The organism is Streptomyces sp. NPDC048111 (assembly GCF_043202815.1).
Lineage (GTDB): Bacteria > Actinomycetota > Actinomycetes > Streptomycetales > Streptomycetaceae > Streptomyces.
In genome coordinates this window covers 231,265-342,675 of record NZ_JBIDBD010000001.1, presented here as the reverse complement: position 1 = coordinate 342,675, position 111,411 = coordinate 231,265, and the positions used below count along the sequence as shown (strand labels likewise).

General features: G+C 72.1%; 105 protein-coding genes (1 of these 105 only partly in view). 54 read left to right on the top strand and 51 right to left on the bottom strand.

Going from position 1 to position 111,411, the window contains the following annotated elements; translation table 11 throughout:
• Positions 1 to 393, top strand: the end of a protein-coding gene (locus ACGF3I_RS01580) for an MFS transporter (RefSeq protein WP_393129090.1). Its footprint begins 882 nt before the window's first position; 393 of the gene's 1,275 nt are visible here — the last part of the coding sequence; the start codon falls outside the window, past its left edge; it ends in the stop codon at positions 391 to 393.
• Positions 394 to 429: 36 nt separating this feature from the next.
• Here ACGF3I_RS01580 and ACGF3I_RS01575 read toward each other — a convergent pair whose 3' ends face one another.
• The 3 genes from ACGF3I_RS01575 to ACGF3I_RS01565 form a co-directional block, all read right to left on the bottom strand.
• A complete protein-coding gene (locus ACGF3I_RS01575) occupies positions 430 to 1,353 on the bottom strand; it encodes a glutaminase (protein WP_393128476.1) in 924 nt (307 codons plus the stop codon).
• A 156-nt stretch (positions 1,354 to 1,509) separates the two neighbouring features.
• The gene (gene proP / locus ACGF3I_RS01570; protein ID WP_393128475.1) at positions 1,510 to 2,961 is read right to left on the bottom strand and encodes a glycine betaine/L-proline transporter ProP; all 1,452 of its coding nucleotides are present in this window, start codon (positions 2,959 to 2,961) and stop codon (positions 1,510 to 1,512) included.
• A gap of 231 nt (positions 2,962 to 3,192) precedes the next feature.
• A complete protein-coding gene (locus ACGF3I_RS01565; RefSeq protein ID WP_393129089.1) occupies positions 3,193 to 3,924 on the bottom strand; it encodes a FadR/GntR family transcriptional regulator in 732 nt (243 codons plus the stop codon).
• A 276-nt stretch (positions 3,925 to 4,200) separates the two neighbouring features.
• Between ACGF3I_RS01565 and leuA the strand changes: the two genes are divergently transcribed.
• The 3 genes from leuA to ACGF3I_RS01550 all read left to right on the top strand — a co-directional run bounded on the left by leuA (position 4,201) and on the right by ACGF3I_RS01550 (position 7,732).
• The gene (gene leuA / locus ACGF3I_RS01560; RefSeq protein WP_393129088.1) at positions 4,201 to 5,898 is read left to right on the top strand and encodes a 2-isopropylmalate synthase; all 1,698 of its coding nucleotides are present in this window, start codon (positions 4,201 to 4,203) and stop codon (positions 5,896 to 5,898) included.
• Entirely contained in the window at positions 5,895 to 6,704 is an 810-nt protein-coding gene (locus ACGF3I_RS01555; protein ID WP_393128474.1) for an ABC transporter ATP-binding protein, read from the top strand. The genes leuA and ACGF3I_RS01555 overlap by 4 nt, the downstream gene beginning before the upstream one ends.
• Before the next feature lie 86 nt (positions 6,705 to 6,790).
• Entirely contained in the window at positions 6,791 to 7,732 is a 942-nt protein-coding gene (locus tag ACGF3I_RS01550; protein WP_393128473.1) for an aminoglycoside phosphotransferase family protein, read from the top strand.
• Between the two features lie 114 nt (positions 7,733 to 7,846).
• Here the strand turns inward: ACGF3I_RS01550 and ACGF3I_RS01545 are convergent, their stop codons facing one another.
• Positions 7,847 to 9,169: an aldehyde dehydrogenase family protein gene (locus tag ACGF3I_RS01545; RefSeq protein ID WP_393128472.1), complete on the bottom strand. Its 1,323-nt coding sequence runs from the start codon at positions 9,167 to 9,169 to the stop codon at positions 7,847 to 7,849.
• A gap of 332 nt (positions 9,170 to 9,501) precedes the next feature.
• Here ACGF3I_RS01545 and ACGF3I_RS01540 point away from each other — a divergent pair, with 332 nt between their 5' ends.
• Positions 9,502 to 9,750 (top strand): DUF5133 domain-containing protein, encoded by a 249-nt coding sequence (locus ACGF3I_RS01540; RefSeq protein WP_393128471.1) that lies wholly within the window; start codon positions 9,502 to 9,504, stop codon positions 9,748 to 9,750.
• A 37-nt stretch (positions 9,751 to 9,787) separates the two neighbouring features.
• On the opposite strand, the gene ACGF3I_RS01535 is transcribed toward ACGF3I_RS01540, so the two are convergent.
• Positions 9,788 to 10,807, bottom strand: a complete 1,020-nt coding sequence (locus ACGF3I_RS01535; protein WP_393128470.1) for an Lrp/AsnC family transcriptional regulator — start codon at positions 10,805 to 10,807, stop codon at positions 9,788 to 9,790.
• A gap of 147 nt (positions 10,808 to 10,954) precedes the next feature.
• Between ACGF3I_RS01535 and ACGF3I_RS01530 the strand changes: the two genes are divergently transcribed.
• The gene (locus ACGF3I_RS01530) at positions 10,955 to 12,553 is read left to right on the top strand and encodes an MFS transporter (protein ID WP_393128469.1); all 1,599 of its coding nucleotides are present in this window, start codon (positions 10,955 to 10,957) and stop codon (positions 12,551 to 12,553) included.
• Between the two features lie 48 nt (positions 12,554 to 12,601).
• On the opposite strand, the gene ACGF3I_RS01525 is transcribed toward ACGF3I_RS01530, so the two are convergent.
• Positions 12,602 to 12,916 carry a hypothetical protein gene (locus tag ACGF3I_RS01525; RefSeq protein ID WP_393128468.1) on the bottom strand — a complete coding sequence of 105 codons (315 nt, stop codon included), beginning with the start codon at positions 12,914 to 12,916 and terminating at the stop codon, positions 12,602 to 12,604.
• Between the two features lie 154 nt (positions 12,917 to 13,070).
• Between ACGF3I_RS01525 and ACGF3I_RS01520 the strand changes: the two genes are divergently transcribed.
• The 3 genes from ACGF3I_RS01520 to ACGF3I_RS01510 all read left to right on the top strand — a co-directional run bounded on the left by ACGF3I_RS01520 (position 13,071) and on the right by ACGF3I_RS01510 (position 16,384).
• The gene (locus ACGF3I_RS01520) at positions 13,071 to 13,250 is read left to right on the top strand and encodes a CsbD family protein (protein ID WP_393129087.1); all 180 of its coding nucleotides are present in this window, start codon (positions 13,071 to 13,073) and stop codon (positions 13,248 to 13,250) included.
• Between the two features lie 210 nt (positions 13,251 to 13,460).
• Complete coding sequence (locus ACGF3I_RS01515; RefSeq protein WP_393128467.1) at positions 13,461 to 13,808, top strand: VOC family protein; 348 nt, start codon at positions 13,461 to 13,463, stop codon at positions 13,806 to 13,808.
• A gap of 191 nt (positions 13,809 to 13,999) precedes the next feature.
• Complete coding sequence (locus ACGF3I_RS01510) at positions 14,000 to 16,384, top strand: ATP-binding cassette domain-containing protein (protein ID WP_393128466.1); 2,385 nt, start codon at positions 14,000 to 14,002, stop codon at positions 16,382 to 16,384.
• A 42-nt stretch (positions 16,385 to 16,426) separates the two neighbouring features.
• Here the strand turns inward: ACGF3I_RS01510 and ACGF3I_RS01505 are convergent, their stop codons facing one another.
• Complete coding sequence (locus ACGF3I_RS01505) at positions 16,427 to 16,591, bottom strand: hypothetical protein (RefSeq protein WP_393128465.1); 165 nt, start codon at positions 16,589 to 16,591, stop codon at positions 16,427 to 16,429.
• A 61-nt stretch (positions 16,592 to 16,652) separates the two neighbouring features.
• Positions 16,653 to 17,618, bottom strand: coding sequence for an SDR family NAD(P)-dependent oxidoreductase (locus ACGF3I_RS01500; RefSeq protein WP_393128464.1), 966 nt, complete (start codon positions 17,616 to 17,618; stop codon positions 16,653 to 16,655).
• Between the two features lie 256 nt (positions 17,619 to 17,874).
• On the opposite strand from ACGF3I_RS01500, the gene ACGF3I_RS01495 reads away from it, so the two are divergent.
• A complete protein-coding gene (locus ACGF3I_RS01495) occupies positions 17,875 to 19,107 on the top strand; it encodes a serine hydrolase domain-containing protein (protein ID WP_393128463.1) in 1,233 nt (410 codons plus the stop codon).
• A 36-nt stretch (positions 19,108 to 19,143) separates the two neighbouring features.
• On the opposite strand, the gene ACGF3I_RS01490 is transcribed toward ACGF3I_RS01495, so the two are convergent.
• The 4 genes from ACGF3I_RS01490 to ACGF3I_RS01475 all read right to left on the bottom strand — a co-directional run bounded on the left by ACGF3I_RS01490 (position 19,144) and on the right by ACGF3I_RS01475 (position 22,090).
• Positions 19,144 to 19,548: a DUF4440 domain-containing protein gene (locus ACGF3I_RS01490; RefSeq protein ID WP_393128462.1), complete on the bottom strand. Its 405-nt coding sequence runs from the start codon at positions 19,546 to 19,548 to the stop codon at positions 19,144 to 19,146.
• A 63-nt stretch (positions 19,549 to 19,611) separates the two neighbouring features.
• Positions 19,612 to 20,577, bottom strand: coding sequence for an SMP-30/gluconolactonase/LRE family protein (locus ACGF3I_RS01485; protein ID WP_393128461.1), 966 nt, complete (start codon positions 20,575 to 20,577; stop codon positions 19,612 to 19,614).
• 292 nt (positions 20,578 to 20,869) lie between these two features.
• Entirely contained in the window at positions 20,870 to 21,139 is a 270-nt protein-coding gene (locus ACGF3I_RS01480) for a GlsB/YeaQ/YmgE family stress response membrane protein (protein WP_393128460.1), read from the bottom strand.
• Positions 21,140 to 21,343: 204 nt separating this feature from the next.
• Positions 21,344 to 22,090 carry a transglutaminase domain-containing protein gene (locus ACGF3I_RS01475; RefSeq protein WP_393128459.1) on the bottom strand — a complete coding sequence of 249 codons (747 nt, stop codon included), beginning with the start codon at positions 22,088 to 22,090 and terminating at the stop codon, positions 21,344 to 21,346.
• A gap of 184 nt (positions 22,091 to 22,274) precedes the next feature.
• On the opposite strand from ACGF3I_RS01475, the gene ACGF3I_RS01470 reads away from it, so the two are divergent.
• Positions 22,275 to 22,745, top strand: coding sequence for a Dps family protein (locus tag ACGF3I_RS01470; RefSeq protein ID WP_393128458.1), 471 nt, complete (start codon positions 22,275 to 22,277; stop codon positions 22,743 to 22,745).
• A gap of 106 nt (positions 22,746 to 22,851) precedes the next feature.
• Here ACGF3I_RS01470 and ACGF3I_RS01465 read toward each other — a convergent pair whose 3' ends face one another.
• The gene (locus ACGF3I_RS01465) at positions 22,852 to 23,691 is read right to left on the bottom strand and encodes a polysaccharide lyase family 7 protein (RefSeq protein ID WP_393128457.1); all 840 of its coding nucleotides are present in this window, start codon (positions 23,689 to 23,691) and stop codon (positions 22,852 to 22,854) included.
• Between the two features lie 357 nt (positions 23,692 to 24,048).
• Here ACGF3I_RS01465 and ACGF3I_RS01460 point away from each other — a divergent pair, with 357 nt between their 5' ends.
• A complete protein-coding gene (locus ACGF3I_RS01460; RefSeq protein WP_393128456.1) occupies positions 24,049 to 24,714 on the top strand; it encodes a VanZ family protein in 666 nt (221 codons plus the stop codon).
• A 107-nt stretch (positions 24,715 to 24,821) separates the two neighbouring features.
• Here the strand turns inward: ACGF3I_RS01460 and ACGF3I_RS01455 are convergent, their stop codons facing one another.
• The 3 genes from ACGF3I_RS01455 to ACGF3I_RS01445 form a co-directional block, all read right to left on the bottom strand.
• Positions 24,822 to 25,136: a hypothetical protein gene (locus tag ACGF3I_RS01455; RefSeq protein WP_393128455.1), complete on the bottom strand. Its 315-nt coding sequence runs from the start codon at positions 25,134 to 25,136 to the stop codon at positions 24,822 to 24,824.
• Between the two features lie 73 nt (positions 25,137 to 25,209).
• On the bottom strand, positions 25,210 to 27,300 hold the full coding sequence (locus tag ACGF3I_RS01450) for a SpoIIE family protein phosphatase (protein ID WP_393128454.1): 2,091 nt from the start codon (positions 27,298 to 27,300) through the stop codon (positions 25,210 to 25,212).
• Positions 27,301 to 27,458: 158 nt separating this feature from the next.
• Positions 27,459 to 27,785: a helix-turn-helix transcriptional regulator gene (locus tag ACGF3I_RS01445; protein ID WP_393128453.1), complete on the bottom strand. Its 327-nt coding sequence runs from the start codon at positions 27,783 to 27,785 to the stop codon at positions 27,459 to 27,461.
• 273 nt (positions 27,786 to 28,058) lie between these two features.
• Between ACGF3I_RS01445 and ACGF3I_RS01440 the strand changes: the two genes are divergently transcribed.
• The 3 genes from ACGF3I_RS01440 (at position 28,059) to ACGF3I_RS01430 (ending at position 30,394) form a co-directional block, all read left to right on the top strand.
• Positions 28,059 to 28,958, top strand: coding sequence for an RNA polymerase sigma-70 factor (locus ACGF3I_RS01440; protein WP_393128452.1), 900 nt, complete (start codon positions 28,059 to 28,061; stop codon positions 28,956 to 28,958).
• Positions 28,946 to 29,449, top strand: a complete 504-nt coding sequence (locus ACGF3I_RS01435; protein WP_393128451.1) for an SRPBCC family protein — start codon at positions 28,946 to 28,948, stop codon at positions 29,447 to 29,449. The genes ACGF3I_RS01440 and ACGF3I_RS01435 overlap by 13 nt, the downstream gene beginning before the upstream one ends.
• A 111-nt stretch (positions 29,450 to 29,560) precedes the next feature.
• Positions 29,561 to 30,394, top strand: a complete 834-nt coding sequence (locus ACGF3I_RS01430) for a dienelactone hydrolase family protein (RefSeq protein WP_393128450.1) — start codon at positions 29,561 to 29,563, stop codon at positions 30,392 to 30,394.
• A 31-nt stretch (positions 30,395 to 30,425) separates the two neighbouring features.
• Here ACGF3I_RS01430 and ACGF3I_RS01425 read toward each other — a convergent pair whose 3' ends face one another.
• Positions 30,426 to 32,276, bottom strand: a complete 1,851-nt coding sequence (locus ACGF3I_RS01425; RefSeq protein ID WP_393128449.1) for a M1 family aminopeptidase — start codon at positions 32,274 to 32,276, stop codon at positions 30,426 to 30,428.
• A gap of 296 nt (positions 32,277 to 32,572) precedes the next feature.
• Between ACGF3I_RS01425 and ACGF3I_RS01420 the strand changes: the two genes are divergently transcribed.
• From ACGF3I_RS01420 to ACGF3I_RS01410, 3 genes are all read left to right on the top strand, one after another.
• Positions 32,573 to 33,517, top strand: coding sequence for an ABC transporter ATP-binding protein (locus tag ACGF3I_RS01420; RefSeq protein WP_393128448.1), 945 nt, complete (start codon positions 32,573 to 32,575; stop codon positions 33,515 to 33,517).
• Positions 33,514 to 34,500: an ABC transporter permease gene (locus ACGF3I_RS01415; RefSeq protein ID WP_393128447.1), complete on the top strand. Its 987-nt coding sequence runs from the start codon at positions 33,514 to 33,516 to the stop codon at positions 34,498 to 34,500. Before ACGF3I_RS01420 ends, ACGF3I_RS01415 begins: the two co-directional genes overlap by 4 nt.
• Positions 34,501 to 34,593: 93 nt before the next feature.
• Positions 34,594 to 35,004 carry a GntR family transcriptional regulator gene (locus tag ACGF3I_RS01410; protein WP_393129086.1) on the top strand — a complete coding sequence of 137 codons (411 nt, stop codon included), beginning with the start codon at positions 34,594 to 34,596 and terminating at the stop codon, positions 35,002 to 35,004.
• Between the two features lie 22 nt (positions 35,005 to 35,026).
• Here the strand turns inward: ACGF3I_RS01410 and ACGF3I_RS01405 are convergent, their stop codons facing one another.
• A complete protein-coding gene (locus ACGF3I_RS01405; RefSeq protein ID WP_393128446.1) occupies positions 35,027 to 35,668 on the bottom strand; it encodes an ANTAR domain-containing protein in 642 nt (213 codons plus the stop codon).
• 135 nt (positions 35,669 to 35,803) lie between these two features.
• Between ACGF3I_RS01405 and ACGF3I_RS01400 the strand changes: the two genes are divergently transcribed.
• Positions 35,804 to 36,178 (top strand): MarR family transcriptional regulator, encoded by a 375-nt coding sequence (locus ACGF3I_RS01400; RefSeq protein ID WP_393128445.1) that lies wholly within the window; start codon positions 35,804 to 35,806, stop codon positions 36,176 to 36,178.
• A gap of 187 nt (positions 36,179 to 36,365) precedes the next feature.
• A complete protein-coding gene (locus ACGF3I_RS01395) occupies positions 36,366 to 37,931 on the top strand; it encodes a neocarzinostatin apoprotein domain-containing protein (protein WP_393128444.1) in 1,566 nt (521 codons plus the stop codon).
• 85 nt (positions 37,932 to 38,016) lie between these two features.
• On the opposite strand, the gene ACGF3I_RS01390 is transcribed toward ACGF3I_RS01395, so the two are convergent.
• From ACGF3I_RS01390 to ACGF3I_RS01380, 3 genes are all read right to left on the bottom strand, one after another.
• Entirely contained in the window at positions 38,017 to 39,180 is a 1,164-nt protein-coding gene (locus tag ACGF3I_RS01390; RefSeq protein WP_393128443.1) for an epoxide hydrolase family protein, read from the bottom strand.
• A gap of 99 nt (positions 39,181 to 39,279) precedes the next feature.
• The gene (locus ACGF3I_RS01385; protein ID WP_393128442.1) at positions 39,280 to 39,483 is read right to left on the bottom strand and encodes a hypothetical protein; all 204 of its coding nucleotides are present in this window, start codon (positions 39,481 to 39,483) and stop codon (positions 39,280 to 39,282) included.
• Between the two features lie 183 nt (positions 39,484 to 39,666).
• Positions 39,667 to 40,119, bottom strand: a complete 453-nt coding sequence (locus ACGF3I_RS01380) for a lamin tail domain-containing protein (RefSeq protein WP_393128441.1) — start codon at positions 40,117 to 40,119, stop codon at positions 39,667 to 39,669.
• A 317-nt stretch (positions 40,120 to 40,436) separates the two neighbouring features.
• On the opposite strand from ACGF3I_RS01380, the gene ACGF3I_RS01375 reads away from it, so the two are divergent.
• On the top strand, positions 40,437 to 41,534 hold the full coding sequence (locus ACGF3I_RS01375; RefSeq protein WP_393128440.1) for a hypothetical protein: 1,098 nt from the start codon (positions 40,437 to 40,439) through the stop codon (positions 41,532 to 41,534).
• 177 nt (positions 41,535 to 41,711) lie between these two features.
• On the opposite strand, the gene ACGF3I_RS01370 is transcribed toward ACGF3I_RS01375, so the two are convergent.
• Positions 41,712 to 43,154, bottom strand: coding sequence for a hypothetical protein (locus ACGF3I_RS01370; protein ID WP_393128439.1), 1,443 nt, complete (start codon positions 43,152 to 43,154; stop codon positions 41,712 to 41,714).
• Between the two features lie 317 nt (positions 43,155 to 43,471).
• On the opposite strand from ACGF3I_RS01370, the gene ACGF3I_RS01365 reads away from it, so the two are divergent.
• The 8 genes from ACGF3I_RS01365 to ACGF3I_RS01330 all read left to right on the top strand — a co-directional run bounded on the left by ACGF3I_RS01365 (position 43,472) and on the right by ACGF3I_RS01330 (position 52,262).
• A complete protein-coding gene (locus ACGF3I_RS01365; protein ID WP_393128438.1) occupies positions 43,472 to 44,098 on the top strand; it encodes a hypothetical protein in 627 nt (208 codons plus the stop codon).
• Between the two features lie 374 nt (positions 44,099 to 44,472).
• Positions 44,473 to 46,347 (top strand): carbohydrate-binding module family 20 domain-containing protein, encoded by a 1,875-nt coding sequence (locus tag ACGF3I_RS01360; RefSeq protein WP_393128437.1) that lies wholly within the window; start codon positions 44,473 to 44,475, stop codon positions 46,345 to 46,347.
• 101 nt (positions 46,348 to 46,448) lie between these two features.
• Entirely contained in the window at positions 46,449 to 47,294 is an 846-nt protein-coding gene (locus ACGF3I_RS01355; protein WP_393128436.1) for an SGNH hydrolase domain-containing protein, read from the top strand.
• A 15-nt stretch (positions 47,295 to 47,309) separates the two neighbouring features.
• Positions 47,310 to 48,551, top strand: a complete 1,242-nt coding sequence (locus ACGF3I_RS01350) for an acyltransferase family protein (protein ID WP_393128435.1) — start codon at positions 47,310 to 47,312, stop codon at positions 48,549 to 48,551.
• 211 nt (positions 48,552 to 48,762) lie between these two features.
• Positions 48,763 to 49,461: a response regulator gene (locus tag ACGF3I_RS01345; protein WP_393128434.1), complete on the top strand. Its 699-nt coding sequence runs from the start codon at positions 48,763 to 48,765 to the stop codon at positions 49,459 to 49,461.
• Positions 49,458 to 50,942: a sensor histidine kinase gene (locus ACGF3I_RS01340; RefSeq protein ID WP_393128433.1), complete on the top strand. Its 1,485-nt coding sequence runs from the start codon at positions 49,458 to 49,460 to the stop codon at positions 50,940 to 50,942. Before ACGF3I_RS01345 ends, ACGF3I_RS01340 begins: the two co-directional genes overlap by 4 nt.
• Positions 50,939 to 51,475 (top strand): hypothetical protein, encoded by a 537-nt coding sequence (locus ACGF3I_RS01335; RefSeq protein WP_393128432.1) that lies wholly within the window; start codon positions 50,939 to 50,941, stop codon positions 51,473 to 51,475. The genes ACGF3I_RS01340 and ACGF3I_RS01335 overlap by 4 nt, the downstream gene beginning before the upstream one ends.
• Before the next feature lie 220 nt (positions 51,476 to 51,695).
• Entirely contained in the window at positions 51,696 to 52,262 is a 567-nt protein-coding gene (locus ACGF3I_RS01330; protein ID WP_393128431.1) for an HPP family protein, read from the top strand.
• A 33-nt stretch (positions 52,263 to 52,295) separates the two neighbouring features.
• On the opposite strand, the gene ACGF3I_RS01325 is transcribed toward ACGF3I_RS01330, so the two are convergent.
• The 8 genes from ACGF3I_RS01325 to ACGF3I_RS01290 form a co-directional block, all read right to left on the bottom strand.
• Positions 52,296 to 53,660 (bottom strand): GH1 family beta-glucosidase, encoded by a 1,365-nt coding sequence (locus ACGF3I_RS01325; RefSeq protein ID WP_393128430.1) that lies wholly within the window; start codon positions 53,658 to 53,660, stop codon positions 52,296 to 52,298.
• 29 nt (positions 53,661 to 53,689) lie between these two features.
• Entirely contained in the window at positions 53,690 to 54,583 is an 894-nt protein-coding gene (locus tag ACGF3I_RS01320) for a carbohydrate ABC transporter permease (protein ID WP_393128429.1), read from the bottom strand.
• Positions 54,576 to 55,571, bottom strand: coding sequence for a carbohydrate ABC transporter permease (locus ACGF3I_RS01315; RefSeq protein WP_393128428.1), 996 nt, complete (start codon positions 55,569 to 55,571; stop codon positions 54,576 to 54,578). The genes ACGF3I_RS01320 and ACGF3I_RS01315 overlap by 8 nt, the downstream gene beginning before the upstream one ends.
• Positions 55,572 to 55,585: 14 nt before the next feature.
• Positions 55,586 to 56,902, bottom strand: a complete 1,317-nt coding sequence (locus ACGF3I_RS01310) for an ABC transporter substrate-binding protein (RefSeq protein ID WP_393128427.1) — start codon at positions 56,900 to 56,902, stop codon at positions 55,586 to 55,588.
• Between the two features lie 349 nt (positions 56,903 to 57,251).
• On the bottom strand, positions 57,252 to 58,292 hold the full coding sequence (locus ACGF3I_RS01305) for a LacI family DNA-binding transcriptional regulator (protein ID WP_393128426.1): 1,041 nt from the start codon (positions 58,290 to 58,292) through the stop codon (positions 57,252 to 57,254).
• A gap of 106 nt (positions 58,293 to 58,398) precedes the next feature.
• A complete protein-coding gene (locus tag ACGF3I_RS01300) occupies positions 58,399 to 60,840 on the bottom strand; it encodes a glycoside hydrolase family 3 C-terminal domain-containing protein (protein ID WP_393128425.1) in 2,442 nt (813 codons plus the stop codon).
• Positions 60,841 to 60,884: 44 nt separating this feature from the next.
• Positions 60,885 to 62,639, bottom strand: a complete 1,755-nt coding sequence (locus ACGF3I_RS01295) for a discoidin domain-containing protein (RefSeq protein WP_393128424.1) — start codon at positions 62,637 to 62,639, stop codon at positions 60,885 to 60,887.
• A 125-nt stretch (positions 62,640 to 62,764) separates the two neighbouring features.
• Positions 62,765 to 63,871, bottom strand: a complete 1,107-nt coding sequence (locus ACGF3I_RS01290; RefSeq protein WP_393128423.1) for a DUF1996 domain-containing protein — start codon at positions 63,869 to 63,871, stop codon at positions 62,765 to 62,767.
• Between the two features lie 378 nt (positions 63,872 to 64,249).
• Here ACGF3I_RS01290 and ACGF3I_RS01285 point away from each other — a divergent pair, with 378 nt between their 5' ends.
• Positions 64,250 to 66,049, top strand: a complete 1,800-nt coding sequence (locus ACGF3I_RS01285) for a coagulation factor 5/8 type domain-containing protein (RefSeq protein ID WP_393128422.1) — start codon at positions 64,250 to 64,252, stop codon at positions 66,047 to 66,049.
• A 573-nt stretch (positions 66,050 to 66,622) separates the two neighbouring features.
• Here ACGF3I_RS01285 and ACGF3I_RS01280 read toward each other — a convergent pair.
• Positions 66,623 to 67,882, bottom strand: coding sequence for an MFS transporter (locus tag ACGF3I_RS01280; RefSeq protein WP_393128421.1), 1,260 nt, complete (start codon positions 67,880 to 67,882; stop codon positions 66,623 to 66,625).
• Between the two features lie 98 nt (positions 67,883 to 67,980).
• Between ACGF3I_RS01280 and ACGF3I_RS01275 the strand changes: the two genes are divergently transcribed.
• From ACGF3I_RS01275 to ACGF3I_RS01260, 4 genes are all read left to right on the top strand, one after another.
• A complete protein-coding gene (locus tag ACGF3I_RS01275; protein WP_393128420.1) occupies positions 67,981 to 68,583 on the top strand; it encodes a TetR/AcrR family transcriptional regulator in 603 nt (200 codons plus the stop codon).
• Between the two features lie 274 nt (positions 68,584 to 68,857).
• Positions 68,858 to 70,006, top strand: a complete 1,149-nt coding sequence (locus ACGF3I_RS01270; protein WP_393129085.1) for a macrolide family glycosyltransferase — start codon at positions 68,858 to 68,860, stop codon at positions 70,004 to 70,006.
• Between the two features lie 207 nt (positions 70,007 to 70,213).
• Positions 70,214 to 70,768 (top strand): PadR family transcriptional regulator, encoded by a 555-nt coding sequence (locus ACGF3I_RS01265; protein ID WP_393128419.1) that lies wholly within the window; start codon positions 70,214 to 70,216, stop codon positions 70,766 to 70,768.
• Positions 70,769 to 70,896: 128 nt separating this feature from the next.
• Positions 70,897 to 72,621: an acyl-CoA dehydrogenase family protein gene (locus tag ACGF3I_RS01260; RefSeq protein WP_393128418.1), complete on the top strand. Its 1,725-nt coding sequence runs from the start codon at positions 70,897 to 70,899 to the stop codon at positions 72,619 to 72,621.
• Positions 72,622 to 72,709: 88 nt separating this feature from the next.
• Here ACGF3I_RS01260 and ACGF3I_RS01255 read toward each other — a convergent pair whose 3' ends face one another.
• The gene (locus ACGF3I_RS01255; RefSeq protein WP_393128417.1) at positions 72,710 to 73,840 is read right to left on the bottom strand and encodes an FAD-dependent monooxygenase; all 1,131 of its coding nucleotides are present in this window, start codon (positions 73,838 to 73,840) and stop codon (positions 72,710 to 72,712) included.
• 206 nt (positions 73,841 to 74,046) lie between these two features.
• A complete protein-coding gene (locus tag ACGF3I_RS01250; RefSeq protein WP_393128416.1) occupies positions 74,047 to 74,652 on the bottom strand; it encodes a hypothetical protein in 606 nt (201 codons plus the stop codon).
• Positions 74,653 to 74,965: 313 nt separating this feature from the next.
• Here ACGF3I_RS01250 and ACGF3I_RS01245 point away from each other — a divergent pair, with 313 nt between their 5' ends.
• Positions 74,966 to 76,096: an FAD-dependent oxidoreductase gene (locus ACGF3I_RS01245; RefSeq protein ID WP_393128415.1), complete on the top strand. Its 1,131-nt coding sequence runs from the start codon at positions 74,966 to 74,968 to the stop codon at positions 76,094 to 76,096.
• 46 nt (positions 76,097 to 76,142) lie between these two features.
• Here ACGF3I_RS01245 and ACGF3I_RS01240 read toward each other — a convergent pair whose 3' ends face one another.
• Entirely contained in the window at positions 76,143 to 76,994 is an 852-nt protein-coding gene (locus tag ACGF3I_RS01240; RefSeq protein ID WP_393128414.1) for a LysR family transcriptional regulator, read from the bottom strand.
• 80 nt (positions 76,995 to 77,074) lie between these two features.
• Between ACGF3I_RS01240 and ACGF3I_RS01235 the strand changes: the two genes are divergently transcribed.
• The 5 genes from ACGF3I_RS01235 (at position 77,075) to ACGF3I_RS01215 (ending at position 80,765) form a co-directional block, all read left to right on the top strand.
• A complete protein-coding gene (locus ACGF3I_RS01235; RefSeq protein ID WP_393128413.1) occupies positions 77,075 to 77,569 on the top strand; it encodes a cupin domain-containing protein in 495 nt (164 codons plus the stop codon).
• Between the two features lie 15 nt (positions 77,570 to 77,584).
• The gene (locus ACGF3I_RS01230; RefSeq protein WP_393129084.1) at positions 77,585 to 77,947 is read left to right on the top strand and encodes a DoxX family protein; all 363 of its coding nucleotides are present in this window, start codon (positions 77,585 to 77,587) and stop codon (positions 77,945 to 77,947) included.
• Positions 77,948 to 78,161: 214 nt separating this feature from the next.
• Positions 78,162 to 78,446, top strand: a complete 285-nt coding sequence (locus ACGF3I_RS01225; RefSeq protein ID WP_393128412.1) for a polyprenyl synthetase — start codon at positions 78,162 to 78,164, stop codon at positions 78,444 to 78,446.
• Complete coding sequence (locus ACGF3I_RS01220) at positions 78,439 to 79,491, top strand: polyprenyl synthetase family protein (protein ID WP_393128411.1); 1,053 nt, start codon at positions 78,439 to 78,441, stop codon at positions 79,489 to 79,491. Before ACGF3I_RS01225 ends, ACGF3I_RS01220 begins: the two co-directional genes overlap by 8 nt.
• Before the next feature lie 110 nt (positions 79,492 to 79,601).
• Positions 79,602 to 80,765 carry an oxygenase MpaB family protein gene (locus ACGF3I_RS01215; RefSeq protein WP_393128410.1) on the top strand — a complete coding sequence of 388 codons (1,164 nt, stop codon included), beginning with the start codon at positions 79,602 to 79,604 and terminating at the stop codon, positions 80,763 to 80,765.
• A gap of 30 nt (positions 80,766 to 80,795) precedes the next feature.
• Here the strand turns inward: ACGF3I_RS01215 and ACGF3I_RS01210 are convergent, their stop codons facing one another.
• The gene (locus tag ACGF3I_RS01210) at positions 80,796 to 81,230 is read right to left on the bottom strand and encodes a nuclear transport factor 2 family protein (protein ID WP_393128409.1); all 435 of its coding nucleotides are present in this window, start codon (positions 81,228 to 81,230) and stop codon (positions 80,796 to 80,798) included.
• A gap of 616 nt (positions 81,231 to 81,846) precedes the next feature.
• On the opposite strand from ACGF3I_RS01210, the gene ACGF3I_RS01205 reads away from it, so the two are divergent.
• A complete protein-coding gene (locus ACGF3I_RS01205; protein WP_393128408.1) occupies positions 81,847 to 82,722 on the top strand; it encodes a SigB/SigF/SigG family RNA polymerase sigma factor in 876 nt (291 codons plus the stop codon).
• 233 nt (positions 82,723 to 82,955) lie between these two features.
• Here ACGF3I_RS01205 and ACGF3I_RS01200 read toward each other — a convergent pair whose 3' ends face one another.
• Positions 82,956 to 83,117 (bottom strand): hydrophobic protein, encoded by a 162-nt coding sequence (locus ACGF3I_RS01200; RefSeq protein ID WP_393128407.1) that lies wholly within the window; start codon positions 83,115 to 83,117, stop codon positions 82,956 to 82,958.
• Between the two features lie 224 nt (positions 83,118 to 83,341).
• Between ACGF3I_RS01200 and ACGF3I_RS01195 the strand changes: the two genes are divergently transcribed.
• Together ACGF3I_RS01195 and ACGF3I_RS01190 are read left to right on the top strand one after the other, a co-directional pair.
• Positions 83,342 to 83,515, top strand: a complete 174-nt coding sequence (locus tag ACGF3I_RS01195; RefSeq protein WP_393128406.1) for a CsbD family protein — start codon at positions 83,342 to 83,344, stop codon at positions 83,513 to 83,515.
• A gap of 307 nt (positions 83,516 to 83,822) precedes the next feature.
• Positions 83,823 to 84,317 carry a GNAT family N-acetyltransferase gene (locus ACGF3I_RS01190; RefSeq protein ID WP_393128405.1) on the top strand — a complete coding sequence of 165 codons (495 nt, stop codon included), beginning with the start codon at positions 83,823 to 83,825 and terminating at the stop codon, positions 84,315 to 84,317.
• Here ACGF3I_RS01190 and ACGF3I_RS01185 read toward each other — a convergent pair.
• Complete coding sequence (locus ACGF3I_RS01185; protein ID WP_393128404.1) at positions 84,292 to 84,480, bottom strand: hypothetical protein; 189 nt, start codon at positions 84,478 to 84,480, stop codon at positions 84,292 to 84,294. The two genes, ACGF3I_RS01190 and ACGF3I_RS01185, sit on opposite strands and share 26 nt — an antisense overlap.
• A gap of 358 nt (positions 84,481 to 84,838) precedes the next feature.
• On the opposite strand from ACGF3I_RS01185, the gene ACGF3I_RS01180 reads away from it, so the two are divergent.
• Positions 84,839 to 86,779: a hypothetical protein gene (locus ACGF3I_RS01180; protein ID WP_393128403.1), complete on the top strand. Its 1,941-nt coding sequence runs from the start codon at positions 84,839 to 84,841 to the stop codon at positions 86,777 to 86,779.
• Positions 86,780 to 86,900: 121 nt separating this feature from the next.
• Entirely contained in the window at positions 86,901 to 87,770 is an 870-nt protein-coding gene (locus ACGF3I_RS01175) for an MBL fold metallo-hydrolase (RefSeq protein WP_393128402.1), read from the top strand.
• A gap of 51 nt (positions 87,771 to 87,821) precedes the next feature.
• On the opposite strand, the gene ACGF3I_RS01170 is transcribed toward ACGF3I_RS01175, so the two are convergent.
• Both ACGF3I_RS01170 and ACGF3I_RS01165 read right to left on the bottom strand, forming a co-directional pair.
• The gene (locus ACGF3I_RS01170) at positions 87,822 to 88,268 is read right to left on the bottom strand and encodes a cytidine deaminase (RefSeq protein ID WP_393128401.1); all 447 of its coding nucleotides are present in this window, start codon (positions 88,266 to 88,268) and stop codon (positions 87,822 to 87,824) included.
• Positions 88,269 to 88,300: 32 nt separating this feature from the next.
• Positions 88,301 to 89,050 carry a TetR/AcrR family transcriptional regulator gene (locus tag ACGF3I_RS01165; RefSeq protein WP_393128400.1) on the bottom strand — a complete coding sequence of 250 codons (750 nt, stop codon included), beginning with the start codon at positions 89,048 to 89,050 and terminating at the stop codon, positions 88,301 to 88,303.
• A 97-nt stretch (positions 89,051 to 89,147) separates the two neighbouring features.
• On the opposite strand from ACGF3I_RS01165, the gene ACGF3I_RS01160 reads away from it, so the two are divergent.
• Entirely contained in the window at positions 89,148 to 90,011 is an 864-nt protein-coding gene (locus ACGF3I_RS01160; RefSeq protein WP_393129083.1) for an NAD(P)H-binding protein, read from the top strand.
• A 20-nt stretch (positions 90,012 to 90,031) separates the two neighbouring features.
• On the opposite strand, the gene ACGF3I_RS01155 is transcribed toward ACGF3I_RS01160, so the two are convergent.
• The 10 genes from ACGF3I_RS01155 to ACGF3I_RS01110 all read right to left on the bottom strand — a co-directional run bounded on the left by ACGF3I_RS01155 (position 90,032) and on the right by ACGF3I_RS01110 (position 98,520).
• The gene (locus tag ACGF3I_RS01155; RefSeq protein WP_393128399.1) at positions 90,032 to 90,694 is read right to left on the bottom strand and encodes an NAD(P)H-binding protein; all 663 of its coding nucleotides are present in this window, start codon (positions 90,692 to 90,694) and stop codon (positions 90,032 to 90,034) included.
• 80 nt (positions 90,695 to 90,774) lie between these two features.
• A complete protein-coding gene (locus ACGF3I_RS01150; protein WP_393128398.1) occupies positions 90,775 to 91,752 on the bottom strand; it encodes an alpha/beta fold hydrolase in 978 nt (325 codons plus the stop codon).
• Between the two features lie 194 nt (positions 91,753 to 91,946).
• On the bottom strand, positions 91,947 to 93,566 hold the full coding sequence (locus ACGF3I_RS01145) for an alpha/beta hydrolase (RefSeq protein ID WP_393128397.1): 1,620 nt from the start codon (positions 93,564 to 93,566) through the stop codon (positions 91,947 to 91,949).
• Positions 93,567 to 93,715: 149 nt separating this feature from the next.
• Entirely contained in the window at positions 93,716 to 94,033 is a 318-nt protein-coding gene (locus tag ACGF3I_RS01140) for a hypothetical protein (protein WP_393128396.1), read from the bottom strand.
• Positions 94,034 to 94,686: 653 nt separating this feature from the next.
• Positions 94,687 to 95,433: a class I SAM-dependent methyltransferase gene (locus ACGF3I_RS01135; RefSeq protein ID WP_393128395.1), complete on the bottom strand. Its 747-nt coding sequence runs from the start codon at positions 95,431 to 95,433 to the stop codon at positions 94,687 to 94,689.
• 225 nt (positions 95,434 to 95,658) lie between these two features.
• Positions 95,659 to 96,027: a PRC-barrel domain-containing protein gene (locus ACGF3I_RS01130; protein WP_393128394.1), complete on the bottom strand. Its 369-nt coding sequence runs from the start codon at positions 96,025 to 96,027 to the stop codon at positions 95,659 to 95,661.
• Positions 96,028 to 96,232: 205 nt separating this feature from the next.
• Complete coding sequence (locus ACGF3I_RS01125) at positions 96,233 to 96,394, bottom strand: hydrophobic protein (RefSeq protein WP_393128393.1); 162 nt, start codon at positions 96,392 to 96,394, stop codon at positions 96,233 to 96,235.
• Between the two features lie 193 nt (positions 96,395 to 96,587).
• On the bottom strand, positions 96,588 to 96,854 hold the full coding sequence (locus ACGF3I_RS01120; RefSeq protein ID WP_393128392.1) for a hypothetical protein: 267 nt from the start codon (positions 96,852 to 96,854) through the stop codon (positions 96,588 to 96,590).
• Between the two features lie 83 nt (positions 96,855 to 96,937).
• A complete protein-coding gene (locus tag ACGF3I_RS01115) occupies positions 96,938 to 97,177 on the bottom strand; it encodes a hypothetical protein (protein ID WP_393128391.1) in 240 nt (79 codons plus the stop codon).
• A 29-nt stretch (positions 97,178 to 97,206) separates the two neighbouring features.
• On the bottom strand, positions 97,207 to 98,520 hold the full coding sequence (locus ACGF3I_RS01110; protein WP_393128390.1) for a low temperature requirement protein A: 1,314 nt from the start codon (positions 98,518 to 98,520) through the stop codon (positions 97,207 to 97,209).
• A 338-nt stretch (positions 98,521 to 98,858) separates the two neighbouring features.
• Here ACGF3I_RS01110 and ACGF3I_RS01105 point away from each other — a divergent pair, with 338 nt between their 5' ends.
• The 4 genes from ACGF3I_RS01105 to ACGF3I_RS01090 all read left to right on the top strand — a co-directional run bounded on the left by ACGF3I_RS01105 (position 98,859) and on the right by ACGF3I_RS01090 (position 104,577).
• Positions 98,859 to 99,968 (top strand): BTAD domain-containing putative transcriptional regulator, encoded by a 1,110-nt coding sequence (locus tag ACGF3I_RS01105; protein ID WP_393128389.1) that lies wholly within the window; start codon positions 98,859 to 98,861, stop codon positions 99,966 to 99,968.
• Between the two features lie 49 nt (positions 99,969 to 100,017).
• Positions 100,018 to 102,492, top strand: coding sequence for a penicillin acylase family protein (locus ACGF3I_RS01100; RefSeq protein ID WP_393128388.1), 2,475 nt, complete (start codon positions 100,018 to 100,020; stop codon positions 102,490 to 102,492).
• Between the two features lie 89 nt (positions 102,493 to 102,581).
• A complete protein-coding gene (locus ACGF3I_RS01095; RefSeq protein ID WP_393128387.1) occupies positions 102,582 to 103,667 on the top strand; it encodes an alpha/beta hydrolase in 1,086 nt (361 codons plus the stop codon).
• Positions 103,668 to 103,704: 37 nt separating this feature from the next.
• Positions 103,705 to 104,577: an alpha/beta fold hydrolase gene (locus ACGF3I_RS01090; RefSeq protein WP_393128386.1), complete on the top strand. Its 873-nt coding sequence runs from the start codon at positions 103,705 to 103,707 to the stop codon at positions 104,575 to 104,577.
• Here the strand turns inward: ACGF3I_RS01090 and ACGF3I_RS01085 are convergent.
• Positions 104,565 to 105,509: an endo-beta-N-acetylglucosaminidase H gene (locus tag ACGF3I_RS01085; RefSeq protein ID WP_393128385.1), complete on the bottom strand. Its 945-nt coding sequence runs from the start codon at positions 105,507 to 105,509 to the stop codon at positions 104,565 to 104,567. The genes ACGF3I_RS01090 and ACGF3I_RS01085 overlap by 13 nt on opposite strands.
• Before the next feature lie 124 nt (positions 105,510 to 105,633).
• Positions 105,634 to 106,389, bottom strand: coding sequence for a TioE family transcriptional regulator (locus tag ACGF3I_RS01080; protein ID WP_393128384.1), 756 nt, complete (start codon positions 106,387 to 106,389; stop codon positions 105,634 to 105,636).
• 58 nt (positions 106,390 to 106,447) lie between these two features.
• Between ACGF3I_RS01080 and ACGF3I_RS01075 the strand changes: the two genes are divergently transcribed.
• The 4 genes from ACGF3I_RS01075 (at position 106,448) to ACGF3I_RS01060 (ending at position 111,284) form a co-directional block, all read left to right on the top strand.
• Positions 106,448 to 107,668 carry an erythromycin esterase family protein gene (locus tag ACGF3I_RS01075; protein WP_393128383.1) on the top strand — a complete coding sequence of 407 codons (1,221 nt, stop codon included), beginning with the start codon at positions 106,448 to 106,450 and terminating at the stop codon, positions 107,666 to 107,668.
• A 193-nt stretch (positions 107,669 to 107,861) separates the two neighbouring features.
• Positions 107,862 to 109,226, top strand: coding sequence for an AMP-binding protein (locus tag ACGF3I_RS01070; protein ID WP_393128382.1), 1,365 nt, complete (start codon positions 107,862 to 107,864; stop codon positions 109,224 to 109,226).
• A 120-nt stretch (positions 109,227 to 109,346) separates the two neighbouring features.
• Entirely contained in the window at positions 109,347 to 109,517 is a 171-nt protein-coding gene (locus tag ACGF3I_RS01065) for a hypothetical protein (protein ID WP_393128381.1), read from the top strand.
• Positions 109,518 to 109,664: 147 nt separating this feature from the next.
• Complete coding sequence (locus ACGF3I_RS01060; protein WP_393128380.1) at positions 109,665 to 111,284, top strand: phospholipase D-like domain-containing protein; 1,620 nt, start codon at positions 109,665 to 109,667, stop codon at positions 111,282 to 111,284.
• Positions 111,285 to 111,411: the final 127 nt, after the last annotated feature.

The window sequence follows — 111,411 nt, the reverse complement described above, 5'->3', positions numbered from 1 at the left end:
TCCGGGGTGCTGCGGGCGTGCTGGGTGCCCTGGCTCGCGCTTGTCGGGCCCGGTGCCGGGGGGCTCGTCCTCGTCGCCACCGTGGAACTCGGCCTGATCACCTGCTGCGGGATCTTCAACCCGGTGTTCGCCACCTACCGCCTCGAACAGACCCCCACCGAGAGTGTGGCCCGCACCCTGTCCGCGTGGACCATCACCAGCAAGGCCGCCATCGCCCTGATGACCGCCCTGTGGGGCGTGCTGGCCGGACTGGCCGGACCGCGCACCGCGGTCGCCCTGGCAGGATGCACCATGCTGGCGACCCCGCTCCTGCTGCTCCGGGCCGCCCGCCGCCCGGACCGGTTCGGCGGCTCGTCCGAATGCCCCAACGCGCTTGCCGCTGAAGCCAATTGACGTACGGTCAGCAGACGGGTCGTGAGCTGCGGGCGCTCAGAACACCGACAGCCCCGTCAGCGTGGTGAAACGGTCCAGGGCCGCCACGCCCGCCACCGAGTTGCCGCGCTCGTCGAGCCCCGGGCTCCAGACGCAGAGGGTGCAGCGGCCCGGCACCACGGCGATGATGCCGCCGCCCACCCCGCTCTTGCCGGGCAGGCCCACCCGGTGCGCGAAGTCCCCGGCCGCGTCATAGGTGCCGCACGTCAGCATGACGGCGTTGATCTGCTTGGCCCGGCTGCGGGTGAGCAGTGAGGAGCCGTCGGACAGTATGCCGTGGCGGGCCAGGAAGCCGGAGGCCCGGGCCAGGTCCGCGCACGACGCTTCGAGGGAGCACTGGCGCACGTACTGGTCGAGGAGCCCGGGGACCGGGTTGGTGATGTTGCCGTACGACGCCATGAAATGGGCGAGCGCGGCGTTGCGGTCGCCGTGGGCGGCCTCGGAGGCGGCCACCTGCTCGTCGAAGCCGAGCTCGGGGTTGCCGGACTCGGTGCGCAGGAACGCCCGCAGTGTGCCGGCGGCGTCACCGGTCAGGGTGTGGAGGCGGTCGGTGACCACGAGGGCGCCCGCGTTGATGAACGGGTTGCGCGGGATGCCGTCCTCGTACTCGAGCTGCACCAGGGAGTTGAACGGGTTGCCGGAGGGCTCGCGGCCGACGTGTTCCCACAGCTCCTCGCCCTCGCGCGCGAGACACAGCGCCAGCGTGAAGACCTTGGTGATGGACTGCGTGGAGAAGGGGTGCTGCCAGTCGCCCACCCCGTACACCGTGCCGTCGAGTTCGGCGACCGCCATGCCGAAGCGGCGCGGATCGGCCGCCGCGAGAGCGGGGATGTAGTCGGCCGGACGGCCGCGGCCCGGGGTGGCCGCGATCTCGGTGGCGATGCGGTCCAGGACCGGCTGAAAGGACGAGGACACGCTCAACTTGCTCCGGCTTCCTGCGGCGCTGCACGACTGCCTCACCCTACGGCAGCCGCCGCTCGGCCCCGTGCAGCGCGGGGGAGCGGCGGACGTGGGGATGTCGCGTGCGGTGACACGGCTGTGGGGCGGCCGGTGGCCGCCCCACGGTCCAGGCGTTGGTCAGGCGCGCTGCGCGGCGACGAGTTCCGCCGCCTCCTCGTCGGTGGCGACCGACGGCGGGGAGCCCTCCAGCGGCTTGCGGGCCGTCTCCTTCATGGCGACGGCGGCCACCAGGCCCACGGCGCCGGCCAGCATCGTGTAGAACGCGGGCATCAGGTCGTTGCCGGTGGCTCCGATCAGACCCTGCACGACCAGCGGCGTCGTACCGCCGAACAGGGACACCGAGATGTTGAACCCGATGGAGAGGGAGCCGTAGCGGATCGCCGTCGGGAACAGCGCGGGCAGCGCCGACGACATGGTGCCCATGTAGCAGACCAGCGCGAGTCCGAGCACGAGCAGACCCGCGAAGACCGCGGGGGTGCTGCCCTGCTTGATCAGCAGGAAGCAGGGGGTCGCGAGCACGATGAAGGCGATGGACCCGCCGATGAGGACCGGCTTGCGGCCGACCCGGTCGGAGAGCCGTCCCACCGCGTTGATGACCGCCATCAGCACGATCATCACGACGACGATGGACATCAGGCCGCTGGTCTCGTCGAAGCCGAGAGTGGAGAGGTACGTCGGCATGTACGAGAGCAGCATGTAGTCGGTGATGTTGAACGCCGCGACCAGGGCCAGGCACAGCAGCATCGCCCGGCCGTTGCCGAACAGGATGCGCCGCAGCGGGAGCTTCTCGTGCTCGACGGAGCCGGAGCCGGCCTCCTCCAGCTTCTTGAACGCGGGCGACTCGTCCAGCTTCAGCCGCAGGTAGAGACCGACGAGGCCGAGCGGGCCTGCCACCAGGAACGGGATCCGCCAGCCCCACTGCTGCATCGCGTCGTCGCTCAGGAGCAGGGTGAGGGCGGTCACCAGGGAGGCCGCCACGGTGTAGCCGATCAGGGTGCCGAACTCCAGGAAGGAGCCCCAGAACCCGCGCCGCTTGTCCGGCGCGTACTCGGCGATGAAGGTGGCGGCGCCGCCGTACTCACCACCGGTCGAGAAGCCCTGGACCATGCGGCAGACGATCAGCAGCACCGGCGCCCAGACGCCGATGGTCGCGTAGCTGGGTATCAGGCCGATCGACAGGGTCGCCGCGGCCATCATGATCATGGTGAGGGCGAGGATCTTCTTGCGGCCGACCCGGTCGCCGAGCGGCCCGAAGAACATGCCGCCGAGCGGGCGGACCAGGAAGGCGGCAGCGAAGGTCGCGAGCGACGCGATCACCTGCATCGTGTCACCGGCGCCGGAGAAGAAGACCTTGCCGATGATGACGGCGAGGTAGGAGTAGACGCCGAAGTCGAACCACTCCATCGCGTTGCCCAGTGCGGTGGCCTTCACCGCGCGCTTCACGGCCGCCTCGTCCGTGACGGTGATGTCCGAGCGGCGCAGCGCGGGGTTGCGCCGGCGGTGGATCGCCCGGCGCAGCGAACGGTGCCGGGTGACGGCCTCTGGGTGATGATCCTCGGTGCTCAGCACGCGACGTCTCTCTCGATCGGCGAACAGAAGGGTGCGGCATACATGGAACTCCCTCCGGGTGGCGCGCATACCCGGTGAAAGTCCTGAATCGCGGGACCAAGGTCCCGGGCCGGCCCCGAGTCCTTGGTCCATGGGGATACGCCTGGCCCCTGTTGTCGATCTCAAACCGGTTGGTGACGCAATACCCGCTGCTGGGGGCGGGGGTGCGGGCACTCGTGGCCCGCTGCGCCCTCAGGGCCCGACGGACTGGAGCTGGGAGAGGGTGCGCTCCAGCTCGTCGCGCAGAGCGCGTCCGGCCGCCGCCGCGTCACCTCGCGCGACGGCCGCGACGAGCGCCGCGTGCCCGGCCGCGCCGTCCGCGCCCTGCGCAGGGTCCGAACCGTCCGCGCCGTCCGCCGGATCGCCGCGGCGCAGATCGAGCAGGCGCACCAGGTCGATCAGGCCCTGCCGCAGCGCGGGCACGAACTCGGTGAACAGGGCGGTCAGCACCGGATTGTGCGCCGCGGCCACCACCGCCGCGTGCAGCGCGATGTCGGCGTCCACGAACTGCGCGTCGCTGCCGCCCGACGCCTCGGCCCGCCCCGCCAGCGCCGCCTCGATCGCGGTCAGGTCGGCATCGGTACGCCGTGCGGCGGCGAGCTGGACCGCCTCGACCTCCACCATCATGCGCACCTCGTACACATCCACCACCGCCGCCCTCAGGAGCTGGACGGACCAGTTCTCCTCCGGCTCGGTCGCGATCACGAAGACGCCCGCGCCCTGGCGGGCCCGCACCAGACCCGCTCCGGCGAGCGCGCGCAGCGCCTCACGGACGGTCGAGCGGCCGACCCCGAGGGCCTGGGCCAGCGACGTCTCGCCGGGCAGTCGGGTGCCAACGGGCCACTCGCCCGCGGTGATCTGCTCCCGCAGACGGTCAATCGCCTGTTCCACCAACGGAGTTGGACGGAGTGCGCCCAGCGGCACCGCGGTCACCCACTTTCAGCTGTCAGGTTGTCTGAGGAGTTCAACTCTGGTTACTGTACCGGCATGTTGCTGAGCGCGCTTCTCCTTGCTCGCCGCTGCGGGGTCTGACACGACCGGCACCCCGCAGCGGGTGCTCGTCGCGCCGGTCGCCGTTCCGTCGACCGAAAGAAGCCTCTCGTGACCGCGTCGAAGACGCATGCGTTCCCCCTGCTGCGCACCCCGGCCGCCCCGGTGCCCGAGGACGCCCCGGCCTGGAACCCGCAGCGCCCCAGCGCCATGCCGCACCACCGCTACCGGCCCGCCGACGAGCGGGTCGCACTCCCCCTGACCGACCGGACGTGGCCCTCGCGGCAGCACACACGGGCCCCGCTGTGGGTGCCGGTCGACCTGCGCGACGGCAATCAGGCACTCGCCGAACCCATGGACACCGAGCGCAAAAGGCGGATGTTCGACCTCCTGGTCACCATGGGCTTCAAGGAGATCGAGGTCGGCTACCCCAGCGCCAGCCAGACCGACTTCGATTTCGTGCGCCATCTGGCGACGAGCGCCGCCGTCCCCGACGACGTCACCATCTCCGTGTTCACCCCGGCCCGCCGCGATCTCATCGACCGCACCGTCGACTCGATCCGCGGCCTGCCCCGCACCCTCGTCCATCTGTACACCGCGACGGCTCCGACCTGGCGCAACGTGGTCCTGGGGCGCTCCCGCACCGAGGTGCACGGAATGATCCTGGAGGCGGCCGCGCACCTGATGCGCCGCACGGCCCAACTCCCGGACGCCGACGTCCGGTTCGAGTTCTCTCCCGAGGTCTTCAACCTCACGGAACCGGACTTCGTCCTGGAGGTCTGCGACAGCCTCACCGAGCTGTGGGAGGCGAGCCCCGACCGGCCGGTGGTGCACAACCTGCCGGCCACGGTCGAGATCGCCGGCCCCCATGTCTACGCGGACCAGATCGAGTACATGCACCGCCATCTGGCCCGGCGCGAGGCGGTCATCCTCTCCGTCCACCCCCACAACGACCGCGGCACCGGAGTGGCCTGCGCCGAACTCGCCGTCCTGGCCGGGGCGCAGCGCGTGGAGGGCTGCCTCTTCGGCAACGGCGAGCGCACCGGAAACGTCGACCTGGTCACCCTCGCCCTCAACCTGTACGCGCAGGGCGTGAACCCGATGATCGACTTCTCCGACATCGACGCCGTGCGCGACGTCGTCGAACACTGCAACCGGCTGCCGGTCCACCCGCGCCATCCCTACGGCGGCGACCTCGTCCACACCGCCTTCTCGGGCACGCACCAGGACGCCATCTCCAAGGGCATGGCCCACCACGCCAAGCGGGCGGCCGAGCTGGGCGTCCCGGCCGAGGAGGCCCCCTGGGAGGTGCCGTACCTGCCCATCGACCCGGGGGACATCGGACGCACCTATGAAGAGGTCATCCGCATCAACTCGCAGTCCGGCAAGGGCGGTATCGCCCATCTGCTCCACACCCACCACGGCCTCGACCTCCCCAAGGCCCTGCGCCCGGACTTCTCGCGGGCGGTGCAGCACGCCACCGACGCGGGCGGCAAGGAACTCACCCACCAAGACCTGCGGGACCTGTTCGACGCCACCTACATCGCTCCCGCCACGGCCGGCCCGCTGACCCTGGTCTCCTGGGAAACGGCCCAAGTCGGCCCCGAAGAACACCGGTTCAGCTGCGTCCTGCGCGAGAACGGACGTGCCAGGACGCTCCACGGCACCGGCAACGGGCCCCTGTCCGCCTTCACCGCGGCACTCGCCGCGGCCGGGCGGCAGGTCGACATCCTGGGCTACGCCGAACACTCCACCGGCGCCGGGCCCCACAGCCCCGCCGTCGCCTACGCCCAATGCCGGGCCGGTGACGTGGTCCGGTGGGGGGCGGGCCTGGACACATCCATCCTCGCCGCGTCGGTGCAGGCCGTCCTGGCCGCCGTCAACCGCGCCGAGACGGGCCGGCCGTGAACGCCCCGCCGGTGATCCGGGTGGACGGCGCCGACGTCGTGCGCGACGGCAACACCATCCTGCGCGACGTGACGCTGACCGTGCGCCCCGGGGAGCACTGGGCGCTGCTCGGCGCCAACGGCGCGGGCAAGAGCACCCTGCTCTCCCTGCTCGGAGCCCTGGTGCACCCCACCCGGGGCACGGTCGAGGTCCTCGGGCACACCCTCGGCCGGGTCGACCTGAGGACCCTGCGCACCGCCATCGGCCATGTCGACCCGAGACACCCGCTGCGCTCCGCACACCGGGTCCGCGACGTCGTCCTGACCGGGCTCACCCGGACGACCGAATGGGTGCCGCGCTGGAGGCCCACCCCCGAACAGGTCGAGCGCGCCGACCAGTTGGTCGAGCTGCTCGGGCTCGGCAGCCGCCGCCAGGCGCGCTGGCCCACGCTGTCCCAGGGCGAGCGCGGCCGGACGCTGATCGCGCGAGCACTCATGCCCGAACCCCGGCTGCTCCTGCTCGACGAACCGGCCACGGGGCTCGACGTGGCCGGGCGCGAACAGCTCGTCGACCGGCTCGACGCGCTCCGGCTCGCCCACCGCCACCTCGCGTCGGTCCTGGTGACCCATCACCTGGAGGAGCTGCCCGCCGGCACCACCCACGTGCTGCTGTTGCGCGACGGCCGCTGCCTGGCCCGCGGCCCGGTCGACGAGGTGCTGACCAGCGATCTGGTCAGCGCCTGCTTCCGCCATCCGGTCCACGTCTCCCGTACGGAGGGCCGCTGGGCGGTCCGGGCCGGACGGCGGGCCGGGGCGCCCTCCGTCTGACGGGCGGGGCGCGGGAGTGCGCGGCGGGCGGCGGGCGGCTCAAAAGCGGTTGACCGCCGGTCGCGCCCGGGGTGGGATGGCGCCCCATGAGCGACGAGCGGATGCACCCCGACCAGCACGCCCTGGGCGACGACCTCGTACGGAGGCTGGTCGCGCGGCAGTTCCCGCGCTGGGGTCACCTGCCGGTGCGGCGGTACGCGTCCGGCGGCACGGTCAACGGTATGTACCGCCTGGGCGAGGACATGGTCGTGCGGCTGCCGCTGCGCGCGGGCGGGGCGGAGGACGTCCTGCTGGAACGGGCCTGGCTGCCCCGGCTCGCGCCCCTGCTGCCCAGCCCCGTCCCCGAGTTGCTCGGCGAGGGGAGGCCTGACGGGGACTATCCGTGGCCCTGGTCGGTCTACCGCTGGCTCAGCGGCGAGAACCCCCGGGCGGGGGCGCTCGGCGAACCGCTCGCGCTGGCCGAGGACTTGGCGCGGTTCGTGGCGGCGATGCGGAACGTCGCGCTGCCCGATGCCCCAACAGCCTACCGAGGAGGCCCACTTGACCTTCTCGACGCGGAGACGCGCCGGGCCATCGGATTGCTGCGCGGCCTCCCGCAGGAGGGTGTCGACTGCGCCGCGGCCGAGGCGGTGTGGGACGAGGCCCTGAGGGCTCCGCGGGGGGACGGGGCGGCGGTGTGGCTGCACGGCGATCTCATGCCGGGCAACCTCCTGGTGGCCGGCGGCAGGCTCGTCGGGGTCATCGACTTCGGATGCGCGGGCACGGGCGATCCGGCGTGCGACCTCTTCCCCGCGTGGAACCTGCTGCCGGCCACCGGACGAGAGGTCTTCCGCGAGGCGCTGGGCGTGGACGACGCGACATGGCGCCGGGGCCGGGCCCGTACGCTCTCGCAGGCGCTGATCGCGCTGCCGTACTACCGCGACACCAACCCGGCGACGGCCGGCAACGCGCGCCATGTCATCCGCGAGGTACTGGGGGAGGAGCGGGCCCGACCCGGTCCGGCCGGTGCCGACGCGCGGCTCAACTGACGTACGGCACAAGGGCGTTGAGAGCAGGCATGCAGGCGTGCCCCCGGGTGGCTCGAAGCTCTGCCCCGGGGGCGCCCGACTCGTGCGACGCGGGGAGGCCCGCGCGGCGGGACCTCAGGCGAGCGGCTTCTCCAGTACGGCCTTGCGGTGGCTGAACGTTTCGATGGAGTAGCGGCCGTGGTAGTTGCCCATGCCGCTCTCGCCGACCCCGCCGAACGGCAGGTCGGAGACGGTCAGATGGGCGAGCGGCAGACCGAACCCGAGGCCGCCGGACGACGTCTCGGCGGCCAGCCGCGCGCGGGTCCCGTCCGACTCGGTGAAGGCGTACAGGGCGAGCGGCTTGTCGCGGTCGTTGATGAACGCGATGGCCTCGTCCAGGTCCGCCACCGTCACGACGGGGAGGATGGGGCCGAAGATCTCCTCCCGCATGACGGGCGACTTCGGGTCCACGTCGGCGAGGACGGTGGGCGCGATGTACTTGGTGGCGCGGTCGGTGTCGCCGCCGGTCACCGTCCGGCCGGAGTCGAGCAGCGAGCTGAGCCGGTCGAAGTGGCGCTCGTTCACGATGCGGCCGAACGCGCGGGAGCCCTGCGGGTCGGCGCCGAAGACCTCCTCGACGGCGCGGGCGAACTCGGGCTCAAGGGCGCGGGCGGTCTGCGGGTCGGTGAGGACGTAGTCGGGCGCCACGCACGTCTGTCCGGCGTTGAGGAACTTGCCGCGTACGAGGCGGTCTGCGACGACGGACAGATCGGCCCCGCGGTCCACGAACGCCGGTGACTTGCCGCCGAGTTCGAGGGTGACGGGGGTGAGGTGCTCGGCGGCGGCCCGCATCACGATGCGGCCGACCGTGCCGTTGCCGGTGTAGAAGATGTGGTCGAAGCGTTCCGCGAGCAGAGCGGTGGTCTCGGGCACGGCGCCCTCCACCACGGCGACCGCGCTCGTGTCGAGGTAGCGGGGCAGCAGCCGCGCCAGGGCGGCCGAGGAGGCGGGGGCCAGCTCGCTCGGCTTGACGACGACGGCGTTGCCCGAGGCCAGCGCGCCGAGCATCGGCGTCAGGAGCAGCTGGACCGGATAGTTCCAGGGTGCGATGACCAGCACGACGCCCAGCGGGTCGTACTGGGTCCTGGCCGTGGCGTCGCTGCCGAGGTGGGCCGGCACCGGGGCGGGCTCCGGACGCAGCCACGTGTCGAGGTGCTCAAGGGTGTGGTCGATCTCGCGCACCGTGAAGTCGATCTCGGTGCGGAAGGCCTCGGTGGCGCTCTTGCCGAGGTCGGCGTGGAGCGCTTCGGCGATCTCGGTGCTGTGCGTGGTGAGCAGTTCGCGCAGCCGGCGCAGCTGGGTGGTGCGCCATTCGACGGGCTTGGTGCGGCCGGAGCGGAACGTGGCGCGCAGCCGCGCGACGGTCTCGGCGGGCTGCTCGGGGGTGTGGTCGTTCACGGTGCCTCGCTGATCGGTTGCCGACCCCGCCGGTGGTTCGGAGGGTCGATCCACAAGTGGTCGATGTATATGACAACCATTGGGGTGCGCGCATCATTCCAGCCCCCTGGCCTTCCTGGGCAACTACTTTCCGTGCGCGCCGCTGCCGTCGCGGTCACCGCCTGCCGCCGACCCGCGGGATCACGCACCGTCATGCTTCGGGGTGCGGATCGTGAGGCGGGGGGCGACGATGGCGCTCCCGGTCGAGTCGCCCGCCATGGCGACGCGAACGCCCCGTCGGGGCGTTGCCGCCGCCGTGCCCCCAGGTCCTTCGTCCGATGCCGGAGCGCCCCATGCTGTCGCCCCACTGGTACGTCGTCCATGAGCTCCTCTCCCTGCTGCGCAGCAGGGAACGCCGGGTCGCCCGCTCGCCGCGCGACCCCGGCGCGCGCCAGGCGCGGGACGACGCGGCCTACACGCTGTGCGTCCTGATGGGGGAGCGTTCGGCGGCCACCGCGGTGGAGGCGGCCGAGCGCTACCTCGCGACGTGTCGCCGGGCCATGCTGCCCAGCGTCGCGATCGCCCGGGACCGGGCGCGATGACCCGGCACGGCCGGACCGTGCGGCGTGGTGCGGGCCCTCATGCCCGGACCGGCAGGTAGGGGCCGGGCCCCTTCAGGGTGCGGTGGATGGGCACGGTCGCCGTGTGGCGTACGCCGGGCAGCCGCGCCACGGACTCGGTGAGGTAGCGGTAGAAGAGCTGCGCCGACGTCACGTCGATGCTCGCGTACAGGTTCGCGGTGCCGGTGACGGCCGCGGCGAAGGACACCTCGCGGTGCGTCGCGATCGCCGCACCCGCCTCGGCTAGCCGCGAGGGGTCGATCTCCAGCCACAGGGCGGCCCGGAAGTTCTGGTGCAGCACGCCCGGGTGGTACTCGACGTCGAAGTACAGGACTCCGGCGGCCCGGAGCTCCGTGATGCGCCGGCGCACCGTCGAGGGGGACAGCCCGGTGGCGGCGGCGAGTTCCCCGGGTGCGGCCCGCCCGTCCCTGGCCAGCAGATCGAGCAGTGCGCGGTCGCCGTCGTCGAGCGCCACGGGAGGTGTGTCGGCGGTGACGGGATCCGGCGTGATCGCCGGGGTGAGCCGCTCGACCTGCTCGGGCGTCAGGGGGCCGCTCTTGTTGATGGTGCTCAGGTCCTGCCCGAAGAAGATGTGCAGGAGGCAGTGCGCCGAGACGTCCACCACCTGGGGTGTGCGGGGCAGCTTCCGCAGCAGGAGCGACTCCTCGCCCCCGGCCCCGCGGGTGCGCACCGAGCAGGAGATCTCGGTACCGCCGGAGCTGAGGTTGACCCAGCTGGTGTCCGTACGCCGCGCCATCGCCTCGCCGATGGAGGCCGCCGCGTCCGGTGTGCAGCGCACGCGCACGACCCAGGGCGCGTCCCCCACTCGCTGCGGATCGGTGAGGCCGAGCACCCGGAGCCTGCCGCTGGTGCGCAGCCGCGACCACCGGCGCGCGGCCGTCTGGTCGGACACCCCGAGGGCGTCGGCGATCTCCCGGAACGACGCCCGCCCGTTGATCTGCAGGGCGTGCGCGAGGGCCAGGTCCTCCTGCGAGAGTTCACGGTCCCCGGGCCCGAGCGTGTCGAGATACGTCTTCATGACGCCCATGATGTCGGATCCGCGCAAACATCCGACTCCGGCTCATGGAAACCGGGTCGCGGCCCGCACGCTCATGGACGGGGCCGGCGCCGACCGTAAGCGTCCGTGGTCCCCGACAACACGCTCGACCCGATCGGAGAACCTGACATGCGCAAGTGGTGGCCCCTCACCGCGGTCTGCCTTGGCGCCTTCATCCTGCTGGTGGACGTCACCATCGTGAACGTCGCACTGCCCAGCATGGCGGACGACCTCGACGCCTCCTTCAGTTCGCTGCAGTGGGTGATCGACGCGTACGCCCTGGCCCTCGCAGCCCTGCTCCTGGCCTCCGGCTCCCTGGCGGACCGCTTCGGCCACCGGCGCTTCTACGTCTACGGCCTGGCGCTGTTCGCCGCCGCGTCCCTGGTGTGCGGCCTCGCGCCGAACGCGGGCGTGCTCATCGCCGCCCGCGTGGTGCAGGGCGTCGGCGGCGCGGCCATGTTCGCCACGGCGCCCGCCCTGCTGCTCGGCTCCTACCAGGGCCGCGACCGCGGCACCGCCTTCGGCGTGTGGGGCGCGGCCAACGGCGCCGCCGCCGCGGCCGGCCCGCTCCTCGGCGGGCTCCTCACCGAACACATCAGCTGGCCGACCATCTTCTGGGTCAACCTGCCCATCGCCGCCGTCGCCATCGCGCTGACCCTGCGCGTGGTGCGCCCCGACCGCCCCCGCACGGCCTCCTCCAGCGGCGTGCGGATCGACATGGCCGGCGCGGTCGCCTTCACCCTCGCGGCGGGCACCCTCACCTACGGGCTGATCCGGGGCGGCGAAGCCGGCTGGACCGATACCGCGACCCTGGCGACCTTCGCCGTCACCGCCCTCTCGCTCGTGGCGTTCGTGGTGGTCGAACACCGCACCGCGCAGCGCGGCGGCACCCCGATGCTGGACCTCGCGCTGCTGCGCCGCCCGTCCTTCGCGGGTCTGATGAGCGGCGCCCTGCTGCTCCAGGGCAGCGCCTTCGGGTGCCTGGTCCTGCTCTCGCTGTGGCTGCAGTCGGTGGCGGGGCTCAGCCCGGTCGCGGCGGGCCTGGCCCTGACTCCGCTGGCGGGCGCGTCCTTCGTGGTGGCCGTCTTCGCCGGCCGCCACATCCAGCGCCTGGCCCCCCGAGTGCCGATCGGCGCGGGCCTGCTCCTCGTCGGTGCGGGCATGCTGCTGCTGCGGACCGGGATGACGGCGGAGGCCGGACAGGGCTCGCTCGTGACCGGCCTGATCGTCACCGGTATCGGCGTCGGCCTGGCCACCCCGGTCCTCGTCTCGGCCGCCACCTCGATGGTGCCGCCGCAGCGCGCGGGCATGGCGGGCGGCGCGGTCAACACCTTCCGCCAGCTGGGCATGACCCTGGCCATCGCCGTCCTGGGCGCGGTCTTCACCGGACGTACGGCCACCGCCCTCGCCGGGCCGGGCCCGGTGGCGGACGGCGACCGGGGCGCGGCCGCGCTCGCCTCCGGCCAGGCGCAGCACCTCATAGCGGCGGCGCCCGCCGGGCAGCGCGACGCGGCCGAGCACCTCGTGCACCAGGCCTTCGCCGCCGGCCTCGACCGGGTCTTCCTGTGCTCGGCGGCGGCCGCGGTCCTCGGCGGGCTCATCGTCCTGGTGCTCGTACGCCCGGCGAGCCGCACGACGCCCGGCGCGCCCGGCGGCGGCGCGGCGGCGGCCCCGGGGCAGCGCTCCCGGCAGGACGCGGCCGCGGACCCGGTCGGGTCGGGGGTGTGACCGCCGGGGCTCCTCGGTGGCGCCCCGGCGCTCAACTCCCGTACTGTGTCAGGCCGTTCGGGGCGCCACGAAGACGATGACCGAGGCGACCTGCTCACGCTTGGGGTGGGTCTCCGCGCCGCCGAGCCCGTAGTGGGTCTCCACCCGCTGCACCACCAGCGGGTGCCCGGTGATCCACAGGGTGACCGTCTGGCCCACGACGGGAATGGGCAACGGGCCCTCGAACATGGCGAGTTCGACCGCCTCCGCTCCGTCCGTGGTGTGGACGAAGGTCATGATCTGGCGGGTGCGCGCGAAGTCCTGCTCGAAGTCGACCTTGTCGCGGGCGGCGAGGGTGGCGGTGATGGCGTCGGGAAGGCTCATGCCGCCATCATCGCGCGTCCCCCGCCCGGACCGGGTGGCCAGGGGTGCGCGGAGCAACGGGGGCGGCGCTCAACGAGCAGATGTGACCGACATGTCCTAGTTTGATGGCGTCAGTGATTCCGATCGGTAGGAGTTCGCCGTGGGCGACAGTGCCATGGACAAGATCAAGGGCAAGGCCAAGGAAGCCGCGGGCAAGGCCACCGGCAATGACCGGATGGCCGCCGAGGGCAAGACCGACCAGACCAAGGGCAAGGCGAAGGACGCCATGCAGAACATGAAGGGGCGCGCCGACGGAGTCAAGGATTCACTGACCGACAAGCGCGACCGCGCCTGAGCGGTGCTGAAGAAGCCCCCGGCCGCCCCGCGGCCGGGGGCTTCGCCGTGCCCCCTCCACCCGACCCGAGCCCGCCCGCGAGCGCCCGGCACCCGCCCTCGGCAACCGGTCAGGAACGGAGAAGCGGGCCCGGCCGGCCGGAACTAGCGTGGTCAGCACCTCGAACACCCCGGTCGCGCCCGGCGCGGCCCCGCCTCTCAGGAGCACACCATGGCCACCACCTCGTCCACCCAGGGCATCAAGACCGTGCTGCACCCCGTGTCCGACCTCGCGGCGGCCAAGGCCGTGTACACCGCGCTGCTCGGCGTCGAGCCGACGAGCGACTCCTCCTACTACGTCGGGTACGAGGCCGAGGGCCAGCAGATCGGCCTCGTACCCGGCAGCGACGAGCAGGGCCCCGTGACGTACTGGCACGTGCCGGACATCGAGGCGAAGCTCGCCGAGGTGACCGCCGTCGGAGCCAAGGTGAAGCAGCCCGCGCAGGACGTCGGCGGCGGCCGTCTCGTGGCGACGTTCACCGACCCCGACGGCAACGTCCTCGGCCTCATCCAGGACTGACGGGCGGGCGTTGCCGGCCGGGCTCCGCCCGGACCGGCCGGCCCCGTTCGATCAAGGGGTGACAAGGCGTTGCCGCGGCAGTCACCGACGAAGTAGAACCGTACGTACTGCTCACAGCCGGTGGACCGGCTCGGGGGAACCGGCGGACCCGCGCGGGCGGGCCCGCCTCGGACAGGGAGAACGCGATCAGCATGGTCAAGAGGACGGATGCGCAGTCGTCTGCGCCGCACGCCGCCGACCGTCACGACATGATCCGGGTGCACGGCGCACGTGTGAACAACCTCAAGGACGTGAGCATCGAGATCCCGAAGCGCCGCCTGACGGTGTTCACCGGTGTCTCCGGGTCGGGCAAGAGCTCGCTGGTGTTCAACACGATCGCGGCCGAGTCGCAGCGGCTGATCAACGAGACGTACAGCGCCTTCGTGCAGGGCTTCATGCCGACCCTCGGCCGCCCCGAGGTCGATGTGCTCGACGGCCTGACCACCGCGATCAGTGTCGACCAGCAGCGCATGGGCGGCGACCCGCGCTCCACCGTCGGCACCGCCACCGACGTCAACGCCATGCTGCGCATCCTCTTCAGCCGGCTCGGCAAGCCGCACATCGGCTCGCCCAAGGCGTTCTCCTTCAACGTCGCCTCCATCAGCGGGGCCGGCGCGGTCACTGTGCGGCGCGGCGGACAGGAGGTGAAGGAGCGGCGCAGCTTCAGCATCACCGGTGGCATGTGTCCGCGCTGCGAAGGCCGCGGCTCGGTCACCGACATCGACCTGACCCAGCTCTACGACGACACCAAGTCACTGAACGACGGCGCGTTCACCATCCCCGGCTACACCGGGGGCGGCTGGAACTCCCGCCTCTACATCGAGTCCGGCTTCTTCGACCCGGACAAGCCGATCCGCAAGTACACCAAGAAGGAGCTCCAGGACCTGCTCCACCGGGAGCCGACCCGGATGAAGATCGCGGGCATCAACATGACGTACGAGGGACTCCTCCCGCGCGTCACGAAGTCGATGCTCTCCAAGGACACCGACTCGATGCAGCCGCACATCAGGGCGTTCGTCGAGCGCGCCGTCACCTTCACGACCTGCCCCGACTGCGAGGGCACCCGGCTCAGCGAAGCCGCGCGCTCCTCGAAGATCAAGCGGAAGAACATCGCCGATCTGTGCGCCATGGAGATCAGGGACCTGGCCGACTGGGTGCGCGCGCTCAAGGAGCCCTCGGTCGCGCCGCTGCTCGCCACGCTCCTGGACACCCTCGACTCGTTCGTGGAGATCGGTCTGGGCTACCTCTCGCTCGACCGGCCCTCGGGCACGCTCTCGGGCGGCGAGGCCCAGCGCGTCAAGATGATCCGCCACCTCGGCTCCTCGCTCACGGACGTCACCTACGTCTTCGACGAGCCCACCATCGGCCTGCACCCGCACGACATCCAGCGGATGAACGACCTGCTGCTCCGGCTGCGCGACAAGGGCAACACGGTGCTCGTCGTCGAGCACAAGCCCGAGATGATCACGATCGCCGACCACGTCGTGGACCTGGGCCCGGGCGCGGGTACCGGCGGCGGCACCGTCTGCTTCGAAGGCACCGTGACCGGACTGCGGGCGAGCGGCACCATCACCGGACGCCACCTGGACGACCGGGCCGCCGTCAAGGACGAGGTGCGCAAACCCACCGGTGCGCTCCAGGTGCGCGGCGCCAGGACGCACAACCTCCGCGACGTCGACGTGGACATCCCGCTCGGCGTCCTCACGGTGGTCACCGGAGTGGCGGGTTCCGGCAAGAGTTCGCTGGTGCACGGCTCGATCCCGGCCGGCGAGGGCGTCGTCTCGGTCGACCAGAGCCCCATCCGCGGCTCGCGCCGCAGCAACCCGGCGACCTACACCGGGCTGCTCGACCCGATCCGCAAGGCCTTCGCGAAGGCCAACGACGTCAAGCCGGCCCTGTTCAGCGCCAACTCCGAGGGCGCCTGCCCGACCTGCAACGGCGCGGGCGTCGTCTTCACCGACCTCGCGATGATGGCCGGGGTGGCCACCACCTGCGAGGAGTGCGACGGCAAGCGGTTCGAGGCCTCGGTCCTCGACTACCACTTCGCGGGCCGGGACATCAGCGAGGTGCTCGCGATGCCGGTCGCCGAGGCGGAACAGTTCTTCGGTTCGGGCGAAGGGGCCACGCCCGCCGCCCACCGCATCCTCGCCCGCCTCACCGACGTGGGCCTCGGCTACCTCCGGCTCGGCCAGCCGCTGACCACCCTGTCCGGCGGCGAACGCCAACGGCTCAAGCTGGCCACGCACATGGGCGACAAGGGCGGTGTGTACGTCCTCGACGAGCCGACCGCCGGACTGCACCTGGCCGATGTCGAGCAACTCCTCGGCCTGCTCGACCGTCTCGTGGACGCCGGCAAGTCGGTCATCGTCGTGGAACACCACCAAGCCGTGATGGCACACGCCGACTGGATCATCGATCTCGGGCCCGGCGCAGGTCACGACGGCGGCCGGATCGTCTTCGAAGGCACCCCGGCCGACCTGATCGCCGCCCGTACCACCCTCACGGGCGAGCACCTCGCGCGGTACGTCGCCGACTGACGGCGGCGCGCGCCCTGCGAGGGCGGGGGCGGGGGCGCCGTACTAGGCGGCTTCCTCGAGACGGGGCTCAACGACCAGGAACATGTCGCTGTCGAGGTCCATCACGACGGTGGCCGCCCGCCCCCGCCCCCTGAGCTGAGCCGCCAGCTCCTCGGCCGGCCACGATCCGCGCGGACCACCAGCGGGAAAACGCCCAATCACCGACATGGCAGCAGCCTCCCCTTCACAACGGTCATCCCTAAGGGCCTGATGCCCGCGAATCCCGCCCTCATGCCCGCCGGGCGAGGAGGTGGAACTCGGGATCGACGCCGATCAACTCGCAGCTCGCGTACCAGAGTTGAGAGGCGACGGCCGGATCGGCCAGATGGCTCCAGACAGGCTCGCGGTGCGGCTGCCCGCGCAGCCCGAACACCCGGGGTCCCCACAGCTCGCCACTGGTGACCCGGGGGTCGAGCACGGCCCGCACCACGGGCCACGCGCCGGCGTCCTTGCCCTGGAGGACGGCACCCGCGGGCAGTCCGCGCAGCCGCTCACCCGGGGTCCGTGACCACAGCGGCGGCCGTGCGGGTGTCAGGGAGTCCAGTGCGCCGCCCGGGTGGGCCACCACACTGGCCATCGGGCTGCCCACCGCGCCCAGCCGGCGGGCGAGTTCGAGCGCGGTGTACATCTGGGCCAGCTTCGACCGGCCGTAGGTGCGCTTGGGCCGGTAGTCGGCACGGGACTGGAGGTCGTGCGGGTCGAGCCGCTCCGACTTCGCCGCGAAACTGCCCACGGTCACGATCCGGGCGGCGGGCGCAGCCGACAGGAGCGGCAGCAGCCACCTGGTCAGGGCGAGGTGGCCCAGGTGATTCGTGGCGAACATCAGCTCGTGCCCGTCCGCGGTCTCGCGGCGCGGCGGATCGTCGAGCGCCACCCCCGCGTTGTGGACCACCGCGTCGAGCCGGTCCAGTTCCAGCGTCTGCACCGACCGTCGCAGCGACGACAGGTCGGCGAGGTCGAGCCGTATCCGGCTGACCCGCGCGCCCGGCACACGGGAACGGATCGAACCGGCGGCGGCCTCGGCCTTGGCGGGGTCGCGGCTGCCGAGGACCACCAGGGCCCCCGCCGAGGCGAGTTGTTCCGCGACGAAGTATCCGATGCCCGCGTTGCCGCCGGTCACCAGGACGCTCCGGCCGTCGGCGCGCGGCGGCCGGTGCACGTCCCACGGATCGGTCGCGGGGGTGGTGGGCTGCATGGCGGCTCCTTCGGTTCGGGCGGGCGGCGGGCGGCGGGGCGGCCCGCCGCCCGCGAGTGCGTCCCCACCCTCACCCCGGCTTCCGACAGCTCACCGACACCCCGCCTACACCGGCCGAAACGCCGGACGCCCACGGCTTCCCGCCCTCGCAGGCGCCCGCCTGTACGCTCTCGGCCGCGCCAGGACGATCACACTCCAGGAGCCGCCTGGACGGCGGGGCGCCACCGAGAGCCGGACGGACAGAAGGGCTTCACCCGTGCTGAGGACAAGGCTCGCCCGTACGGTGACGACGCTCGCTGTCGCCGTGGCCCTGACGGCGGGAGGTACGACCGGCGCGCTCGGCGCATCACGGGGCCCGGCGCGGCCCGCACCCGACGCGGTGGCCGTGCGCACCGCGCTGCTGCACGTGAGGGACGCGGGAGCGCCGGGCGCGTTCGCGGTGATCCGGGACCACACCCGGTGGGGGCTCGACCGCACGCTCACCGTCGGCAAGGCCGATCTGGACGGCACACCCATGCGGGCCGACGCGCGGATCAGGATCGGCAGCAACACCAAGATGTTCACGGCGGCCCTGGTGCTGGGTCTCGCCGAACGGGGGCTCATCGCACTCGACCGGCCCCTGCGCCGCTATCTGCCGCCCGGCACGCTCCCGGCGGACTGGACGATCACCGCACGCCAGGCGCTGACCCACCGGGCCGGGCTCTACGACCACGTCAACGATCTGCTGGAACAGAACGGCGAGGAGACGACGTCCGCCTTCGAGGCGCGCATCCGCGACCGCGTCTACGATCCCCGCGACCTCGTGGCCCGCTCGGTGCGGCACGGTCTCCAGCACCCCCCGGGCAGCGCCTACGCGTACGCGAACACGGGATTCGTGCTGCTCGGGCTCGCCGCCGAACACGTCACCGGCCGCCCCTACGCCGAGCTGCTGCGCGAGCGGATCCTCGAACCCCTGGGCCTGCGCCGGACGTCGTTCACCGTGCCGGAACGGCGGATCACGGGCCGGCACATCAGCGGCTACCTGACCCCCGACGACCCGCGCCTGCCGCTCCTGGACGCGACCGAGCAGAACGGTTCCTGGATCGGGAGCGCGGGCGCCGCGGTGTCCTCCGCGCGCGACCTGGACCGGTTCCTCACGCGTCTGCTCGCCGGAAGCGCGGGCGGACTCGTCAGGGACGACTCGCTGCGGCAGATGACACGGGCGCTGCCGACGGGCGCGCCGAGCACCGCGTACGGGCTCGGGCTGCGCCGGATCACCCTGAGCTGCGGGGCGGTGTTCGGCCACGGCGGGATCGTGCAGGGCTACCAGTCGCAGGCGTACGCCACCCCGGACGGGCGGCGCACGGTCGTCGTCTTCGCCAACGCCTCCAACAACGGCGCCGTCACCCAGGGGTTGCTGGACGCCCTGGAGCCGGCGTTCTGCGGCGCCGCGCCCGCGGGGCGCTCGGCGCGCCACGTGCCCGGCGCGGCGCAGGACACCGGGGTCTGACCCGGCGACCCGGGCGCCGCCCCCGCGCCCGGCCGCCTACTCGTCGTCCCAGGCCATCGCGCTCATCCGCCACCCCGAGGGCGTACGGACGAACTGGGTGATCTTGCGTCCGGCGCCCTCGAAGGGCTCCCCGTCGCGGATCCCCGACTTGGCGTACTGGCTGAAGCGCTGGGCCACCGAGCCGAAGACCTCGGTGCGCTCCTCGACCTCCCACTCGGAGAACTCCGTCAACGTGCCGTCGCCCAGGATTCTCTCGCGGGGCGCGATGAAGGCGTCGAGGTCGCAAATCACCGGCTCCGCACCGGAGTTGTTGATGATCATGCCCTGGGGGACGAACACCTCGCGGACCAGGTCCAGGTTGGCCCGAGCGCCGCCGGTATTGGTGAACGCGCTCATGAAGGAGCGCATCAGCTGGTCTATCTCGGCCTTGACGTCGGACACGGTTGCGCCTTTCACGGATGGCCCGGGCGGTGCCGGGTCGGATGCGGGCCCGACGGGCGCGCCTCAGGGCCGGGGTGCGGCGAGATCGGCGCCCGCGGGGACTTCGTAGATCTTTCCGTCCACGCCGGACCGGTAGAGCCTCCCGGCGGAGAACCCCCGCTCGCCGTGTCCGTACGTGATCTGCGTGGAAAGGTACATCCCCGACTGCACGGAACACAGGGCTCCGCCCTCGGCCCGCCAGATCTGCCCGGCGGCATGGGTGGCGATGAGCGGGCGCCCCTGGCTGTCGAGGGTGAGGCCGTCGGGCAGGGCGAGGGTGTCCGGGAGCGTGGTGGTGATCCAGCGCCGGGGGTGGGCCGGATCGTCGGCCGGGATGCGGTAGAGGCCCGGCGCGGGGGTGGTCTGGATGACGTAGACCTCGGCGCCGTCGGGGGAGACCGCGATGCCGTTGGGCATCAGGACGTGCGCCCACGCCGGGTCGACGCGCCCGTCCGGTGTCACCCGGCCGATGTTCCGGCCGCCGACGGTGGTCGTGTACACGGTGCCGTCCGGCGCGAGGGCCACCCCGTCGATGCCGCCGAGCCCGGAGGCGTACGTGCTCACCGCGCCGGAGTCGGGGTCGACCTGGAGGAGTTTCGAGACCGGCAGGAGATCGCCGGTGAGGGAGTGGCCGAGGTCGTTCCCGGTGCCGACGAGCAGCTGTCCGTCCGGGCGGACGACGATGCCGCCGTTGGCGCCGATGTTAGGGGTAAGGGCCACGGGGGCGCTGCCCGGCGCGTCGATGCGGTAGACGCGGCCGGTGAAGTACGCCGTGGCGAACATCCGGCCCCGCTGGTCCACGACGATCGACTCGGCCCAGTCCGGCACGTGGGCCACCTGGACCGGAGGCGCCGTCGTGGGAGTCCGGCACGCGGGGGCCGCGTGGGCGGGGACGGGTGTGAGCAGAGCCGCGGCCGTGGCGAGCGCGGCGGCGCACAGGGCGCCGCGGTAACCGCGCGCCGTGGTGCGGGACGTCCTGGTCGACCTCATCAAATCCCTTGCCTGCCGGGGCCGTTGGGCCGCACACGCCGACTCCGGGAGGGAGCGGCTTGGACGAGTGTGCGTCAACGGGGCCCGATGGAGGGGGAGTTCCGTCGACTTGCCCCGGGGATGCGGGTGTGTGAGATGTCACTGCCGTACGGGGTGGAGTGTGCCGGCACGCCGCGGGCCCGGGACGGCACCCATGCACGAGGTGGCTGCATGGATGGGCCCGGGCCCACGCGGAGGGCGGGGCGCTGTGGGGCGCCCGCCGGATGTGCCGTCCTCGGTGACGGCCCGCCGGTCAGTTGCGGCTGCGGTTTCCGATGACGAGCCGGTAGATGAGCAGCACGATGATCGAGCCCACGATCGCGGCGATCCACGTCGACAGGTGGAAGAAGCCGTTGATGGAGTGGACGTGGAAGATGACCTTGCCCAGCCATCCGCCGAGGAGGCCGCCCACGATGCCGATCAGCATGGTGACGAGGCAGCCGCCCGGGTCCCTGCCCGGCATGATGGCCTTGGCGATGGCGCCCGCGAGCAGGCCGATGAGGATCCAGGCGATGATGCCCATGGTGTGTCCGTCCCAACGTCGAGGTGCCCGCGCCATCACGACGCGGTGCTGGTGGTCAGCTGTTCCGAGCGGCCGATGGCCTTGCAGGAAGGGTGCCCAGGGGTGGAACCCCTATGCCAGTCACGTCGTCCATTGGAGTGCGCGGCAGTGTGGGGGCACGGCCGGGCCCGTGGGGGCACGGACCCCTCGGCCGTGCCCCGCCGCTCAGCGGCCCCGGACGCCGCCGCCCGCCGGCCACCGCCCCAGCACCGGCTCACCCAGCACCCGGGCCGGGAGGCACAGCGTCTGTCCCTGGGCGGTGAACAGGGCGTCGCGCGAGTCGTAGTGGCCCAGATCCGCGAGCACCCGCGCCGAGAGGTCGCAGGACGAGCCGGTGCCGGGGCAGCCGACGGGCCCGTCCCAGTCCACCGCCCCGCGCGACAGGGCGTCGAAGAGCGTCTCCGGGCCCGCGTTGGTGTACCCGGTCGCCGCCGGGACCTCCCCGAACAGCGCGGACGCCGCCACCCACGCCCCGTCCAGCCTGAACTCCGGCCAGGCCAGAACCACCCGGTCCGGCACCAGCATCGTCAGCCGGGGAAACCGCGGATACCAGAACGCGCCGTCGACCAGCAGTCCGCGTACCCGGGTCGCGATGCCGCAGGAGCGCGCGACGGCCTCCAGGACGGAGAGGCGCTGGCTGCACGACCCCCGGCCGCGGCGGAGGACCTCCGACACGGGCCGCCGGTCGGCCAGCGAGTACACCGGCCGCACGGTCCGTGCGATCAGCGCGTGGGCCGTGCGCAGCAGCTCGCCGTCGTCCGGCGCCCGCCCCGCCGTCACCTCGCGGACGAAGGCCGTCACGCGGGGGTGGTCCCGGTCGAGGATCGGGGTGGGCCCGACGCCTCCCGTGGCGGCGGGCGAACCGCCGGTCGTGGCGCCGCGCCGGCAGGGTGTGAGCAGGGAACTCGTCATGGGCAGCGATTGTGCAGGGGGGCGCGGGCGGCTCTCGCGGCGGGGTGCGGACCGCGCGCGGGCCGGACCGGGCCCGGGTGGCAGTGGGGGCGTGCGTCCGGGTTTGGGGTGCGCTGTGCGAGGAACGCGGTGTAGCGAGATCGATACGCATCGATCGACGGAAGACCGGTGAAAGGGAGACGCGGTGTCTGGTGTGAAGGGGTCCCTGTCCGAGGCGGACCTGAAGGTGGTCGGGCCGGCGCTGAAGGGTGCGCTCGTCGACCTGGTGGATCTGTCCCTGGTCGCCAAGCAGGTCCACTGGAACGTGGTGGGCCCGCGGTTCCGCTCCGTCCACCTCCAGCTCGACGATGTGGTGGCCACCGCGCGCCAGCACTCCGACACGGTGGCCGAGCGGGCCTCCGCGCTGGGGGTGAACCCGGACGGTCGGGCCGCCACGCTGGCCGGAGCCACCGCGATCGGCACCGTGCCGGAGGGCTGGATCAAGGACACCGACGCCGTACAGGTACTGGTCACCGCGCTCGGCAGGATCATCGAGCGGATGCGGGAGCGGATCGCGGACACGGCCGACCCGGACCCGGTGAGCCAGGACCTGCTCATCACGGTGACCGGGGAGCTGGAGAAGCACGCCTGGATGTTCCAGGCCGAGAACGGCTAGCCGGAGCTGGGACTGGAACGGGAGGGAGGGGGCGCCGGAGATCCGGCGCCCCCTCCGCATGGGTGCAGGTGTCGCCCGTTGTTCAGCCCGCTGGGCTCCCGGTCCGTCAGCTGTGCGCGACGCCGAGCTGATAGAACGCGACGCGTGCGCCGTTCGTGGTGCTGCTGGAGGACGACTGGTTGTAGGAGCCGGCCTTGAAGTACTGGCGGTAGCCGTTGAAGGAGGACGGGATCGCGTAGTGGGTCGTGCTCCCGTTGACCGTCATGTCGATCGTGTGGCCCTCCGAGACGCCGATGGTGTAGCTCCACGTCTTGCCGACGGCCACATGGCCCACCGTGTGGAGCGTCTGGCCGCCCGACGGCGAGTTCTCGGTGCCGAGCACGATGTCGCCGTTGGCGCGGTAGTACAGCTCCACGAGCGGCTTCGTGGAGGAGCCCCCGGAGCCGAGGTGGATCTGGCCGACGCAGACGTTGGACGTCACCGACACCACGCGCAGCGTCGCGTTCAGCCGGTGGCTGCCGGCGAGCGCCCAGTTCGCGTGGCTGCCGTCGCGGTTCATCTCGCGCAGCTCGGAGCGGGCGTAGTGGGAGTTGGGCGTGGTGACGCCCTTTTCGGGCGCCCAGAACGTCATCGCGCCGTCACGGCCGTCCGTGTAGAAGTACGCGTCCTGGAAGCCGTTCGCCCCCTGGAGCCGGGACGAGGAGATCGTGGTCGGCGAGCCGGGGGAGCCCACCGGCTCCTGGAGTTCCCACACCGACAGGTCGAAGTTGCCTCCGGGCGCCACCGACGGGTTCGCCGCCGGGCCGGCGGCACCGAGGACGCTCTCGCTGTGGACGGCAAGTCCGGTGGGAGAGGGCGCAGTTGAGGACGCGGGCGCCGCGAGCGCCAGGGTGCCGAGGACGGCGGCGGTGGTGGCGAGGGGCAGGAGCAGGGGGCGTATGCGCATGGCGTGACCTTCGCGTGGGGGTCAAAGGGGGTGGGGGGTGGCTCGAAGGGGGCCGACAAGCCGAGTGGTCCCTCTCCTGGTGCGCGGAGGGCCCGTTCGCTCACTTCGTTCCGTATGTTGAACGACATGCCCGGATGTGAACGGGGAAACCGTAGAGCTCCACCCCGGGCGCGTCAAGGGATGCGTACGCCCGATCCCCGGGCCGTCCGTACCCGAACTGGTCGGCGGGCGCCGCGCGTTGGGCGGCCTTCGCCGGAGGCCCCCGGCCCCGGAGGTCGACGGGGCGGCAGCAAGGACCGGCTCTGCGCGGCCCCGGACGAGGGCGTGCGCGAAGGCGCAGAGGGTATCCGGGATGGCATGGCATCAGAACCTCGGCTTCAACGCCGTACCTGGCCGGCGCTGGCGGCGCGCGCCGCCGTGGTGATCGCCGGATTCATCTGCATGGTGGCCTTCGCGGTCGTGCTGGCCAGGGCCACCCTGGTTCCCTCACCCGCGTCCGTCCGGCTGACCCACACCAATCTGCACCCGGGCGACTCCATCCGCGCCTATCTGGCCCAGCCCGACTGGCGGGACGCGGTCAAGCAGGTCGGCGGCAATGTGGTCCTGGGCATGCCGTTCGGCGTGCTGCTTCCCGTGCTCTTCCCGCGCACGCGGGGCGTGGTGCGGGTGGTGCTCATGACGGCGTTCGTGATGCTCACCGTCGAGGCCGCCCAGGGGGCCCTGGTCACCGGACGGGCCTTCGACATCGACGACGTCATCCTCAACTCCCTTGGGGCGTTCGCCGGTTACCTGCTGCTCGGCCGCCGCCTCGGCCGCGCCCTGCATCCCCGGCGCCACCACTGGTGGCAGCGCCGCGCCGCCTCGGGCACCCCCGGGGCGCCGGGGACGGAACCGGATCGGCCGGAACCGGATCGGCCGGGGCTGGAAGGCTCACCCGTGGCGGGGACCCCCGGCGTGACCGCCCCGACGGCGAAGTCGCGCCTGCCCGCGGTCCTGAGGGCGATGCGCAGGCCGGTCAGGTGAACCTCCCGCATCCGCCGAACGACTGATGCCCGGTCAACTCCCCGCTGGAATGGGAAAGTTGACCGGGCGGTTGCTGATGCGTATCCGTCGTGTCGGCTGGACCGACCTCACTCGGTGATGCCGGTGATGACCGCGTCGCCCAGCGGTGCCTGGTCCTGCGAGTAACCCGCCGTACGCAGGGCCTCGGAGACCGTGCGGCGGGCCTGCTGCTCGGCGGTCTCGGTGTCGTCGGCCTCCACTTCGAGGCGGACGCTGAAGGCCGAGGAGCCGCTGTAGAAGCTGAGCATCTCCAGATGCTCCTCCTCGCCCAGCCGGGTGCCGCGCGGGTCTGCGGGACGCAGGGCGCGTTCGAGGGTCTTGATGGTCTCCTCGGTGCGCTCCGCGAGCAGGGTTCCGGGGATCGTTACGACATAGGTGGTCATAGAGCTACCGGGTGCCCCGTCGGCCCGCTTCGTACACCCCGGGGTACGGCGAACGGGGCGCGGTGACCCTCCGTCAGGCCGCTCCGGGGGACGGCGCGACCTGGGCGATCAGGAGCGCGATGTCGTCGTGCCCCTGCGGCGGGGGCAGCGCCGCCAGGAGCCGGTCGCAGGTGGCCTCCAGAGGGAGCCGGTGGTGGGTGAGGGCGTCGAGCAGTGCGCGCAACCGGTCGTCGATCGGCTGGTCCCGCGTCTCGACCAGCCCGTCGGTGTACAGCACGAGACGGTCGCCCGGCGCGCACTCGACCGTGGTCGCGCGGAAGGGGACGCCGCCCACGCCGAGCGGGGCCCCGGTCGGCAGGTGCAGGAAGCGCGGGGCACGGCCGGGGCGGTCCCAGATCGGCGGCAGGTGCCCCGCGAGGGCGATGCGGCAGGTCATGCGGTGCGGGTCGTACACGGCGTAGACGCAGGTCGCCGTGATCTCCTCCAGCTCGGCGGTGATCCGGTCGAGGTGCTGCAGCACATCGGCGGGGTCGAGGTCGAGCCCCGCGAGGGTGCGGGTCGCGGTGCGCAACTGACCCATCGTCGCCGCCGCGTTGATGCCGTGGCCCATCACGTCGCCCACCACGAGGGCGGTCTTGTCGCCGGCCACCGGGATGGCGTCGAACCAGTCGCCCCCGGCCTCGCCGATCGCGGCGGCGGGCTGGTAGCGGTAGGCGACGTCCAGCCCCGTGGGCTGGGGCGGCTGGCGCGGGAGCAGATGGCGTTGCAGGGCGAGGGCGGCGTGGCGCTGCTGCTGGAACCAGCGCGCGTTGTCGATGCACACGGCGGCCCGGGTCGCGAGTTCGAGCGCGAGCACGGCGTCGTCGTGCGTGAACGGCTGCGGATTGCGGGCCCGTTTGAGGTCGAGGGCCCCCAGGACCTCGCCGCGCGCGATCAGCGGTACCGCCAGATAGGAGTGCAGGCCCGCGCCCGCGAGCAGGGCGGCGGCCTCCTCGTCACGGGCGATGTTCGCCAGATCGCCCGCTTCGACACGGCTGATCAGAACCGGTCGGCCGGTGGTGACGCACCGGGTGACCAGGCGGTCGGCGCTGTACTTGGCGATGTTGCCCGGCGGGTCGGCCGCCTGGAGCGCACCGGTGGGGTAGGCCGCGGCGACGGCCAGGGCACGGATGGCGACGGGGCCGGCCGCGGGGTCCTCGACCGGGGCCCTGCCGTCCAGGACCGAGTCCAGGAGGTCGACCGCGGCGACGTCGGCCAAATCGGTGACGACGAGGTCGGCCAGCTCGTGAGCGGTGCGGTTCAGGTCGAGCGTGGTGCCGATGCGCACCGACGCCCGGGCGATCAGGTCGAGCCGTCTGCGGGCCTCCGCCGCCTCGTTCGCCGCGTGGTACTGCTCGCTGACGTCCACCACCGACGTCGCGACGCCGAGCACCCGCCCGGCCGGGTCCTCCAGGCGGTAGTACGACACGTTCCACGCGTGCTCGGTCGCGGGGTCGGCCGGAGTGCGGCCGATGGCCGTCTGGTCCAGGAGCGGTACGCCGGTCTCCAGGACGCGCCGCATCGAGGCCGCGATCACCGAGGAGTCGAGGAAGGGCAGGGCCTCGTGCACCGAACGTCCGATGTGCTCGGCGGGCGTGACGCCGTTGATCCGGGCGAGGGTGGGGTTGACCAGGACGTACCGCAGCTCGGTGTCGAGCACGGCGAGACCGATCGGGGACTGCGACACGAGGCGCACCGACAGCGCGAGGTCGCGCTCCACGGCGCGCAGGGTCGGCTCGTCGGTGGCGATGCCGAGCGCGTACAGGCCGCCGTTCTCGTCCTGGAGCCGCATGTTGCGGAACTCCACTATCCGGGTGCGGCCGTCCTTGTGCCGGATCGGGAAGACACCCGCCCAGGCTCCGCCGCCGCTCATCACCTGGGCGAACAGATCGAGGACCAGGGGGCGGCGCTCCTCGGAGACCAGCAGCTTCACGGCCATCCGGCCGAGGGCCTCCTCGGCGTCCCAGCCGAACAGCTCCTGGGCCTGCGGGCTCCACAGGGTGATCCGGCCGGCTTCGTCGAGGACGATCGCGGCGACGCCCAGGACGTCGAGGAGCCCGCCCGGCTCGGACGCGGCGACGCGCACGAGGTCGAGCCCCTCCCCGGACACCTCGGATGCGTTCATCGCCATCCCTTCGTCCGCCCGACTGCCTCACACGTGTCCCAGCGCCTTCACCATCTTCTCCCCGCCCGGCGCGATCGGCAGACCAGACGCCGCAAGAGATGCGGGTGAGCACCGTGAGTGACGGGGGCGCGCCGGACCGGCCGGCGCAGGGGGCGCGCTCAGTGCTGGGGCTGGTTCCCGCGTTCCTCGTCGTGCTGGGCGAGGACCGCCAGAAGGGTGGCGACGGTCAGTCCGGCCTCGGCCGGGTGGCGCAGGGGACTGCCGGGCTCGATGCGGTACGTGTTGGAGCGGCCCTGGCGGGTGTGGGAAAGGTATCCCTCCTCCTCCAGGTCGGAGATGATCCGCTGGACGGCCCGCTCGGTGAGTCTGCAGTGCGCCGCGATGTCGCGTATCCGCGTCGAGGGGTCGTCGGCGATGGCAGCCAGCACCCGGGCATGGTTGGTGAGGAACGTCCATCCGGCGTGTGGTTCAGGTACGGCACCCATGCCCACAGGGTAGGACGTGGCATTCGCGCAAACAATCAGGGGCATCGCATTTCGTGAAAACCCTGTCGTGCGTCCGTTCGTACTCCCCTCCGCGACGTCCACGACACCACTTCCACCCGGCCCTGTGAAGCGAATCACACCCGTGCGCTGTCACGTTCCGCGGGTCCTGGGTGTCTCGATGGGCATGCCTGGACCGCTGGGCAGGGTACGAACGGGCAGCAGAGGAGACGAGCGGATGGGATGGCCGAAGTACGCGGGCGGACGGAGGCGGCCATGACGCAGGACGCCTTCACCGAACACCGCGCGCTGTTGTTCACCATCGCCTACGAGATGCTGGGCAGCGCGGCCGACGCCGAGGACGTGCTCCAGGAGAGCTATCTGCGCTGGAGCGCGGTCGACGCGGCCGGGGTCGAGCACCCCCGGGCGTACCTGGTGCGCGTGGTGACCCGGCAGGCCCTGAACCACCTGCGCGCGGTCCGGGCGCGGCGCGAGGAGTACATCGGCACCTGGCTGCCCGAACCGATCCGCACCGGGCCCGCGGTGAGCGAGGACGCGATCCTCGCCGAGTCGGTGTCGATGGCCCTGATGCTGGTCCTGGAGACCCTGAACCCCACCGAGCGCGCGGTGTTCGTGCTGCACGACGTGTTCGGCTACAGCCACGGCGAGGTCGCCGCCTCGGTCGGCAGAACGGAGGTGGCGGTCCGTCAGATCGCCCACCGGGCGCGCCGGCACGTCCAGGCCCGGCGCCGTCGCTACGAGCCGGACTCCGCGGCCACCCGCGACATCGTGCGGCGCTTCCTGCTGGCGACGTCGACGGGCGAGATCCAGGCGCTGATGGACCTCATGGCACCCGACGTGGTCCAGATCGCGGACGGCGGGGGCAAGGTGTCCGCCGCGCGCCGCCCGGTGACCGGCAGCGCCGAGGTGGCCGCGTTCGTCCTGGGCGTGGCCCGCACGAGCATCACCGAGAAGACCCGGATCGAGCAGGCCACGTACAACGGCATGCCCGCGGCCCGGTTCCTCACCGACGGCGAACTCGACTGGCTCGTCGCCTTCGAGATCGACGACGGGCGCATCACCGGTCTCTACGCCATGCGCAACCCCGACAAGCTGCACCGTGCGGACACGGTGCACCCACTCGACCGAGGAGTGTTCCCGCCATGGAAACCATGACGTCCGAGCGCGTCATCGCCGCCCCCATCGGCGACGTCTTCAGCTGGCTGACGACCACCACCAACTACACCCGCTCGCCCCTCGTCCTCCGCTGCCGCCTGACCCGCCGCGGCGAGACGGCCCCCTACGGGGTGGGCGCGGTCCGCAGCCACCTGTGGATGATCGGCTGGCTCAGGGAGCGCATCACCCGCTACGAGGCGCCGTACACCACGGAGTACGTGGTCGAGCGGAGCGTGCCGCCGTCGCGCCACGAGTTCGGCGCCATGACCTTCAGCGAGGTCGACGGGGGGACCCTGGTGCGCTGGACCACGCGCGCCGAGATGGCGCTTCCGCTGCTCGGACCGGTGCTCACGCGCGTCCTGGTGAAGCCCATGATCACCCGCTCCTTCGACAGCATCCTGGCCGCGGCCGAGGCCGCGCTGGTCCAACAGCCGCATGATGCAAGCGGGTTGAGGAGCCGTCAGGAGTCGCGGCCCGAGGGCCGTGCCTGAAAGGCTGAGGGCCAGCCTGAAAAGCGCATGGCGACCGCCCTGGCGAGATCGCCCCCGGAAGTGGCGATCCGGCCCGTCGTCCGACCGTGCCGCCTGGTCCACGCTTGCGCCATGAGCACCGACATCGGACCCCTCGACGACCCCCTCACGGACTTCACCCACCGGCTCGTGGACATCGACGGGCTGACCAAGACCGTTCATGTCGCCGGTTCGGGCCCGGCCGTCGTGGTCATGCCGGAGATGCCCGGGATCTCTCCCGACGTCCTGCGTCTGGCGCGCTGGGTGCGGGACGCGGGCTTCACCGTCCACGTCCCCTCGCTGTTCGGGGTGGACGGCGCCCACCCCACCGTCGAGGCCGGCCAGGACGTGGTGCGCCGCGCCTGTGTCAGCGCGGAGTTCCGCGCGTTCGCCGGTGGTGGTACGAGCCCGGTCACGATCTGGCTGCGCGGCCTCGCCCGGCAGGCGCACGCCGAGTGCGGTGGCCCCGGCGTCGGCGTGATCGGCCTGTGCTTCACGGGCAACTTCGCCCTCACCATGGCGCTGGAGCCGGCCGTGATCGCGCCGGTGCTCGGCCAGCCGTCGCTGCCCCTGGACGATCCCGGCGGTCTTGAGCTCGGCGAGGACGACGCGCGGGCGCTGCGCGAGCGGATCGTCCGCGACGGTCTGACGGTGCTCGCCTACCGCTTCCAGGGGGACCGCTGGTGCAGCGGCCGGCGCTTCGCCGCGTACCGGAACCTGCTCGGCGACGCGTTCGACGGCCGGACCCTGTCCTCCTCCGTCGCCAACCGCAATCCGCCGCCCTTCTTCCGCGAGGTGGTCGGCACGCCCCACAGCGTGGTCACCGCCCATCTCGTCGACGAGGAGGGACACCCCACGCTCGGGGCCCGCGACGAGATCCTCGCCTTCCTGGCCGAGCGCCTGAGCGAGCCGGGCCGGCCCGGTTGAGGAACCGTGGCGGCCCGGCACGTTCGACGGGTCAGCCGTCGATGCGGTGCTGGGTCCAGAACGAGGTCAGGTCCGTGGACGTGGCCGCCTGGGCGGCCGCCTTGAATTCGGCGGTGGTCGAGACGCCGAACCAGTGTGAAGTGGCGTAGTCCTTCAGCAACTTGGCCATCACGCTGTCACCGAGCACCCGGCGCAGATCGTGCAGGGCGCACTTGCCGTAGCCGTAGACGACCGTGGAGTACCGCGAGGAGTGGGCGTCCCAGTAGGCCATCGAGTTGGTGATCTTCTCGCTGGACGAGGCCCACGAGACGCTGTTCCAGCAGTTGGTGCCGGTCTGACCGAGGGCGAGGTCGGTGGAGTAGTCGGCGAACGACTCGTCCAGCCACGGGTTGTTGTACTCGTCGTCGCCGACGATGCCGTACCACCACTGGTGGCCGATCTCGTGGGTGAGCGCCGTGGTGGAGACCAGGTCGAGCACGAAGCCCGGGTATTCCATGCCGCCGAACCAGTAGTTGTTGTCGATCACCGCGTCCAGCTCGCCGTACGGGTAGGCCCCGAAGCGGGCGGCGTGGGCGTCCACGGCGGACTTGGCGGTGGTCAGCATGGACTGGGCGCTGGAGGAGCTGATGCCCGAGACGGAGTAGATGTTGATGGCGGTGCCGGCCGGTGAGGTGCCGGAGATCTTGCTGAACGGGCCGGCCGCCCAGGCGAAGTCACGGACCTTGGAGGCGGTCGCCGTGGTGAGGGTGCGACCGCTCGTTCCGGGGGTGTCGACCGAGGTTCCGGTCGCCGGGACCAGCAGGCTCGTGGGGTGGTCGAGCGTCACCTTGAAGTCGGCGGCCAGTGAGTAGAAGGATTCACCGTTGTTGGTGTACGGGTCCAGGTGCCAGCCCGCCGCGTCGCGGACCGCCAGGACGGGCAGCGCGTTGCCGATGTTGTTGAACGCCCCGTCCGCTCCGAAGCGGTCGGCGCCGTCCGGCACGCTGATGCCCAGGTCGAAGCCGATGGACGCGCTCTGCCCCTGCGGCAGCGGCGACGGCAGGTCGATCTTGAGGGCTGTGCAGCCGACCGACAGGGCGCCCGCGGTGCCGCCGGTGACGTTGCTGACCGTGATCGGCATGGCCGAGCAGGTGCCGTGGTAGTTGTCCCACAGCCGCAGGTACACCTCACTGAGCGGGGTGGACGAGGCGTTGGTGAACGTGGCGCTCTCGTGTCCGGTCCAGCCGGTGCCGCTGGTGTTGCTGGTGAGACTGACGGTGTAGGCCGGCGCCGCCGGGGTGCGGGTGGAGTCGGCGGGCGGGGTGGTGCCGCCGGAGGTGTTGAGGGCGATGTCGTCGAGGACGAAGCTGGTCTTGAGGCTGGAGTCCTCCGTGCCGGTGAAGGCGAGGTTCACGGTCTGGCCCGCGAAGCCGGACACGTCGACCGTCTTCTGGACGTAGCCGGTGTTCTTGTCGAGGTTCGAGTACGTCGCCAGCGTCGTGCTGCCCAGCTTCGCGGTCAGCTTGTCGTAGGCGGTCGACGTGGTCGTCTCGGTGGTGTCGATGTGCAGCCAGTACGTGAGGGTCGCGGTGCTGCACCCCGAGGGGATGGCGACGCTCTGGGAGAGGGTGTCGGTGTGGGTGCGGCCGACACCGTCGAGCCAGGCGAAGGAGGACCCGCCGTGGGCGCTCTCGCCGGTGCGGCTGGTGATCACGCTCGTGGACGACTGGGTCCAGGGCGAAGTGCCGCTCTCGAAGCCGCCGTTGGCGACCACCTGGGCCGGGGAGCAGGCTGCGGCCCGGGGGGCCGCGGCCGACGCCGAGGCGGCGGGAAGAGAGGCGGCGGCCAGCGCGGCGACGGCGCAGACGGCCAGCGCGGCGGACTTGTGGGGGGTCGATCTCACACGGAACTCCTTTGAGGCGGCCGGGGTGACGGCCTGCTCGGTGGCGGCTCTCCGGCTTGGGTGCGCCCGAGGGCCGCCGCGGTCGGTGTGCGGCACGCGCACGATCGCTGAGGTGAGACGTGAAGCGGTGTCTTCCTGGGCTCAGGCCGACAACCGGGAGGCAGCTTGGCAGGTATGACCAGGTCATGCCAAGAGAAATGCGGCGGCCTTCCGTGCCCGGGCCGGGATTGACAGGCTCGCGTCGACCAGACCATGATTCCACTAGTTGACTAGTGGAATCGGGCGGGAGGGGGAGCATGAGCGGCACGGCCATCTCGGGTGGAGGTCACGGCCGGTGGGCCCTGGAGGCGTACGGTCTGGGCAAGAGATACCGCCGGGAGTGGGCGCTGCGCGAGGAGACCTTCCGGATTCCGGCCGGTCGCGTCTGCGGCCTCGTCGGGCCCAACGGGGCGGGGAAGAGCACCCTGTTGGGGATCGCGGCCCGGCTCGTGCGGCCGACCCGTGGGGAGCTGAGGATCTTCGGGCAGCCGGTCGGTGACGTGTCGGCGATGCCCCGCTATGCCTATCTCGGCCAGGACAAGCCGCTGTTCAAGCGGTTCACCGTGGCGGAGTGCCTGCGCATGGGCCAGGAACTCAACCCGGGCTGGGACCAGGAGGCGGCCGAACGCATCGTGCGCGAAGGCCAGTTGGCCCCTGATGCCAGGATCGGCAGCCTCTCCGGCGGCCAGCGCACCCGTGTGGCGTTCGCGCTCGCCTTCGGCAAGCGGCCCGACCTGCTGCTCCTGGACGAACCCATGTCCGACCTCGACCCGCTCGCCCGGGACGAGATCGGCTCCCTGCTCATGTCGGAGGTGGCCGAGCGCGGCACCACCGTCCTGATGTCGTCCCACATGCTCTCCGAGCTGGAGCACATGTGCGACTTCCTGCTCGTGATGGCCGACGGAAGGGTCCGCATGGCCGGGGACACCGATGAACTGGTGCCGCTGCACACGGTGGTGACCGGGATCGCCGCGGACGGGAAGCTGCCGGACGCGCTCGCCGCGCACACGGTGATCGACGCCCGTACCTCGGGACGCCAGTTCACCGCTCTGGTCCGCCACGAGGGAGCGCTCGACCCGGCGTGGCAGCTCGCCGACCCCAGCCTGGAGGAGGTGCTGCTCGGATATCTGCGCCACCCGGAGGCCCCGGCGCTGCTCTCCCCGACCGCCGTACCCGGCCACCGAGAGGAGCGCGCGGCATGAGCACCCTCACCCGCACCCCCGCACCGCAGAACGGCTCGTACACCCGCCGCCGCAGGCTGCGCGGACCGGCTTGGCTGATGGTGCGTCAGCATCGGGCCGTCCTCGTCGTCTGCCTGGCGGCGACCGTCATCGGCGCCCTCTGGATCAGCCACGAGCGCAGCGTGATGCTGGACACCCTGCACGGCGCCGGGTGGCCCGCGAAGTCCGCCGACCGGCTGGACGGCCTCACGGTCCAGCGCCTCGACAGGTCCTTCAGTGACGTCGCCCAGTACGTCGGCTACCTTCCGCTGCTGTTCGGCGTGTTCGTCGGCGCGCCGCTCATCGCCGCCGACCTGGAGCAGGGGACGGCCCGTCTCGCCGTCACCCAGTCCGTGCCCCGACTGCGCTGGCTGCTCTGGAAGTTGGGCTTCACCTTCGTCCTCGTCGTGCTGACCACCGGCACGCTCGGAGCGCTCCTCGCCCGGTGGTGGCGGGCCGGCCGCGGCGTGCTCTCCAGCACCTGGCTCGACGACACGGTCTTCGGCTCCTCGTGGCCGGTGCTGACCGCGCTCACCCTGTTCACGACCTGCCTCGGCATCGCCATCGGCCTGCTGGTGCGACGGGCGGTGGCCGCGATGGCGCTGACCCTGGTGGGGTCCGGGGTCACGTTCTATGTCTTCGACTACCTCAGGCCCCGGCTCGGCACCCCGCGCCGGGTGGCCTTCCCGTTCGACGGGGCCCGGCCGGCCGTCCTCGGTCACGGGGTCGAGGTCGACCAGTGGGTCGGCACCGCGTCCGGCAAGGTCTACGGCTGGGGAACCTGCGTGAACGACGCGGTACCGGAGGCCTGCCGGGCCAGGCTGGGGATCGTCAACGACGTGCGGGACTACTTCGGTGACGACCAGATGGCGGGGCTCCAGTGGACCGCGGCCGGGCTGTTCACCGCCGCCACCGTCCTCCTGCTGGCCCTGATCGTATGGCGGGCCGGGCGGCAGGCGCTGTAGCTCATCGGTCAGTACGTAAGATCCTGACGCGCGGGCCGGGCCGGGCGCCGGTCGCGCGAGCACGAAGTGGACGAAGGAGAGGGGGTGGGCGCGATGGTCGTGTTCCGGATAGAACGGCGCACCGGCGTGCCCGCCTACCTCCAGATCGTCCAGCAGGTGGAACAGGCCCTGCGGATGGGGGCGTTGAGGGAGGGCGACCGGCTTCCCACGGCCGCGCAGGTCGCCGCCGACACCAAGGTCAACCCCAACACGACCCTCAAGGCGTACCGCGAACTGGAGCGGTCGGGGCTCGTCGAGGTGCGCCAGGGCGCGGGAACGTTCATCACGCGCTCCCTGGCCGCGCCGCAGGACGAGCCGGACTCGCCCCTGAGGGCCCGGCTCGCCGAGTGGATGCGGGAGGCCGCCGCCCTGGGCCTCACCGAGCAGGAGGTCGCCGCACTGTTCGACACGGTCCGCACCCACACCTACGCGGTACGGGCCGCCGGCCCCGCGACCTCGAACTGAGCCGCCGCCGCACGGGCCCCGACTACTTCCCCGGGCCGCTCAGTCCGGCCACGGCCGTGGACAGGTGCTTGCGCACCGCATCGGGCAGCGGGGTGCCGCCGGCCGAAGCCACCACCTGCTCGGCCAGGCGGCGCAGTTTGGTGTTGGTGTGCTGCGAGGTGGACACCAGTACCTCCCACGCCGCGTCGGGGGACAGGCCGAAGGCCGCCATCAGGATGCCGCGTGCCATGTCGATGGTCCCCCTGCTCCGCATCGCGCGCCGCAGCTGCTGCAGTTCGAGGCGCTGGGTGTCGCGGACGGTCGGAGGGTCGTCGTCCACGAGGACGGAGACCAGGGCCTCGTCGAGATCCGCGGCCCGGTCGCCGGAGTCGAGGGCGGTCTCCTTGACGATCACGAGCAGGTTGACGGCGGAACGGTCGGACAACTCCACGCCGTCGAGGCCCGGTTGGGCCGCATCGTCCGTGGCGGAGGGGCGCGGAACCGAGGGATCTCGCACCGCCTGCCCGGTGGCGACGTCGAATTCGCCGCAGACGCTGACGACCGTGCGGTCGCCGTCGGGGCGGCTGAAGACGGTGAGACCGGACAGCTGGTGCGTGCCGGTGAATTCGGCCAGCCTGGTGCACGCGCCGGCCTGACCGGCCCCGTCCCACTCACAGTGCGGCATGGCGTCCTCCTCCCCGTGCGCACCGCGGAATTTCTCGCCGACCAGAGTCCCGCCCCCACCCGACACACGTCAAGTGATACATGAAGCCAGGTTCGGGTGTTGGGCGGCGCGAACCGGCGGGCCTACGATTCGTCCATGGGTGGAGTGCCGGAACCGCATACAGGCTGGACGTTCATCACCAATCACGCACGCGTGCTGGCGACCATCGCCGACGATCAGAATGCGCGGATTCGTGACATCGCGGCCCACTGCAGACTCACGGAGAGAGCCGTCCAGAAGATCATCGCCGATCTGGAGCAGAGCGGCTTCCTCTCGCACGCCCGGGAAGGGCGCGGCAACACCTACCGGATCGAGCCCGCCAAGGTCCTGCGTCACCCCGCCGAGGCGGAGGCCGGTCTGACCGTCGCGGCCCTGCTCGGCCTCCTGGTCCAGGACGAGGCGCACCGCACCGACGAGCCCGGCGCAGAGGTCCGCGCGGTCGGCGTCCGCGCCGTCGACGCGCACCGCTGATCCCGGGCGCCGCCCCCAAGGCCCTTCTCCCGGACGCGGCCGGTTCTCGCGGTGACGCTGGCCGGTTGCGAGCTGGTCGTGGGACCCGCGCGCCGAGAGGATGCTCCCCTGCCAGGGTGGGGATACCGAGAGGGGCGGGGAGCACATGCGGTTACGACGCGGAGGACTGAGAAACACAAGGGGCGGGGTGCTGTGGCGGGGCCTGGTCACGCTGGCCATCGCCTGCGCCGGGGCGAGCGGGGTGCCGGCGGTGGCGCAGGCCGCGCCGGCCGCGGTGTCCGGCGCGCGGGCGGCGACGGCGGCGGCGAGCGCCACGGCCACGACGGCCGCGTGCGGTACGGACCCGGGGGCGCAGGGGCTGGCGAGTTCGCCGGTCTCCGGCAGCCTGGTGTCCGTGGACCGTACGGATGGCCGGATCGCCCAGTTCCAGCTGTTCTACGACACGACGGCGACCCGGGGCCTGCCCTTCGTCTGGCACCGCGAGCAGCTCGCGCCGGGCGGGACGTACGGGGCGTGGCAGCGCGTGAGCGCCACGACCGTGGGCCCCAAGAGCTACTACGTCACCGCGATGGAGAACTCCGCGGGCCGCCTCGAACTGCTCTTCTCCACGTACGGGTCGTTCTGCCACGCGGTGGAGGACGACAGCCCCGCGGGCTGGAGCGAACCCGACACGTTCGGTCTCGCCCCGACGCCGTACCACGGCGGCGTCGTGCTGTTCAAGGAGCGGGACGGCAGCATCGACGCCTTCGCCTCCGGGTCGCGGACCGGCGCCACCATGGAGGTCCGCCACCAGCAGGACGCGGCGTCCGGCTGGGGCCCGGTGCTGCCCATGGGCCTGGTGCCCGGTCAGGACGTGGGCCTGAGCCAGCCCAGCACCGTCGAGCAACTGGCCGACGGCAGGCTGCACTTGACGGTCCGGGAGTGGAACCGCGACCGCATGTGGGAGATCTATCAGACGCTCCCCGGCGGTGGCTGGGGGCCGTGGATGCCGATGTCCTCCGCGGCGCCGGCGAAGGCGCCCTCCTCCGTACGAACGGCGGCAGCGGAACCCCGGTTGACCGTCGACCGCACCACCGGACTGCGGGACGGCGACATCGTCAAGTTCACCATCGCGGGCGGGCCGCCCAGGGACTACGTCTGGGTCAAGGAGTGCGGCCCCTCGGCGTCCGCGACCACCTGCGACGACGACACGGGCCGTCAGTTCCGCGTCTACCCGGACGGCACCTACCAGCTCTCCCCGAAGAAGCTGTACGCCCAACTGTCCACCACCACAGGGGCGTTCGACTGCCGTACGGCAGCCGCCGCGAACCCGTGCACGCTGGCCCTGACCGACAACAACGGGGCCCTGCTCACCACCGTCCCGCTGCGCTTCGCCCCGCACGCGCCCCTGGAGGCGCCGCCGACCCTGCGGGTGAACCCGGACGAGGGCCTGGTGGACGGACAGGCGGTGCAGGCCACCGGCAAGGGCTATGAACCGCAGTACCACGTGCTGATCATGGAGTGCGTCACCGGGGCCACCGACACCTTCGGCTGCCGCCCCCGCTCCAGGCCGCCGGCCACCACCGACGCCGGCCGCGTGAACGAGACTGTCACGGTGTCGGCCACGTTCACCGCGATCGACGGCCGGACCATCGACTGCCGTACGGCGCACGCCTGCGAGCTGATCGTCTTCGGCACGAGGGTGCGCGGCCCGGAAACGGTCCGCCACGCCATCGAGTTCGTACCCGCCCCGGCCCCGGCCGCACGGGGCTGAGCCCGGCCGGACCTGTTTCGGAGCTGGACGAGGGAGGGGACCGCCCCGGGTGAAGCAACCCGGGGCGGCCCCCTCGCCGCATCCTTCACGCCCGGCGGTAGGGGCGGAAGAACGCGCGCAGCTCCTTGGCGTACAGCTCGGGCTCCTCGAACGGCGCGAAATGGCCGCCGCGTTCGGGCTCGGACACATAGGTGACGTTCGCCGTACGGTGCAGCCAGGCGTGCGGCGGACGCACCACGTCACCGCGGAACAGCGAGAACCCGGAGGGTACTTCGACGCGCCGGGCCAGCTGGGACGGCGCGATCGCGGCGTTCGCCCGGTACATGCGCATGGAGGAGCCGATGGTCTGCGTCAGCCAGTAGAGCGTGACGTTCGTGAGGACCTCGTCCTTCGTGAAGCTCCGCTCGATGTCGCCGTCGCAGTCGCTCCAGGAGCGCAGCTTCTCGACGATCCACGCGGCGAGCCCGGCCGGCGAGTCGTTGAGTCCGAACGCGGCGGTCTGCGGCTTCGTACGGTGCATCGCGGCGTACGCCCCCTCCTGCGCACCCCAGGCCCCGGCCTCCTCCAGCCAGGCGCGCTCCTCGGGAGCGAGGTCGGCCGGGTCGCCGAAGTAGCGGGGAATCCCCGCGTCGGTGCGGTGCACGGCCACCACCCGGTCGGGATGGTCGAGTGCGAGGTAGCGGCTCACATGGCTGCCGATGTCGCCGCCCGCCGCGCCGAACCGCCGGTAGCCGAGCACACTCATGAGCTCGGCCCACAGACCGGCGACGGCGATGGAGTCCAGGGGCGTGCCGGGGCGCTCGGAGTAGCCGAAGCCCGGCACGTCGGGGACCACGACGTCGAACGCGTCGGCCGGATCGCCGCCGTGCGCGCCGGGGTCGGTGAGCAGCGGCACCACCTTCGAGTAGCGCCAGAACGAATCGGGCCAGCCGTGGGTGAGGACGAGTGGCAGCACGGGGCCGGTGGGCGCCACGGCCCGGGCGTGCACGACATGGATGCCGAGCCCGCCGACCGGCACCCGGAACCGTGGCAGCCGTTCGAGCGCCGCCTCCTGCGCGGGCCAGTCGAAGCCGTCGGCCCAGTGGGCGACGAGCTCGCGGAGATGGCCGAGGTCGGTACCGAGTGCCCAGCCCGCGTCCTGCGGCGCGTCGGGCCAGCGCGTGGCACGCAGGCGGGTGCGGAGGTCGTCGAGCACCTCGGGGGTGGCCCGTGGACGGAACGGCACGGGACGGGGCAGCGCGTCGGACATGCACCGCACCCTACCGATCCGGCCACCCCCCATCGAGCGCCGAGGCCGGGATCTTTCTCCTACGTCCGTACACAGCACCACAACTGACGGCCCATCATCTCAAGGGCGGGTCGCGATCTGCTGGTTGTTGCCACTCAGTACGTGATGCTCGGCGAGCACCTGGCACAGCCCGACGTGCACCCCCGTCCCGGCGCAGTTGTCGTCGGCGTTCGGGGCCGGCGGGGCGGCGGTGGCGCCGTCGAGGGTCAGGCAGGTGAGGGCGGCGAGGGACACCGCGGCCACGACGGTACGAGTCAGGAACATGCGCTGCCCAACGACCCGTTCCCTTCCACGACACTCACCGACGGATCACCGGCCGGCGGCGGCGTCGCGCGACTCGGCGCCGCCGTCGTGAAACGGCCGAGGGCCGGCACCCCCCTCGTGCGGGGGTGCCGGCCCTCTCACCTCGGATGCCGTGGCGGCGGCACCGGACGGTGGCCGGTCGGATCAGCGGTGGCCCCAGGACTTCGTGGCGATGGTGCGCCGGTGGTCGTCGCGCAGCGTCGCGGTGTCCCGGTGGTTGTCCCACGCGTAGTCGCGGCGGTTCTGGTACACGTCGCGTCCGGTGTCACGCCCCTTGCCGGTGTGGACGCGCACCGACTGGTGGCCGGCCAGGCGCAGGTTGTGGAACGTGTAGGTCTGGTGGGCCCGGTCGGTGAGGGTCCAGCCGCGCAGGTTCACCGTGCCGCGTCCCGTGTTGGTGACGGTGACCCACTCGGCGTTGAGGCTCCGCTGCGAGTGGTCGTCGTGTCCGGGGCTGTCGTACTGGACCGGGCCGAGGACGATGGGCGACCGCGGCGCCGGCCGGGCGGCGGCGGAGGCGGGAACAGCAGCGGCCGCGGCGAGGCCGGAGGCGGCCAGGACGAGGGCGGCGACGCGGGTCATGGTGCGAGGAGACATGTGAACTCCCGTTCACGGCGCCCTGCGGGCGGAGCCGAGGGTGCCGAATGGTGTGAAGTCCGGCGCTGGTTCGGCCGGACAACCACACTGTGGACCGACCTCGGGCGGAGCGGACGGGAGAAGGTCTGTGCGTGACAAAACACGGAACATGACACACCGTCAGCGATCACGGCGCACGCGCCCCAGCGCGTGGAACCAGCCGCGCCCCCTGTTCGCTCGGGGTACGGAGACCCACCCCCGGGGCGGGGGGCCAGCCCGTCGGCGGGAGGGGGGCTGGCCCCATGGCCGGGGGCGCGGCCATGGGCGAGTCTCGAAGCATGTTCCGTACGCCTCTGAACAACGGGTTCCTGCGTACCGCGAGCGCCGCGGCACACCTTCGGCTGTTCGTCTTCGTCGGCGTCGTCACCGTGCTGGTGACCCGCGCCTTCCTCGCCCTGACGGACTACCCCAAGCTCGGGGGAGGCGCCGGGGGCGGCGGGCTGCACATCTCCCACATGCTGTGGGGCGGCCTCCTGATGCTGGCGGGGCTGCTGGTGATGCTCGTCTTCACCGGAGTCGCCGCACGCCGCAGGGGAGCCGTGCTGGGCGGGGTCGGCTTCGGACTGTTCATCGACGAGGTCGGCAAACTGGTCGCCACCGACGGCTACTTCTACCGCCCGGCGCCCGGCCTGATCTATCTGACCTTCGTCGCCCTGACCGCGCTCGCCTGGTGGGTCACCCGGCGTGCGGGCGCCGACAGCACGGCCGCGCCGGGCGCGACCCGTGCGGCCTGCGCCGCCGACACCGCGCTCCACGGCGTCCTGTGCGGGCTCACCGCGCAGGAGCGCCGCGAGGCACTGCACCGACTGCGCGCCACCGACGCACCGCTCGGCGAGCTGGACCGAGCCCTCGCGGCCCTGCTCGAAGCGGTGCCCGAGCGCCCGGCCGGCCGCGGCGCCCCGTACGACGAGGCGCTGCGGCGCGCCCGGAGCTGGATCACGGCGCAGGTGTCGGGCAAGCGGGTGCTGGTGCACCTGGTGGCCTGGGGCACGACGCTCCAGGCCGCCGTCCTCCTCATCGCGGTGACCGCCGAGGGTCTGACGGGCGGGCTGGCGGGCGAGACGCAGTGGACGGCCATCGCCGGAGCGCTCGCCTGCTCGCTCGCCTCGCTGGTGCTCGCGCTGCGCGGCACCGCCCAGTTGCTCCGCGACCGTCAGGCCGCCCTCGGCACCCTGCGCGCCGCCCTTCTGGTGGACCTGCTCCTCGGGCAGGTCTTCAAGTTCACCATCAACCAGTTCTCCGGAGTGACCGACTGGCTCATCAGCCTGGCGCTGCTCTACGTGCTCTCGGCCCAGGTGGCCTGCCGTCAGACCCCGCGCGGACCGGGCGCGGAGCGCCCCGCGGCACCGCTCGGTGCGACCAGGCAGGCCGCGTGACGACGGCGGGCGGGGCACGCCGCCGACGCACGCCCCGGCCATGGACCTGCGGGTGAGCGGAGGGCGCGACCCGTTCGCCGGGTGATCGCGGTGCGGCGCTCTGCTCGGTGTGCGGCGGGCAGGCGCACCCCGGCCAGTACGGCCCGGTGTGCGCCGGTCCACGCGGGTGGTGGGTCGCTACACCTCGCCGTCCGGGTGGGCGCCCCGGTGCAGCACGGCTTCGCGGGCCGACCGCGCGAGGCCGGCCGCCGCCTCGTGTCCTTCGCCGTGATCCGCGAACGTGACACTGCCCAGGCTGCCCTTGTCGAGCCAGCCGCAGTTGAACAGGGCCCGGCCGGCGATCTCGTACGACACGCAGCGCATGGAGCCGCCCAGTGGGCCGGGCGCGGCGGTCCACGCCGATTTCACGGTAACGCCGCCCGCCTCGATGCCGCTCTGCAACTCGGTGAGCACATCGGCCGTCGCTTCGTGGAAGTCGCCCGCCGCGCCCCAGATCGCGATCGCGGGCACGTCCGGGCCGGGCCCGTAGACATAGGTGAAGGTCTGCTCCTTCTGGCCTGCCAAGTCCCTGGAGAGCGAGCTTTCCAGGGCCTCGACGGCCGGGCTGTTGTCCTGGCGGGTGAACCCCCGGAACTGCTCGGGCGCCGCGACCGTGTAGCGCGGATACGCCGCGTACTGCTGGTGGCGCCAGATGCCCGACGCCACGGCGACCGCCACGACGACGGTGAGCAGCACCGCGCCGGTCACCTTCTCCCGGCGGGTGTACGCCGGGACGGGCGGCAGGGCGGGGAAGGGCGGGACGGCACCGGGGTCGGCGGCGGGCGCCGACGGGCGAAGTGCCGCCCGTCTCCTGGCCCGGCGCAGCGGCGCGGTGCGGAACAGGGCCACCGCGAGGGGCGGCACCAGGACGGCCGCCGTGGTCCAGGCGGGCAGGCGCAGGGCCGACACGGCGATTAGGATCGCGACGCACAGCACGACGCGCAGCAGTGCCAGACCCAGGGGTGCCCGCACCGTCCAGCGCAATGGGGCCCGGCCGGGCCGCGCGAGCACGGCAAGGGTCTCGGCGAGCACGGCGAGGCGGGAGTCGTCGGGCCGGGCCCGGGCGTGGAACTCGGCCCGGGCGGCGGCCGTGGCCGGGTCGCCGATGGCGGTCAGGACCAGGCGCGCGTCGAGCAGCTGTGTCCGCAGGGCCTGAAGGTGCCCGGGGCCCATGGCGCCCAGCTGGGCACCCGGCGCCGCATGCTGCTCGACCTGCAGGGCCTGGGGCGACCCGGGTGCCAACTCCCGCAGTCGCTGCGCGAGTTCGGGCCCGCGGCGATGGCGTGCGGGGTGGTCCATGTAGTCGCTCGCCAGGCACAGCCGGCCATACGCGCACAGGAGGTCGAGGTCGTCGGGGAAGGCGTCGAGGCCCTCCCGATAGGCCGCTTCGGCCCGGTCGTCGTGATCGTCGTCGTCCTCCGCGGCGTGCGCGAGGCCGAGGGTGAGGAAGAGACGGGGGTCGGGACTCTCCGCCGCCAGTGCACTCCTGGCGACGCTCCGCGCCTCGGCGAGCCGCCCCGCCCGGAGATGGCGCTCCGCTTCCGCGCACGCGGACATGACCTCTTGTTGCTCGGACTGCATGGCTCCCCGCCCCTGATGCTCCCCGACCGCTCGAACGGCGTCGGCGGGCCACTATCACCTGTGGAACACGCCTGGTCAAGCCGCATTTTCCCTAGGGGCCCGCAGGTCTGCGCCGCCGCGGCCGAGCCGATCGCTCCGCGGGCTCGCACCGTCCTCGTCCACCTTTCGGCCGACGTGGCGACCCGGCGCGCCGGGCCGCAGGGCCCGGTGATCGAGGACCTGTGGCGCGGGGGTGCGGCCACGGGCGTGGAACAGGCTTGAACAGGCCGCCCGCGCCGTGGGCGGCGTCCCGTGCCCCCTTCGAAAGGCCCTCCTTGATGTTCTCCCGGCCGAACCGCACCCAGCGCCACCGCACCGCGCGCCACCGCGTGGCCGCCGCCGCGATCGTCACCACCGCCGTGGCGGGGGTGTCCCTCGCCCTGGCGGGCCAGGCGTCCGCCGCGTACGGGCCCGACTACGGCGACGCGTGGGTGAAGGGCAACACCGGTCATTACAGCGACAATTGGACGAAGACGTACGACAAGCACTACGGCGACGCCTGGACGCCGCGCGTGCCGGCGCAGAGCCGTGCCGACATCGCCGTCAGCGCCTCGGGTCCCGCGCACATCGACCACGACCAGGAACAGCTGTGGACGGTCCGGATCACCAACTCCGGCAAGGCCACGGCCCATTCGGTGCGCTCGGTGACCACCCTGCCGGCCGGCATCGAGCACCGCGCGCACCGCATCAGCCAGGGCGCCGGCCACGCCGAACTGACCGGGGACGGCCGCGTCGTCGTCACCATCGGCGCCCTCAAGCCCGGACAGAGCGTCCAGTTGCAGATCGCCGGGCGCGGCCCCTCCTACGGTGGCGGCACGGTACAGCTCGTCACCAAGGCCACCACCGCCTCGGCCGAGCAGAACACCTCCGACAACACGGCCACGGTGCGCACCAGGATCGCCTGATCCGAAGGCCGCGCGGAGGCGCTCGCGCAGGGTGGCGGCGGTGCGAGGCGGGGCGGACGCCGCGGGTGGCGGCTCTCTCAAGAAATTGCTGCAAGTTTCTGCATCAATTTGCGCCACCTCTTGACGGGGTGTCGGCCGCGGCGGGATCGTCTCTCTCGCGCAGCCGCATCCGACCGCACGGCGGGCCGCGTGCCGGATCCCGGGACGGATCCGGCACACGCGGTGCCGTGAACGGCGGGTGGGCCGCGCGGAGCCGTGGTGTCGGCCGACACCACGGGTCAACTCCCCGCAGCACGCCCGCGCCGGGCGGCCACCTCCCCATGGCCGCCGTACGGTGCGGCCGAACGCTGCCCCCACCTGCCCAGGGAGCCGCCATGTCCGCACCGTCAAGCCGCACGGCCACCGCCACCGTGCCGATCACCCGCCGCCGCACATCGGCCGGCCTGCTCGCCGCCGGAGCGCTGGTCGCCGGCGCGATCCTGCCCGTCGCCTTCCAGGGCACGGCCCACGCGGCGGCCGCCAACGGCGGCGACGTGATAGCCAACCTCTTCGAATGGAACTGGAAGTCGGTCGGCCAGGAGTGCACGACCGTGCTCGGCCCCAAGGGGTACGGAGCCGTGCAGGTCGCCCCGCCCGGCGATTCGATCCGGATTCCCGGCGGCACCCACCCGTGGTGGGACGTCTACCAGCCGGTCGGCTACGACCTCAACAGCCGCATGGGCACGGAGGCCCAGTTCGCCGCCATGGTGTCGGCCTGCCACGACGCGGGCGTCAAGGTGTACGCGGACGCCGTGATCAACCACACCGCCGGAGCCAACCAGACCAGCACCGACTCCTACGGCGGCGCGAGCTTCAACCCCTCCGCCTACAGCTACGGCAGCATCGGCTACGACCGCTCCAGCTTCCACGACTATCCCGCCAACTGCCCCAACGCCGGGAACGGCATCAACGACTGGAACAGCGTCCAGCAGGTGCAGGAGTGCCAACTGGTGTCGCTCTCCGACCTGTTCACCGAGAAGGACGACGTCCGCTCCAAGATCGCCGGATACCTCAACAAGCTGGAGGGGTACGGCGTCGACGGCTTCCGGGTGGACGCCGCCAAGCACATCGCCCAGGCCGACATGGCCGCGATCCTGGCGAAGGTGAACGACACCCGCTGGGGCGGCCGGCCGTATGTGTACCAGGAGGTCATCCCCGGGGGCAGCGGGCAGCTCGCGCCGAGCGCGTTCGAGGGCAACGGCAGCGTGCTGGAGTTCACGCACGCCCACAAGCTCAAGGACCAGTTCAACGGCAACATAGCCAACCTGCGTACGTTCGGCCGGAGTTGGGGTCTTGAGCCGAGCGACAAGTCCTCCGTCATGGTGACCAACCACGACCTGGAGCGCGACAACAGCACGCTCACCTACAAGGACGGCGCCAAGTACACCCTGGCCCACATCTTCGAACTCGCCTGGGGCTACGGCACCCCGCAGGTCTACTCGGGGTTCCGCTTCAACAGCGCCGACGACTCCCCGCCCGCCGACGCCAATGGCTACGTCACGGACACCGACTGCTCCGGCGGCGCCTGGATCTGCACCGACCGCAACCAGGGCATCGCCAACATGGTGGGCTGGCACAACGCCGCCAAGGGGCAGAGCGTGGCCAACTGGTGGGACAACGGCAACAACGCCATCGCCTTCAGCCGGGGCGGCGCCGCGTGGGTGGCCATCAACAACAGCGGCGCCGCCGTCAGCCAGACCTACACCACCGGCCTCGCCGCCGGCACGTACTGCGACGTCATCCACGGCGCCCCTCCCGCGGGCGGCGCCTGCACGGGACCCGCGGTGACGGTCGACTCCGCGGGGCGCGCCACGGTCACCGTCGGCGCGGGCGACGCGGTGGCCCTCTACGCGGCGGGCACCTCGTGCACGGGCGGCTGCTCCACCCCCTCGCCCACGCCCACGCCGACCGCGTCCGGCACCGTGAGCGAGACCTTCCACGAGACCAAGACCACGGTCTGGGGCCAGAACGTGTACGTGGTCGGCTCGATCCCGGCGCTCGGCAGCTGGGACCCGAACGCCGCCGTCGCCCTCTCGTCGGCGGCCTATCCCGTGTGGTCGGCGACCGTGAACACCCCGGCGGGCACCCGCTTCGAGTACAAGTACATCGTCAAGGACGGTGCGGGGAACGTCACTTGGGAGTCGGGCGCCAACCGCGTCCACACCGCGGCGGCGTCCGGTGCCGAGACGCTCACGGACACCTGGAAGTGACGGCCGCCGCCCGGCTCCCTTCTTTGACGGCTGCCTTCCCGTTTTATGAGCGAACGATGACAGGAGGCGATATGTCCCGAGCGTGCTGATTCGCTGGGGGCATGAACAGCAACCACCTCGGTCCCGTCCGCCCCCGTCCTTCCCGTCGAACGACCCGGCGCGCCGCGTACAGCCTCGCGGCCGCCGCGGCGCTCGGCGCCGCCCTCGTCGGCTGCGGCGGACAGGACGAGGACGCGGGACGGCAGGCCGGCGACGGCGCCGGGCACCAGCAGGAGGCGGGCGCCGGCGGCGCGAAGGTGCTCTGGGTCGGCGACTCCATCGCCGGCGCGGAGGCCCCCGCGCTGGGCGCGGCCCTGAAGGCCGGCGGTGTGGACTTCAAGGACGCCTCGTCCGACGGCGGCGGCACGGTCGTCGACGGCGGCGACGAGATCACCGGCAAGATCTCCGCCGACACCTGGCAGCAACTGACCAAGAACATCGGCTCGTTCAGGCCCACCGTCGTCGCCTACCAGATCACCACCTACGACTGGGGCAGCCAGGACAAGCAGCGCGCCGCCTACGAGAAGCTCGCCACCACGGTCAAGGACGCGGGCGCCAAGCTGGTCCTTGTGTCGGCCCCGCCCATCACGATCGACGACTTCTACAAGACCCACGAACCCCAGATGAAGACCGCCCCCGAGGCGGCCGAGCAAGCCGCGAAGAACAGCGGCGGAGCGGCCGTGTTCCTCGACTCGGCCCAGCTGTGGGGCACCGACGCGACGGCCAAGAAGGCCCAGCGCTCCTCCGACGGCATCCACAACTGCCAGCAGGGAGCCGCCGCCTTCGCGAAGTGGTTCGCCGCGCAGCTCGGCAAGGAGGCGGGGTTCACCCCCGCCGGCGTGGACACCTGGGCGCGGGGCGCGTGGACCGGCGACGCCCGGTACGCCAACCTCAAGTGCGGCAGCTGAGGGACCGGCACGCCCATGTTCCCCGCCTCCTCCGGTCCCGTCGCCACCGAGGCCCGTCACCGCGCGCCGCGTGCGGGTGGCGCCGGCCGCGCGCACATCGCCGCCCTCGACGGGCTGCGCGGGTTCGCGGTCGCGGCCGTGCTCCTCTTCCACGCCGGCCACCTGAGCGGCGGCTTCCTCGGCGTCGACCTCTTCTTCGTCCTGTCCGGGTACCTGATCACGGGCCTGCTGCTCGGTGCGGCGGCGTCCGGCGGCGGGACGGTGGCCCTGATCTCCTTCTGGGTGCGCAGGGGGCGGCGCCTGTTCCCGGCGCTGGTCCTGGTGGCGGTGGCCACCCTGCTCGCCGTGTGGGCGCTCGGCACGGCCGAGCAGCTGCGGTTCGCGCACGGCGATCTGCCGTGGGTCGCGGCGCAGGCCGTCAACTGGCACTACATCGCCGACCGCGTCGGGTACTGGAACGCCTCCGACACCCGGGTCTTCGCGCATCTGTGGAGCATCGGCGTGGAGTGGCAGTTCTATCTCCTCTGGCCGCTCGTGCTGACCGTCGCGGCCCGGGGCCGGCACGCCCAGCGCACGGTGGCGGCCCTGGCGGGCGCCGGGGCCGCGGCCTCCCTCGCCCTGATGGTCACGCTCGGCGCGGCCGTCGACACCACCCGGGCCTACGAGGGCACCGACACCCGGGCCGCGGCCCTGCTGCTCGGGGCGCTCGCGGCGACCGCGCCCGTGCGCGGCCTCGCCGGGAGGATTCCGCGCCGGGCTGCCGACGTCCTCTGTCTCGTCCTGGCGGCGGGGCTCGCGGTGTCCTGGACGGTGACCGAGGGGGAGAAGGCGCCGCTGCTGTTCAGGGGCGGCCTGTTCCTGCATTCGGTGGCCGCGGCGGTGCTCATCCTGGTCGTCGCCCAGGTGCCCGGCACCCGCACGGCGCGCGTCGTGGGGAGCGTGGTGCCGCGCCGTCTGGGCGAGTGGTCCTACAGCCTCTATCTGTGGCACTGGCCCGTCTATCTGGTGCTGCTGCCGAGGCTTTCGGCCCTCGGTGACGGGGCGGCCACCGCGGTGGCCATCGGGGTGTCGCTCGCCGCCGCGGCGGCGACGAAGCGGTTCGTCGAGGATCCCGTGCGGTTCCGGTCCGGCTGGGCGCGCGGGCGCCGCGGCCTCGCCGTGGTGACCGCGCTGGCGCTGGCCGGCCTCGCCCTGTGGGCGCTGGTCCCCGTCCCGGCGCCGGGTGCGGGCACCGTCGACCTCAACCAACTGCGGTGATGGCGCCTCGTCCGCGCGGGTGCCTTTTCCACGACGGCACCCTTCCCGTGGCGGCACCTCTTGCGCGCCGGCTCCTCTTGTTGCGCGACGGACCCGACCGGGGCGCCGTCGCGGAAGGGGTGACCCGTGCCACGTCGTGCATGCGGCAGTATGCGTACATATGGCCTCCGACCCCGCCATGCCTCCCCCGTCCGGAAAGGACCCCCCGCCCATGACCCGCGTGCTGTTGATCGAGGACGATCCCGCTGTACGCCGCGGGGTGGTCCTGGGGCTGCGCCGCTACGGGCACGAGACCGAGGCGGTCGGCAGTGGCGAGGACGGTCTGGAGTCCCTGGCGGAGTTCGGGCCCGACCTCGTGCTCCTGGATCTGATGCTGCCCGGCATGAACGGTCTGGAGGTGTGCCGCCGCATCCGCGAGACCAGCCAGATCCCCATTGTCATCCTCTCCGCCCGCGGCGACGACATGGACGTCGTGGTCGGTCTGGAGGCGGGCGCCGACGACTACGTGGTCAAGCCCGCGAGCGGCGCCCTCATCGAGGCGCGGATGCGCGCGGTACTGCGCCGCACCGCCCCCGCGCAGGCCGACACGGGCGCGCAGGCCGCACCGGCGGTCGTGGGCGATCTGCGCATCGACCGCGACGCGCTGAGTGTGCACCGCCGCGGTGAACTCGTGCCCCTCGCGCCGTCCGAGCTGAAACTCCTGCTCTTCCTGAGCGCGGCCCCCGAGCGGACCTTCAGCCGCCGCCACCTGCTCGAAGACGTCTGGGAACACAGCTACTACGGCGACGCGCGCCTGGTCGACGCCTGTGTGATGCGGCTGCGGTCGAAGATCGAGGACGATCCCCGCAAGCCCGTCTACATCCAGACCGTCCGAGGCTTCGGCTACCGGTTCGGCCCGGTGGACGCGTGAGGTTCGCCCCCGCACACGGGCTGCGCACCCGCCTGGTCGTGGCGTTCCTGCTCGTCGCCGCGCTCAGCGCACTGATCACCGCGGCCCTCACCTTCCGCCAGGCGCGCGGCGCGATCCTCCAGCGCACCCAGAACGCGGCCGTGCGCGACCTGCGGCTCCAGGTCGAATCGCTCGCCCCCAACCTGCCGCCCGAACCCACCGACGACGACCTGCGCGGTCTGGCACAACAGCTCGACCGGGCCGGCGGTGCCCGCGGCTGGAACACCGCCGTCTCCCGAGCCGACGGCCCGCCGCTCGGCACCGCGAACCCCATTAGCGCCGCCCTGCGCACCGCGGCCCGCAAGGACGACACCACCGTCTTCGAGCGCACCGAGCAGGGCGGCACCCCGCGCCTGGTGATCGCCATGCCGCTCGACTACGCCACCGACGGCGCCGCCGCACGGCCCTCGGGCCTCGTCGTGTACGCGGCCCTCGCGCTGCGCACCGAACAGGCCGACATTTCGGCGCTGATCACCGCGGCCTGGGCCGGCGCCGTCCCCGCCCTCGCCCTCGCCGCCGTACCGGCGCTGTTCGCCGCCCGCCGCGTCCTGCGACCGGTACGCCGGTTGCGTACGGCCGCCGAGAAGATCACCTCGGGCGCGCTCGACACCCGCCTGGAGGTGACGGGCAAGGACGAACTCGCCGAACTCACCGGCACCTTCAACACCATGGCGGCGGCGCTGGAACGGGACGACGGGGAACTGCGCCGGATGGAGGCCAACGCCCGCCGGTTCGCCGCCGACGTCTCCCACGAACTGCGCACCCCGCTCGCCGCGATGAGCGCCGTCACCGACGCGCTCGACGAGGACGCCCACTCCGGCCGGCTGCCCGAGGACACTGCCGACGCGGTGCTCCTGGTGAGCGACGAGACCCGCAAACTGGCCCGCATGGTCGAGGACTTGATGGAGATCTCCCGTTTCGACGCGGGCGCCGCCGCCCTCCATCTGGACGACGTCGGTCTGCGCACCCTGCTGCACAAGACGCTCGCCCTGCGCGGCTGGCGCGAACCCGAGCAGGTGGTCACCCGCGTGGAAGGGCTCGCGGAAGGTGTCCCCGGGTCCACCGCGACAGCGGAGCACGACGTCCGCGTACGGCTCGACGCCCGCCGCATCGACGTGGTGCTGGCCAACCTGATCGCCAACGCCCTGCGCCACGGCGCGCCCCCCGTCACGGTCACGGCCCGGGCCGCCGGCAAGCACCTCGTCCTCACCGTCGCCGACCGCGGCGCGGGCATCCCCGACGACGTCCTGACGCATGTCTTCGACCGCTTCTACAAGGCCGACACCGCACGCACCCGCTCCGAGGGCAGCGGACTCGGACTGGCCATCGCCGTGGAGAACGTACGCCTGCACGGCGGCACCCTGACCGCCGCCAACCTCCCGGGCGGGGGCGCCGTGTTCACGGTCGGGCTGCCGCTGGGCACGCCGGAGGAGGAGTCATGAGGCGCGCCCTCGGCTTTCTGGGCGCCGTGCTGGCGGGCGCGCTCGCCGGCTGCGGTGTCGGCACCACCGGCCCGGAACAGGCGGGTGCGCCCGCGTCGGGTCTGCGCCGCCCGGGCAGCGTCGAGCACTACGCGCAGCTGTACTTCGTCGGCCCCTACGGGGTCCAGGCGGTCGCGCGCCGGGTCGAGGCCCCGGCCGGCCCCCAGGAGGCGATCGATCTGCTGCTCGCGGGTCCGGGCGCCGCCGAGCGGGCGCGCGGACTGACCACGGAGGTGCCCGCCGGCCGCCCGATGGCGAGCGCGGGACCGGGGACCGTCGACCTCTATCTGCCGGTGCCGGTGGCGCGGATGAACGGTGGCGGCCTGGGCGTGACCCAGCTCGTGTGCACCGCCGCCAACGCCCAGGTGCCCGGCGGCAAACAGCCGCCCGAGGTGGACGTCCGCGTCCACGAGGCCGGCACGCCCGGCATCTGGACCGTGCGCTGTACCGCGGCGGGCAGTGTGATGCCGGTGCCGGAGCCGAGCCGGTCCTGAGGACGCCCGGCGCACCGACCGGGCGGTGAAAGCCGAGGTGGGGGGCCCGTGAGGCCGGTGGGGCGGTTGGTTACGATGAGGCCCGGACTGTGCCGGCCCCACCGGGCCCGCGCAAGGTCACGCTCTCTGCCGACCGCAGAGCCTGCCCCGAGCAGTGTCGACCGTTCCTGCCCCTTGTCGACCTGCCCGGCCGCGCGCCGCCTGCTGCGGAGATGTGCCCATGCCCCAGCCCGCCCCCCACGTCGAACCCGACGCCGCACGCCCCTCGACCCCACGCGTCACCGCGGTGGCGTGGCGGCGCCTGTCGGGCAAGGCGCCCTCGCGCCCGCCGGCCGGTGCCACCTTCCACACCGTCAGCGCCGCGGCCACCGTCCTGCTGATGCTGGTGGCCATCGGGGCCGTCATCCACGAACCGGTGCTGATACCGCCGCTCGCGGCCAGCGCCGCACTCGTGCACGGCGCCCCCACCCTCCCGCTGTCCCAGCCCCGCAACGTCGTCGTGGGCCATCTGCTGGGCGCGCTGACGGGGTACGCGGTGCTGGCCACCGTCGGCAGCTCGCCCTGGGCCACCGCTCTCGCGGGCGCCGCCACCATCGCGCTCACCCTGCTCGCCCGCGCACCCCACTCGCCCGCCTGCGCCACACCGGTGGTCGTGGTGCTCCAGCACCCGGCCCCGCAGAGCTTCCTGCCGCTGCTCGCCGGGGCGTGCGGGCTGCTCGTGCTCGGCGAGTACGCGGCCTCCCGCATCCGGCGCAACGCACCCAAGTACCCGGCCTACTGGTGGTAGCCCACCGGGTGGCCCGCCCTCGGCGGTGACGGCTCAGGCGGCCCGGCCCGAGCTCTCCCGGTGGGCGCGCACCAGGTCGGCGTAGCGGTGGCCGCTGGCCTTGATGGTGCGGGCCTGGGTGCGGTAGTCCACGTGGACCAGGCCGAAGCGCTTGTCGTAGCCGTAGGCCCACTCGAAGTTGTCCAGGAGCGACCAGGCGAAGTAGCCGGCGAGCGGCGCGCCCTTGCGGACCGCCGAGGCGCAGGCCGCCAGATGCCGCTCCAGGTAGTCGGTGCGCTCCGGGTCGGCGACGCTCCCGTCGGGACGGACCACGTCGGGGAACGAGGAGCCGTTCTCCGTGACGTAGATGCGGCGGGCCCCGTAGTCCTCGGTCAGGCGCAGCAGCAGCGATTCGATGCCCTCCGCCTCGATCTCCCAGTCCATTCCGGTGCGCGGCACCTCCTCACGGCGGATGGATCGCGCGTGGGGCACCGGCCCCTCGGGGTGGTCGGTGACGTACGCCGGGAAGTAGTAGTTCAGGCCGAGCCAGTCGAGCGGGGCCGCGATGGTCTCCAGGTCGCCCGGGCGCTCCGGCAGGTCGACGCCGTACACCTCGCGCATGTCGGCGGGGAAGCCGCGGCCGTGCACCGGGTCGAGCCACCAGCGGTTGACGTGCCCGTCCATGCGGCGGGCCGCGGCCAGGTCCTCGGTGCGGTCGGTGGCCGCGTGCACGGGGGAGAGGTTGTTCACGATGCCGATGTCGGCGCCCGGAGCCGCGGCCCGGACGGCCTGCACGGCCAGGCCGTGACCGAGCAGCAGGTGGTAGGAGGCGCGCACGGCGGCGGTGAGGTCGGTGAGACCGGGGGCCATCCTGCCTTCGAGGTGGCCGATCCAGGCCGAGCAGAGCGGCTCGTTGAGGGTGGCCCAGTGCGAGACCCGGTCGCCCAGGCGCTCGGCGACGACCGCGGCGTACGCGGCGAAGTGCTTGGCGGTGTCCCGCTCGGGCCAGCCGCCACGGTCCTGGAGCACCTGGGGGAGGTCCCAGTGGTAGAGCGTGACGGACGGGGCGATGCCCGCCGCGAGGAGCCCGTCGATCAGGCGGTCGTAGAAGTCCAGGCCCTTGGCGTTGACCGGACCGTCACCGCCCGGCACCACGCGCGGCCAGGCGACGGACAACCGGTAGGCGTTGACGCCGAGTTGCTTCAGGAGCGTCAGGTCCTGCGGCCACCGGTGGTAGTGGTCGCAGGCGATGTCTCCGTGGTCGTCGTTGTCGATCCTGCCCGGGGTGTGCGAGAAGGTGTCCCAGATGGACGGCGAGCGGCCGTCCTCGGCGACGGCCCCCTCGATCTGGTAGGCCGAAGTGGCCGTGCCCCACAGGAAGTCCTGCGGAAACGCGGCGAGGTCGATGGGTGCGGACACGGAAGTCCCTTTCGCGATACGGGAGTTGGTCACTTGACGGCGCCCGCCGTCAGACCGGTGACGAGATAGCGCTGGAGCAGCAGGAACCCGGCGACCACGGGCACGCTCACCACGAGCGAGGCGGCCATGATCTGGTTCCAGTACACGTCGTTGAGGGTGGAGTAGCCCTGGAGGCCGACGGCGAGGGTGCGGGTGGTGTCGTTGGTCATCACCGAGGCGAAGAGGACCTCGCCCCACGCGGTCATGAAGGCGTACACCGCCACCGCCACGATGCCCGGAACGGCGGCCGGCACCACCACCCGGAACAGCGCGCCGAGCGGACCGCAGCCGTCGACGAGCGCCGCCTCGTCCAGATCGCGCGGCACCGAGTCGAAGTAGCCGATCAGCATCCAGATGGAGAACGGCAGCGAGAAGGTGAGGTACGTCAGGATCAGCCCGCCGCGCGAGCCGAACAGCGCGACACCGGTGGCGTTCCCGATGTTGACGTACATCAGGAAGAGCGGGAGCAGGAACAGGATGCCGGGGAACATCTGCGTGGACAGCACGGTGATGGTGAAGACCCGCTTGCCGCGGAAGGAGTAGCGGCTGACCGCGTAGGCGGCGAAGACGGCGACGACCACCGAGCACACGGTCGCGGTGCCCGCCACGACCAGCGAGTTCATGAAGTACTTGGCGAGCGGCACCGTCGACCAGATGTCGACGTACGGACGGATCGTCAGCCCGCTGGGCAGCCAGCGGAACTTCCCGGAGACGTCCTGCAGCGGTTTGAGCGAGCTGGACACCATGACGTACACCGGCAGCAGCACGAACCCGGTGAGCAGGGTGAGGAAGATCCGCCGGGACCACAGGAAGGACCGCGGCGGCGCCATCGGCGAGGGCGCCGGCCGGTGGGCGGGGCGGGGCGCCCCGGTGGTGCTAGACATCGGCCGCCTTCCTTCCTCGGGAGGTCACCAGCAGGTAGCCGCCCGTCACGACCAGCAGGAAGAGCAGCAGCAGCACGGACATGGCGGAGCCGGTACCGAAGTTCCAGGTGACGAACGACGACTGGTAGATGTGGATGGAGATCAGATCGGCCGCCTCCGGCGCCGACTTGCCGAACAGCACGTACGGCGTGTTGAAGTCGTTGAACGTCCACAGGAAGAGCACCAGCACGAGCACCTGGTTGACCGGACGCAGCGAGGGCAGCGTGATGCGGCGGACCTGCTGGAGCATGCCCGCCCCGTCGAGGGCGGCGGCCTCGTACAGCTCCTTGGGGATGTTCTGGAGGCCCGCCATCACGATGAGGAAGGCGAAGGGCCACCCCTTCCACACCGACACGGTCAGCAGGGCGTAGAAGCTGTTGTCGCCGATGAGCCAGAACGACGGTTCGCCGGTGAGGTGCAGCTGGTCGTGCAGGACGTGGTTCACCAGGCCGTTGTCGTGCTGGAACATGAACGCCCACGTGATGACGGCCGCGTACACCGGCAGCGCGTACGGCACCAGGAAGACGGCCCGCAGCAGGCCCCGGCCGCGGAAGGCGTCCTGCATGAACAGCGCGGCCGTCGTCCCGATCAGCCAGCAAAGGCCCACCGAGAGCAGGGTGAAGACGACGGTGACGAGGAAGGAGTGGAGCAGCGCCTCGCCGACCGCACCGTGGAAGTCCACCGATAGACGGTAGTTGTCGATGCCGGACCAGGGGGCGGTGCCCCAGTCGCGGATGTAGAACTGGGTCAGTTCCTTGAAGCTCATCGTGATGCCGATGACCATCGGCACCAGGTGGACGAGCAGTTCGAGCAGCAGGGCCGGCAGCAGGAGCAGATAGGGCAGTCCGATGCGCCTGATCCGCCCGGGGCGGCGGCGCGGGCCGCGCGCCGCCGCGGGGGAGTGCTCGGGCGCCGACCGCGTGCCCGCGGGAGGGGCCGTGGTGGTCATGAGTGCTCCGGCCCTCACTTCTTGGGCATCTGCTGCTGGGCCTTGTCGAGCTTGGCCTTCACCGACTCGGTGGTCACCGGCCGGCCGGCCGCCGCGTCGGCGAAGAGCTCCTTCACGGCCGTGCCGACGGCCGTCTCGAACTGCGACTCGTCGGGCACCTGCGGCAGGGCCTGCGCGCTCTCGGCCAGGGTCTGGCGGAGCACCGCCGTGCCCTGCGAGTTGAACGCCGCGTCCAGCTGCGCCGTCTTCACCGGCGGGATGGAGCCGTAGGTGGCGTTGAGCAGCTTCTGCTCCGCGTCGCTCGTCATGAACTTCACGAACTGGGCGGCGCCGTCGAGGTTGTGGGTGTTCTTGAAGACGGCCATGTTGATCCCGGCCACCATCGAGTTGGTCTGGGCGCCGGTTCCCGGAGCGCCGGACTGCACGGGCGCCGGGGCCACACCCCACTCGGAGTCCTTCATGCCGAGGGACTTGAAGGTCGCCGACGCCGTCTGCCACAGCACCATCGCCGTCTTGCCCTTGGCGAAGTCGCTCAGCGACTGGTTCTGCGCGTACTCGGCGTTGCTCGCGTTGACGACCTTGTCCTTGGCCATCAGGTCGACGTACTGCTTGACCGCCGCGACCGCGCCGTCACTGGTGAAGCTGGGCTTGCCGTCCGTGGTGAAGAAGTCCGCGCCGTGCTGCTTGGCGAGCACGAAGACCTGGTGGATGTTGTTCGAGAGGTTGGAGCCCTCGGCGCCCAGGCCGTTCTTGCCCTTCGCCTCCAGCTTCTTGCCGTCGGCGACCAGCTCGTCCCAGGTGGCCGGGGGCCCCGAGATGCCGGCGTCGGCGAAGGCCTGCTTGTTGTAGTACAGCGCGTACGCCATCGAGTAGAGCGGCACCGCGGCCGGGTCCTGGCCGGGGACGCCGGTGGAGCCGAGCGCCGAGTCGACGAACCGGTCCTTGCCGCCGATCTTGGCGAAGTTCGCCGCGTCCCACGGCAGCAGGGCGCCGGTGGCCTGGAGCGAGGCGCTCCAGGTGTTGCCGATGTTCAGTACGTCCGGGCCCTGGCCCGAGGTGGCGGCGGTCAGGATCCGGTTGAGCAGATCCGACCAGGGCACGACCTCCAGCTTCACCTTGATGCCCGTCTGCTTCTCGAACTTGTCGAGCTCGGGCCGCAGGACCTTCTCGTCCACCGAGACGCTGGCGCCCTGGTTGGAGGCCCAGTACGTGAGCGTCTTGGGCGAGTCGTTGGACCCGCCGCCCGAGGCGGAGCCTCCGCCGCAGGCCGTGGCCGCGAGGGCGAGAGACAGGGTGGCGGCGCCTATGGCCGCGGCTCTGATGGTGCGCATGGCCCCTGGTGTCCCTTTCCGGGAGAAGAAAAAACCGTGCGGGCGCCTTCGGAGGCGCCCGGTCGGGCGTTCGACTCCTGAAGGTGCACATGGCTTAATTTAAGACGTGAGTTAAGCGGCGTCGCGGTGAGCCGTCAAGAGATGAAGCAGGGTGTCTCACGCAACGAACCCGTCGAGCACGTGCCCAAGTGGCCCCGCGCCGCGAGACGATGGCCCACGACCTGCTGCGGGGTCGCCGGCACGCCGATTGCAACGGTTGTGTGTCGACGGGGAGTTGAGCCGATGGGGAATTGAAACGACGGCGTCGGGCAGGGAGGCCCGGGCACCGGACGGGTGGGCCCCCGCGGAGTTACGCCGTCTCGCGTACGACCAGCTCGGGATCGAAGACGACGGACGTCGCCTCCGTGCGCTCGCCGCGGATGTGCTGGTCGAGCAGGCGCGCCATCTCGGCCGCCATCTGCTCCACCGGCTGGCGGACCGTGGTCAGCGGCGGACGGCAGGACAGGGCGATGCCCGAGTCGTCGAACCCGATGACCGCGACGTCGTCGGGCACCCGGCGCCCCCGCTCGCGCAGAAGCTGGCAGACGCCCTGGGCCATCAGATCGTTCGCCGCGAACACCCCGTCCACATCCGGGTGTTCGGCCAGCAGCCGGGCCATCGCGGCGATGCCGCTGTCCAGGGTGAAGCCACCCTCGGCGACCGGCACATGGGGATGCCCGCCGCGCGCCAACGTGTCACGGAACCCGGCGAGCCGCTCCTGGCTCGCGGCAACGTCGAGCGGGCCCGTCACCGTCGCCGGCCTGCGGCAGCCGCGCTCGATGAGACGGCGTGCCGCCAGCCGTCCGCCGTCGTGGTGGTCGAGGTCCACATAGCTCAGCGGCACCGCCGAAGCGGGCCGCGCGAAGAGCACGGTGGGCAGTCCGGCCCCGGCCAGCTGGGCGGGGAGGGGATCGTCGGCGTGCGTCGAGACGACGAGCGCGCCGTCCGCGCGGCCCTGCCGCAGATAGGTGAGCACCTCGGCGCGGTCGTCGGCGGACTCGGCGAACATCAGCACCGGGTGCATGGAGCGCGGCTGCAGGAAACCGACGACCCCCGCGACCACCCGGCCGAAGAACGGGTCGGCGAACACCCGGGCGGCGAACGCCTCCTGGCTCTCCCCTGGCCCGCCCCCGGCCCCCGAGACCACCAGCGCGATGGTCTCGGCGCGCCGGGTCACCAGCGACCGGGCCGCCCGGTTGGGCGCGTACCCGGTCCGCTCGATCGCCCGCTGCACCTGTTCCTGGATCGCCGGGTCCACGTTGCGGACGCCGTTGACGACCCGGGACACGGTCGCCCGGGAGACGCCCGCCTCGCGGGCGACGTCCTCCAGGGTGGGGGCCTGCCTGCTCATGCCCGCACCTTAACGGCATGCCGGGGACACCGTATAGAGCGCTCTCCTTCCTCCCGTCGGGACCGCCGCGGCACGGCTCCTGACCCGGGCGCGGGCCGGGAGCCGGTCAGTCGGCCGCCCGCAGCTCCACATCGAGCAGCAGCGGCACGTCCCCCGCCGAACGGCCCGCGAACACCCGGCAGGGCCCCGGCTCGGTGTGCCACCGATGGGCCGCCTCGTCCCAGTGCCGCAGCAGCCGGGCCGGGACGCGCACCTGCGCCGTCACGCTCTCGCCGGGCCCGGCGCTCACGGCCGCATATCCCGCGAACCACCGCTGCGGGAAGTCCACGGTGGCGCCCGGCCGGGCCAGATACACCTGGACGACCTCCCGCCCGGGCCGCGCACCGGTGTTGCGCACCCGGACGCGCACGGTGAACGACTCGCCGGCCCGCACCCGCGAGGGGCCGGTCAGCTCCTCGTAGGCCCACCTGGTGAACCCCAGACCGTGCCCGAACCAGTAGGCCGGGGTGCGCCCCGCCCGGAGCCAGCCGCGGTGCCCGATGTGCAGGCCCTCGCCGTAGGTGAGCCGGCCGTCCGTGGGGCGGGTCTCGGTGACCGGTGCGTCCGCGAGTGCGGCGGGCCAGGTGGTGGGCAGCCGGCCGCCCGGCTCCCTGCGGCCCAGCAGGACGTCGGCGAGTCCCGCGCCGCCCTCCTGCCCGGGGAACCAGGACAGGAGCAGCGCTCCCACCTCGTCCCGCCAGGGCAGTTCCACCGGACCTCCGCTGTTGACGACGGCCACCGTGCGCGGATTGGCGGCGGCCACCGCGCGGACCAGGGCGTCCTGCTGGGGGTCGAGCCGCAGATGGACGCGGTCGAGGCCCTCGCGTTCGTCGTCCTCCGTGGTGCCGACGACGACCACCGCCACGTCCGCCGCGCGGGCCGCCTCGGCGGCGGCTGCGAGCGCGACGCCCGTGGCGGGGGCGGGCGGCGCCGCGCCCACGATCACCGCGCGCCCCGTGTCCGGGGCGAGTTCGCGGCGTGCCACGAGCAGGGGAGCGGTGCCCGTGGTCAGTTCGGCGGTGACGGTGTGGCCGGGAGGTGTGACGTGGATCAGCGCCGGGTCGTCGGTCTCGCGGGGAAAGTCGCCGGCGAGCAGTTCCCGTCCGTCGAGCGACAGACTCATCCGTCCGAAGCCGGCGATGCCCAGCGTCCAGACACCCGAGAGGCGCGGGCGCAGCCGCGCCCGGATCTCCACGGTGTGCGCGCCAGGCGGCAGGGACGGCTCCAACTGCCGTGCGCCCAGGCGGTGTTCGGAGCTGAGCACGCCGCCGTCGACGTCCAGGACGCGCAGCCGCAGCCCGGGCTCCCCGGTCTCCGGATCCGTGCACAGCGACGCGTCCAGCGGGGGCGGCGGCCCCGCCGGCGCCGGGCCCGGGACGTACACCACCCTCGCCCGCCCGCGGAGCCGGGCCCGGAGGCCGTCCAGGACGGCGATCTCCTTCTGCGGGAACACCCCGGCGCTGCCGCCGCCCTGGGTGCGGGTGCGCGCGGCGTGGGCGCCGATCACCGCCACCGTGCCCAGGTCCCGCACGTCCAGCGGCAGCACGTCCCGGTTGGTCAGCAGCACCGCGCCGGCCGCCGCCGCCTCGCGGACCAGGGCCCGCACCGCCGCCGGACGCGGATGCGGCCGCGGCCACGGGTGAGGGTCGCGGCCCAGCACGCCCAGCCGGGCGGCGAGCCGCAGCAGGTGCCGCACCTTGTCGTCCACGACCTCCTGCGCGATCTCCCCCCGCTCCACCGCGCCCAGCAGCGCCTCGCCCCACACCCCCTCGGGCCCCGGCATCACCAGATCGAGACCGGCGCGCGCCGTCTCCACGGTGGTGCGCGCCGCGCCCCAGTCGGAGACGACGACGCCGTCGAAGCCCCACTCGGACCTCAGCGGGGTGGTGAGCAGTGAACTCGCGCTCGTGGTCGTGCCGTTGACCGCGTTGTAGCCCGCCATCACCACCCGGACACCGGCCGCGACGGCCGCCTCGAACGGCGCGAGGTACACCTCGCGCAGGGCGCGCTCGCCGACCCGTACGTCCACGGTCAACCGCTCCGTCTCGGAGTCGTTGGCCACGTAGTGCTTGGCGGCGGCGGCCACCTGGTGCGCCTGAATGCCGCGCACCAGGGCCGCCCCCATGCGGCCGGTCAGCTCCGGGTCCTCCGAGAAGCACTCGAAGTGCCGGCCGCCGAGCGGACTGCGGTGCAGATTGAGGTTGGGCGCGAGGACCACGTGCACGCCCTTGCGCCGCGCCTCCAGGGCGAGGAGCGAGCCGAGCCGCTCGACCAGCGGCTCGTCCCAGGTGGCGGCGAGCGCGGTGGCCGAAGGCAGCAGTACGGCGGTGTGCCGCTCGTCCCACGACGGGCCGCGCACGCCGGCGGGACCGTCCGACAGCACCAACGGCCGCAGCTCCACGGCGGGTTCCGCCGCCGTGCGCCAGGTGTCGGCCCCCGTGAGCAGCCCGACCCTGGCCGCCGGTGTCAGCTTGTCGATCAGCCGGTCCAGCTCGTCCTCGTCCCTCATCCCGCCCCCTCATCGCCTTTCCCGCACCGCAAAGTGACGGTGTGTCAGTTGTAGACGCCGAACTCGTACAGCGAGTAGCCGTAACCCGTCCCGCGGGCCGTGCCGTTGACCCGGACGTAACGGCCGGTGCCGTGGAGGTCGAAGTCGTCCACGCCGCCGTTGCCGTCGGTCACCGTGCGCAGCGTCTGCCAGGTCCGCCCGTCGTCGGACGTCTGGATCGTGTAGGCCTTGGCGTACGAGGCCTCCCACAGCAGCTGCACATGGGTGAAGGACGTGCGCTGTCCGAGATCGACCTGGAGCCACTGCGGGTCGCTCCAGTCGCTGGCCCAGCGGGTGGTCGGGCTGCCGTCCACGGCGTTGGCCGCGGTGCACGGGCAGTCCCCGTAGCTCGGCTGGAAGGACGACGCGGTCGCCGGCTTGCCGCGGGCGATGTTCGTCCCGCTCACCACCGGCGGCACGACCCTGATGGAGCGGGTCTCGACCCCCACGTTGCCGTGCCCGTCGGTCGCCTTGACGTAGACCTTCCACACGCCGGGCCGGTCGGGCGCGGTGAACGTGAGCCGGCCGCCGCCCAGGTCGGTGAACGGAAGCGACACCAGCTGCTTGGAGGCGTCGAGGTAGTTGCTGTTGTCGAGGACCTCGTAGGAGATCGGGTCGCCGTTGGGGTCGCTCGCGCGGACGTCCAGGGTCACGGGCCGGCCCGCCTGCACGCCGCCGGCGCCGCCCTCGACGTCCAGGGCGGAGATCACGGGCGGGGTGTTGTCGTGCGAGGTGTCACCGCCGTAGGCCCGCTTGACCGCGTAGTACGAGAGCCGCTTCTGGCCCGCGGGCAGCAGGTTGAACCAGATGCCGCCGAAGTCGTACTCGGTTCCGTAGTGGAACATCGTCGCGCCGAGCGCCACCCCGCGGTGCCCGGTGATACAGCCCCATGCCCTGGTGTACCCGTCGGCCTTGGCCTGGTCGGTGGGCTCCTGCGGCACGCCGTTGGCGTCGTCGGGCACCTCCCACTCACCCGCGGGCCCGGTCTCGGTCACGATGTACGGCTTGGTGTACCCGCCCTGCTCCCAGGCGGACCGCACGTCGCACACCGCGTTGTAGGAATTGACCGCGTACAGGTCCAGGTCGGGGGCGTTCTTCTTGAAGTAGGGCCACGCGCCCACCCAGGCGTCCGTCGAGGTGACCGGGTGGTTCGGGTCGACGGCGTGGATCTTCTTGGTGATGTCGTTGACCAGTGTCGTGTAGGCGTCGCGCTGCCGCTCCAACTCGGCCCCGCTGTAACAGTTCTGGAGGCCGAGCACGGATTCGTTGCCGACGTCCCACATGAGGACGCCGGCGTTGTCCTTGTAGGTGCTGACCCACTTCGGGAACTCGTCGAGCACCTGGTTCTTGTACGTGGTGTCGGTCAGGTAGTTGACGCAGCCGCCCGCTCCGGGGCCGCCGCCCGGCTGGAGCCAGAAGCCCGCGATGACCTTGATGCCATGGGCCGCCGCCGAGTCGAAGAGCGGCTTGCTGGATGCGTCGGTGCCCCAGGTCCGGATGGTGTTGACACCCATGGACTGGAGGTCCGGCAGATAGCGGTCGGCGTCCGCGACGGAGGGGCCCCAGGTCAGGCCCTTGATCTGGTAGGGCTGCCCGTTCACGGACAACTGCCAGTTGCCCTGGTTTCCGGTCACCTTGACGACGCTTCCCGCCGCGTGGGCGGTGGTCGCGGGCAGGGCGGCGAGGGCGCCGGCGGTCAGCACCGCCGCGGTCAGCGGGGCGAGGAGGCGGCGGGGGCGGATGCGGGGTGGTCGGGACATGGCGGTCCTTTGCGGTGGGGGTGTGCGGGGTGGGGGCGTACCGGCGGGTGTGTACGGGTGTTGGCCGGCCCGGCCGCGGCGGGACGAGTGGGCGGCCGGGCCGGCGGACAGGGAGGCGGACGGACTCAGGGGAGCCGGTAGTCGGCGTTCAGGGCCGCGCCCGCTTCGGGGTGGGTCTGGTCGTAGCCGCGCGCGTCGCACTGGAGGCCACCCACGACGCAGTGGTCCACGAGGGCCTTGAGCGTGGCGTCGTCCCAGGCGTTGAAGAAGTCGTAGTGGAAGGAGTAGCTCGGTCCGCTCGCGAGCCTCGCCTGGGAGAGGTCACCGTTGACCGGGAACGCCATCTTGAACTCGATCATCGGCAACGCGACCGGGTGGTCGGCGGGGCACATGTTGTCGTTGGTGCCGGGCTTCACCACGGGGTAGGCCATGTGGGACTTGTGGTCCGGTGTGTCCAGGTACTTGCCGCCCCAGCAACTGGGCGCCTGGAAGCGGATGTTGAGCTGGACGTCGGCCCGGCTGGGGCAGTTGGTGGGGAAGGTGACGTTGAAGAAGCTGTCGCCGCACTCCCAGCCCTCGACGAAGCCGCGGTGGTTGCGGAACTCCTCGGCCGTCTGCATCGGGCTGGCGACCACGAACCGCAGCCCCTTGGGGAAGGGCCGGACACTGGTGTAGTCGGTGACGCCGGCCTTGTAGTAGATCGTCTGGGGGCCGACCGGCAGGATCTTCTGGGAGCCGTTGAACAGCGTCGGCATCCAGTAACCCGACTTGTCCCCCGGCGCCTTGCAGGTCGTGGACCCGGCGTCCAGTGACGCGGTGGTGCTGTTCGCGTTCGTCGAGGTGTTGCCCATGAACGTGTGGTCGTGGGACTTGCCCGGCTGCTGCGGGTAGACGATCGGGTCGTCCGGCGCGGTGTGCGTCACCGAACAGTTGGCCTGGAACTCGTGGAAGTAGCGGTGCGGTGGATCCTGTGTGGACGGGGTGGCGCCGGTGACCGGCGGGTTCGCCGGGATGTAGCCGTCGCCGTCCGGGTCGTCGGGGGAGTGGGCCGTGGAGACGGGCATCGCCATGGCCGCCATGTCGTGGGCGGGCTGTACGGCTGCGGCCGGTGCGGCGGCCGCGGTGCCGGCGGGTGCGTCGACGCTCGCGGCGACACCGCCGAGGCCGAGCGTCGTGAGCAGGGCCGCGCCCGCGATCAGGGTGCCGGAGAGGAGCTTCGATCTCCGTGGCATGGAGACCTCCTGGAGGTGGGGGACGGGGAGCAGGGTGGGCGACCGGTTGCGCGAGTTCACCGGCCGGTCGCCGGGAGAGCGCTCTCCCGGTGTGGAGTCTCGGGGCGCCGGAGCGAGGGTGTCAAGAGAGATGACGGGAGAAAGCCGGGCCCCTGGCGCCTCGTCCGACGAACCGCATGGCCGTACGCGGTACGGCAGTTGAAAGATGTGGCGGCCCACCGGGCCCCGCCGCCCCAGGACTTGACGACCTGTGAACGCGAGCCCCGGTGATTTCTGCCCGGGCCCTTGACGTTGCCTTCGGCTGGATGAAGCATTCCCCGGCGAGAGAGCGCTCCCCCACCTCCCACCGTTCACCTCTTGAACCAGGAGAGCCGCCGCATGGCATCCGTTCCCCCCGACTCCACCGACCCCCGTCCGTCCGCGGTCACCCGCCGCACCGTGCTCGGCGCCGCCGCCGCGGCGGCCCCCCTGATCACGGGTCTGGCAGCCGCCCCGGCCTCGGCGGCCCGCCCGGACGTCCGGCCCCGGGCGCTGCCCGGCGGCGGCGACCTCGGCCCCAACGTCCTGGTCTTCGACCCGACTACGCCCGGTATCCAGGCCAAGCTCGACCAGGTCTTCCACCAGCAGGAGTCGGCCCAGTTCGGCACCGGCCGCTACGCCCTGCTGTTCAAACCCGGCACCTACAACGGTCTCAACGCGCAGATCGGGTTCTACACCTCGATCGCCGGACTCGGCCTCTCGCCCGACGACACCACCATCAACGGCGACGTCACGGTCGACGCCGGCTGGGCCAACGGCAACGCCACCCAGAACTTCTGGCGCTCAGCCGAGAACCTGACCCTGGTGCCGGTCAGCGGCACCGACCGCTGGGCCGTCGCCCAGGCCGCGCCGTTCCGCCGGATGCACGTACGCGGCGGCCTCAACCTCGCCCCGGCCGGCTACGGCTGGGCCAGCGGCGGCTACATCGCGGACAGCCGCATCGACGGCCAGGTCGGCCCGTATTCGCAGCAGCAGTGGTACACCCGCGACAGTGTGATCGGCGGCTGGGTCAACGCCGTGTGGAACATGGTGTTCTCCGGCGTCCAGGGCGCCCCCGCGCAGAGCTTCCCGAACCCGCCGTACACCACGCTCGACACCACCCCGGTCTCGCGCGAGAAGCCGTTCCTCTACCTGAGCGGCGGCGAATACCGCGTCTTCCTGCCGGAGAAGCGCACCAACGCCCGCGGGGTCACCTGGGGCAACGGCACGCCGCGGGGCACCTCGCTGTCGCTCGCGCAGTTCTACGTGGCCAAGCCCGGAGTGAGCGCCGCCACCCTCAACCAGGCTCTGGCGCAAGGACTTCACCTGCTCCTGACGCCGGGCATCTACCACGTGGACCAGCCCATCCAGGTCAACCGGGCCGGCACCGTCGTGCTCGGGCTCGGTTACGCCACGATCGTGCCGGACAACGGGGCGACCGCGCTGCGGGTCGCCGATGTGGACGGCGTCCGCCTCGCGGGATTCCTCATCGACGCCGGGCCGGTCAACTCCGCCACGCTCCTGGAGATAGGCCCCCGGGGCTCCTCGCGCGACCACTCGGCCGATCCGACCACCGTGCAGGACGTGTTCGTCCGCATCGGCGGGGCCGGGGCGGGCAAGGCCACCACCAGCATGGTCATCAACAGCCGGCACACCATCGTCGACCACACCTGGGTGTGGCGGGCCGACCACGGGGCGGGGGTCGGCTGGGACACCAACCGCGCCGACTACGGCGTGGTCGTCAACGGCGACGACGTGCTGTGCACCGGTCTGTTCGTCGAGCACTTCAACAAGTACGACGTCCAGTGGCTCGGACAGCGGGGCCGCACCATCTTCTTCCAGAACGAGAAGGCCTACGACGCCCCGAACCAGGCGGCCGTCCAGGACGGAGGGGTCAAGGGGTACGCGGCCTACAAGGTCGCCGACGGCGTCACCACGCACGAGGCGTGGGGGCTCGGCAGTTACTGCAACTACACCGCCGACCCGGGGATCGTGCAGCACCACGGGTTTGCGGCGCCCAACCGGGCGGGGGTGAAGTTCCATGATGTGCTGGTGGTGTCGTTGGGGGGGAATGGGCAGTACGAGCATGTCGTCAACGAGGTCGGGGCGGGGACGTCGGGGACGTCCACTGTGCCGTCCACGGTGGTGTCCTATCCCTGACGTTCCGCCGCACTGGGCCCGGCTCCCTGGGGCTCCGCCCCAGACCCCCGGGGGGTTTGCCCACCCGCCCGCCCGTGCGGGGGGTGGATAGGCCCGGCTCCCTGGGGCTCCGCCCCAGACCCCGAGGGGTCTGCCCACCCACCCGCCCGTGCAGCGGGCTGGAAGGGTTCGGCCCCTGGGGCTGCGCCCCAGACCCCCTGAGGGGCTCCGCCCCTCGAACCCCAGCGGGGGCTCCGCCCCCTGCACCCCCCATCGCGCCTGAACGGCGCTCGTCCTCAAACGCCGGACGGGCTGAGGTGCCCGGTGCTGCCCAGCACCGGTCCTGCCCGGGGGCGCGGGGAACTGCGCGAGAAGCGACCACGGTCCGCAGATGACCGGGGTTGAGGGGCGCGGGGAACTGCGCGAGACGCGGGCGCGGTCCGCAGGCGATCGGACTCGCCGGACAGGCCCGGGATGCCAACGCGGGCCGGTACCAGTTCTGTTGGGGGCGCGGGGAACTGCGCACGACGCGGGCGCGGTCTGCGGGGTGTCCGGGGGTTGGGGGCCGGGCGGGGTTGAGGCCCCGCGCTGCCCCTAGCCCGCTGCGCCGCGGCGCGAGCCGGGTAGGGCGCGGGCCAGCAGGACCGCTGCCGCCACGATCATGAGGAAGCCCAGGCCGTACGGCGTGGCGTGTCCGGCGCTCGCGTACAGCCAGCCCGCCAGCAGCGGCGCGCTCAGCTGGATCGCCGAGCCGATGGAGGAGATGCCCCCCGCGAGCCACCCCTGTTCGTCCTCCCGGACCGAGTTGGACATCAGCCCGTCCAGCGCGGCGGTCATGGCGCCCTGGCCCGAGGCGAACAACAGGGCCGCTACGGCGAGGAGTTGGGGCAGATCGAGCGAGAACGCGACCAGAGCCATGCCTGCGCACCCCAGGGCCTGGGCCGCGATGCCGGAGACCACCACGCCCCGTTCCCCGATGCGGGGCAGGAGCAGCGCGAGCAGCCCGCCCTGGATGACGATGTCGAGTACCCCGGCTATGGAGAGGAGCAGCCCGATCTGGGTGGGACCCCACCCGACGGTGTCCCTGCCGAGGACGGACAGGTTGTTGGCGTAGAAGTAGAACGGCACGCTGACCAGGGTGAACCCGCAGAGCAGCAGCCGCAGTTCGGGGCGGCCGAAGGCCTCCCTCAGCACCTTGAACGGGTGGAGGTCCGCGAGCTTCAGCCCGGCCGCGCGATGCTGCGGCGCGAGGCTCTCCGGCAGGGCGACCAGCGACACGAGGCCCACCAGGACGGCTGTCAGGGCGGTCGCCCACACCGGGGCGTCCAGGCTCAGCTTGGCGAGCACGCCGCCGATCGCGGGGCCGACCATCATGCCGACGCCGACCAGCGCTCCGAGCAGCCCGTAGCGCTTGGTGCGGTCCTCGGCCGGGGTGATGTCGGCGACGTAGGCGAAGATCGCGGGCATGTCTCCGGCGCACAGGCCCTGGAGCGCCCGGCCCGCGATGAGCACCCACAGCGCGCCGCCGACACCGAACACCGCGTATGCCGCGGCCGCTCCGAAGGCGCTGATGATCAGGACGGGCCGGCGCCCCACCCGGTCCGACAGGGCGCCGAGCAGGGGCGCGACCAGGAACGCACACAGGGCGTTGACCGATTCGAGCACCCCCACCCACAGTGCGAGCGAGCCCGCGTCGACGTATTCCAGGGTGACGAACGGCAGGACCGGAAACACCACGGTCATCCCGATCGAGTTGAGCAGCGTCAGACACACGATGACGAGCCAGGCCCGCCGGAACGTGGGGGGCGGCCCCTCGGCGGGCGCGGCTTCGGTGTCGGTCGACGAGGTGGTCATGGCTTCCTCCGGTGAGAAGAGACGGGCCGCTCTCTAGGGTCATCGGAGCAGGCCTGAAAATGGAACCGTTCTGGGTTCGGTACTGCTATGGTTATCTCATGGCGGCGAAGCAAACGGCAAACGAGCAGGTGGGGCGGCGCGAGCGGAAGAAGGCGCAGACCCGCAGATCCATCGCGGAGACGGCTCTGCGGCTGTTCCTGGAGCGCGGTTACGAAGCGGTCGGCGTGCGCGAGGTGGCTCAGGAGGCGGACGTGGCGACCGCCACGCTCTTCGCCCACTTCCCCTCGAAGGAGGCCCTCGTCTTCGACCAGGACGACGAGCAGGAAGGGGCGCTGCTCGATGTCGTGCGTAACCGCCCGGAGGGCGTCTCCGTACCCGAGGCGCTGCGGCGCTGGTTCCACGGCATGGTCGAGGCCGCCAGGGGCGAGCCGGAGCTCGACCGCTTCCACCGGCTCGTCGAGAGCACACCGGCCCTGCGGGAGTACTCGGCGAAGATGTGGCTGCGTCACGAGGAGGCGCTCGCCGCGGTCATCGCCGCCGATGCCGGACTGCCCGCGTCCGACACCGCCTCCCACCTGGTGGCCAGGACCGCCCTCGGGGTCATCCCGTCCATCTCCTCGCTCGACGAGGGCGACCGGATCGTCGACGAGACCTTCGACTTCGTCGAGGCGGGGTGGGCCGCCGCCACGGCGGATGCATGAGGCGGCGGCGAGCGGTGCGAGGAGGCGTTAATTCGGATGCCCGCGGCCCGGGCCCCGACTAGAGTCGCCGGCATGCACCTCTTCCAGATCTACGGCTGACACCGCCGGAGCCGGCACCCCGGCCCCGCTCCGCACACCGAGTGCGCCCACGACCCGGGCCCGACGGCCCAGTCGCGGCGCACCGGTTCGCCGTGTCCTTCCGCCGCAGATCTGAAATGAGTGATCCGCCTTGTCAGCCACACCTTCCGCGCCCCGTCGGCGCGCCCACATCGCGATGGTCGGCGTGCCCGCCGTCAGCCACATCCTGCCCAGCATCGAGATCATGCGGGAGCTGGTGGCCCGCGGCCACCGGGTGACCTACGCCAACGACCCCGCGGTCGCCGGCCTCATCACCCCCACCGGAGCCCAACTCGTCCCCTGTACCTCGGTGTTGCCGGTCGCCGACAACAACTGGCCCGACGACCCCATCGCCGCCATGGAACTCTTCCTCGACGACGCCGTACAGGCACTCCCGCAGTTGCGCGCCGTCTACGAGGACGACCCGGCCGATCTGTACCTGTACGACATCGGGGCGTACGCGGCCCGCGCCCTCGCCGAATCGCAGCGCCGTCCACTGCTGCAGCTGTCCCCGACCTTCGTGGGCTGGGAAGGCTACGGCGAGGACGTGGCCGCCTACCTCAAGCAGCTCCCGGGAGCCACCGCCTACCGCGCCAAGTTCGCGGCGTGGCTCGCTGGTTGCGGGGCCACCACCACCGACGTGGACGCCTTCTCCGGGCGGCCCGCCCGCTCCCTCGCGACGATCTTGCGGTCCATGCAGCCGTACGCCGACCGGGTCGACGCCGACGCGGTCACCTTCGTCGGGCCCTGCTTCGACCCGGCGGCCGACGCGGGGGAGTGGACGCGACCCGCGGACGCGGACAAGGTGCTGCTCATCTCCTTCGGCTCCGCCTACACCCGGCAACCCGGGTTCTACCGTCAGTGCCTCGCCGCCTTCGGCGACCTGCCCGGCTGGCACGTCGTGCTGCAGATCGGCACCTATACCAAGGCCGAGGAGCTCGGGGCGATCCCGTCCAACGTCGAGGTCCTCACCTGGGGGCCGCAGCGGGCGATCCTGGAACAGGCGGACGCCTTCGTGACCCACGCCGGCATGGGCGGTTGCACGGAGGGGCTCCGCGCCGGCGTTCCGATGATCGCCGTGCCACAGGCCGCCGACCAGTTCATGAACGCCGACCGTCTCGTGGAACTGGGCGTGGCCCGCCGCATCGACACGGCGGACGCCACCGCCGAGGCGCTGGGGGCGGCTCTGCACGCCCTGGTCACCGACGCCGAGGTCGCCCGGCGCTCGGCCGAGCTGCGCGCCGAGGCCCTGGCGGCCGGCGGTGTCCCGTACGCCGCCGACCTCGTCGAGGCCATGCTGGTCTGACCATCGAGGGGCCCGGGCCGACCGAGGCGTTAGGGGCCCGGGCTGCTGCCGACCCGGGCCGCTGCCGGCCCGGGTCATGGCCGGCCCCGGCCGACGCGGCGGGAGGCGGCGAATCGTCGCCTCCCGTCCCGGCCGCCGCAGGTGAGCCGTGTCTCACCTGACCGGCGCCGCTTGTCTATGCAACGAGTTGCATAGAAGGATTCGAGCATGGCGCTTGAGCACGCGATCCTCGTCTCGCTGTTGGAGAAGCCGGGCTCCGGCTATGAGCTGGCCCGGCGCTTCGACCGGTCCATCGGCTACTTCTGGGCGGCCACGCACCAGCAGATCTACCGCATCCTCAAGCGCATGGAGAACGACGGCTGGATCGACGCCCGCGAGGTCGCCCAGCACAACCGGCCGGACAAGAAGGAGTACTCCGTCTCCGACCCCGGCCGGGCCGCGCTCTCGCGGTGGCTGCACGAGCCCATCGAGCCCGAGAGCGTCCGGCACGAACTCGCCGTCAAGATCCGCGGCGCCGCCTTCGACGATCCGGCCGCCCTGCTCCGCGAGGTCGAACGGCACCACCGGGCCCACTCCGACCGCCTCGCGCACTACCTCGCCGGAGAGACGCGCGACTTCACCGGCCCGGACGCGCCAGCGCCCGACACCGGGCGCGAGCTCCAGCACGTCGTGCTGCGGGGCGGCATCGCGTACGAACGGATGACGCTGGCCTGGCTCGACGACGTGATCGCCACCCTCAGGCGGCTCGGCGCCGACGGCTGAACCGGCCACCCTCGGGTCTCGCCCGCGGCGCTCCCGACCGGCGCCGGCCGTCGCACGCACGCGCGCCGCGCCACCCCTCACCTCCCTCCCACCCTCATCAACTCCCTTAGCCGGAAAGGCGAACGACCATGGCCGACCCGCTGCTGTTCAACCCGCGCACCTACGACCCGACGCACTTCGACCCGGAGACGCGCAGGCTGCTGCGCGCCACCGTCGACTGGTTCGAGCAGCGCGGCAAGCGCCGGTTGATCGAGGACTACCGCTCGCGCGCCTGGCTCGGCGACTTCCTCGCGTTCTCCGCCAAGGAAGGCCTCTTCGCCACCTTCCTCACCCCGGCCTCCGCCGCGGGAGAGGACACCGGGGACAAGCGCTGGGACACCGCCCGCATCGCCGCCCTGAACGAGATCTTCGGCTTCTACGGCCTCGACTACTGGTACGCCTGGCAGGTCACCATCCTGGGCCTCGGCCCGGTCTGGCAGAGCGACAACACCGCGGCCCGCGAGCGGGCGGCCGAACTCCTCGCCCAGGGCGAGGTGTTCGCCTTCGGCCTGTCGGAGAAGACCCACGGCGCGGACATCTACTCCACCGACATGCTCCTGGAGCCCGACGGCGACGGCGGCTTCCGGGCCACCGGCAGCAAGTACTACATCGGCAACGGCAACGCGGCCGGACTGGTCTCCGTCTTCGGCCGGCGCACCGACGTGGAGGGCCCCGACGGCTACGTCTTCTTCGCGGCGGACAGCCGCCACGAGGCGTACCACCTCGTGAAGAACGTGGTCGACTCCTCCAAGTACGTCAGCGAGTTCCGCCTGGCCGACTACCCGGTGGCCGCCGAGGACGTCCTGCACACCGGCCGCGCCGCGTTCGACGCCGCCCTCAACACCGTGAACGTCGGCAAGTTCAACCTGTGCACGGCCTCGATCGGCATCTGTGAACACGCGATGTACGAGGCCGTCACCCACGCACAGAACCGCGTCCTGTACGGCCGTCCCGTCACCGCGTTCCCGCATGTGCGCCGGGAGTTGGCCGACGCCTACGTACGCCTCGTCGGCATGAAGCTGTTCAGCGACCGCGCCGTGGACTACTTCCGCTCCGCTGGCCCCGACGACCGGCGCTACCTCCTCTTCAACCCCATGACGAAGATGAAGGTGACCACCGAGGGCGAGAAGGTCATCGACCTGATGTGGGACGTCATCGCGGCCAAGGGCTTCGAGAAGGACACCTACTTCGCCCAGGCGGCCGTCGAGATCCGTGGCCTGCCCAAGCTGGAGGGCACGGTCCACGTCAACCTCGCGCTGATCCTGAAGTTCATGCGCAACCACCTGCTCGACCCGGCCGACTACGCGCCCGTGCCGACCCGCCTCGACGCGGCCGACGACGCGTTCCTGTTCCAGCAGGGGCCGGCCCGCGGCCTCGGAGCCGTCCGGTTCCACGACTGGCGCCCCGCCTACGACTCCTACGCCGACCTGCCCAACGTGGCCCGCTTCCGCGAACAGGCCGACGCGCTCTGCACGTTCGTCACCACCGCCGCGCCCGACGAGGAGCAGAGCCGCGACCTCGACCTGCTGCTCGCCGTCGGTCAGCTCTTCGCCCTGGTCGTGCACGGCCAGCTGATCCTGGAGCAGGCCCGTCTGACGGACCTGGACGAGGACGTACTGGACGAGCTCTTCGCCGTCCTCGTACGGGACTTCTCCGCGCACGCCGTCGAACTGCACGGCAAGGACTCCGCCACGGCCGAACAGCAGAGCTGGGCACTGGGCGCGGTGCGCCGCCCGGTCGTCGACGAGGACCGTTCGGCCCGGGTCTGGGCCCGAGTGGAGGCGCTGTCCGGCACCTACGAGATGGCGCCCTGACCGTCGCCGCGTGACCTTTCCCCGGTGCCCGTTTCCGGCGCCGGGGAAAGGCACCACCGTCTCGCGTGCGCGGTGCCCCGCGCCGGGGTCAGGCCAGGCGGGCGTAGTCCGGCAGGTCGATCGCACGGGATGCGAGGGTGAGCGCGTCGGGAGTGCTGCTGGTCTGTTCGGCCCGGCGAAGGGCGAGCCGCTGGTTGACGCGTACGTACTCCCGCATCACGTCCTCGTAGCGGGCGAAGGCGCTGTGGTGGTCGTCGTGCTGACTGAGTTCGCCGGCCAGCACATAGGCCCCGACCATCGCGATGCTGGTGCCCTGTCCCGACCTCGGCGAGGGGCAGTAACCTGCGTCACCGGCGAGCGCGACCCGGCCGTTCGACCAGCGGTCGCAATGGATCTGGCTCATCGAGTCGAAGTAGAAGTCCGGCGCCTGCCACATGCGCTCCAGGAGCCGGGGCGTCTCCCAGCCGACCCCCGCGAACCGCTCGGCCAGGATGGCCCGTTGCCGATCGAGGTCGCGGTGGTCGTAGTCGAGCACGGGGGAGTCGAAGAGCAGCATCGCGCGCGCCTCGGCATTGTGGCGCGCGCTGTAGACGCCGACCAGCGCGCCCTCGCTCTGGTGGTACATCTGCCAATGGTCGAGTTCGAGGAAGTTGTCCACACTGAAGACGGCGAGATAACTGCCGAGGAACTGGAGGAACTCCGCCTCCGGGCCGAAGGCCAGGCGCCGCACCTGGGAATGCAGACCGTCCGCGCCGATCACGAGGTCGAAACTGCGGGGCCGCTCGTGCCGGAAGCGCACCTCCACGGCGTCGTCGTGCTGTTCCAGGGAGGTGATGACGTCGCCGAACAAGTACTCCGTCCCGTAGCGGCTCGCGTCGAACAGCATGGTCGTCAGATCGTCGCGCATGATCTCCAGGTCGTCGTTGGCTATCAGGCCGCCGGTCAGCGTGGCCTCGGTGGACCGTGACAACTCCTGGCCCAGATCGTCCAGGAACGACATGCCGCGGATGTCGGTCGTCGCGGCCCGTGCCTTGTCGAGCAGCCGCATCCGTTCCACGACCGATAAGGCCGAGCCGCGAATGTCGATGGCCTGCCCGCCCCTGCGCAGCCCCGGTGCCCGCTCCACCACGGTGGGCCGCAATCCCGCCCGCTGCAACCAGTGGGCCAGCGTCAGGCCCGTGATGCTCGCCCCGGATATCAGAATGTTCGCCTCGCGCACGGCTTCTCTCCCCAAAGTGCTTGCTGTGCGTCCCGCGCGCCGCGTGATGCGTAGCGCGGGACTCGTCGGATCGAGTCTTGGCAGGGGAGAGCCGTGACGGCAATGCGTCCTTCGGCAAGCAATAGTTGCCTTCTGGACAATGTGCCGCCGCGCACCGGGGGCCCGCCTTTCGACTCCGTCCTGAGGTGAAGTCGGAGGACGGCGGTTCAGCCGAGCGACGCGAACCGCTGTACCGCCGTCAGCCGGCAGGTGATGGTGCCCTTCTCCTCGGTCGGGGCGACGACCCTGTCCTCGGCCCTTTCTCCCGAGGCCAGCGCGGACTGGAAGGTGCTGCTCTCGCCGATGCGGGTGCCGTTGGCGGCGAGGAACTCCACGGTGATGGTGTAGTCCGACGTCTTCGTGCTGTGGTTGAGGATCTCCAGTTTCGCGGTGGCGAAGGAAGAGGGGTCGATGGCGCAGGAGGTGATCGACACGTCGTCCTCCGCCGCGTGCGCTCCGCCCGACGACCGCACCCCGCTGTTCGTCGCGGTGGGCGACGGTGACTTCGTGTCGCTTCCGGTCACCAGAACGATCGCGACCACGATCGCGACGAGCAGCACCAGGGCGCTGAGACACCCCACCAGCACACCCCTGCCGAAGCGCCGTCGCGGCGGCGGGGGCGGCTGCTGCCCCCACCCCGGCGGAGGCCCGTACGGAGGCTGTCCCTGCGGCGGCTGTCCGTACGGAGGTGGCTGCTGACCCCAGCCCTGGGCCGGGCCGCCCGCGGGGCGACTGCCGTACGGATCCTGCTCGGGCGGCTGCTGCTCCGTCATCGGGGATCTCCTCACCGGGTGTCGTGTCTCTTCGCGCCGCGCGCCGTGTCTCGTGCCGCGTCGCGTGTGGTGCCTCGTGTCCTGTCTCAGGGAAGCGTCTGGGTGCACTCGGGCGCCGGACGCCTCGCGGGAACTGCGCCGAACGGGCCCGCGGCGGGGTGACGGACACGGCCCGGGCCCGCGCCCCCCGGTTGTCGGCCCCTTGTCGGGGCCTGTCGGTCGTTGTCGGCTGTTTGTCGGCGGGGCTCGGCACCGTGGGGGAACCGGCCGCCGCGGAACGTCGCGGTGGCCCCGACCCAGAGGAGCGACCCTCATGCACACCCCCGTCACGATCATCGGAGCCGGTCTCGGCGGACTCACGCTGGCCCGCGTCCTGCACCTGCACGGCATCGAGTCGACCGTCTACGAGGCCGAGACCTCTCCGGACGCCCGCGCGCAGGGCGGCATGCTCGACATCCACGACTACAACGGGCAACTGGCTCTGGAAGCAGCCCAGTTGGTGGAGCAGTTCCAGAGCCTTGTCCTGGAGGGGCGGCAGGCGATGCGGGTGCTCGACCCGCAGGGCAACGTCCTGTTCCACAAGGCCGACGACGGCACGGGCGGGCGCCCCGAGGCCCAGCGCGGCGACCTGCGGCAGATGCTGCTCGACTCGCTGCCGAAGGGCACGGTCCGCTGGGGGCACAAGGTCAGCGGCACCCGTTCCCTCGGCGAGGGCCGGCACGAGGTGACGTTCGCCGACGGCGCCACCGTCGTCACGGACCTTCTGGTCGGCGCCGACGGCGCGTGGTCGAAGGTCCGGCCGCTGGTCTCCGGCGCCGTGCCCGAGTACACCGGGAGGTCGGTCGTCGAGACGTACCTCTTCGACGGCAAGAACCGCCACCCCGCCGCCGCGATGGCCGTCGGGAGCGGATCCATGGTCGTGACGGGGACGGGCCGGGAGATCTTCGCCCACCGCGAGAAGGACGACACCCTGCACGCCTACGTGGGGATCGCCGAACCCCAGGAGTGGTTCTCCGCCATCGACTTCACCGACGCCGCCGCGGCGACGGCCCGCATAGCCGAGGAGTTCGACGGCTGGGCCCCCGAGATCGTCCGGCTGATCACCGAGTCCGACACGGACCCGATCCTGCGCCCCCTCTTCGCGCTGCCGGGCGACCACAGCTGGGACCGCGTGCCCGGCGTCACCCTGCTCGGCGACGCGGCCCACCTCTCGGCGCCCAACGGTGAGGGCGCCAATCTCGCCATGCTCGACGGCGCCGAACTCGCCCGGGCCATCGCCGCGCACCCCGCCGACATCGAAGCCGCCCTCGTCGCGCACGAGGAGGCCATGTTCGCCCGCGCCTCGGCGGTCGTCACCTTCGAGGGCCTCGACTTCGACCCGGAGGACGACTCGCCCGAGGCCGTGCTCAAGATGATCGGCGAGCAGTTGTCCACGAAGAGCTGAGCGCGTGGGCCCCGCGGGGCCGAGCCGATGCCTGCCGGCCGCCCGGTCAGTCCCGGTACACGGCGATCGCGGTACGGACGAACGAGCGGATCAAGGGGTTCGCGTCCCCCTCGGTCCAGGCCACCACCATGCTGCTGGGCGCCATGTCGGTGAGCGGCACCACGGCGAGGCCCTCGCCGGGCGCGTGGCCCAGGATCGTCACCCCGACCGTGCCGTTCCAGAGCACGGCCTGGCGGCACTCCTGAACGGCCCGCACCACCGGGCCCTCGCGCCGCACCCCGCCGTTCCAGTAGTCCTGCCAGAGGGGATCGGTGCCCGGCGGAAAGAGGAACCAGCGCCGATCGGCCAGGTCGGCCAGTTCCAGACTGCTTCGGCGGGCCAGTGCGTCATCGGCCCGCAGCAGCGCACCGACCGGATCGTCGCGCAGCACGGTGACACCGAGGCCCGTCTCGTCGAACGGCGCGCGGGTCAGCGCGACATCGACACCTCCCGCGTGCAGCCCGCAGGTCGGGTCGGTCAGATCGGTCTCGCGCACCCGGACCTCGACGTGCGGGTGACGCCGGCGATACGCGTCGGCCAGCCGACGGGCACGCGGGTCGCCGCTGTCACCCAGGATGCCGACCGTGAGCGCCGTGGCACCGGCGGCCCGTGCGACGCGTGCGCGGACCCGGTCGGCCCGCGCGAGCACGGCGCGTGCCTCGTCGAGCAGCGCCGCCCCGGCCGGAGTGAGGCGGACGCCGCTCGGTGAGCGCTCGAGCAGCGGGGCGGCGAACTCGGCCTCCAGCTGCTTGATGGCGCGGCTCAGCGGAGGTTGGCTCATGTGCAGGCGGCGGGCGGCCCGGCCGAAATGGAGTTCCTCGGCGACCGCGACGAAATAACGCAGCGTACGTAGCTCCATCCTGCGACGATACCCGTTCGGTATCGGCGGCGCGGAACAGGTCTTGGACGGCCGCGGCTCCCCGGCGCTGGAATCGGGGCATGACCGACACACCGGAAAACACCGAGCCGACCACCGACCCCGCCGTATCGGTGGTGGGTCCGCAGGACGGCGAGACGATCGTGCTCGGCACCACACGGCTGCGCGTCCTGGAGGACGGCAGCAACACCGGGCACCGCCTCGGGATCGCCGAGTCGGTGCTCGCCCCGCACACGCCCGGGCCGCCGCAGCACCGCCACGCCCAGCACGACGAGGGCTTCTACGTCATCTCCGGCAGCGTGCGCTTCACCGTCGGGACCCGCGACTACGACGCGTCCGCCGGCACCCTGGTGATGGTCCCGACCGGAGCGCCGCACACCTTCGCCAACGTCACCGGCCAACCGGCCGTCATGCTCAGCACGTTCACACCGGACCTCTACGTCCAGTACTTCAGGGACCTCCAGGACATGATCGCGGGGGGCCGGGCCCCGAGCCCCGAGGCAACGATCCGAACGATGAGCCGGTACGCCACCGAGCCCGCCGCCGACTTCGCCTGAGAGGGGACGGAGATGATGCACGTCGTCTACTGGATCCTGGCCGTCCTGCTCGCCCTGTTCTACTGCTACGCGGGCGGCCTGAAGGTGTTCCGGAGCCGGGAGCGGCTCCGGCCGATGATGGCCTGGGTGGACCACACCCCCATGTCCGCGGTCCGGGCCGTCGGAGCGGTCGAACTGCTCGGCGCGCTCGGGCTGGTGCTGCCGCGGTCGACCGGCATCGCGCCATGGCTGTCGGCGGTCGCGGTCGTCGGCTTCGCGGTCCTCCAACTGGCCGCCACCGGCGTCCACTTGCGACGCGGGGACCGCCAGGTCGCGCTGAACATCGCTCTGCTCGCACTCGCGGGAATCGCCATCTGGCCATCTATGAGCGGGAGTTGAGGGTGCCTCGGGGGGCGCACGCTTGAGACGTAACCCGTGGACGCGCATCGGGGGCGTGCGTCGGCTCCGTAGGCGCGCCGTCCAGGGCCCGCACGGGCAAGCGAGATGATCCCCCGATCGTGAGTTCCCGCGACCGGGCGCCGGGTGCGCCGCGATCCTGGTCCCGCGGCGCAGGACGGCGCCGCACCCGGGGGTACAGGGGCTGGGAGTGGTGATGGCGCGGGAAGCGGGACAGCGGCGCGATGGAGGTCTGGACGAGCGGGCGGTGCTGCTCGCGGCCGGGCTCGCCGATCTGGCGGTGAGCACGATCGGCTCGGCGTTGGGCACGGTGCGGGGCCTGCTGCGCCGCGCCGACACCACGGAACTCGCGGCGGACGCCGAACACGATCTGGTGGCGCGCGGCCGCCTGGTGGTGGACCGGTACGTGGCCGTTCCGCCGGCCCATCTGGAGATCCTGGCCCGCCACGCCCTGGCCCGGCGGGCCGCCCGCGATGTCTGACCGCTGGGATCCGGCCGCGTTCAAGGTCCGCGTGGACGAGGTGCTGCGGGGCTTCGTCGCCGAGGAGGCGGGCCGGCTCGCGGCGATCGACCCGCTCCTCGGGCCGGTGGCCGAGCAGGTCGAGTCGGCGGTCGCCGACGGCAAACGGCTGCGGGCGGCGTTCTGCTACTGGGGCTGGCGTGCGGTGGGGCAGCCGGACAGCGACGCGCTGGTGCGGGCCGCGGCCTCGATGGAGCTGGTGCACGCCGCCGCGGTCGTGCACGACGACCTGATCGACGACAGCCCGCTGCGCCACGGCCGCCCCACCGCGCACATCGCCCTGTGCGGGGCCGTACGTCCTGGGCCGCGGGCGGTCGAGACGGCGAGATCGCTCGCCATGCTGGTCGGCGATCTGCTGATGTCGCTGGCCGGGCAGCTGTTCGCCGGCAGTGGCCTGCCGGCCGCCTACCTCGCGCGCGCCCGGCCCCTGTGGTCGGCCCTGGCCCGCGACCTCATCGCGGGCGAATGCCTGGAGATCCTGCGCACCGGGGCCGATCCCGACACCGCCGCATCGCTCAAAGTCATCCGGTACAAGACCGCCAAGTACACCGTGGAGCAGCCCCTGTTGATCGGGGCCGCCCTCGCCGGGGCGGGGCACCGGCTGCGCGAGGGCTTCTCCGGCTACGGCCTCCCCCTGGGCGAGGCGTTCCAGCTCAGGGACGACCTGCTCGGTCTGTTCGGGGACCCGGAACGCACCGGCAAGGCCACCGACGACGACGTACGCGGGCACCGGCCCACCGCCCTGCTCGCCGAGACCTGGCGCCTCGCCGACGCCGACGAGCGGCGGCAGCTGAGGGCGCTCCTGGGCCGTCCGGATCCGCACGGCGAGGGGCCGGCCGAGGTCCGCGCGCTGATGAGCCGCCTGAAGGCGCCCGACCGCATCGAAGCGATGATCACCGCGCGGGTCGAGGAGGCGCTCGGTGTGCTGCACGACCTCAACGCCCCGGCACCGGCCACCGCCGCCCTGACCTCGCTGGCCCGCTCCGCCGCCGTCCGCCTGTCCTGACCCGCGGGACGAGCCAGGACCCGCCGGCGCCGAGCGGAGGCGTCACGCGCGATCGGCGCCGCCCGCCCGCTACTGCGCCCCCACCGAGAAACACGACGAGGAGCCCTGTCATGACCTACACCGAGTCGTCCATGGACGCGCTGCGCCGCAGCGGTGACGAGCTGGCCGACGCCACCGTGGCCACGCTCTTCGAGCGGGGCGAGGTCGGCAAGTTCAACACCCTGATGCGCTACGTCTCCAGCGTCGGCGCACCGCTGCCCGACGGGCTGCCCGATGTGGCCCGTGAGTACCTCCAGGTCACCAGCGCCCCGCCGGCCTGGGTGGACTGGGGGGAGATGGAGAAGGCACGGCTGTTCTTCATCGACAACAACGTGCACATCTCCACCGCCCTGTCCTTCGCGTCGATGCCCGCGTGCTACGTCGTCCCGCACGTGGCGCAACTGCTGTCCGTCACCCACGGCCTCAAGTACCCCTCGAAACGGATGGCGGAGACCGGCCAGTTCACCGTCTACCTGATGCAGCCCGACGCCTTCGAGGCGGGCAGCCGCTTCATCCCCGCCGCGCAGAAGGTGCGCCTCCTGCACGCCTCCATCCGTCACCACCTCAAGCGCGAGAACCGCTGGGACACCGAGACCCTGGGCACGCCGATCTGCCAGGAGGACATGATCGGCGGCCAGATGTTCTTCTCGATGCTCGTCCTGGACAGCCTGCACCGCCTCGGCATCCACATGTCGACGGAGGGCGCGGAGGCGTACTACTACGCGTGGCGCGTGGTCGGCGCGATGCTCGGCATCGACCAGGAGGCGGTCCCCAAGTCCCTTGAAGAAGCACGGGAGTTCCTCGACCTGTACATGGTGCGGCACATGGGGCCGTCCGACGAGGGAGTCCACCTGACCCGGCAGCTCATCGACCTCTACGAGGAGATCGTGCCGGGCACCTTCTTCGACCCGATCGTCTCCGCCCTCATCCGCCACCTCGTCGGCGACACCTGCGCGGACTGGCTCCAGGTGCCCCGCACCCGGTGGGACACGGTCGTCAAGGCGGTGCCCCACCTCCTGGGCGTCCTGGAGAGCATCGAGGACCACTCCCCGCTCGGGGCCTGGGCCCTGGACCGGCTCGGCCACCTCACCTCCGTACTCGAACTGTCCTCCCTCACCCGCGGACGCGTCATGCACTACGCCATCCCCGAACAGCTGAAGAAGGACTTCGGAGTCACCGAAACGGTCTCCCGCACCCACCGCTGGACACCGCCCGCCGCCACGGTCTCTCCTTGATCCGGGCGTCGAACGGTGGAGCCGAGGGTCTCAGGACATGAGGTGGCCACTCACGTCGCCGACCAGGTGGACGGTCACCCGGCGCTCGCCGAACCACCAACTCCCGTCGCGGAGTTGGAAGCGGTCCTGATAGCGGCCCGCCGCCACCGGCTGGAGGGCGAGGCCCGGGAGGGCCTGGAAGACGGTGACATAGGAACGCGCCGTGGCGGTGCCCTCCTGCTCGTCCACCTCGACCGCCAGGTTGGAGGTGACGTGATGGGTGCGCGGCGTGCCGTCCTCGTACACCACGACGGTGTCCCGCAGCATCCGCTCGACGGCCTCCGCGCCGCGCGCGGGCTCACCCCTGCCGACGAACGCGCCGTACCTGAAGAGGCCGCCGACAGCGGCGAAGTCTCCGGTGTCGACGAGTTCGGCGTAACGGGCGATCAGGTTACTCACCGCGGTGACGTGGCCGGCCAGGGTCATGGACGCCAGGCTAGTCGGCCCCCACGGCCCCCACGGCCCGCCCGGCGGCCCGCGCGACGGCCCGCGGAGGTCAGTTCGTTCGTCGCCACCGTCGTGGTCGTCGATGAGGCGGCCGTCGTGGCCGGGGCCGGCACGCGGGTGCGTCGGGTGAGGAAGTGGGCCGCGCGGTCGAGTGCCTCGTCGGCTTCGTCGAGGACGCCGGCGGGCATCGGGAGCCCCGCGTCACGGGCGGCGAGGCAGGTGGTGACGGTGAGACCGCCTCCGGCGGAGTCACCGGCGAGGCCGCCAGCGACGGGGAACCGGACGGCCCGTCGCGCTCCACGCGGTGCAGCCCCGGTAACGGGGCGGGAGCCGGCCCGCCCCTGCGCCCGGGCCTCATGCGGCGCGCCGGGAGCGGCGGGCCCGCAGGCAGCGCCGCCTCTCCTCCGCGTACGGCAGGGCCTCTCGCGCGGGTCAGCGCTCGCGCGCGCCGAGAACCCCGTTGGGGCCCATCGCGGCCGGTCCCGTACCCTCGACGACCGGAATCGAAATTGAGGGGAATGAATCCGTGAGTCCCGGGCAGGCGGCCTACGTGCACATTGTTCGGGGGACGAGGAGGGGAGTGGCTGTGACTGCCATGGCGACTGGGACGAGGACCGCGGAGCCGGAGACCGGCCACGAGACGCGGGTACTGCCGGTGATCGAGGTCCCGGCGCAGGTGGCGCCTCGTGACGCGCGGGCCCTTTCGCGGCAGTTCTTCGAGCGTCTGGGAGTGCTGGAGGAGGGCACGGCCGAGTACCAGTACGCGCGGAACACGCTGATCGAGATGAACATGTCCCTCGTGCGCTTCGCGGCGCGCCGCTTCCGCAACTTCGCGGACGAGATGGAGGACGTGGTCCAGGTCGGCATGATCGGCCTGATCAAGGCGATCGACCGGTTCGAGCTCTCCCGCGAGACCGAGTTCGCCACCTTCGCCGTGCCGTACATCGTCGGTGAGATGAAGCGCTTCTTCCGCGACACCACGTGGGCGGTGCACGTTCCGCGCCGCCTTCAGGAGCGTCGCAGCGAGCTGGCCCGCGCCCGCGAGGAGCTGGAGAGCCGCCTCGACCGCTCGCCCACGGTCAAGGAACTGGCCGCCCTGATGGACCTGACGGAGGACGAGGTCGTCGAGGCCCAGATGGCCGCCAACGGCTACAACTCGGCCTCTCTGGACGCCGCTCTCTCGGGCGACGAGGAGAACGGCGAGGCCGCCCTCGCGGACTTCATCGGCGCCGAGGACCCGGCGATGAACCTCGTCGAGGACTTCCAGACGCTCGCCCCGCTGATGGCCGAACTCACCGACCGCGAGCGCCTGTTGCTGCAGCTGCGTTTCGGCGAGGAGCTCACCCAGAGCCAGATCGGCGCGGAACTCGGCGTCTCCCAGATGCAGGTTTCCCGCCTCCTTTCCCGCACCGTGGCGAAGCTGCGCGCGGGAATGCTGGAGACCACGAGCGGCGCCACTGCGACCGCCTGAGCCTCGCCCATTGCATACCGCGGCACTCACGGAATACGGTGCCGGCCGACTCGTCTCGGCCGGCATCGTTTTCTTTTTCCGTGCTGCCGCCATTGCCGTTGCTGCCGCCATTCCCGTACTGCTGCCATGATGCGCCGTGCGGTGCGGTTTTCGAGCACGCACCTCTGCACGCACGCGTGAGGGGCCGGACCTTTACGGTCCGGCCCCTCACGCGATGCGGTCGATGTGTACGGCTACCAGCGGTACCAGCGGGCGCTCCCACCCCGCGGGCGGGCCACGAAGCCGATCAGCCACAGCACCAGGACCACGATGGCGACCCACCACAGGATCTTGAGTGCGAAGCCCGCGCCGAAAAGAATCAGCGCGAGCAGCAGAACGAGAAGAAGGGGAACCATGGAAATCGACCTCCAGTCCGCCGTGTGCCCCGCAGGACACCCGTCACCCATCACTTCGGCCTGATCCATATTCCCCGCTCCCGGCGTCCGAATCCATTGGCGTGGAATTGGTGGGTGGCCGGGGCGCCGGAAGATTGTTTGTGGATCCCACCGTTTAGAAGCGCGGATTCCGGCGAGGTGTACTGCTGTCGCAGGTTGACGCCAATTTTGTGGGAGTGGTTCTTGTGTCCAGCGATGAGAAGAGCAAGTCGAAGGTCGAGCAGGCCAAGGGCAAGGTCAAGGAGACGGCCGGCCGCGCCGTGGGCAACGAGCGCCTGGAGGCCGAAGGCCGCGGCGAGCAGGCCAAGGGCGACGCCCGTCAGGCCAAGGAGAAGGTCAAGGACGTCTTCAAGCACTGACCGCGCTCACCGCGCCGGCGGCGGTCCGTGCAGCGGCCGGTGCGAGAGTGGTGGGGACATGGGAGTGGGGTCGGCCGAGAACATCGGCCGGCCCCTTTTCCGTGCCCGCGCGGTGCCGGGCCGGCCGGCGCCAGGTCGGCCGTCATCGGGCCGCCCGTCCTCGGACCCCCCGGCCCGTCCTCAGGGCGTCCCCGGGGGCCGTGGCAGACTCACCCAGCGCCGGGAGGCCCATTTCTCGGCCGGGTGCCGGCGGAGGAGCGCGAGACGGCACCTGCGCCCCCACGCCAGCGGGAGAAGGACGATCAAGGTGAGAATCGCGGTGGACGACCTCTCCGGCCCTGAGGTCGCGAGGTTCCTCGACGAACACGTCCGGCAGATGCAGTCCATCTCGCCTCCGGAGAGCAAACACGCCCTCGATCTTGATGCGCTTCGCCGGCCCGGGATCACGTTCTGGACCGCACGGGACGCGGGCACGGTGGTCGCCTGTGGTGCGCTGAAAAGGCTCGACGCGGCCCACGCGGAACTGAAGTCGATGCGGACGGCCCCGGCACGCAAGAGGAGCGGGGTCGCCTCTCGGCTCCTCGGGCACATCATCGCCGAGGCCCGGCGCATGGGGTTCACGCGGCTGAGCCTGGAGACGGGGAGCGCCGACTTCTTCCTGCCGGCGAGGAACCTCTACGCGAAGTTCGGGTTCCTGCCGTGCGGGCCGTTCGCCGATTACCGGCCCGACCCGAACAGTACGTTCCTGACGAAGAACCTCGACGGGCTCGACGAACTCAGGCGGGCTGAGCAGCCTGCATGAGGCGCTGGAACGCGGACATGCAGGGCAGGCAGTGGTGGTCGGTCTGGGTGTCCTCGACGGGTTCGAGGGGGCGGCCGCACAAGGTGGCGCGCTGGTCGTGGGCGACGACGTGCCAGACCCGGCGGGTGCCGGAGACGGCCGTGCCGACATGCATTTCGTACATGGCAGTCCTCCTATTGGGGGAGCACTCCACGGCACCACTGCTGGGTGGCCCGCGCCTCTCCAGCAGGCTGTTCGGGTGAATTCCGGCCGTGCGGCGATTGGCACCCGCCAGGGGCCGACCGCGCCGGTCGAGCGGGGACGAGGTGTGCCCCGGCCCGGGCCGGCCGTGTCGGTTGGGCAGGGACGGCGGTGGCCCGGCCCGGCCCGGGCCGACCGTGCCGGTTGGGCGGGGACGAGGCGGTGCCCCTGCCCGGCGGGGCCGACCGGTTCGCCGGGGAGGGAGCCGGTGATGTGACTGTCATCCGATTCGCTCGTTTGAAGGGCATCGTCCCCCGTCCGCCTCCGGGAAGGTGCCCACCATGCCAGCCCCTCAACGCGAGCGCTCCCCCCGGGACTTCGCGTCCCCGCCCGCTCTGGGCCTCGCGGAGGCGACGCTCGTCGAGCACTATCCCGGCCTCGTCCGACTGGCCTACCTCGTCCTGCCGCCCCAACTCGGCCGCCACCGACGCGTGTTGGCCGCGCACGCCGTGGTACAAGGCGCACTGCCCGGTCGGCCGGGCGGGTGGCGGAGGCGTTCCGTGCCGGCCCAGCGCGGCGACTCCAGCCCGGCCCTGGACTGGATCGTCCGGCGTGTGGTGGGCGGCGCCCTGTCCTACGACCATGCCGGCGTCCGGCGCCGCTGGGCCCCGCGGCCGACCCTGCCCGCCGTCTGGGGGCTGCGTCTGACGCCCCGGATCGGCGGCGCGGACGAACTGGCCCTCGACCAACAGCTGGCGGCCGTGCCCGCCGCCGTCCGGGCGGCCTTCGTGCTGCGGCATCTGGAGGGGTACGCCCCGCGGGCCGCCGCCGAAGTCCTCGCGGCGGCCCGGGTCGCGGACCCGGACGCCGCACTGCGCGCCGCCGCGGAACTCGGTCCCGAGGACGCGGCCCGGGCCCAACTCCTGCTCGACTCGGTCGAGTTCGACCCGTGCACGGTGCAGGCCAGGCCGACGGACCTGTTGCGGCGCCGGCATTGGCGGCGCTGGGGAGGCACGCTCGCGCTGGTGGTCGCGGCCACCCTGACCGTGAGTCGGAGCGGGCAGGACGCGGGCACGTCACCGGATCCGGCGGGCCGCTCGGCCACCGCTGCGGGCGCCGCCGATGCGGCCTCCCTGGTGCGCGCGCCGGACACGGCCTGGCAGTCGAGTGCGCGCATCGACTTCACGGTCTGGCCCGCGCGCGGCGACCGCACCGACGACCGGGGGCTGCTGAGCCGCGCGCTGGGTGCCTGGGCGCGTCCCGGCACCCGCGTCCGCACCTCGGCCGCTCCCGGTACCGCGACGACGGGCCCCTCCTCGAAAACCCCCCAACTCCTGTACGCGGGGCGGGTGGACGAGACGGACGTGGTCGTCCTGCGCGACGGTGAGCGCGTCGTGCGCTATGCGGAGACGGCAGGACAGCCCCCCGTGCTGGACTTCGCGCGCGCCGACAATGCCGATGTCACGACGGCGGCGGCCCTCGTCCTCGCCAGGACCGGCGGGCGCACGCGCTTCCTGCTCGCCCCCTGGGTCGCCGAGTCGACCACGCGCGATCTGCTGCGGCCCGACAGCGCGGCCCGCCCGCTGCACGTCGCCGACGACGGAGTCAGCGACGCGGTGGCGGCCCCCGGCCTCACCGGTCCGTGCTCCAACTGGCCCGCCCTGCAACTGCGTTCGTCGGACCGGATCGCCGAAAAGCACGCCTTTCTCCTCACCGACCTCGGCGACCTGTCACCCGTGCACCTGACCTACACCCCGCCTCCGGGTGCAGGCGCCCCGGCCCGTCAGCCCCGCGAGGCCACCAGCGGGGCGGCGCTCGTCAGCTGGTCCCACACGGCTTGTACGCTGCGGTCGGCGCGGGGCGGGGGTGTGCGCGCGGTCAACAACTGGGTCTTCGCCGAACAGCAACTCCCGGAGAACGCCGGCCAGGCGGCATGGCTGTGCTCCCGCGCCGACACCTGGAACGGCCCGGGCCGGGCGGTCGTGCGGTTCCAGCCGCCCACGACGGCGCCGGGGGAGCCCGGCACCCTGGTCGCCGATCTGCCGAACAGCTCGTACTGCAGCCGCTTCAACCAGCACGTCCTGGCCGCCGCGCACTGGAGCACGCCGGCGGGCACGCCGTACCTCCTCGCGGCCGGCAGCCGCGCCGTCACCCGCATCACCGTGAGCGCCCCGGTGCGCGCCGAGGCCGCGGGCCCGACACTCGCCGTCCGGTCCCCGGCCGGCCCTGTCACCCTCAACGGCGCTCTGACCAGCGGAAAGACCCTCAACGGCGTGCAGTGAGAGCAGCCCTGTGCGAGAACGACAAGGGCTGTCGGGGCTGTGACTTGGCGAGGTGACGGGAGATCCTGAGCGGAGCCGTGGCGGCCCGTTCGGGGCGCGCCCCTGCGGAAGGAGCCCTGTCATGGACGACTGGTTCGTGGACGACCGCTGCACCAACTGCGATGTCGCCCGCCAGTTGGCACCCGGACTGATCGGTGAGGCCGACGGTAAGTCGGTGATGCTGCGTCCGCCGAACGACGAGGAGGAGTCGCGCCGCCTCCACGCCGCCGTCTTCGCCTGCCCCACCCGTTCGATCCGCCGCACCTCGGGGCGCGTGGACCAGGCGCTCGACCCGTTCCCGATGCGGCTGGACGACGGCGTCCTGATCTGCGGCCACAACTCCCAGCAGACGGCGGGCGCCAACGCGTATCTGCTGCTGCGGCCCTCCGGTACGTCCATGATGATCGACACTCCGCGCTGGAGCAGTCAACTCGCCGACCGTTACGCCGAGTTGGGCCCGGTGACCGACGTCCTACTCACCCACCGGGACCATGCGGCGCACGGCCGCAGTTACGCGGACCACTTCGGTGCGCGCCTGTGGATCCACGAGGGGGACATCGAGGCGGCCCCGGACGCCGACCGGATCATCCGGGGCCTCGATCCGGTGGAGATCGGCGCGGGGGTGACCGCGCACCCGCTGCCGGGCCACACGCGCGGCAGCGTGCTCTATCTCGCGGACGAACGGTACTGCTTCAGCGGTGACAGCTTCTACTGGTCGCGCGCCACCGAGGACTTGGAGGTCGTCGACAGCGTCACCTGGTACTCCATCGAGGAGTTGGCGGCCTCGCTGGCCAGGACGGCCGAGCGGCTGCGGTTCGAGTGGGTGCTGCCGGGCCACGGCGACCGCCGCCGCCTGCCCGCCGATGAGATGTCCCGCCGCCTGCGGTCGCTGACCGAACGCGCGGGCCTCCTCGAACCCCGGCCCGTCGACTTCACGGCCGTCCGCTGGTGATGGCGGCGGCCGGCCGTGACGAGCGACCGCCGCGTGGCCGTGCACCGGGCGTCAGCGCGTCGCGTCGGCCGGATCCGCCGGAGTCTCATCGAGCTGGTGGTCGGCCCACACGTAGGTCGCGGGGAGCAGCTCGGCGATGGGTACGGACCGGAGCCGCTCGCCCGCACCGACGATGACGCGCAGGTCCGGAAAGTAGTCGAGCAGCGCCTGGCGGCACCGGCCGCAGGGCGGGACGACGCCCCGGTCACGATCGCCGACCGCGACGATGGTGTCCAACTCGTACGCGCCCTGGGCCGCGGCCGTTCCGACGACGACCAGCTCCGCGCAGGGGCCGCCCGTGAAGTGGTAGGCGTTCACCGCGGTGATGATGCGGCCGTCGCGCGCCCGGGCCGCCGCCGCCATCGTGTGGTTGTCGCCGCGGCACCGGGTGCGCGCGATGTGCGCGGCGGCCTCGATCAGTTCGTGGTCGACGGGGGCGGGGTGGAGCTGCGTGTTCATGGACTCTCTCTCGTGGGAAGACGCGGGGTCGGTCAGCTGTCGGCGGCCAGCCGGTCGAGCCACTCCCGCAGGAGGTGCTGTTCGGCGCCGCTGAGCCGCGTCTGGTCGGGCAGGGCCGCGCGCAGCGCGCGGGCGGCGCCGGCCGGGCCCGCCTCCAGCACGGCGGGGGCCTGGCGGGTGACCGCGGCGACCATCGCCTCGCGCAGGCTCGTCAACAGGGCGGGATCGCGCCGCTCCTGGGGGAGCGACAGCCAGGTGAGCACGGCGCCGCGCCCTGTCGCGTGGATGATCTGGGCCGCGAGTTCCTCGTCGACGCGGAGCCACCCCCCGGCGGCCAGCCGCCGTACGCGCCCCGTCAGGACCTCCATCCCGGCCCGGAAGGCGGCCGACGAGGCCCGGGTGGGTTCGCTGTACATCAGCGTGTAGAGGGCGGGGTTGGCCAGGCCGAACTCGACGGCGACGTCCCATCCGGCCCGCAGGTCCTCGATGAGGTCCGGCGGGTCGGGGTCCACGCGCTTGGTGGCGAGGAACGCGGCGAAGCCGTGCTCGGCCACCGCGTCGAGCAGTCCGTCCTTGTCACCGAACAGGCGGTAGATGGCCGGCGGCTGGAGGCCCGCGGCCTCGGCGACCGCGCGGGTGGTCACCGCGTCGCGCCCCCCGTCTGTCAGCAGGGCGATCGCGGCCTCGATGACCCGCGTCCGAGGGGTCTGCTCCGGGGCGGGCCGCGCGGGGTCGGGTGTCACGGCCTCGGACTTCCCGCCGCCGCCTCGGTGTGAGCGCATGGAACCGATGCTATGGCATCACTGGTACCAAGGGAATTATCGGTGTTACCGTGAAGATGATTCCATCGGAAACATCGCAGCTGTGGGAGAACACATCATGATCATCGTGACCGGAGCCACCGGGCAGCTCGGACGCCAGGTCGTCGAGCGGCTGCTCGCGCGCGTACCGGCGGACCAGGTCGGCGTGAGCGTCCGCGACCCGCACAAGGCACGAAACCTGGCCGAGCGCGGGATACGCGTACGGCAGGGGAGCTTCACCGACCCCGTCGGCCTCGCGCACGCCTTCGAGGGCGCCACGCAGGTGCTCATCGTCTCCGTCGACGCCATGGGTGACGAGTGCGTCGAGCGCCACCGCACCGCGATCGAGGCCGCCGTCACCGCGGGCGCGCGCCGCATCCTCTACACCAGCCAGATGGGGGCCGGCGCCGGCTCGCACTTCCAGGCCTGCCGTGACCACGCGGCGACGGAGGACCAACTCCGGGCGTGCGGTGTGCCGTTCACCTCGCTGCGCAACGGCTTCTACGCCTCCAGCGCGATGCACTTCCTCGGCGACGCCGCACGATCAGGTCGTCTCGCGCTGCCCGCCGACGGGCCCGTCGCCTGGACCGCGCACGCCGACCTCGCCGAAGCCGCGGCCGTCATCCTGACCGACGAAGGCCGCTTCGAGGGCCCGACCCCGCCACTCACCGCGGGCCGGACCCTCGACTTCGACGACCTCGCCGCGATGGCCGCCGACCTGACGGGCAGCGCCATCACCAGGCACACCCTCAACGACCCCGACTTCCGGGACCAGTTGGTGCACCAGGGCGTGCCGGCCCCGACCGCCGACCAACTCCTGGGCATCTTCGCCGCGAGTCGCGCCGGTGAATTCAGCACCGTCGACCCGACGCTGGCCACTCTCCTGGGCCGCGAACCCGTCGCCGTCGAAGCGGTGCTGCGCGAGCACCTGTCGCAGGGCTGAGCGCCCGGCGGGCCGAAGCCTCAGCCCGTGAGGGCGGCCACGGCCTTGTCCACCGGAACGACTCCACCGATGAGGTCCAGGGTCCGTCCCGCCGTCCGGGGCTCGTCGAGGAGGGCGGCGAGTACGGCGGCCACGTCGTCGCGGGTGATGGCGCCCCCGCCCGTGGACTCGGCGAGGGTCACCAGGCCCGTACCCGGTCCGTTGGTGAGCTGCCCCGGACGCAGGATCGTCCAGTCGAGCCCGGCCCGCGCCTGGACGTCGGCGTCGGCCGCCGCCTTGGCGTACAGATAGGCCGCGAAGACGGAGCCGGAGCCGGTCGGGGCCGGCGCGTCGCGCGCACCGAGGGCGGACACCACGAGGAAGCGGCGTACCCCTGCGGCTTCTGCGGCGTCCGCGAACAGGGCGCACGCCGCCCGGTCCACGCTGTCCTTGCGGGCGGCCCCGCTGCCGGGTCCCGCCCCGGCCGCGAAGACGGCCGCGTCGGCGCCCCTGAGGTGCGTCGCGAGCACGTCGGGGGACGTCGACTCCAGATCGCACACGATGGGCTCGGCACCCGCCGCCCGGAGATCCGCCGCCTGCTCGGCCCGCCGGACGATGCCCGCGACCTCGTCCCCCCGCGCGTGCAGCAGCCGTTCGAGCCGCAGTGCTATCTGACCATGACCACCAGCGATGACAATGCGCATGGCACCGACCCTATGTGCCGGTACCGTCCTCCACCGGAGAATCTCGATCTGTGCGAAGCCCACTACTTCTTGATGAGCCGTCAGAGGGGCAGCGAAGAAAGCCAGTTGGTGATGATGGCGTTGACTTCGGCCGGACGCTCCTGCTGGATCCAGTGCCCGCAGCCGTCCAGGACGTGTGCGGAGATCAGGCCCGGGAGCGTCGTGGGGAACGCCTTGATCGCATCGGAGAGCCACACCGTGGAGGCGTCCCGGCCGCCGCCGATGAACAGGGACGGCTGGGTGACCGGGGCGCCGTCGTATGCGGCGAGGTCCTCCCAGTCGCGGTCCATGGCGCGGTAGCGGTTCAGTGCCCCGGTGAGGCTGGTGTGCTCGAACTCGGCCGCGTAGAAGTCGAGTTCGGCCTCGCCGAGCCACGCCGGGCGGTCTGCGGGGAAGCGGTCGCGCAGCAGGCCGCCCCGGCCCACGAAGTGGGGATCGGGCGCATCCGGCCCCGGCATCGTGTCGGCGGACAGCGCCGCGTAGAAACCGGCGAGCCAGCCGCGTACGTCCGGCTCGATCTCGGCCTCGGCGCGGCCGGGCTCCTGGAAGTACGAGACGTAGAACTCCTCGTCGCCGCCCATCGCGGCGAACAGCTCGCTGGGGCGCGGCCCGCCGCGCGGGGTGTAGGGGACGCTCAGCAGCCCCACCGCCCGGATGGTCTCCGGTTCGAGCAGCGCCGAGTGCGCCGCGATGGCCGCGCCCCAGTCGTGCCCGACGATCACGGCCGACTCCTCGCCCAGGGCGTGCACGACGGCGACGGTGTCCTCCACCAGGTCGAGCATCCGGTAGGCCGAGGCCGCGCTCGGCCTGGACGAGCGGCCGTACCCGCGGACATCGACGGCGACGGCCCGGTGCCCGGCCGCGGCCAGCGCCGGCAGCTGATGGCGCCAGGAGTACCAGGACTCCGGGAAGCCGTGGACGAGCAGCACGAGCGGACCCGCCCCCTGCTCCACGAGGTGGATCCGGCCGCCGGGGGCGCGGACCGTCCGGTGGGTGAGCTCCGTGCTGTGCTGCGCCATGCGTGCCCTCCACGAGCGTCGGACTGCGGTGCCTCGGGAGGGCCTGACCGCGCCGCCCCTCCGGTTCAACGCCGGACCCGCGCGAGGAGTGCCGGACCTCGCCGGGACGTTCGCCGGCCCGGCGAAGAACACGTGGGGCGGCCGCGGACCGCGAGGGCCAACGGCCGCCGCGCCGGGCCTGGTTGGCGAGGCCCCTAGCGCAGCACGCCGTGGACGGCCTCGGGGTCGGTGGGCGACAGCGGGGCGACGGCGCTCTTGCGGCCGAGCGCCGGGGGCGGGGTCACGTAGACCGGCGCGGGATCGGCCTCGGGGGCGCAGGTCTTGGCGATGCGGCCGGTTCCGCCGGGCAGGGTGCCGTCACGCAGGTAGTCGGTGAAGGTGTCGTCCAGGCAGGCGTTGCCGTGGAAGAGGATCTCGTGGAAGCTGCCGCCGTTCTGGACGACGAGCTTGGAGCCGGGCAGGGCGTCGTGCATGGCGAGGCCGCCCTGGTACGGAGTGGCGGCGTCCTCGGTGGCCTGGAAGAGCAGCACCGGCGGCAGTCCCTTGCCGGTGATCTTCATACGGCCGTCCTGGTTCCCCTGGTAGGGCCAGAACATGCACGCGGCGTTGTACCACATGTTGTTGTACGTGTAGAACGGCGCCGACGCGTTGACCTTGGCCTGGTCCTTCTTCCAGACCTCCCAGTCGCGGGGCCAGGCGTTCTCCGTGCACTGCGCCGCGTTGTACGCGGGGAAGGTGCCGTCGTCGGCGCCCGGTGCCGCGTACAGGTTGTAGGCGGTGTTCAGCGGCCGGGTGTCGTGGCGGGTGAGATAGGCGGAGAGCACGGTCGCCATCCGGGGCCAGCGCAGGAAGTTGTACCCGCCTCCGTAGAAGGTGTCCTCGAACTCGGCCGGCCCGATTTTGCCCGGCGCCGGCGACGCGTCCACCGGGGCGGCCCGCAGCGCGGACTCGACCTGGGCGTATGCCCGCTCGACCGCTGCCCGGCCGGTACCGAGGTGGTAGACCGCATCGGCCTTGGCCGCCCAGTCGGCGAAGGCGTCGAAGCGCCGCTGGTGCTCCTTGTCCTGGAGGATGTTGTGGTCGTACCAGGTGATGGTGGGGCCCACGATGCTGTCCAGGACCATGCGGCGGACGCGGCCGGGGAAGAGCTGGCCGTAGGTGGAGCCGAGTGAGGTGCCCCAGGAGCCGCCATAGAAGTTGATCTTCGGCGCGCCGAGCGCGCGGCGGATGCTGTCCATGTCACGGGCGCTGTCGACGGTGGTCATGTGCGGCAGCAGCCAGGACCAGTCGGCCGCGCAGTTCGCGGCGTACCCGGCCGCCTTCGCCAGCCACGCCTTCGACGTGCCCTGACTCACCTGGTAGTCGGGCCGCTCGCCGTCGAAGTAGTGCGCGTCGCAGGTGACATGGGGCTCACTGGCGTTGGTGCCGCGCGGGTCGAAGCCGATCCAGTCGTACGTCGAGGCGACGTCCTTGGGGATCTGGCCCGCGATGTAGGCGGGCATCCACAGCCCGGAGTCGCCGGGGCCGCCCGGGTTGAGCAGGATCGGGCCCTGCTGCTTGCTCTTGGGGGCGGTGGCCGGGAGCCGGTTCACCTTGATCTTGATCTTGCGGCCGTGGGGATGGGCGTAGTCCACCGGCACGTCGAGCAGCGCGCATTGCAGCTCGGGGGTGTCCGAGTCGTGGCAGGAACTCCAGACCAGCTTTCCCTGGCCGCTGTCCTCGGCGGCAGAGGGGTCGGGTGCGGCGCTCGCGGTCGCTCCGGTGAGGGCCGCCACGGCCGTGACGGCCGAGAGCAGGGCGATGATTCTTCTCATGAGGAGCATGGTGTGACATGTGAAATGTTACAGCTAGAGAGCGGACGGGACGTTATGAAGTCGTGACGCGGTCCGGGGGTGGGGGAGCGGAGCTCGAACCCCCGCCCGGCGTGGGCGGGTTGCCGGGCGAGACAGGCCAACGTGCGCGCTCAGTGGCCGAGTTGCTCCCTGCAGGCGCGCACGATCGAGGGGTCGAAGCCGGTGCCCTGGGCCCATGCGCAGACCTGTCCGGGGTCGTAGGCGGGCGGACGCCGGTCCTGGTGGTGACGTGGCGCCGGCGCGTGGTCCCGCTCGGCCGCCCGGGCCCTGCCGTGACCACGCTTGGAGTCGTCGAGCGGCAGGTGCGGACGGTCGGGAACGGCCGGCCGGGGCTGGACGGGACTCGCGGCGGCGCGGACGCCGGGGCCGGCCCCGCTCTCCGGAGCCAGCGTCTCGCGGGTGGGCGGCTGGGCGGGCCATGGGGACACCGCTACGAACCGGCCCCCCTCGGGCGCCAACTCCCCAGGGGAATGTGGGGATTTGTTCGGAACGGTGACGCACCCCGTGGTGAGCAGTCCGGCACAGACGATGAACAACAGACGGACCGGGCGCACGGCCACCCCTCTTCGACGATCTCCGGTGATGGGTGATCTTCGTAGCGGGGACAGGAGGCCCAAGTCGAGCTGGGCCGACGCCCGTTCACTCCTTGGTGTGAGAAACGTGCTCATCACACCGCGATGGCGCAGGCATGGCCCGCGGCCTTGCGAACGCTAACGGCGGTGGCGGTTGTGGTGGGGGTGGTGCCAGGTGAGTACCAGGGCGAGGACGACGGGCACGAGGATGAGCGTCGTGAACATCATGGAGTGACGCGTGCCCGCCGGGCGGAGCCCTACACACCCGTCACCCGTGCGGGCCGCCCCACTGCTGCAACTGCGTCCCTGTTGCACTCGTGCGGAGGCGCTCGACACAGGCGTCCCGACCATGGGAAACGGGCTCGGGTGCCCCGTGCGGGGCCGTTGGCGGGACACCCGCGAGCATCCCGTCGCGGATGTTCGTTCGCAGGGCCACCCCGTGCCGACGGTCCGGTGCCGGGGGCCCACTCTCCCCCTTGGCATGCGGGCCGCCGGGACCCGGCGGTGCGTCAGGCGCGGCAGCGCAGCATCTCGAAGGCCGGGTTGGCGCGGTAGTCGTCCCAGAACGCGTCGCCGTACGCGGCGATGCCGGCGTCGGACACCTGCGTCGGCACCCAGGTGATCTCGCGGAAGCCGGCCCCGGCGAGACACGTCTCGAACACCTCGCGGCGCGCGAGGCCGGACGTGAAAGTGATCGGCGCACCCTCCAGCAGCGCGGTGACCCGCACTCGGGGTCCCGTCTCGGACTGCTCTCCGGTCAGCTCGGTGAGGAAGCCGTACGGGCGCGGAGAGGGCCCGTCGAAGTCGTAGTCCGGGGTCTGGTGCAGCATGAAGAACTCGCCGCCGCTCTTCAGGCTCGCGTGCACCTTGCGGCACAGGTGCTCGAACCCCTCGACGGTCTCCGCGTAGTTGAGCAGCATCACCGCGGTCGCCACGTCGAAGGGCTCCTCCTCCGGGGCGTAGTCGGCCACATCGCCGACCGCGTAGCGCACCCCCAGCGGCTCCGCCTGCTCGATCCCCTCGGCCGCGGCGATCATCTCGCCCGAGATGTCGATGCCGAACACATCGGTGGCTCCGCGCCGCTTCAGCTCGCGGCTGTAGAAGCCGGTCCCGCAGGCAAGGTCGATCACCCGCTTGCCGGCGACGTCCCCGACCATGCCGAGGAAGCTGGGGGCCTCCACGTACTGCGCCAGCGGCAGCGCCTTGAAGCCCTCGAACGCCTCGCCGATCTGGTCGTACATCTCCCGCGTGCTCATCGCACACTCCTCCCGTCAGGTGCCCTCGCGGTGGCTCGGGCTCCCGGCAGTCTCTCCATACGGGGCAGCGGGCCCGTACTGGCAGAAGCTCCAAAGATCATGAGTCGCCGTCCGGTGGACGCACGAACTCGCCTGCTCGGGCTGCCGGTTGAGGGTGCCTGCGCGACGCCGAGGGGCGGCCACCCATCGTGGGTGGCCGCCCCTCGGCGTCGTCGTCCGGCTCGGTCAGGCGGGCCTGCCGCCGAACGGGGCGCCGGACCCGTAATAGGTGTGCAGCTCCTCGTTGTAACCGGCGTTGCCGAGGTGCTGGTCGCGGTGGAACTCGGGGGCGTGCTTGATCTGGTCCTTCGTGCGGTCGACGTAGATCATCCGCTCGTCCGTGTCGATCCGCTCGATCGTGCCGGCGGGCAGGAGGACCTCCTTGCCGAAGATCCAGGGACCGGTGTCCACCACGAGGTAGGCCGATCCGGCCTCGTCCGAGTGCTTGTCGACCTTGCCGATGGAGCCGTCCGTCGCCTCGACCTTGTACCCCGTGAGATCGGTTCCGGCCACGCGGCCGGACGTCTCGCGGTAACCCCACATGCTGTCGGACATGACGTCAACTCCTTCATTCATCGAGCGTGCACACCAGGAATTCACCCGGTTTTGGCGAATGACGGTGGGGTGCCCCTTTATCGGGGCGGGTACCCGTACCGCCTATTGCCGCTTATTGCACCTATTGCCGTTCATTGCTTTCCGCGGCCCGCGGACATTTCCCGCGGGCATTTTCCTGAGCCGTCGGCCAGGGCCTACACCGCGTCTACCAGCGGTACCAGCGGCCGCTACTGCCCTTCGGGCGAGCGATGAAGCCGATCAGCCAGACCACCAGGACGATGATCGCGATCCACCAGAGCGCCTTCAGGGCGAATCCGGCGCCGAAGAGAATCAGGGCGAGCAGAAGAACGAGAAGCAGGGGAACCATAGTTATCAACCTCCGTGGAGCCAGGTGCCCCGGCGCGGGGCGGGCATGCACGGAAATGATCGAGTTTCTCTTCCGTATCACGGGGCACATGCCCCGGCCGCGCCCATTGCGGTCGCGCGCGCCCTGCCGGCGCTGCCGGCAATTGCGCGCATGGAAACGCCGCCCTGGACGACGGGGCGGCGCTGCGAGGGGCTCAGCCCGTCGATTCGTGCGGCACGGGATGGCCGGGGCGCTTGCTGCCCGAATGCGGGGCGCCCCTGCGGCCCGTGCCCGCCTCGTCCGTGTCCGGGATCTCGGGGTCGGGCCGTTGGCCGCGGGTGCTGCCCTCGGCGGATTCGGGGGCGTCCCACGGATCGTGGTCGCCCTCGGTGCCCGCCTGCTGGTCCGGCAGATCGTGGGGTATCGGCTGGGGCACGGGGGCGCCGGCGTCTCCCGGTCCTTCGGGCCTGCGGTCACTCACGACGGGTCCTCGCTTTCGGTAGGCGGTTCGTCCCGAACCGCGTACCCCGGGGGCGGGGGCTGATTCGGCCGGGCCGCGCGCGTTCAGCGGCCGTGCACGACCGAGAGCAGGGCGGCCACGATCGCCGTCAGGGCGAGAACGAGCAGGACGGTACGGCCCCAGCTCCCGAACGGGCTCGACGCGGGCGCGCCGTCGTACGCGCCGCCCGGCACCGCCGCGTCGTCGGCGCCGCGCAACAGGTCGCACAGCACACAGCGCTCCGCCGGGCGCGTGAGGAGGGGTGTGTCGAGCCAGTAGGCGTCGGAGAGGGAGGCAAAGGTCACTGGGGTGCGGCCGTGGCCGCCGGAAGAGGTCACGGCTGTCCAACGGCCGAGGCGGGCCTGCGGGCACGAGGGCCCGGCGTGTCGCTCCGCAGCCGTCCCGAGAACCACGCCGCCGCGAGCACCAGAAGCCACACGAGCACCGCGGGTCGTCGCCCCGTGCCGTCGCTGAGGCCGACGAGCGCGCACAGCGCCAGGGCGGGCAGTGTGGCGATGAGCAGTCGGGAAACGCCGCGCGAGGCACTCCAGTGCGTAAGTCCCGCCGCGATGACGAGATAGGTGCCGAGAGCGGTCGCCATCATCCAGGCGGTATGGCGCGGGAGCCCGCCGTCCGCGTGCTCCACCAGCACGCCGAGCCCCGCCGCGAGGGCCGCGACCGCGCCGGTCACGAAGCAGTGCAGTCCGAGCAGGACCCGGGTCGGCGGCGCCTCGGGGCCCAGGCACGGGATGCCGCCGCGTCCCCGGTTCAGGGACAGCGACCACAGCAGGACGAGGAGGAGGAAGGCGCCCGGAACCGTGACGTAGAGGCCCCGGCCCCAGTGGGCGCCGGAGGCGGACTGCACGATCTGGTAGACGCCTTCGCCCAGCACGATGATGGAGAACAGGCCGAGCCGCTCCGAGAGGTGCTCGGTGTCGGTGTGCGCGACGGCCACCGCCCGGCTGCGCTCCGGGGCTTTCTCGCGGCCCGCGGTCCGCTCCCGCTCCTGCTCCGCCTCCCGCTTCTGCTCCGCCTCTCGGGCCGCTTCCCGCTTCTGGTGGCGCTCGGCGCGGTGGCGCAGGGCGTGCAGCAGATGCTCCCTGGAGAACACGAAGGTGACGTAGAGGTCGATCGCGACGCCGGCCGCCCACAGCCAGGGGCGCGCCGGGCCGTGGACGAAGATGGACACGGTCCACGGCACGGCGCCCGCGGTGAAGGACACCGTCGGCCAGTCGACCAGGATCTCCCGCCGGTCGCCGAAAGCGTTCCCGCCGAGCAGGCGCGTGGCCGCGTACGCGACGGCGAACGCCGTGCCCCGCTCGCCCTGTTGGACGCCGTGCACGGCCGCTGCCATCACGGTCAGGCCGAACATGCCGATCAGCAGGATGCGGGTGCGGGTGCGTTCGCCCGCGACGTTGCCGTACAGGGTGAGCGACAGCCAGTTCGTCCAGAACGCCAGATAGAGCACGACGTAGAGGCCGACGTCGCGCCACCCCGGCTCACCGTGCAGCAGGTGCGCCAACTGGGCGACGCCGGCCACCGCGACGAGGTCGAAGAAGAGCTCGAGCCAGGAGGCGTGACGCTCCCCGCCGTGCGTCGTCACCAGGGATTCCGGGGGCAGCGGGGTGTTCGCGTATGTCTCGGCCACGGCCAGACCCTACTGCCGCCCGCGCACGCCCCCGAACAGACAATCGCTCCAGGCCGGTCGGGCGGCGCACGATTCCTGCCGTCCTCCCGTGTCCGGCTCGCACCGCAGCCGCCGAGCGATGGCACCCTTCTCCGGATCATTCCGGATGCCGCGGCCGTCATCGTCGCCGCTACCTTGTCGACCGCGTCCGCCACAGAGGATCGACCGCGTCTGCCACGGAGAAGGGACCGCGTCCGCCACGGAGCAGATCGACCGCGTCTTCCGCAGAGAGGCAACCACGTCCGCCACGAAGAGCCGACCGCGTCCGCCGCGCGGACCGGCCCGGGAGGGGAGCGTTCATGACGACCACCGCCACCACCGGCCGGCCGCCGGCCGCCGTACTCGGGCACCGGGAGCGCAAGGTGCTCCGGGCGATCGGATGCGGCATGCGGGACGAGGAGATCGCCTCGGCCCTCGCGATCCCCGAGGGCGAGGTGGCCGGACTCATCGCGCGCATCCTCGCCCGCCTCGGCCTGCGGGACCGGCCCGCCGCGATCGTCCACGCCTTCGACAGCGGCCTGGTCGTGCCCGGCCACGGCCCCCGTACGCACACCGCGACCACGCCCGAGCGGGGCGCCACCGGCCCGGCGGCGGGCGCCCGGGTGAGCATCTCCGTCCTCGGCCCCTTGCAGGCCCGCCAGGGCGGCCGGCCGCTGAATCTGGGGCACCTCCGCCAGCAGGCCGTACTCGCCGCGCTGGCCCTGAACGCCGGGCGCACGGTGAGCCAGCAGGAACTCCTCGACGGGGTATGGGGGTTGACGCCTCCGCTCACCAATGTGGTGCCGGTGTACGTCTACCGGCTGCGCAAGGCCCTGCGCAGCGGAGACGGGCCGGAGTCGGTCATCGAGCACGACCGCTGCGGCTACCGGCTCGCGCCCGGTGCGGTGGACGTGGACCTGGTACGGATGGAAGGGCTGCTCGCCGAGGTGGCCAAGGCCGAGCGTGCGGGGGACGGCACCGAGGCGCTCCGTCTGTGCGCGCGGGCGCTGGACCTGTTCCAGGGTGAGCCACTGGCCCAACTGCCCGGCCCGCACGCCGAGTTGGAGCGCATGCGGCTCATCGAACGCAGGGCCGCCGTGATGCGGCGCAAGGCGGAGTGGCAGCTGAGGCTCGGCAGGCACCTCGAAGCGATCGCCGAGCTGTTCCCGCTGGCCGCAGCGCACCCCCTCAACGAGCCGGTGGCCGCCCTGTTGATGCGCGCCCTGTACCGCGGCGGCCGGCAGTCCGAGGCCCTCGCGGTGTTCGACGGCACCCGCCGGCGGCTGGCCGACGAACTCGGCGTGCCGCCGAGCCCGCTGCTGCGCCAGGTGCACCAGATGATCCTGCGCGGCGACAAGGCGGCACCGGCCACGTCGCGTCCCGTGTACCGGGCGCGACGGCTCCATCCCGATTTCATCGGCCCCACCTAGCGTGTCCGCGTCCGGACGAGGGCCCGGACCACTGGGGAAGGACGACTCGATGGCGGGCAGAAGACGCAGGGCGGCACTGCCGATGGCGGTCATGGCCGCGGTCGCGATGATCAGCACCATGACGGCCGCCGGATCGCCGGGCACCGGAACGCGGACCGCCGGACAGGCATCGGACGCACCGACGATCCGCTACACCGAATACGGGATCCCGCACATCACCGCCTCCACCTGGGAGGGACTCGGCACGGGCTATGGATACGCCGCCGCCAAGGACAACATCTGCACCCTGGCCGACACGTACCTCATGGTCGACGCCCAGCGGTCGCGCTACCTCGGACCCGACGGCATGACCAGCCCCGGCGAGCAGCAGAACACCACCACCAACCTCAACAGCGACCTGTACTTCCAGCGGATCAACGACAACCACGTGGTGGAGCGTCTCCTCGACCAGCCGGCTCCCAACGGGCCCGAACCCGATGTCAGGAACGCCATACGCGGCTACGTCCAGGGCTACAACCGGTACCTGGCCGAGACGGGCGTGAACAACATCTCCGACCCGGCCTGCCGTGGCGCCGCCTGGGTGCGGCCGATCACCGAACTGGACGTCTACCGGCACGCCCACGCCGAGATCATCATGGGGGCCGCCGATCCGCTCCTGAACGGGGAGGTGACCGCGCAGCCGCCGGGAGCGCCGGCCATCGCGGCCAAGACGCCTGCCCCCGGGGCGCTTTCGCCCGGGGAGACCGCGCAGAGGATTCGGGACGCGATGGCCGCCGCCCGCGGGCAGAGCATGGGCAGCAACGCGCTCGCCGTCGGGTCTCAGGGCGTGTCCGCGGGCACCGGCATGCTGCTCGCCAACCCGCACTTCCCGTGGCAGGGCAAGAACCGGATGTGGGAGAGCCAGCTGACCATCCCGGGCAAGGTCAATGTCGCCGGGGCGAGCCTGCTCGGATTCCCCGCCGTGAACATCGGCCACACCGACGACGTCGCCTGGAGCCACACCATCGCAACGGTGGCACCCTTCGGCCTCTTCGACGTCCAGGTCGACCCGAAGGACCCCACCAGCTATCTGGTCGACGGCAGTTGGCAGAAGATGACCTCGCAACAGGTCGGCGTGGACGTACGGAACGCGGACGGCACCATCGGCAGGGTCACCAGAACGCTGTGGTCCACCCGGTACGGGCCGATCACCACGTCCCTCCAGGGTGTCCCGCTGCCCTGGCTGGTCAGCGCACACGCGGTGCGCGACGTGAACATGGACAACCTGCGGGCCCTGAACACCTGGTTCCACCTCGATCAGGCCACCGACGTCCACGACGTGGTGAACACCCTGGAGAGCACGGAAGGCGTCCCGTTTTTCAACACGGTCGCCACCGACCGCAAGGGCAACGCCCTGTACGCGGACATCCAGGCCACCCCGAACATCACTGACGAGCACGCCACGTCGTGCCTCACCCTGACCGGGCAGCTCCTGTTCAACCAGCAGCTGCGACTGCCGAACGTGCCGCCGATCTCCATCTTCGACGGCAAGCGCAGCGCCTGCGACTGGCCCGACGACCCCAACGCGGTCGCCCCCGGCCTCCTCGACCCGCACAAGCAACCGCGCCTGATCCGCACGGACTTCGTCGGCAACGCCAACGACAGCGCGTGGCTCGCCAACCCCGAGGAGCCGCTGTCCTTCCCCCGGGTGATGGGCGACACGGCGGCCCCCCGGTCGCTGCGCACCCAGGAACTCATCCTCACCGCGCAGAACCGCCTGGACGGTACCGATGGCCTGCCGGGCCGCGGCTTCACCCCGGCCACCATGCGGCAGTTGCTGTTCGCCGACAACAGCCGCGCCGCCGATCTGGCGCTCGACGCCACGGTGACGATGTGCCGGAGCCAGCCCTTCGGGCTCATCCTGGTGGACGGCAAGCTGGTCAATGTGAGCGAGGCCTGTCCGATCCTGGCCGCCTGGAAGGACCACAACTACACGGCGGACAGCCGGGGTTCATGGCTCTTCGCGAACTACTGGGCCTATCTGCTGGGGGGCAAGGCGATCGAAAGCGGGCCGTGGCGGGTGCCCTTCGACCCCAAGGACCCGGTGCACACGCCGAACTCCCTCGACCCCGGGAACTCCGCCGTCCGTGACGCGTTCGGCCGGGCCGTCCTGGCCCTGCGCACGGCGGGGATCGCACTCGACGCGCCGCTGTCGTCCATCCAGAAGGTCACCCGCAACGGCGAGCAGATCCCCATCCACGGATCGATCAGCGAACTGGGCGTCCTGAACGTGGTCACGCCCGGCCAGGTCGACGGCAGGCTCGACATCACCTTCGGATCCAGCTTCATCCAGCAGGTGGCCTTCACCGCCGACGGCCCGCCGCAGGCATCCTCGGTGCTGACCTACTCACAGTCCGCCAACCCGAACTCGCCGCACTACCTCGACCAGACGAAGCTCTTCTCGGCCGGGCAGTGGGTGACCGACCGCTTCACGGAGGCGGACATCGCCGCCTCCCCGGCCCTTGAGGTCAAGGTCCTGGACTAGGCCCCGACCTGCCGTTTCATCGGGATGTCACCGCCTCCCGGTACGTTCGGTCCCGGGCAACATCGAGACGCACAAGGGGGTACGCCGCAATGCGGAGAACGAGTCGATGGCGGATGGTGGTGGCCTTGACGGCCGCCGTGGTGGGCATGGCCCTGCCGGCCGGTGCGGCAGAGGCGGCCACTGCCGCACCGACCGCCAGCGCCCCGCCGCCGATGGCGGACGGATTCGGACTGACCCAGGTCGACACGACCACGGGCAGCGCCACCAACTTCAACCTCACCGTGACCACTCCCGAGGTCGCCGGCAAACACCACATCAAGATCATTCTGCCGAGCGGCTACTACGACGACCCGGCCAGGCGCTACCCGGTCCTGTACTTCCTGCACGGGTCGCCCGACGACCCCGTCCAGCAGAACTATCCGGCGTTCGGCACCACCAACTCGATGATCACCGTCATCCCCGACGGCGGCGCCCGCGGCTGGTACGCCAACTGGCTCAACCAGAAGACCGCGGCCGGGGCCCAGAACTGGGAGACCTTCCACCTCCAGCAGGTGATCCCGTTCATCGACGCCAATCTGCGTACGGTGGCCACCAAGAAGACCCGTGCCATCGCCGGTGTCTCCATGGGCGGGTTCGGCGCACTCCACTACGCACAGGACCACCCCGAACTGTTCAGCCAGACCGCCTCGCTGTCCGGAGACATCGACCTGTCGGCCAACGCCATGGACCTGCGGCTGGCCGTGGTCGCCTCGCTGATCGACGCGCAGGGTGCCTTCTGCGGCTCGTCGTCGGGGGTCTGCGACCCCAATGTCGACCCGTACAAGCCGGGCGTCGACAGTGATGCCCTGTTCGGCTCGCCCTACCCCGTCTTCAACGCCGACCGCGTGTGGAACGAGGTCGACCCGTCACAGCACATGGACAAGCTGGCCGGCGTCGGCGTCTCGATCTACGTCGGCAACGGGCGCGGGTCCGTCACCGAGCCGGAGTTCTGGCTCGAGAGCGCCTCGCAGCACGTCAAGAGCCGTATGGACGCGCTCGGCATGTCGTACCACTACGTCGACTACGGGGACGGAGCCGCTTGGGGCACCCAGTGCAACGGCGGCCACAACGGCGGCTGTTGGGACCAGGACCTCAGGGACCTGATCCCGCGCCTCGAGCGCTCCTTCGCCTCCTGACCGCCCCACGCCGGAGGCACGGAAGACAGGGTGGCCGATGATCGAGACGGCGGTCTCGCTGGGGGTCCGGGTCCACGACCCGGCGCCCCCGGCCGACCTGTTCTTCTTCCGCGGGGGCTGCCGGCTGCACGTACGGGACTGGGGCGGGCCGGGCCCCGCCGTGCTCCTGCTGCACGGCGGGGCGCTCAGCGCGCACACCTGGGACTTCGTCTGTCTCGGGCTGCGTGACGCGGCGCGGCTCGTCGCGCTCGACCTGCGCGGCCACGGCGACAGCGACTGGTCCGACGACTACCGCATCGCCACCATGGCCGAGGACGTCGTCGCCGTCGCCGGCCACCTCGGGCTCGACCGGGTGCGCCTCGTAGGGATGTCCCTGGGCGGTGTCGTCGCCGCCCACGTGGCGGCCGCGCATCCCGGTCTCGTCGAGCGGCTGGTACTGGTCGACGTCGCGCCGGGCGTCGACTTCGGGAGCACCGGCCGGGCCCGCGCCTTCATGGCGGGCCTCGAGCCGGCCGCTTCGCTCGACGCCGTGGTGGACGCCGCGCTCCGTGTCAGCCCGCGGGCCGACCGCGGCACGCTGACGTACCGGATGAGCACGCTGTTCCGGCCCGGGCCCGGGGGCATGTGGGTCCCGAAAGGTGATCCCCGGCCGCCGGACTTCCCCGCGATCCTGGCCGCCATCGAGCGACTCGGCGCGCAGCTCACCGCTCTGCCGGTGCTCCTCGTGCGCGGCGGCCGCAGCAGAGTGCTGCCGCAGGCCACCGCCGAACGCTTCGTGCAGCACCTTCCGGACGCCCGGCTCGCGGTCGTGCCGGACGCGGGACACATCGTGCAGGAGGACAACCCGGCCGCGCTGACCGAGGTGCTGCGTGCTTTCGTCGGTGGCCGGGGGGCCGGCTACGGGGTGTAGACGGCGTTGGTTCCGTACAGCTGCTGAGTGAAGCCGGACATGTAGGTGTGCCGGTCGGCGCCGTCGAGGTTGTAGGTGAGGTACACGCCGTAGCCCCCACTGACGGTGCGCCTCGCGAGGTCGGCGGCCGTGCTCGCCGAGGTCGCGGCGAAGTCGATCGCCGCGGGGGAGAGGGCCGACTTGGGCAGTGCGATGTTCGGCACGCCCCAGGTGCCGTAGTACGGATTCCAGGCGTAGTTGAACTTCGACGCGATGGTGACGCCGCCGTAGGACAGCCGCGAGGCCGCCGGGCCGATGTTGTAGAGCGAGATGAGCTTGCCCGGCATGTCGGCGCGCAGCGCCGAGACCAGGTACACGAACGAGCTGCTGTTGGGCCGGCCGGTCCCGTTGTTGCCGTACTCCGCGTACTCGTCGTCGAAGTCGATGCCGTCGAGTCCGTACGTGGTGACGGCGTCGGACAACTGCTTGGCGAACGCCGTCGCCGCGCTCTTGGAGGGGAAGTTGGCGAAGCCCGCGCCCTGATGGTTCCCGAGCACCGACAGCATCACCTTGATGCCCTTGGCCTGCAAGGGGCGTATCTGGGTCTGGGCGTTGTCGAGGACGTGCCGCACCTGGTCGTTGAAGTACAGGTACGCCGACTTCTTGGACGTGTCGTAGTTGATGTTGGCGGCGAAGATGACGGCCACGTCGAACACGTTGCCGCCGCCGTTGGCCAGGGTGTACTTGCCGACGTTCAGCATGCTGTTGCTGTTGACCTCGACGTAGGCCACCGAGGTGGGCCCCTTCTTGACCGGCGCCGGTGCCGGTGCCGGTGCCGGTGCCGGTATTGCCGCTGCCGCGGGGGTGGTCGCCAACGCGCCGCCCACCAGCGCCGCGACCGCCATGAGGGAGAGCGCGGCAGTCCGTACTCCGCCCCGACCGAAGTTGCGCATGGTTCATCAGCCTCCTGACACATGGACTCCTGCCACGTGGACTCCCGTCACGTGGAATCGGGAGCCTGCCACAACCTTCAGGCCACGGATAGAGCGCCTCGGCACATGACTGACACAACGTCAGTCACTGTTGCCCCAGGCCGTGTTCACTTTGCTCACGCACCCGTAGGTACGCCTCCAGCTCGGCGGCTCCGGCCAGCATCGCGCGCCCGCGGTCGGACAGGCGGCCGTGCCAGTCCCGCAGCACGCCCTCCAGTGGCGCCACGCCCCCGGCCTCCCGCACCCGCGCGATCAGTGGCGCGATCTGCTCCAGCAGATGCCCACCGCGCCGTAGTTGATGGACCAGCCGGGCATCGCGTACGGCGGCCTCGTCGTAGACGCGATAACCGGTCAGCGGGTCACGCCGCGGAGTGACCAGACCGGCGCGCTCCCATGTGCGCAGGGTCGCGGGCCGGACACCGAGCGTCTCGGCGAGCGGCCCGATGAACGTGCCTCCGGGCGTGGAGGTGACGGCAGATCCGGATTCGGCCCCGTCCAGGGTGCGCAGGGCCTGCTCCACCGCCTCCAGCGTCCGGCGGTCCTCCCGGAGGCGGGCATGGCTGTCGTCGATGAGGTGCAGCGCCTCACCCACCGCGCCGCCGTTCACGGCCCGCATGATCGCCGCGGCCGTCCCGTGGCCGTGGCCGGGCATCAGGGCCACGAAGGCGGCCAGGGCCCGCGCGTGGAGCGGCGTGTAGGTGCGGTAACCGTGCGCGGTGCGCTCGGCGCCGGGCAGGATGCCCGCCTCCTCGTAGTTCCGCACCGCCTGGGCGGACAGGCCGTGGGCGCGCGCCAGATCAATGGGGCGGAGCCGACCACCGCTTTGAAGGTTTCGCGTCACTGGACCGCCTCTGGCACACCAAAGTTTCAACCGAAGGTTCAACGATACCGTTGAAGGCATGCCAACCGACATCCAGGACACCGTCCACACCGTCGAGGCCGCGGCCGTGCTGGGCCTTTTTCCGGCCCGGCCGCGGCTGCTCGCCCTGGGGGAGCCCACGCACGGCGAGGACGCACTGCTCGAACTGCGCAACGACCTCTTCAGGCAACTCGTCGAGGAACAGGGCTACCGCGCCATCGCCATCGAGAGCGACTGCCTGAGCGGCCTCGTCGTGGACGACTACGTCACCACCGGCGCCGGCACCCTGGACGACGTCATGCGGGACGGCTTCAGCCACCCCGACATCGGGCTCGCCACCTCGGTCGCCAACCGTGAACTGGTGCGCTGGATGAGGGAGTTCAACGAGAACAGGCCCCGGTCCGAGCAGGTGCGCTTCGCCGGATTCGACGGCCCGCTGGAAATGGCGGCCGCCGCGAGCCCCCGGCGGGCCCTCACCGCGCTCTTCGACTGCCTCGCGGCCCACGTGGACGCGGACCTGCTCCCCTGCACCGCTCAGAGGCTCGACGACCTCCTCGGCGCCGACGAGCCGTGGACCGATCCCGGCGCGATGATGGACCCGGCCCGATCCGTGGGCCGTACCCCACGCGCCGGCGAACTGCGTCTGCTCGCCGAGGACTTCGCGACCCTGCTCGAAACCCAGGCTCCGCACCTGGAGGCGGCGATGACCCCGGACGCGTGGGACCGTGCGCGCCTCTGCGCACGCACCGCCCGCGGCCTGCTGCGCTACCACCACTGGATGGCCGACACCTCACCGGGCCGCATGGCCTGGCTCGTCGCCGTGCGCGACCAGATGATGGCCGACAACCTGCTCGCCCTCGCCGAACGGCACTCGACCCTGGTGCACGCGCACAACGGCCATCTCCAGCGGAACCGCAGCACGATGCGGATGGGCGGCAGGCCCGTGGAGTGGTGGAGCGCCGGCGCCCTCGTCGGCGCCCGGCTGCGCGAGGAGTACGGCTTCCTCGCCACCGCCCTCGGCACCGTCCGCCACCGAGGTGTGGACGTCCCGCCGCCGGACACGGTCGAAGGCATGCTGTACGCGGGGCCGCTGGAGCGCTGCGTGGTCGACGCACCCGGCCTGGCCGCCGCCCTGCGGGACGCGCCGGCCGCGCCCCGTCAGTCCGCCTACTACGGCTACGCCCCACTGGACCCGGCCCAACTGGCGTCCAGCGACGGCCTCGTGTTCCTCAAGGACGTTCCGCGGACTCCGGGCCGCTGACCCCGCGCCACGGATGTGCCTTCGGCCCCGGCGCATGCGCACCTCTGCGACGGCGCAGGTCACGCACGCCCGTTGGATCTTCCGCCGAGCGGCTCGCCCCGCCATGGTCGGGAACGCGCATTGAGCGCCGGGGCGGCGCCGGGATTGGATGGCCGCAGCCGCAGCCGCACCCGGTCCGCCGCGAAGGAAGCGCATGTCATCCATGCTGAAGGGCTGTACACCGTGGCCCCAGGGATTCGTCGACCACTACTGGGCGGCCGGATACTGGCGGGGCAACACGCTGGACAATCTGCTGCGCGACTGGGCCCTGCGGTACGGCCCGAGGGCGGCGCTGGTGCACGGCGGCACCCGCCTCACCTACGCGGCGCTCAACCGGCGCGCGGACCGCATGGCCGCGGCGTTCCGGCTGCGCGGTCTGCGCCCCGGGCAGCGGGTCGTCGTCCAGCTGCCCGGCGCGCCGGAGTTCGTCGTCACCGTCTTCGCGCTGATGCGCGCCGGCCTGGTCCCCGTGCTCTGCCCGCTCAGCCTCCGTGAGCCCGAGATCCCGGACATCGTGCGCCTCACCCAGGCGGTCGGGTATGTCGGCCCCTCGGTGCACAACGGCTTCGACCACAGCGCGATGGCCGCGCGCATCGCGGCCCAATGGCCTTTCCTGCGGCGGGTGTTCACCGTGGAGCCGCCCGGCACCTCGTCCCCGTACGGCGGTCTGACGACCGACCCCTCGGGCTGCCAGTACTCCCCGCTCGACACCCTCGACTCCCCGCCGGGGCCGGCGCTCGCCCCGAGTGCCGACCGGGTGGCCTTCTTCACCCTGTCCGCCGCCGTCGGCGACACACCCCGCCTCGTGCCGCGCACCCACAACGACTACGCCTGTCAGCTGCGGGCCGCCGCCGAGCTGGTCCCGCTCGCCGAGACCGATGTGTACCTGGCCGCGCTGCCCGCCGAGAGCGAGCTCGCCCTCGGCTGCCCCGGCATCCTCGGCGTCCTCGCCGGCGGTGGCACGGTCGTCCTGGCGGAGGGCCAGGAGCCTGCCGCCCACCTCTCGCTCATCGAGCGGGAACGCGTGACGCTGACCTCGCTGTCCCCCGAGGCCGCCCGGGCATGGCTCGATGAACTTCCCGCCGATCAGGCCGACTTGAGCAGTCTGCGCCTCCTTCAGGTCGTCGGCGGCACGCCCCTGCCCCGGGCCGCCGCCGAGCGGCTCGGCGCGGCACTCGGCTGCCGTTCGCAGTCCGTCCTCGCCCTGCCCGAAGGCCTGCTCGTCCTCCCGGGTGGCGAAGACCGGCACGGGACGACGGCGCTCACCGCCCACAGCCACCCGCTCCCGCCCGGCGACGAGACGCGCGTCATCGGCTCCGACGGCACGGAGGTGCCCGACGGACAGCCCGGCGAGCTCCTGGTCCGGGGCCCGCACACGGTGCGCGGCTACTACCGGGCGCCCGAGCAGAACGCCGTCTCCTTCACGCCGGAGGGGTACTTCCGCACCGGCGTCCGCGCCGCGCGCACCTGCGGAGGCCGTCTGCTGGTGACCGGCCGGATCACGGACGTTCCGGACTGAGGGGGAGGGGCAGCGGCCGGCGGCCCGTCGCCCGCTCGGCGTACTCAGTGTGTTTGCGCGGACCGAACCCGGTAACACGCTGTAGTGACAGACCGTCAGTATCCGACGGAAGGTGAAGACATGACCCTCGTTGTGGCGCTCATCCTCGCCGTTGTTCTCGTTCCCATCGCCATGCTCGTCTTCGCGCCGAAGGCGCCCGCGCGGCGCAACCCCTTCCCGCGCGGCCGCTACGCCCGCAGGCGTCTGCCCACCGTGCCGCGCCAGTCCCACGCACGTCGTCACGCCCGCTGACGCCTCGCCCGATCCGACGGCGGCCCGCGTGGCCGGAACGCGCACGTTCGGATACGCGCCCTCCCGGCGCGGCTGATAGCTTCCGCGAGATGATCTTGCTGCCTGCCCCCGGCGGCGGCAGCGTTCCCGCGAACAAGGAAGCCCGAATTGGCCCGTCACCCGCGAAGGCGCGTCCGCGTCCTCGTCCTGCGCACCGCCGTCCCGGCCCTCATGGCCGCCCTGCTCCCGGCGGGCCCCGCCCTCGCGGACGCGGGGCCCGCCCCGGCCACCCCGCACCTGGACGCCGTCGAAGGGGCGCTCCGCCAGGTCTCTCCGGGCCTGGAGGGGCGGGTCTGGGAGCGCACACGGGGAAACACCCTCGACGCGTCGGTGCCCGGCGGCGATGACTGGCTGCTGCAGACTCCGGGCTGCTGGAGTGACGACACCTGTGCCGACCGGCCCGGAACCCGTCGGCTGCTCGCCCGGATGACCGACAACATCGCGAAGGCGACCGGCAGCGTCGACATATCCACCCTCGCCCCGTTCCCCAACGGCGCGTTCCAGGACGCCGTGGTGAGCGGCCTCAAGGCCTCCGTGGCGTCCGGCCACCACCTCACGGTGCGCATCCTGGTGGGCGCCGCGCCGCTGTACCACCTGAACGTCGTACCGTCGAAGTACCGGGACGAACTCGTCTCGCGGCTCGGCAAGGACGCGGCCGGCGTCACCCTCAACGTCGCCTCGATGACCACGTCGAAGACCGCGTTCTCCTGGAACCACTCCAAGCTGCTCGTCGTCGACGGCACGTCCGTGATCACCGGCGGGATCAACAGCTGGAAGGACGACTACCTCGACACCAGCCACCCGGTCTCCGACGTCGACCTCGCCCTGAGCGGCCCGGCCGCCGCATCGGCCGGCAAGTATCTGGACGAACTGTGGTCCTGGACCTGCCGGAACCGGAACAACATCGCCAGTGTCTGGTTCGCGTCCTCCAACGGCGCCGGATGCATGGCGACCCTGCCCCGCACCGCTCCCCAGGTGTCCACCGCGGATGTGCCCGTGATCGCCGTCGGCGGCCTCGGCGTCGGGATCCGGCAGAGCGATCCGGCGTCCGCCTTCCGGCCCAACCTGCCCGGGGCCGCGGACACCAGGTGCGTCGTGGGCCTGCACGACAACACCAACGCCGACCGCGACTACGACACGGTCAACCCGGAGGAGAGCGCGCTGCGGGCCCTCATCTCCAGCGCCAGCCGCCACCTCGAGATCTCCCAGCAGGACCTCAACGCCACCTGCCCGCCGCTGCCCCGGTACGACGTCCGCGTGTACGACGCGCTGGCCGCCAAGATGGCGGCGGGCGTCAAGGTCCGCATCGTCGTCAGCGACCCGGCCAACCGCGGCGCCGTCGGCAGCGGCGGCTACTCGCAGATCAAGTCCCTGGCCGAGATCAGCGACGCCCTCCGCGATCGGCTCGCGCTGCGCACCGGCGACGCGGCCTCGGCCCGCACCGCGATGTGCTCCACCCTCCAACTCGCCACGTTCCGCAGCTCGTCGAGCCCCCGCTGGGCGGACACGCATCCCTACGCCCAGCACCACAAGCTGATCTCCGTGGACGGCTCGGCGTTCTACATCGGGTCGAAGAACCTCTACCCGGCCTGGCTCCAGGACTTCGGGTACGTGGTGGAGAGCCCTACCGCCGCCGGACAGCTCGACGCCCAACTGCTCGCCCCGCAATGGCAGTTCTCCCGGGACACCGCGACCGTCGACTACGAACGCGGCATCTGCCAGGGCTGAGGCCTCCAGGCCCGACAGCAGTGTGCGGGGTGGGGGGGGGGGGGGGGGGGGGGGGGGGGGGCGGCCCCGCGCGGGCGCGGGGGGGGGGGCGGCGGCGCGCCCCCCCCCCCCGCGGCGGGGGGGGCGC

Bases quoted from the DNA above. Each gene is read 5' to 3' on its own strand.
- ACGF3I_RS01370 (WP_393128439.1), bottom strand. From the start codon at position 43,154: ATGCAGTCCGAGCAACAAGAGGTCATGTCCGCGTGCGCGGAAGCGGAG.
- ACGF3I_RS01345 (WP_393128434.1), top strand. From the start codon at position 48,763: ATGACCCGCGTGCTGTTGATCGAGGACGATCCCGCTGTACGCCGCGGG.
- ACGF3I_RS01295 (WP_393128424.1), bottom strand. From the start codon at position 62,639: ATGTCCCGACCACCCCGCATCCGCCCCCGCCGCCTCCTCGCCCCGCTG.
- ACGF3I_RS01360 (WP_393128437.1), top strand. From the start codon at position 44,473: ATGTCCGCACCGTCAAGCCGCACGGCCACCGCCACCGTGCCGATCACC.
- ACGF3I_RS01250 (WP_393128416.1), bottom strand. From the start codon at position 74,652: ATGACGGAGCAGCAGCCGCCCGAGCAGGATCCGTACGGCAGTCGCCCC.
- ACGF3I_RS01085 (WP_393128385.1), bottom strand. From the start codon at position 105,509: ATGCGCAACTTCGGTCGGGGCGGAGTACGGACTGCCGCGCTCTCCCTC.
- ACGF3I_RS01380 (WP_393128441.1), bottom strand. From the start codon at position 40,119: ATGTCTCCTCGCACCATGACCCGCGTCGCCGCCCTCGTCCTGGCCGCC.
- ACGF3I_RS01215 (WP_393128410.1), top strand. From the start codon at position 79,602: ATGACCTACACCGAGTCGTCCATGGACGCGCTGCGCCGCAGCGGTGAC.
- ACGF3I_RS01465 (WP_393128457.1), bottom strand. From the start codon at position 23,691: ATGCGCATACGCCCCCTGCTCCTGCCCCTCGCCACCACCGCCGCCGTC.
- ACGF3I_RS01355 (WP_393128436.1), top strand. From the start codon at position 46,449: ATGAACAGCAACCACCTCGGTCCCGTCCGCCCCCGTCCTTCCCGTCGA.
- ACGF3I_RS01065 (WP_393128381.1), top strand. From the start codon at position 109,347: ATGACCCTCGTTGTGGCGCTCATCCTCGCCGTTGTTCTCGTTCCCATC.
- ACGF3I_RS01455 (WP_393128455.1), bottom strand. From the start codon at position 25,136: ATGACCACCTATGTCGTAACGATCCCCGGAACCCTGCTCGCGGAGCGC.
- ACGF3I_RS01335 (WP_393128432.1), top strand. From the start codon at position 50,939: ATGAGGCGCGCCCTCGGCTTTCTGGGCGCCGTGCTGGCGGGCGCGCTC.
- ACGF3I_RS01305 (WP_393128426.1), bottom strand. From the start codon at position 58,292: ATGAGCAGGCAGGCCCCCACCCTGGAGGACGTCGCCCGCGAGGCGGGC.
- ACGF3I_RS01145 (WP_393128397.1), bottom strand. From the start codon at position 93,566: ATGAGAAGAATCATCGCCCTGCTCTCGGCCGTCACGGCCGTGGCGGCC.
- ACGF3I_RS01160 (WP_393129083.1), top strand. From the start codon at position 89,148: ATGATCATCGTGACCGGAGCCACCGGGCAGCTCGGACGCCAGGTCGTC.
- ACGF3I_RS01350 (WP_393128435.1), top strand. From the start codon at position 47,310: ATGTTCCCCGCCTCCTCCGGTCCCGTCGCCACCGAGGCCCGTCACCGC.
- ACGF3I_RS01165 (WP_393128400.1), bottom strand. From the start codon at position 89,050: ATGCGCTCACACCGAGGCGGCGGCGGGAAGTCCGAGGCCGTGACACCC.
- ACGF3I_RS01170 (WP_393128401.1), bottom strand. From the start codon at position 88,268: ATGAACACGCAGCTCCACCCCGCCCCCGTCGACCACGAACTGATCGAG.
- ACGF3I_RS01260 (WP_393128418.1), top strand. From the start codon at position 70,897: ATGGCCGACCCGCTGCTGTTCAACCCGCGCACCTACGACCCGACGCAC.
- ACGF3I_RS01485 (WP_393128461.1), bottom strand. From the start codon at position 20,577: ATGAGGTCGACCAGGACGTCCCGCACCACGGCGCGCGGTTACCGCGGC.
- ACGF3I_RS01440 (WP_393128452.1), top strand. From the start codon at position 28,059: ATGACGCAGGACGCCTTCACCGAACACCGCGCGCTGTTGTTCACCATC.
- ACGF3I_RS01245 (WP_393128415.1), top strand. From the start codon at position 74,966: ATGCACACCCCCGTCACGATCATCGGAGCCGGTCTCGGCGGACTCACG.
- ACGF3I_RS01210 (WP_393128409.1), bottom strand. From the start codon at position 81,230: ATGACCCTGGCCGGCCACGTCACCGCGGTGAGTAACCTGATCGCCCGT.
- ACGF3I_RS01070 (WP_393128382.1), top strand. From the start codon at position 107,862: ATGTCATCCATGCTGAAGGGCTGTACACCGTGGCCCCAGGGATTCGTC.
- ACGF3I_RS01445 (WP_393128453.1), bottom strand. From the start codon at position 27,785: ATGGGTGCCGTACCTGAACCACACGCCGGATGGACGTTCCTCACCAAC.
- ACGF3I_RS01280 (WP_393128421.1), bottom strand. From the start codon at position 67,882: ATGACCACCTCGTCGACCGACACCGAAGCCGCGCCCGCCGAGGGGCCG.
- ACGF3I_RS01410 (WP_393129086.1), top strand. From the start codon at position 34,594: ATGGTCGTGTTCCGGATAGAACGGCGCACCGGCGTGCCCGCCTACCTC.
- leuA (WP_393129088.1), top strand. From the start codon at position 4,201: ATGCCGCACCACCGCTACCGGCCCGCCGACGAGCGGGTCGCACTCCCC.
- ACGF3I_RS01500 (WP_393128464.1), bottom strand. From the start codon at position 17,618: ATGCAGCCCACCACCCCCGCGACCGATCCGTGGGACGTGCACCGGCCG.
- ACGF3I_RS01180 (WP_393128403.1), top strand. From the start codon at position 84,839: ATGCCAGCCCCTCAACGCGAGCGCTCCCCCCGGGACTTCGCGTCCCCG.
- ACGF3I_RS01300 (WP_393128425.1), bottom strand. From the start codon at position 60,840: ATGAGGGACGAGGACGAGCTGGACCGGCTGATCGACAAGCTGACACCG.
- ACGF3I_RS01535 (WP_393128470.1), bottom strand. From the start codon at position 10,807: ATGAAGACGTATCTCGACACGCTCGGGCCCGGGGACCGTGAACTCTCG.
- ACGF3I_RS01475 (WP_393128459.1), bottom strand. From the start codon at position 22,090: ATGACGAGTTCCCTGCTCACACCCTGCCGGCGCGGCGCCACGACCGGC.
- ACGF3I_RS01505 (WP_393128465.1), bottom strand. From the start codon at position 16,591: ATGTCGGTGATTGGGCGTTTTCCCGCTGGTGGTCCGCGCGGATCGTGG.
- ACGF3I_RS01515 (WP_393128467.1), top strand. From the start codon at position 13,461: ATGGCCACCACCTCGTCCACCCAGGGCATCAAGACCGTGCTGCACCCC.
- ACGF3I_RS01230 (WP_393129084.1), top strand. From the start codon at position 77,585: ATGCACGTCGTCTACTGGATCCTGGCCGTCCTGCTCGCCCTGTTCTAC.
- ACGF3I_RS01510 (WP_393128466.1), top strand. From the start codon at position 14,000: ATGGTCAAGAGGACGGATGCGCAGTCGTCTGCGCCGCACGCCGCCGAC.
- ACGF3I_RS01200 (WP_393128407.1), bottom strand. From the start codon at position 83,117: ATGGTTCCCCTTCTTCTCGTTCTGCTGCTCGCGCTGATTCTTTTCGGC.
- ACGF3I_RS01310 (WP_393128427.1), bottom strand. From the start codon at position 56,902: ATGCGCACCATCAGAGCCGCGGCCATAGGCGCCGCCACCCTGTCTCTC.
- ACGF3I_RS01400 (WP_393128445.1), top strand. From the start codon at position 35,804: ATGGGTGGAGTGCCGGAACCGCATACAGGCTGGACGTTCATCACCAAT.
- ACGF3I_RS01450 (WP_393128454.1), bottom strand. From the start codon at position 27,300: ATGAACGCATCCGAGGTGTCCGGGGAGGGGCTCGACCTCGTGCGCGTC.
- ACGF3I_RS01520 (WP_393129087.1), top strand. From the start codon at position 13,071: ATGGACAAGATCAAGGGCAAGGCCAAGGAAGCCGCGGGCAAGGCCACC.
- ACGF3I_RS01530 (WP_393128469.1), top strand. From the start codon at position 10,955: ATGCGCAAGTGGTGGCCCCTCACCGCGGTCTGCCTTGGCGCCTTCATC.
- ACGF3I_RS01285 (WP_393128422.1), top strand. From the start codon at position 64,250: ATGGCATCCGTTCCCCCCGACTCCACCGACCCCCGTCCGTCCGCGGTC.
- ACGF3I_RS01105 (WP_393128389.1), top strand. From the start codon at position 98,859: ATGACGACCACCGCCACCACCGGCCGGCCGCCGGCCGCCGTACTCGGG.
- ACGF3I_RS01405 (WP_393128446.1), bottom strand. From the start codon at position 35,668: ATGCCGCACTGTGAGTGGGACGGGGCCGGTCAGGCCGGCGCGTGCACC.
- ACGF3I_RS01220 (WP_393128411.1), top strand. From the start codon at position 78,439: ATGTCTGACCGCTGGGATCCGGCCGCGTTCAAGGTCCGCGTGGACGAG.
- ACGF3I_RS01095 (WP_393128387.1), top strand. From the start codon at position 102,582: ATGCGGAGAACGAGTCGATGGCGGATGGTGGTGGCCTTGACGGCCGCC.
- ACGF3I_RS01090 (WP_393128386.1), top strand. From the start codon at position 103,705: ATGATCGAGACGGCGGTCTCGCTGGGGGTCCGGGTCCACGACCCGGCG.
- ACGF3I_RS01525 (WP_393128468.1), bottom strand. From the start codon at position 12,916: ATGAGCCTTCCCGACGCCATCACCGCCACCCTCGCCGCCCGCGACAAG.
- ACGF3I_RS01375 (WP_393128440.1), top strand. From the start codon at position 40,437: ATGTTCCGTACGCCTCTGAACAACGGGTTCCTGCGTACCGCGAGCGCC.
- ACGF3I_RS01385 (WP_393128442.1), bottom strand. From the start codon at position 39,483: ATGTTCCTGACTCGTACCGTCGTGGCCGCGGTGTCCCTCGCCGCCCTC.
- ACGF3I_RS01435 (WP_393128451.1), top strand. From the start codon at position 28,946: ATGGAAACCATGACGTCCGAGCGCGTCATCGCCGCCCCCATCGGCGAC.
- ACGF3I_RS01135 (WP_393128395.1), bottom strand. From the start codon at position 95,433: ATGAGCACGCGGGAGATGTACGACCAGATCGGCGAGGCGTTCGAGGGC.
- ACGF3I_RS01240 (WP_393128414.1), bottom strand. From the start codon at position 76,994: ATGGAGCTACGTACGCTGCGTTATTTCGTCGCGGTCGCCGAGGAACTC.
- ACGF3I_RS01415 (WP_393128447.1), top strand. From the start codon at position 33,514: ATGAGCACCCTCACCCGCACCCCCGCACCGCAGAACGGCTCGTACACC.
- ACGF3I_RS01540 (WP_393128471.1), top strand. From the start codon at position 9,502: ATGCTGTCGCCCCACTGGTACGTCGTCCATGAGCTCCTCTCCCTGCTG.
- ACGF3I_RS01075 (WP_393128383.1), top strand. From the start codon at position 106,448: ATGCCAACCGACATCCAGGACACCGTCCACACCGTCGAGGCCGCGGCC.
- ACGF3I_RS01390 (WP_393128443.1), bottom strand. From the start codon at position 39,180: ATGTCCGACGCGCTGCCCCGTCCCGTGCCGTTCCGTCCACGGGCCACC.
- ACGF3I_RS01430 (WP_393128450.1), top strand. From the start codon at position 29,561: ATGAGCACCGACATCGGACCCCTCGACGACCCCCTCACGGACTTCACC.
- ACGF3I_RS01315 (WP_393128428.1), bottom strand. From the start codon at position 55,571: ATGACCACCACGGCCCCTCCCGCGGGCACGCGGTCGGCGCCCGAGCAC.
- ACGF3I_RS01270 (WP_393129085.1), top strand. From the start codon at position 68,858: ATGGTCGGCGTGCCCGCCGTCAGCCACATCCTGCCCAGCATCGAGATC.
- ACGF3I_RS01235 (WP_393128413.1), top strand. From the start codon at position 77,075: ATGACCGACACACCGGAAAACACCGAGCCGACCACCGACCCCGCCGTA.
- ACGF3I_RS01275 (WP_393128420.1), top strand. From the start codon at position 67,981: ATGGCGGCGAAGCAAACGGCAAACGAGCAGGTGGGGCGGCGCGAGCGG.
- ACGF3I_RS01155 (WP_393128399.1), bottom strand. From the start codon at position 90,694: ATGCGCATTGTCATCGCTGGTGGTCATGGTCAGATAGCACTGCGGCTC.
- ACGF3I_RS01125 (WP_393128393.1), bottom strand. From the start codon at position 96,394: ATGGTTCCCCTGCTTCTCGTTCTTCTGCTCGCCCTGATTCTCTTCGGC.
- ACGF3I_RS01460 (WP_393128456.1), top strand. From the start codon at position 24,049: ATGGCATCAGAACCTCGGCTTCAACGCCGTACCTGGCCGGCGCTGGCG.
- ACGF3I_RS01290 (WP_393128423.1), bottom strand. From the start codon at position 63,871: ATGCCACGGAGATCGAAGCTCCTCTCCGGCACCCTGATCGCGGGCGCG.
- ACGF3I_RS01265 (WP_393128419.1), top strand. From the start codon at position 70,214: ATGGCGCTTGAGCACGCGATCCTCGTCTCGCTGTTGGAGAAGCCGGGC.
- ACGF3I_RS01185 (WP_393128404.1), bottom strand. From the start codon at position 84,480: ATGTACGAAATGCATGTCGGCACGGCCGTCTCCGGCACCCGCCGGGTC.
- ACGF3I_RS01100 (WP_393128388.1), top strand. From the start codon at position 100,018: ATGGCGGGCAGAAGACGCAGGGCGGCACTGCCGATGGCGGTCATGGCC.
- ACGF3I_RS01420 (WP_393128448.1), top strand. From the start codon at position 32,573: ATGAGCGGCACGGCCATCTCGGGTGGAGGTCACGGCCGGTGGGCCCTG.
- ACGF3I_RS01550 (WP_393128473.1), top strand. From the start codon at position 6,791: ATGAGCGACGAGCGGATGCACCCCGACCAGCACGCCCTGGGCGACGAC.
- ACGF3I_RS01205 (WP_393128408.1), top strand. From the start codon at position 81,847: ATGGCGACTGGGACGAGGACCGCGGAGCCGGAGACCGGCCACGAGACG.
- ACGF3I_RS01175 (WP_393128402.1), top strand. From the start codon at position 86,901: ATGGACGACTGGTTCGTGGACGACCGCTGCACCAACTGCGATGTCGCC.
- ACGF3I_RS01365 (WP_393128438.1), top strand. From the start codon at position 43,472: ATGTTCTCCCGGCCGAACCGCACCCAGCGCCACCGCACCGCGCGCCAC.
- ACGF3I_RS01330 (WP_393128431.1), top strand. From the start codon at position 51,696: ATGCCCCAGCCCGCCCCCCACGTCGAACCCGACGCCGCACGCCCCTCG.
- ACGF3I_RS01480 (WP_393128460.1), bottom strand. From the start codon at position 21,139: ATGGGCATCATCGCCTGGATCCTCATCGGCCTGCTCGCGGGCGCCATC.
- ACGF3I_RS01130 (WP_393128394.1), bottom strand. From the start codon at position 96,027: ATGTCCGACAGCATGTGGGGTTACCGCGAGACGTCCGGCCGCGTGGCC.
- ACGF3I_RS01320 (WP_393128429.1), bottom strand. From the start codon at position 54,583: ATGTCTAGCACCACCGGGGCGCCCCGCCCCGCCCACCGGCCGGCGCCC.
- ACGF3I_RS01150 (WP_393128398.1), bottom strand. From the start codon at position 91,752: ATGGCGCAGCACAGCACGGAGCTCACCCACCGGACGGTCCGCGCCCCC.
- ACGF3I_RS01225 (WP_393128412.1), top strand. From the start codon at position 78,162: ATGGCGCGGGAAGCGGGACAGCGGCGCGATGGAGGTCTGGACGAGCGG.